Source organism: Mesorhizobium sp. M1E.F.Ca.ET.045.02.1.1 (genome assembly GCF_003952485.1).
In the GTDB taxonomy this organism is placed as follows: Bacteria; Pseudomonadota; Alphaproteobacteria; order Rhizobiales; family Rhizobiaceae; genus Mesorhizobium.
Genome location: NZ_CP034447.1, coordinates 7,193,792 through 7,305,759, shown reverse-complemented (window position 1 = coordinate 7,305,759; position 111,968 = coordinate 7,193,792). Strand labels below are relative to the sequence as shown.

Annotated in this window: 106 protein-coding genes and 1 riboswitch (1 of these 107 cut by a window edge); of the genes, 51 read left to right on the top strand and 55 right to left on the bottom strand. The window is 63.8% G+C overall.

Translation table 11 applies throughout. The features are described 5' to 3' along the window. The 8 genes from EJ070_RS35800 to EJ070_RS35765 all read right to left on the bottom strand — a co-directional run. On the bottom strand, positions 1-1,924 hold the 5' portion of the coding sequence (locus tag EJ070_RS35800) for a cation-translocating P-type ATPase (protein ID WP_126095566.1). Its footprint begins 362 nt before the window's first position; only the first 1,924 of its 2,286 coding nucleotides appear in the window; its start codon is at positions 1,922-1,924; its stop codon lies beyond the left edge, outside the window. Next, positions 1,921-2,436: a FixH family protein gene (locus EJ070_RS35795; protein ID WP_126095565.1), complete on the bottom strand. Its 516-nt coding sequence runs from the start codon at positions 2,434-2,436 to the stop codon at positions 1,921-1,923. The genes EJ070_RS35800 and EJ070_RS35795 overlap by 4 nt, the downstream gene beginning before the upstream one ends. Then, positions 2,433-3,992, bottom strand: coding sequence for a cytochrome c oxidase accessory protein CcoG (ccoG, locus tag EJ070_RS35790; RefSeq protein WP_126095564.1), 1,560 nt, complete (start codon positions 3,990-3,992; stop codon positions 2,433-2,435). Before ccoG ends, EJ070_RS35795 begins: the two co-directional genes overlap by 4 nt. A gap of 171 nt (positions 3,993-4,163) precedes the next feature. Continuing rightward, positions 4,164-5,027 carry a cytochrome-c oxidase, cbb3-type subunit III gene (gene ccoP / locus EJ070_RS35785; RefSeq protein WP_126095563.1) on the bottom strand — a complete coding sequence of 288 codons (864 nt, stop codon included), beginning with the start codon at positions 5,025-5,027 and terminating at the stop codon, positions 4,164-4,166. Between the two features lie 2 nt (positions 5,028-5,029). Next, complete coding sequence (locus EJ070_RS35780) at positions 5,030-5,179, bottom strand: cbb3-type cytochrome c oxidase subunit 3 (RefSeq protein ID WP_126095562.1); 150 nt, start codon at positions 5,177-5,179, stop codon at positions 5,030-5,032. A 12-nt stretch (positions 5,180-5,191) separates the two neighbouring features. Then, complete coding sequence (gene ccoO / locus EJ070_RS35775) at positions 5,192-5,923, bottom strand: cytochrome-c oxidase, cbb3-type subunit II (protein ID WP_126095561.1); 732 nt, start codon at positions 5,921-5,923, stop codon at positions 5,192-5,194. A 10-nt stretch (positions 5,924-5,933) separates the two neighbouring features. Further along, a complete protein-coding gene (ccoN, locus tag EJ070_RS35770; RefSeq protein ID WP_126095560.1) occupies positions 5,934-7,544 on the bottom strand; it encodes a cytochrome-c oxidase, cbb3-type subunit I in 1,611 nt (536 codons plus the stop codon). A gap of 243 nt (positions 7,545-7,787) precedes the next feature. After that, positions 7,788-8,501, bottom strand: coding sequence for a Crp/Fnr family transcriptional regulator (locus EJ070_RS35765; RefSeq protein WP_126095559.1), 714 nt, complete (start codon positions 8,499-8,501; stop codon positions 7,788-7,790). Between the two features lie 105 nt (positions 8,502-8,606). Here EJ070_RS35765 and hemN point away from each other — a divergent pair, with 105 nt between their 5' ends. Further along, entirely contained in the window at positions 8,607-10,001 is a 1,395-nt protein-coding gene (gene hemN / locus EJ070_RS35760; RefSeq protein WP_126095558.1) for an oxygen-independent coproporphyrinogen III oxidase, read from the top strand. 20 nt (positions 10,002-10,021) lie between these two features. Here hemN and EJ070_RS35755 read toward each other — a convergent pair whose 3' ends face one another. From EJ070_RS35755 to EJ070_RS37675, 8 genes are all read right to left on the bottom strand, one after another. Beyond that, positions 10,022-10,453, bottom strand: coding sequence for an ion channel (locus tag EJ070_RS35755; protein ID WP_126095557.1), 432 nt, complete (start codon positions 10,451-10,453; stop codon positions 10,022-10,024). Between the two features lie 104 nt (positions 10,454-10,557). Then, a complete protein-coding gene (locus tag EJ070_RS35750) occupies positions 10,558-11,007 on the bottom strand; it encodes a group III truncated hemoglobin (RefSeq protein WP_126095556.1) in 450 nt (149 codons plus the stop codon). Positions 11,008-11,029: 22 nt separating this feature from the next. Next, positions 11,030-11,887, bottom strand: a complete 858-nt coding sequence (locus EJ070_RS35745) for an SUMF1/EgtB/PvdO family nonheme iron enzyme (RefSeq protein WP_126095555.1) — start codon at positions 11,885-11,887, stop codon at positions 11,030-11,032. A 71-nt stretch (positions 11,888-11,958) separates the two neighbouring features. Further along, positions 11,959-13,062, bottom strand: coding sequence for a copper-containing nitrite reductase (gene nirK / locus EJ070_RS35740; protein ID WP_126095554.1), 1,104 nt, complete (start codon positions 13,060-13,062; stop codon positions 11,959-11,961). After that, positions 13,046-13,306, bottom strand: coding sequence for a hypothetical protein (locus EJ070_RS35735; RefSeq protein WP_126095553.1), 261 nt, complete (start codon positions 13,304-13,306; stop codon positions 13,046-13,048). The genes nirK and EJ070_RS35735 overlap by 17 nt, the downstream gene beginning before the upstream one ends. A gap of 13 nt (positions 13,307-13,319) precedes the next feature. Further along, positions 13,320-13,766, bottom strand: coding sequence for a pseudoazurin (locus EJ070_RS35730; protein WP_126095552.1), 447 nt, complete (start codon positions 13,764-13,766; stop codon positions 13,320-13,322). 148 nt (positions 13,767-13,914) lie between these two features. Then, positions 13,915-15,114, bottom strand: coding sequence for an NnrS family protein (locus tag EJ070_RS35725; RefSeq protein WP_126095551.1), 1,200 nt, complete (start codon positions 15,112-15,114; stop codon positions 13,915-13,917). A 227-nt stretch (positions 15,115-15,341) separates the two neighbouring features. Next, a complete protein-coding gene (locus tag EJ070_RS37675; protein ID WP_348639576.1) occupies positions 15,342-15,470 on the bottom strand; it encodes a hypothetical protein in 129 nt (42 codons plus the stop codon). Here EJ070_RS37675 and EJ070_RS35720 point away from each other — a divergent pair. Next, on the top strand, positions 15,444-16,028 hold the full coding sequence (locus EJ070_RS35720; RefSeq protein WP_348639575.1) for a Crp/Fnr family transcriptional regulator: 585 nt from the start codon (positions 15,444-15,446) through the stop codon (positions 16,026-16,028). The two genes, EJ070_RS37675 and EJ070_RS35720, sit on opposite strands and share 27 nt — an antisense overlap. Positions 16,029-16,105: 77 nt before the next feature. On the opposite strand, the gene EJ070_RS37335 is transcribed toward EJ070_RS35720, so the two are convergent. After that, positions 16,106-16,438 carry a DUF1858 domain-containing protein gene (locus EJ070_RS37335; RefSeq protein ID WP_245464773.1) on the bottom strand — a complete coding sequence of 111 codons (333 nt, stop codon included), beginning with the start codon at positions 16,436-16,438 and terminating at the stop codon, positions 16,106-16,108. Between the two features lie 175 nt (positions 16,439-16,613). Here EJ070_RS37335 and EJ070_RS35710 point away from each other — a divergent pair, with 175 nt between their 5' ends. Both EJ070_RS35710 and EJ070_RS35705 read left to right on the top strand, forming a co-directional pair. Next, entirely contained in the window at positions 16,614-18,995 is a 2,382-nt protein-coding gene (locus EJ070_RS35710) for a phosphoketolase family protein (RefSeq protein ID WP_126095549.1), read from the top strand. 62 nt (positions 18,996-19,057) lie between these two features. Beyond that, positions 19,058-20,233, top strand: coding sequence for an acetate/propionate family kinase (locus EJ070_RS35705; protein ID WP_126095548.1), 1,176 nt, complete (start codon positions 19,058-19,060; stop codon positions 20,231-20,233). A gap of 150 nt (positions 20,234-20,383) precedes the next feature. On the opposite strand, the gene EJ070_RS35700 is transcribed toward EJ070_RS35705, so the two are convergent. Next, on the bottom strand, positions 20,384-20,899 hold the full coding sequence (locus tag EJ070_RS35700; RefSeq protein WP_126095547.1) for a GNAT family N-acetyltransferase: 516 nt from the start codon (positions 20,897-20,899) through the stop codon (positions 20,384-20,386). Positions 20,900-20,947: 48 nt separating this feature from the next. Next, a complete protein-coding gene (locus EJ070_RS35695; protein ID WP_126095546.1) occupies positions 20,948-21,595 on the bottom strand; it encodes a helix-turn-helix domain-containing protein in 648 nt (215 codons plus the stop codon). A 305-nt stretch (positions 21,596-21,900) separates the two neighbouring features. Between EJ070_RS35695 and EJ070_RS35690 the strand changes: the two genes are divergently transcribed. The 6 genes from EJ070_RS35690 (at position 21,901) to EJ070_RS35665 (ending at position 27,607) form a co-directional block, all read left to right on the top strand. After that, positions 21,901-22,941 (top strand): proline racemase family protein, encoded by a 1,041-nt coding sequence (locus EJ070_RS35690; protein WP_126095545.1) that lies wholly within the window; start codon positions 21,901-21,903, stop codon positions 22,939-22,941. A 67-nt stretch (positions 22,942-23,008) separates the two neighbouring features. Then, on the top strand, positions 23,009-23,116 hold the full coding sequence (locus EJ070_RS37540; RefSeq protein ID WP_126095544.1) for a tautomerase family protein: 108 nt from the start codon (positions 23,009-23,011) through the stop codon (positions 23,114-23,116). A 127-nt stretch (positions 23,117-23,243) separates the two neighbouring features. Beyond that, positions 23,244-24,170 (top strand): dihydrodipicolinate synthase family protein, encoded by a 927-nt coding sequence (locus EJ070_RS35680; RefSeq protein ID WP_126095543.1) that lies wholly within the window; start codon positions 23,244-23,246, stop codon positions 24,168-24,170. A gap of 590 nt (positions 24,171-24,760) precedes the next feature. Continuing rightward, positions 24,761-25,744: an ABC transporter substrate-binding protein gene (locus tag EJ070_RS35675; protein WP_126095542.1), complete on the top strand. Its 984-nt coding sequence runs from the start codon at positions 24,761-24,763 to the stop codon at positions 25,742-25,744. A gap of 178 nt (positions 25,745-25,922) precedes the next feature. Further along, positions 25,923-26,726 carry an ABC transporter permease gene (locus EJ070_RS35670; RefSeq protein ID WP_126095541.1) on the top strand — a complete coding sequence of 268 codons (804 nt, stop codon included), beginning with the start codon at positions 25,923-25,925 and terminating at the stop codon, positions 26,724-26,726. Positions 26,727-26,848: 122 nt separating this feature from the next. Then, complete coding sequence (locus EJ070_RS35665; RefSeq protein WP_198540192.1) at positions 26,849-27,607, top strand: ABC transporter ATP-binding protein; 759 nt, start codon at positions 26,849-26,851, stop codon at positions 27,605-27,607. Between the two features lie 166 nt (positions 27,608-27,773). Here EJ070_RS35665 and EJ070_RS35655 read toward each other — a convergent pair whose 3' ends face one another. Beyond that, on the bottom strand, positions 27,774-29,486 hold the full coding sequence (locus tag EJ070_RS35655; protein ID WP_245464772.1) for a GMC family oxidoreductase N-terminal domain-containing protein: 1,713 nt from the start codon (positions 29,484-29,486) through the stop codon (positions 27,774-27,776). Between the two features lie 301 nt (positions 29,487-29,787). Here EJ070_RS35655 and EJ070_RS35650 point away from each other — a divergent pair, with 301 nt between their 5' ends. The 5 genes from EJ070_RS35650 to EJ070_RS35635 all read left to right on the top strand — a co-directional run bounded on the left by EJ070_RS35650 (position 29,788) and on the right by EJ070_RS35635 (position 33,446). After that, complete coding sequence (locus EJ070_RS35650; RefSeq protein ID WP_126095538.1) at positions 29,788-31,062, top strand: NAD(P)/FAD-dependent oxidoreductase; 1,275 nt, start codon at positions 29,788-29,790, stop codon at positions 31,060-31,062. Between the two features lie 44 nt (positions 31,063-31,106). Continuing rightward, positions 31,107-31,523, top strand: coding sequence for a RidA family protein (locus tag EJ070_RS35645; protein WP_126095537.1), 417 nt, complete (start codon positions 31,107-31,109; stop codon positions 31,521-31,523). A gap of 5 nt (positions 31,524-31,528) precedes the next feature. Further along, complete coding sequence (locus EJ070_RS35640) at positions 31,529-32,203, top strand: DUF1028 domain-containing protein (RefSeq protein WP_126095536.1); 675 nt, start codon at positions 31,529-31,531, stop codon at positions 32,201-32,203. A 21-nt stretch (positions 32,204-32,224) separates the two neighbouring features. Further along, positions 32,225-32,401, top strand: coding sequence for a hypothetical protein (locus EJ070_RS36600; RefSeq protein ID WP_189350756.1), 177 nt, complete (start codon positions 32,225-32,227; stop codon positions 32,399-32,401). Positions 32,402-32,510: 109 nt separating this feature from the next. Then, the gene (locus EJ070_RS35635) at positions 32,511-33,446 is read left to right on the top strand and encodes a LysR family transcriptional regulator (protein WP_126095535.1); all 936 of its coding nucleotides are present in this window, start codon (positions 32,511-32,513) and stop codon (positions 33,444-33,446) included. 6 nt (positions 33,447-33,452) lie between these two features. On the opposite strand, the gene argE is transcribed toward EJ070_RS35635, so the two are convergent. Further along, on the bottom strand, positions 33,453-34,610 hold the full coding sequence (gene argE / locus EJ070_RS35630) for an acetylornithine deacetylase (protein WP_126095534.1): 1,158 nt from the start codon (positions 34,608-34,610) through the stop codon (positions 33,453-33,455). 222 nt (positions 34,611-34,832) lie between these two features. Between argE and EJ070_RS35625 the strand changes: the two genes are divergently transcribed. Next, positions 34,833-36,902 (top strand): NAD(P)-binding protein, encoded by a 2,070-nt coding sequence (locus EJ070_RS35625; protein WP_126095533.1) that lies wholly within the window; start codon positions 34,833-34,835, stop codon positions 36,900-36,902. 100 nt (positions 36,903-37,002) lie between these two features. Next, positions 37,003-37,842 (top strand): S-formylglutathione hydrolase, encoded by an 840-nt coding sequence (gene fghA / locus EJ070_RS35620; protein WP_126095532.1) that lies wholly within the window; start codon positions 37,003-37,005, stop codon positions 37,840-37,842. A 28-nt stretch (positions 37,843-37,870) separates the two neighbouring features. Here fghA and hutH read toward each other — a convergent pair whose 3' ends face one another. Next, positions 37,871-39,367, bottom strand: coding sequence for a histidine ammonia-lyase (hutH, locus tag EJ070_RS35615; protein WP_126095531.1), 1,497 nt, complete (start codon positions 39,365-39,367; stop codon positions 37,871-37,873). A 245-nt stretch (positions 39,368-39,612) separates the two neighbouring features. Between hutH and EJ070_RS35610 the strand changes: the two genes are divergently transcribed. Next, positions 39,613-42,162 (top strand): caspase family protein, encoded by a 2,550-nt coding sequence (locus EJ070_RS35610; protein ID WP_126095530.1) that lies wholly within the window; start codon positions 39,613-39,615, stop codon positions 42,160-42,162. Between the two features lie 547 nt (positions 42,163-42,709). On the opposite strand, the gene EJ070_RS35600 is transcribed toward EJ070_RS35610, so the two are convergent. After that, the gene (locus EJ070_RS35600; protein ID WP_126095529.1) at positions 42,710-43,276 is read right to left on the bottom strand and encodes a hypothetical protein; all 567 of its coding nucleotides are present in this window, start codon (positions 43,274-43,276) and stop codon (positions 42,710-42,712) included. Positions 43,277-43,449: 173 nt separating this feature from the next. Between EJ070_RS35600 and EJ070_RS35595 the strand changes: the two genes are divergently transcribed. Continuing rightward, on the top strand, positions 43,450-43,983 hold the full coding sequence (locus EJ070_RS35595; protein WP_189350272.1) for an OmpA family protein: 534 nt from the start codon (positions 43,450-43,452) through the stop codon (positions 43,981-43,983). 78 nt (positions 43,984-44,061) lie between these two features. On the opposite strand, the gene EJ070_RS35590 is transcribed toward EJ070_RS35595, so the two are convergent. From EJ070_RS35590 to tagH (EJ070_RS35555), 8 genes are all read right to left on the bottom strand, one after another. Further along, a complete protein-coding gene (locus EJ070_RS35590; protein WP_126095528.1) occupies positions 44,062-45,678 on the bottom strand; it encodes a caspase family protein in 1,617 nt (538 codons plus the stop codon). Between the two features lie 225 nt (positions 45,679-45,903). Next, entirely contained in the window at positions 45,904-48,318 is a 2,415-nt protein-coding gene (locus EJ070_RS35585; RefSeq protein ID WP_126095527.1) for a M23 family metallopeptidase, read from the bottom strand. Further along, complete coding sequence (locus EJ070_RS35580; RefSeq protein ID WP_126095526.1) at positions 48,315-48,800, bottom strand: DUF1036 domain-containing protein; 486 nt, start codon at positions 48,798-48,800, stop codon at positions 48,315-48,317. Before EJ070_RS35580 ends, EJ070_RS35585 begins: the two co-directional genes overlap by 4 nt. 12 nt (positions 48,801-48,812) lie before the next feature. Then, the gene (locus EJ070_RS35575; protein ID WP_126095525.1) at positions 48,813-51,419 is read right to left on the bottom strand and encodes a serine/threonine-protein kinase; all 2,607 of its coding nucleotides are present in this window, start codon (positions 51,417-51,419) and stop codon (positions 48,813-48,815) included. 1 nt (position 51,420) lies between these two features. Continuing rightward, positions 51,421-52,194 carry a protein phosphatase 2C domain-containing protein gene (locus tag EJ070_RS35570; protein WP_126095524.1) on the bottom strand — a complete coding sequence of 258 codons (774 nt, stop codon included), beginning with the start codon at positions 52,192-52,194 and terminating at the stop codon, positions 51,421-51,423. 153 nt (positions 52,195-52,347) lie between these two features. Then, on the bottom strand, positions 52,348-55,878 hold the full coding sequence (gene tssM / locus EJ070_RS35565) for a type VI secretion system membrane subunit TssM (protein WP_189350271.1): 3,531 nt from the start codon (positions 55,876-55,878) through the stop codon (positions 52,348-52,350). Between the two features lie 25 nt (positions 55,879-55,903). Further along, positions 55,904-57,409, bottom strand: coding sequence for a type VI secretion system protein TssL, long form (tssL, locus tag EJ070_RS35560; RefSeq protein WP_126095522.1), 1,506 nt, complete (start codon positions 57,407-57,409; stop codon positions 55,904-55,906). Positions 57,410-57,714: 305 nt separating this feature from the next. After that, positions 57,715-58,800 carry a type VI secretion system-associated FHA domain protein TagH gene (gene tagH / locus EJ070_RS35555; protein WP_126095521.1) on the bottom strand — a complete coding sequence of 362 codons (1,086 nt, stop codon included), beginning with the start codon at positions 58,798-58,800 and terminating at the stop codon, positions 57,715-57,717. Between the two features lie 310 nt (positions 58,801-59,110). Between tagH (EJ070_RS35555) and tssI the strand changes: the two genes are divergently transcribed. Genes tssI through EJ070_RS35540 form a run of 3 tightly spaced genes read left to right on the top strand, consistent with a single transcriptional unit; the run spans position 59,111 to position 62,235 of the window. Then, a complete protein-coding gene (gene tssI / locus EJ070_RS35550; RefSeq protein ID WP_126095520.1) occupies positions 59,111-61,438 on the top strand; it encodes a type VI secretion system tip protein TssI/VgrG in 2,328 nt (775 codons plus the stop codon). Positions 61,439-61,447: 9 nt separating this feature from the next. Further along, on the top strand, positions 61,448-61,873 hold the full coding sequence (locus EJ070_RS35545) for a DUF6484 domain-containing protein (protein WP_126095519.1): 426 nt from the start codon (positions 61,448-61,450) through the stop codon (positions 61,871-61,873). Continuing rightward, positions 61,873-62,235 (top strand): hypothetical protein, encoded by a 363-nt coding sequence (locus EJ070_RS35540; RefSeq protein WP_126095518.1) that lies wholly within the window; start codon positions 61,873-61,875, stop codon positions 62,233-62,235. The genes EJ070_RS35545 and EJ070_RS35540 overlap by 1 nt, the downstream gene beginning before the upstream one ends. Here the strand turns inward: EJ070_RS35540 and EJ070_RS35535 are convergent. Genes EJ070_RS35535 through tssA form a run of 17 tightly spaced genes read right to left on the bottom strand, consistent with a single transcriptional unit; the run spans position 62,232 to position 82,263 of the window. Continuing rightward, positions 62,232-63,074 carry a hypothetical protein gene (locus tag EJ070_RS35535; protein ID WP_126095517.1) on the bottom strand — a complete coding sequence of 281 codons (843 nt, stop codon included), beginning with the start codon at positions 63,072-63,074 and terminating at the stop codon, positions 62,232-62,234. The two genes, EJ070_RS35540 and EJ070_RS35535, sit on opposite strands and share 4 nt — an antisense overlap. An 11-nt stretch (positions 63,075-63,085) precedes the next feature. Then, the gene (locus EJ070_RS37330) at positions 63,086-64,048 is read right to left on the bottom strand and encodes a DUF4150 domain-containing protein (protein ID WP_245464771.1); all 963 of its coding nucleotides are present in this window, start codon (positions 64,046-64,048) and stop codon (positions 63,086-63,088) included. Next, on the bottom strand, positions 64,048-65,070 hold the full coding sequence (locus EJ070_RS35525; protein WP_126095516.1) for a 3-oxoacyl-ACP synthase: 1,023 nt from the start codon (positions 65,068-65,070) through the stop codon (positions 64,048-64,050). Before EJ070_RS35525 ends, EJ070_RS37330 begins: the two co-directional genes overlap by 1 nt. Beyond that, complete coding sequence (locus EJ070_RS35520; RefSeq protein ID WP_126095515.1) at positions 65,067-66,167, bottom strand: DUF2169 domain-containing protein; 1,101 nt, start codon at positions 66,165-66,167, stop codon at positions 65,067-65,069. Before EJ070_RS35520 ends, EJ070_RS35525 begins: the two co-directional genes overlap by 4 nt. Beyond that, on the bottom strand, positions 66,167-66,709 hold the full coding sequence (tagF, locus tag EJ070_RS35515) for a type VI secretion system-associated protein TagF (RefSeq protein ID WP_126095514.1): 543 nt from the start codon (positions 66,707-66,709) through the stop codon (positions 66,167-66,169). The genes EJ070_RS35520 and tagF overlap by 1 nt, the downstream gene beginning before the upstream one ends. Then, a complete protein-coding gene (gene tssM, locus EJ070_RS35510) occupies positions 66,691-70,230 on the bottom strand; it encodes a type VI secretion system membrane subunit TssM (RefSeq protein ID WP_126095513.1) in 3,540 nt (1,179 codons plus the stop codon). The genes tagF and tssM (EJ070_RS35510) overlap by 19 nt, the downstream gene beginning before the upstream one ends. After that, positions 70,230-71,558, bottom strand: a complete 1,329-nt coding sequence (gene tssL, locus EJ070_RS35505) for a type VI secretion system protein TssL, long form (RefSeq protein WP_126095512.1) — start codon at positions 71,556-71,558, stop codon at positions 70,230-70,232. The genes tssM (EJ070_RS35510) and tssL (EJ070_RS35505) overlap by 1 nt, the downstream gene beginning before the upstream one ends. 4 nt (positions 71,559-71,562) lie before the next feature. Then, positions 71,563-72,897: a type VI secretion system baseplate subunit TssK gene (gene tssK, locus EJ070_RS35500; protein ID WP_126095511.1), complete on the bottom strand. Its 1,335-nt coding sequence runs from the start codon at positions 72,895-72,897 to the stop codon at positions 71,563-71,565. A 37-nt stretch (positions 72,898-72,934) separates the two neighbouring features. Continuing rightward, positions 72,935-73,387 (bottom strand): type VI secretion system lipoprotein TssJ, encoded by a 453-nt coding sequence (tssJ, locus tag EJ070_RS35495; protein ID WP_126095510.1) that lies wholly within the window; start codon positions 73,385-73,387, stop codon positions 72,935-72,937. Between the two features lie 3 nt (positions 73,388-73,390). Further along, positions 73,391-74,845, bottom strand: a complete 1,455-nt coding sequence (tagH, locus tag EJ070_RS35490) for a type VI secretion system-associated FHA domain protein TagH (RefSeq protein WP_126095509.1) — start codon at positions 74,843-74,845, stop codon at positions 73,391-73,393. After that, complete coding sequence (gene tssG, locus EJ070_RS35485) at positions 74,845-75,924, bottom strand: type VI secretion system baseplate subunit TssG (RefSeq protein WP_126095508.1); 1,080 nt, start codon at positions 75,922-75,924, stop codon at positions 74,845-74,847. The genes tagH (EJ070_RS35490) and tssG overlap by 1 nt, the downstream gene beginning before the upstream one ends. Then, positions 75,888-77,762: a type VI secretion system baseplate subunit TssF gene (tssF, locus tag EJ070_RS35480; protein ID WP_126095507.1), complete on the bottom strand. Its 1,875-nt coding sequence runs from the start codon at positions 77,760-77,762 to the stop codon at positions 75,888-75,890. Before tssF ends, tssG begins: the two co-directional genes overlap by 37 nt. Before the next feature lies 1 nt (position 77,763). After that, on the bottom strand, positions 77,764-78,519 hold the full coding sequence (gene tssE / locus EJ070_RS35475) for a type VI secretion system baseplate subunit TssE (RefSeq protein ID WP_126096038.1): 756 nt from the start codon (positions 78,517-78,519) through the stop codon (positions 77,764-77,766). Next, positions 78,506-78,961: an Hcp family type VI secretion system effector gene (locus tag EJ070_RS35470; protein WP_126095506.1), complete on the bottom strand. Its 456-nt coding sequence runs from the start codon at positions 78,959-78,961 to the stop codon at positions 78,506-78,508. Before EJ070_RS35470 ends, tssE begins: the two co-directional genes overlap by 14 nt. A 48-nt stretch (positions 78,962-79,009) precedes the next feature. Beyond that, positions 79,010-80,515, bottom strand: coding sequence for a type VI secretion system contractile sheath large subunit (gene tssC / locus EJ070_RS35465; protein WP_126095505.1), 1,506 nt, complete (start codon positions 80,513-80,515; stop codon positions 79,010-79,012). 3 nt (positions 80,516-80,518) lie between these two features. Next, positions 80,519-81,055, bottom strand: coding sequence for a type VI secretion system contractile sheath small subunit (gene tssB / locus EJ070_RS35460; RefSeq protein ID WP_126095504.1), 537 nt, complete (start codon positions 81,053-81,055; stop codon positions 80,519-80,521). Between the two features lie 5 nt (positions 81,056-81,060). Further along, positions 81,061-82,263, bottom strand: a complete 1,203-nt coding sequence (gene tssA, locus EJ070_RS35455; RefSeq protein WP_126095503.1) for a type VI secretion system protein TssA — start codon at positions 82,261-82,263, stop codon at positions 81,061-81,063. A gap of 331 nt (positions 82,264-82,594) precedes the next feature. Here tssA and tssH point away from each other — a divergent pair, with 331 nt between their 5' ends. The 11 genes from tssH (at position 82,595) to EJ070_RS35400 (ending at position 93,846) form a co-directional block, all read left to right on the top strand. Beyond that, complete coding sequence (tssH, locus tag EJ070_RS35450) at positions 82,595-85,423, top strand: type VI secretion system ATPase TssH (RefSeq protein ID WP_126095502.1); 2,829 nt, start codon at positions 82,595-82,597, stop codon at positions 85,421-85,423. A 90-nt stretch (positions 85,424-85,513) separates the two neighbouring features. Next, entirely contained in the window at positions 85,514-86,002 is a 489-nt protein-coding gene (locus EJ070_RS35445) for a carboxymuconolactone decarboxylase family protein (RefSeq protein WP_126095501.1), read from the top strand. 59 nt (positions 86,003-86,061) lie between these two features. Beyond that, positions 86,062-86,859: a sigma-70 family RNA polymerase sigma factor gene (locus tag EJ070_RS35440; RefSeq protein ID WP_245464981.1), complete on the top strand. Its 798-nt coding sequence runs from the start codon at positions 86,062-86,064 to the stop codon at positions 86,857-86,859. Positions 86,860-87,056: 197 nt separating this feature from the next. After that, the gene (locus EJ070_RS35435; protein WP_126095499.1) at positions 87,057-87,332 is read left to right on the top strand and encodes a hypothetical protein; all 276 of its coding nucleotides are present in this window, start codon (positions 87,057-87,059) and stop codon (positions 87,330-87,332) included. Positions 87,333-87,614: 282 nt separating this feature from the next. Then, positions 87,615-88,817 carry an ABC transporter substrate-binding protein gene (locus tag EJ070_RS35430; protein WP_126095498.1) on the top strand — a complete coding sequence of 401 codons (1,203 nt, stop codon included), beginning with the start codon at positions 87,615-87,617 and terminating at the stop codon, positions 88,815-88,817. 81 nt (positions 88,818-88,898) lie between these two features. Then, positions 88,899-89,765, top strand: a complete 867-nt coding sequence (locus EJ070_RS35425; protein WP_126095497.1) for a branched-chain amino acid ABC transporter permease — start codon at positions 88,899-88,901, stop codon at positions 89,763-89,765. 22 nt (positions 89,766-89,787) lie between these two features. Then, entirely contained in the window at positions 89,788-90,759 is a 972-nt protein-coding gene (locus tag EJ070_RS35420; protein ID WP_189350744.1) for a branched-chain amino acid ABC transporter permease, read from the top strand. A gap of 3 nt (positions 90,760-90,762) precedes the next feature. Beyond that, on the top strand, positions 90,763-91,542 hold the full coding sequence (locus EJ070_RS35415) for an ABC transporter ATP-binding protein (protein ID WP_126095495.1): 780 nt from the start codon (positions 90,763-90,765) through the stop codon (positions 91,540-91,542). After that, positions 91,539-92,261 (top strand): ABC transporter ATP-binding protein, encoded by a 723-nt coding sequence (locus EJ070_RS35410; protein WP_126095494.1) that lies wholly within the window; start codon positions 91,539-91,541, stop codon positions 92,259-92,261. Before EJ070_RS35415 ends, EJ070_RS35410 begins: the two co-directional genes overlap by 4 nt. An 11-nt stretch (positions 92,262-92,272) precedes the next feature. Continuing rightward, positions 92,273-93,019, top strand: coding sequence for an aspartate/glutamate racemase family protein (locus EJ070_RS35405; RefSeq protein ID WP_126095493.1), 747 nt, complete (start codon positions 92,273-92,275; stop codon positions 93,017-93,019). Between the two features lie 119 nt (positions 93,020-93,138). Next, entirely contained in the window at positions 93,139-93,846 is a 708-nt protein-coding gene (locus tag EJ070_RS35400; RefSeq protein ID WP_126095492.1) for a GntR family transcriptional regulator, read from the top strand. Positions 93,847-94,006: 160 nt separating this feature from the next. On the opposite strand, the gene EJ070_RS35395 is transcribed toward EJ070_RS35400, so the two are convergent. Beyond that, complete coding sequence (locus tag EJ070_RS35395) at positions 94,007-94,909, bottom strand: SDR family oxidoreductase (RefSeq protein WP_126095491.1); 903 nt, start codon at positions 94,907-94,909, stop codon at positions 94,007-94,009. Positions 94,910-95,007: 98 nt separating this feature from the next. On the opposite strand from EJ070_RS35395, the gene EJ070_RS35390 reads away from it, so the two are divergent. The 4 genes from EJ070_RS35390 to EJ070_RS35375 all read left to right on the top strand — a co-directional run bounded on the left by EJ070_RS35390 (position 95,008) and on the right by EJ070_RS35375 (position 97,250). Then, positions 95,008-95,844, top strand: coding sequence for a helix-turn-helix transcriptional regulator (locus EJ070_RS35390; RefSeq protein WP_126095490.1), 837 nt, complete (start codon positions 95,008-95,010; stop codon positions 95,842-95,844). Positions 95,845-95,894: 50 nt separating this feature from the next. Continuing rightward, on the top strand, positions 95,895-96,281 hold the full coding sequence (locus EJ070_RS35385) for a LysR substrate-binding domain-containing protein (protein WP_348639601.1): 387 nt from the start codon (positions 95,895-95,897) through the stop codon (positions 96,279-96,281). Positions 96,282-96,396: 115 nt separating this feature from the next. Then, a complete protein-coding gene (locus EJ070_RS35380) occupies positions 96,397-96,738 on the top strand; it encodes a TfoX/Sxy family protein (RefSeq protein WP_245464769.1) in 342 nt (113 codons plus the stop codon). A gap of 86 nt (positions 96,739-96,824) precedes the next feature. Beyond that, positions 96,825-97,250 (top strand): GFA family protein, encoded by a 426-nt coding sequence (locus tag EJ070_RS35375; protein WP_126095488.1) that lies wholly within the window; start codon positions 96,825-96,827, stop codon positions 97,248-97,250. A 73-nt stretch (positions 97,251-97,323) separates the two neighbouring features. Here EJ070_RS35375 and EJ070_RS35370 read toward each other — a convergent pair whose 3' ends face one another. Beyond that, positions 97,324-97,980, bottom strand: a complete 657-nt coding sequence (locus EJ070_RS35370; RefSeq protein WP_126095487.1) for an outer membrane protein — start codon at positions 97,978-97,980, stop codon at positions 97,324-97,326. Between the two features lie 413 nt (positions 97,981-98,393). Between EJ070_RS35370 and EJ070_RS35365 the strand changes: the two genes are divergently transcribed. The 8 genes from EJ070_RS35365 (at position 98,394) to EJ070_RS35330 (ending at position 104,648) form a co-directional block, all read left to right on the top strand. After that, on the top strand, positions 98,394-99,158 hold the full coding sequence (locus tag EJ070_RS35365) for an SDR family oxidoreductase (protein ID WP_126095486.1): 765 nt from the start codon (positions 98,394-98,396) through the stop codon (positions 99,156-99,158). Further along, entirely contained in the window at positions 99,155-101,251 is a 2,097-nt protein-coding gene (uvrC, locus tag EJ070_RS35360; RefSeq protein WP_126095485.1) for an excinuclease ABC subunit UvrC, read from the top strand. The genes EJ070_RS35365 and uvrC overlap by 4 nt, the downstream gene beginning before the upstream one ends. A gap of 107 nt (positions 101,252-101,358) precedes the next feature. Beyond that, positions 101,359-101,955 carry a CDP-diacylglycerol--glycerol-3-phosphate 3-phosphatidyltransferase gene (gene pgsA / locus EJ070_RS35355; RefSeq protein WP_126095484.1) on the top strand — a complete coding sequence of 199 codons (597 nt, stop codon included), beginning with the start codon at positions 101,359-101,361 and terminating at the stop codon, positions 101,953-101,955. 1 nt (position 101,956) lies between these two features. Beyond that, positions 101,957-102,208 (top strand): molybdopterin converting factor subunit 1, encoded by a 252-nt coding sequence (gene moaD / locus EJ070_RS35350; RefSeq protein WP_126095483.1) that lies wholly within the window; start codon positions 101,957-101,959, stop codon positions 102,206-102,208. 1 nt (position 102,209) lies between these two features. After that, the gene (locus tag EJ070_RS35345) at positions 102,210-102,689 is read left to right on the top strand and encodes a molybdenum cofactor biosynthesis protein MoaE (RefSeq protein ID WP_126095482.1); all 480 of its coding nucleotides are present in this window, start codon (positions 102,210-102,212) and stop codon (positions 102,687-102,689) included. Positions 102,690-102,767: 78 nt separating this feature from the next. Continuing rightward, positions 102,768-103,535, top strand: a complete 768-nt coding sequence (locus EJ070_RS35340) for a YbaY family lipoprotein (RefSeq protein WP_126095481.1) — start codon at positions 102,768-102,770, stop codon at positions 103,533-103,535. Positions 103,536-103,689: 154 nt separating this feature from the next. Further along, positions 103,690-103,959 carry a hypothetical protein gene (locus EJ070_RS35335; protein ID WP_126095480.1) on the top strand — a complete coding sequence of 90 codons (270 nt, stop codon included), beginning with the start codon at positions 103,690-103,692 and terminating at the stop codon, positions 103,957-103,959. 179 nt (positions 103,960-104,138) lie between these two features. Further along, positions 104,139-104,648: a sulfocyanin-like copper-binding protein gene (locus EJ070_RS35330; RefSeq protein ID WP_245464768.1), complete on the top strand. Its 510-nt coding sequence runs from the start codon at positions 104,139-104,141 to the stop codon at positions 104,646-104,648. Positions 104,649-104,700: 52 nt separating this feature from the next. Here EJ070_RS35330 and EJ070_RS35325 read toward each other — a convergent pair whose 3' ends face one another. Together EJ070_RS35325 and EJ070_RS35320 are read right to left on the bottom strand one after the other, a co-directional pair. After that, on the bottom strand, positions 104,701-105,477 hold the full coding sequence (locus tag EJ070_RS35325) for a DUF1194 domain-containing protein (RefSeq protein WP_189350270.1): 777 nt from the start codon (positions 105,475-105,477) through the stop codon (positions 104,701-104,703). Between the two features lie 171 nt (positions 105,478-105,648). Then, positions 105,649-106,791, bottom strand: coding sequence for a response regulator transcription factor (locus tag EJ070_RS35320; RefSeq protein WP_126095478.1), 1,143 nt, complete (start codon positions 106,789-106,791; stop codon positions 105,649-105,651). A gap of 247 nt (positions 106,792-107,038) precedes the next feature. Further along, positions 107,039-107,112, top strand: a riboswitch (Fluoride riboswitch). 99 nt (positions 107,113-107,211) lie between these two features. Here EJ070_RS35320 and crcB (EJ070_RS35315) point away from each other — a divergent pair. From crcB (EJ070_RS35315) to EJ070_RS35305, 3 genes are read left to right on the top strand one after another with little or no spacing between them, the layout of a single operon-like run. Next, positions 107,212-107,604 carry a fluoride efflux transporter CrcB gene (gene crcB / locus EJ070_RS35315; RefSeq protein ID WP_126095477.1) on the top strand — a complete coding sequence of 131 codons (393 nt, stop codon included), beginning with the start codon at positions 107,212-107,214 and terminating at the stop codon, positions 107,602-107,604. 6 nt (positions 107,605-107,610) lie between these two features. Continuing rightward, positions 107,611-108,039 (top strand): fluoride efflux transporter CrcB, encoded by a 429-nt coding sequence (crcB, locus tag EJ070_RS35310; protein WP_126095476.1) that lies wholly within the window; start codon positions 107,611-107,613, stop codon positions 108,037-108,039. Positions 108,040-108,053: 14 nt separating this feature from the next. Beyond that, on the top strand, positions 108,054-108,392 hold the full coding sequence (locus EJ070_RS35305) for a DUF190 domain-containing protein (protein WP_126095475.1): 339 nt from the start codon (positions 108,054-108,056) through the stop codon (positions 108,390-108,392). Between the two features lie 14 nt (positions 108,393-108,406). On the opposite strand, the gene EJ070_RS35300 is transcribed toward EJ070_RS35305, so the two are convergent. Both EJ070_RS35300 and ndk read right to left on the bottom strand, forming a co-directional pair. Next, positions 108,407-108,613: a hypothetical protein gene (locus EJ070_RS35300; protein WP_126095474.1), complete on the bottom strand. Its 207-nt coding sequence runs from the start codon at positions 108,611-108,613 to the stop codon at positions 108,407-108,409. A gap of 169 nt (positions 108,614-108,782) precedes the next feature. Next, positions 108,783-109,205, bottom strand: a complete 423-nt coding sequence (gene ndk / locus EJ070_RS35295; RefSeq protein WP_040972162.1) for a nucleoside-diphosphate kinase — start codon at positions 109,203-109,205, stop codon at positions 108,783-108,785. A 176-nt stretch (positions 109,206-109,381) separates the two neighbouring features. Between ndk and EJ070_RS35290 the strand changes: the two genes are divergently transcribed. After that, the gene (locus tag EJ070_RS35290; protein WP_126095473.1) at positions 109,382-109,585 is read left to right on the top strand and encodes a hypothetical protein; all 204 of its coding nucleotides are present in this window, start codon (positions 109,382-109,384) and stop codon (positions 109,583-109,585) included. A 176-nt stretch (positions 109,586-109,761) separates the two neighbouring features. Here EJ070_RS35290 and EJ070_RS35285 read toward each other — a convergent pair whose 3' ends face one another. Next, entirely contained in the window at positions 109,762-110,454 is a 693-nt protein-coding gene (locus EJ070_RS35285; protein WP_126095472.1) for a glutathione S-transferase family protein, read from the bottom strand. 54 nt (positions 110,455-110,508) lie between these two features. Here EJ070_RS35285 and EJ070_RS35280 point away from each other — a divergent pair, with 54 nt between their 5' ends. Further along, complete coding sequence (locus tag EJ070_RS35280) at positions 110,509-111,018, top strand: DinB family protein (RefSeq protein ID WP_126095471.1); 510 nt, start codon at positions 110,509-110,511, stop codon at positions 111,016-111,018. A 94-nt stretch (positions 111,019-111,112) separates the two neighbouring features. After that, complete coding sequence (locus tag EJ070_RS35275) at positions 111,113-111,898, top strand: GGDEF domain-containing protein (protein WP_126095470.1); 786 nt, start codon at positions 111,113-111,115, stop codon at positions 111,896-111,898. Positions 111,899-111,968 lie beyond the last annotated feature (70 nt).

Below are 111,968 nucleotides of genomic sequence, written 5' to 3'. Positions count from 1 at the left end.
GTGTGTCGTTGAGGCCGTCGCCCACCATCAGCACCTTGTGTCCCGCGCGGGTCAGCGACTCGATCCACTCGACCTTTCCCGAGGGCAGCAGCGCCGGCACGAAACTTTCAATTCCCAATGCGGTGGCAACCTGGCTGCAGGCTTTCTCGGTATCGCCGGACAGCATATCCACCGACACGCCGGCGCCCTTCAGCTGCTGAATCGCCGCCTGGGCGTCCGATCGAGCCGCATCCTCGAAAGCGAAGCATGCGACGATGCTGCCATTCCTCGAAAGCACCGTGCCGCCATAGCCGCCGATCTTGCCTTCGCCGCCGGTCCGGGCCTTCCAGCCGGCCCATCCGCGTCGGCCGAGGCGCCAGATGTCATCTCCAGCGGCCGCTTCGACGCCGAAGCCGGGTTCTTCTCGCACCGAGTCGAGCTTGGGCTGACCGGCAAAGCCCGCATAGGCGGCAATAGCCTTTGAAAACGGATGCCGCGAATGAGCCGCTATGTCGGCGGCCATCGCGAGCATGGTCGGATCGATCTCGGATGCGTTGACCAGCCTTGGCTGTCCTAAAGTCAGCGTTCCGGTCTTGTCGAACACCGCCGTATCGATCGCGGCGAGACGCTCCAGGGCCGAGCCATCCTTGACCATGACCCCGGCTTCGAACAGGCGCCGGGCCGCCACGACCTGAACGATCGGCACCGCAAGGCCGAGAGCGCAGGGGCAAGTGATGATGAGCACGGCGATGGCGATGGTGACGGCGCGGTGCCAGTCGCCGGACGCCACCATCCAGCCGATGAACGTCGCAAAGGCGGCGATATGAACCACCGGCGCGTAGAGTGCCGACACCCGGTCGGCAATCCTTCTGTATTGCGAGCGGCCGCCTTCGGCGGCCTCCATCAGCCGAACCATTTCGGCCAGGAAGGAATCCTTCGCGGCGGCGGTCGCCTGCATCGTCAGCGGGCCGGTGAGGTTGAGCGTTCCGGCCTGGACATGTGCCCCGGCACCCACGGCCTTGGGCGTGCTTTCGCCGGAGACGAGCGAGCAATCGAGGTCGGAATTGCCGCTGAGTATATCGCCGTCGACCGGTATCCTTTCTCCGGCCGCGATAAGCAGGCGCATTCCTGGCATGAGTTCGGCGACGGGCACGTATTCGCGCGTATTGTCTTCCCGCAGCACCACCGAGCCCCGTGCCGCGAGTCTCGACAGGCCGTTGACGGCCGTGCGTGCCCGTTCCCGCATCACATGATCCAGCGTGCGGCCGATCAGCAGGAAAAAGAGCAGCGACACCGAGGCGTCGAAATAGGCATGCTCGCCGTGATTGATGGTCTCATAGAGGCTCATCGCGTAAGCCAGGGACACACCCACCGCGATCGGCACATCCATGTTCATCCGGCCATGGCGAAGTGCGTTCGCGGCGGAACGGAAATAGATTCCGCCGGCGAAGGCGAGCGCCGGGATGGCGATCAGCGCGGATATCCAGTGAAACAGATCCCGCGTCGCGCCTTCGGCTCCGGACCAGACCGACACCGAAAGCAGCATGATGTTGCCGGCTGCGAAGCCTGCGACCGCGACGGCCCGGATCAACTCCGAAAGGGTTTTGTCCTTCTCGTGAATGTCCGGGTCGAACAGATGTGCCTGGTAGCCGAGCCGGCCGAGCACGGCGAACAATGGCGGGACGCTGTCTCCACGCCAGCGCACCGAGACGCGCTTGGTCGAAAGATTGACACGGGCGGACTCAACGTTCTCGACCTTGGCGAGAGCGGTCTCGATCGCCTGAATGCAAGCCCCGCAGTGGACTGTCGGTACCGACAGCTCGGTCTGGTGCACGCCGCCGCCCAGAGAGCGGCTGGCGAGCTTGATCTCGTCGCTCGACGGCGAGGCGGACGCTGCATTGACGACGTCCAAGGCCATTTCGGCTCCCGGCGCGCAGCAGCTCATTGCAGTGCTCCTTTCGAGATTATGATGCGGCGAACATCGCGAAACGGCGCCGTCAATCCGGCGTCGGCATCGATCTCGATGATCCAGACGCCGTCCTTCGGCGTGTGCCGGGCGGCAAACTCCTGCGTGTTCGCAGGCGTGCCGCCGGCCGCCGCGGCAAGTGTGACGGCTTCGTCCTCGGCTTCGTAAGCCGGGTGCCGGAACAGCATCCTGACGCCATGCAGCGGCACCGGCTTGCCCTGGGCGTCGACAAGGCTGTAGCGGACGTCGCCGGAGGCGATGGTCAGCCTGCCCGTCCAGCCGAGCGCTGCCTGCGCCCTTCCTTTCCTGGCTTCCTCGTTGAACTGCTGGCTGGCGACATAGGTGTTCTCAACGACCAGCCCGGTCCAGCTCTTGCGCGCGAGTGTGGCCATCGTGACATTGACCCCGATCACCACCCCGAAGAAGGCAAGGATGGAGATCAGCATATGCCTGCCGGTGAACTCGCGCGGCTTTCGTGCATGGGTGTTCATTTGCCGATCTCCGGTGCGTTGAAACTGGCGGTGTATTCGGCGGATTCGGAACTTGCCTTGTCCTCGATGCGGAATTCGAAGTGTTGAACCGGCTTTTTGATCTGGTCCGCCGGTTGACGAACAAAGACCTTGAGTATCTTCAGCCGATCGGGTTCGACCTGGGTGGCAAACGAGCGGCTCGCGGGCTGGTCCATGCCGACGATGCTCATTTCTGCGTCGTCGAGCCCTTCAAGGGTAACCTCGATCGTCCTCGGCTCGGGGACCATGTTGAGCAGCTTGACGGTGTAGCCGTTCCGGATCGAGCCGTCCGAAAGCGTCACGAACTGCGGATTTCTGTCGTGCAGGACATTCAGCTCCAGCCGCTCACGCGTCAGCAGTGAATAGACCAGCACCAACCCGATCGCCGACCATGCGCCGAGGTAGATGAAGGTGCGCAACCGGAAGATCTTGCCCAGATGGAAATGCGCCAGGCCGTCGACGAAGCTGCCGCTTGGCGTCCTGACAAGCGCCGGGTTTACCGGACCGGTGCCGCCGGCGGTCGCCAGCGCCATGTTGGCGTTGTAGTCCGCCAGCGTTGCGTAGGAGATCAGCCCGCGCTCGCGGCCGAGCTTGTCCATGACGCCGTCGCAGGCATCGATGCAGAGCGCGCAGGTGATGCACTCCAACTGCTGGCCATCGCGGATGTCGATGCCCATCGGGCAGACGGCGACGCAGGCGTTGCAGTCGACGCAGTCGCCGACCGATTGTCCGGCGGCCACCGCCTTCTTGGCATGGCGCGAACGCGGCTCGCCGCGCCAGTCGTTGTATGTCACCGTCAACGAATTTTCGTCGAGCATGGCCGCCTGGATGCGCGGCCACGGGCACATGTAGGTGCAGACCTGCTCGCGCATCAGTCCGCCGAACACATAGGTGGTGCCGGTCAGGACGGCGATCGTGACATAGGCGACGGGCGCGGCCGTGCCGGTGACCACTTCACGCAGCAGCGTCGGCGCGTCGGCGAAGTAGAAGATCCAGGCGCCGCCGGTGGCCGCTCCAATGATGAGCCAGGTGGCATGCTTGATTGTGCGCAGGAAGAGCTTGCGGGCCGTCCAGGGAGCGGCCTCCAGCTTCATTCGCGCATTGCGGTCGCCTTCGATCGCGCGTTCCACGACGAGGAACAGGTCCACCCAGACGGTTTGCGGGCAGGTGTAGCCGCACCAGGCTCGCCCGACCGTGGATGTGATCAGGAAAAGACCGACGCCCGCCATCATGAGAAGGCCGGCGACGTAGTAGAATTCCTGCGGCCAGATCTCGATGAAGAAGAAATAGAAACGACGGTTCGCCAGATCGAGGAGAACGGCCTGGTCGGGAGCGAAAGGTCCGCGGTCCCAGCGCAGCCAGGGCGTCAGATAATAGATGCCGAGCGTGATCGCCATCACCACCCATTTGAACTGGCGGAAACGGCCGGATGCACGCTTAGGGAAAATCTTCTTGCGCGCCGTGTACAGCGGCTGTCGCGTCTTGGCGGAGTTGACCGCTTCTGCCTCGAGCCGTTCTACCTGCGTCTGATCCAGCACGACCAATCTCCAATCGCGGCGAAATGATGCCGCCTCTGTCCGGCACTCTTGCAATCGCTCACGCCGCGTCGCGTTGATGCAGGTCAAATTGAATCATCAAAAACAAGTCGAGGCCCGGCATGGCCGGGCCTCGTCGCTTGAACGGCCAAGGGCCGAGAATAGTCCCCGCTTCTATTCTCCGCCGCCAAGCGAATGGACATAGACAGCCAGTTCCTTGACCGTAGTCTCGCCAAGACGACCGACCCAGGCGGGCATCACCCCGTTCTTCGGAGCTTTCACTTGAGCAGCAATGGCGGCTTCGCCGGGGCCGTAGAGCCAGATCGCATCGGTGAGATCGGGTGCTCCGAGCTCCCTGTTGCCCTTCGCGTTCTCGCCATGGCAGGCGACACAATTGTCCGCGAAAACCTTGGCGCCGGGCTCGATCAGGCTCTTGTCCTTCACTGGGCCCGACAGGCTGGCAACGAAAGCGCTCACCTGGGCGACCTGCTCGGGCTGGAGCACGTCGGCGAAGGCAGGCATCTCGGACTGGCGGGTATCGGCGTCCGCGGCGAAGCGGACGCCGTGCGTGATCGTCTGCTGGATCTGCTCCGTCTTTCCTCCCCAGAGCCAATCGTCATCGTTGAGGTTCGGAAATCCTTTCGACCCCAGAGCGCCGGATCCGTGGCATTGCACGCAGTTGACCTTGAATGCCGCGCCGCCGGCCGCGACGGCAAACTCGCGCAGCGCATCGTCGCCCGCGATTTCGGAAACACTCTTGGACTCTATTGACGCGACGTATTTGGCCTTGGCGGCTTCCGCGGCGGCCAATTCGTTCTTGACGTCGTTGCGGCTGGAAAAGCCCAGAACGCCCCTGGTGGTCGAGCTCAGCATCGGCCAGGCGGGATAGAAGATCGTATAGGCGAGCGCCCAGGCGATGGTGACGTAGAAGGTGATCACCCACCACCGCGGCAGGGGATTGTTGAGCTCCTTGATCCCGTCCCACTCGTGCCCAGTCGTTGTGATGCCCGAGATTTCGTCGATATGCTCGCTGCTCATGATCAATCGTCCTTGAGAGGAATCTGTGCGGCCTGGTCGGCATGCGCTTTGCCACCCGGACGAAGCGCGAAGGCTATGCAGCCGACAAAGAACAGGGCCATGGCAAGCAGGCCCCAGCTGTCGGCGAACTCACGCATCAAATTGTAGTCCATCGATTGCTCTCCTCAGCGATAGCCGGCTGCTTCGTCGTAGTTCTTGAAGTCGACCAGCGTGCCGAGCATCTGCAGATAGGCGACCAGCGCATCCATCTCGGTGATCTGCTGGGGGTTGCCGTCGAAGTCGCCGACCTTGGCTTTCGGATAGCGGCTTTCCAGTCCGGACGTGTCCGCGTTGGGGTCTGCCTGAGCCATCAGGTCTGCATTGGCGTTCGAGACCATGTCATCGGAATAGGGCACTCCGACACGCCTGTTCGCGACCAGATGCGTCGAGAAGTCCTTCACCTCGATCGGCGTGTTTCTCAGGAACGCGTAGCTCGGCATGATCGACTCCGGCACGACGGAGCGCGGATCGTCGAGATGCTGGACGTGCCAGGCGTTGGAGTAGCGATCGCCGACGCGCGCAAGATCAGGGCCGGTCCGCTTCGATCCCCACTGGAATGGATGATCGTACATGGACTCGGCAGCCAGGCTGTAGTGGCCATACCGTTCGACCTCGTCCCGGAAGGGTCGGATCATCTGGCTGTGGCAGAGGTAGCAACCTTCGCGAACATAGATGTTGCGGCCGGCGAGCTCGAGCGGGGTGTAGGGCCGCATGCCGTCCACCTTCTCGATCGTGTTGTCGAGATAGAAGAGCGGTGCGATCTCGACGATGCCGCCGACCGTGACGACCAGCAGGGAACCGACGAGAAGAAGCGTGGCGTTCTTCTCGATTAGGGAGTGTTTATCGATCAGACCCATGTCTGGCTCCTTATTGAGCAGGCTGGAGAGCGGGTGCGGAACCCGGCAGTGGTTGTTCTTTGCGCTGGTAGCCGAGGATGGTCATGGTGATGTTCCAGGCCATGATCAGGGCACCGGCGAGATACATGGCGCCACCCGCTGCGCGCATGAGGTAGTAGGGGTGCATGGCGGCGACGGTCTCGGCGAATGAATAGACGAGGAAACCCTGTTCGTCGTACTCGCGCCACATCAGGCCCTGCATGATGCCGGAAACCCACATCACGGCCGCGTAGACGACGATGCCGAGCGTCGCCAGCCAGAAGTGCCAGGTGACGAGACGCATCGAATAGAGCCGCTCACGGTTCCAGAGCTTGGGCACCATGTAGTAGATGGCGCCGAACGAGATCATGCCGACCCAGCCGAGCGCGCCGGAATGGACATGGCCGATGGTCCAGTCCGTGTAGTGCGAGAGCGAGTTGACGGCCTTGATCGACATCATCGGGCCTTCGAAGGTCGACATGCCGTAGAAAGCGATGGCCGCGACCATCATGCGGACGATCGGATCGGTGCGGATCTTGTCCCAGGCTCCGGAGAGGGTCATCAGGCCGTTGATCATGCCGCCCCAGGAGGGCATCCACAGCATGACCGAGAACACCATGCCGAGCGTCTGCGCCCAATCGGGCAGGGCGGTGTAGTGAAGGTGATGGGGGCCGGCCCAGATGTAGAGGAAGATCAGCGCCCAGAAGTGGATGATCGACAGGCGGTAGGAGTAGACCGGGCGGTTCACCTGCTTCGGCACGAAGTAGTACATCATGCCGAGGAAGCCGGCGGTCAGGAAGAAGCCGACGGCATTATGGCCGTACCACCACTGGGTCAGCGCGTCCTGAACGCCTGAGAATGCCGAGTAGCTCTTCGAGCCTAGGAATGACACCGGCATCGAGAGGTTGTTGACCACATGCAGCATCGCAATGGTCACGATGAAGGAGAGGTAGAACCAGTTGGCGACGTAGATATGCGGTTCCTTGCGCTTGAGGATGGTGCCAAGGAAAAGGATCAGGTAGGCGACCCAGACGATCGTCAGCCAGAGGTCGACATACCATTCCGGCTCGGCATATTCGCGACCTTCGGTGATGCCGAGCAGATAGCCGGTCGCGGCCATGACGATGAAAAGCTGGTAGCCCCAGAAGACGAACCAGGCGAGATCGCCGCCGAACAGCCTCGCGCGCGAGGTACGCTGCACGACATACATGGACGTGCACAGAAGAGCGTTGCCGCCAAAGGCGAAGATCACGCCGGAAGTATGCAGAGGCCGGAGGCGGCCAAAATTGAACCAGGGTTGGATATCGAGATCCGGGTAGGCAAGCTGAAGAGCAATGACAACGCCGACCAGCATGCCGACGACGCCCCAGAACACCGTGGCGATCGCTCCGTAACGGATCGGACCATCCATGTAGGCCGAGGGGTCGACCGGAGTTGCCGCCTTGAAATCCGTGTTGCGCAACAGGATCGCGGTGAAGCCAGCCACCGCGAAGAACAACACCCACATATGCTGGCGAAAAGGCTCATCTGCGCCGAAGCCGGCAGCCACTAGGGCCGCAAAGGCAAACAGGCTTAGAAGGACGATCTCCGTGCCAAATCTCATCGCAAGTCCCCGATCTCGAAGTTCCAGCGGAAAATGACCGCTCGCGGCACCATTTCGGGATTTTCCACCCTCACAGCCTTGATCCAGGTCAAACGGTACAGCTTTTGTTTTCGGGAGCCGTCAGGGCCGGCCATCAAGAACGCCAGGGCCGTCGGAGCAACGACCGCGCCAGGAGCCACGCCCGATCTGAGAGCCCGAAACTCACCGATTGCTTTGCGCGGGAGAAGGCGGGCCGTCGGCTGTTCAGTCGCCGCGGCGTTCCTCGAGCTGAGCCACGCTTTCCAGGCTGATGTGCCGTTTGTTTACAATCCGGATCACGCCATCCGACCGCAGCCTGGACAATTCGCGGCTTACCGTCTCGATGGTCAGTCCAAGAAAATCGGCGATATCCGCGCGTGACAGCGGCAGGTCGAAGCTTGTCGAGCCCGCCGGATGATTGGCCGGATCGATGTTTCTGGCGATCATGAGAAGGAAGCTTGCTACTTTTTCGGACGCGGTCTTGTGCCCCAGTGCCGTCATCCAGTCGCGCGCTTCGTCGAGCTCGTTCAGCGCGTGCTGGAGCAGCCTTTGCCCGATCTCCGGCGTGTCGCCCATCATCCGGTCGATGATCGCCCTCGGAAACGAGCAAAGCGTCATTTTCGTCAAGGCTTCGGCCTTGATTGGCCTTTTTGCCTCGAACGGCCTGCCTAGAAAATCGGGCGCGAAATGGAACCCGACAATCTGCTGACGACCGTCCGACAGGTTTCTCGTAAGCTTGACCACGCCGGACAGCACGTTCGAGTAGGTGCCATCGTCGGGAAGTTCCGTCCCGGCCAGGACCTCATGTCTCGATGAGGCCCTGGCCAACTCGGCGAGCTGGCCGGCCTCGAGCGCGCCGCATAGCCCGCCATGGCGCGCTTCGCAGGATTCGCAAATCGCGGGAATGCCAACTCGTTGAGCATCCTGTCTGACGGCCATACGACGCCTTTAATGAAGCAGGGACCGCAACTTGCGCCGGTTGCGCCCTGCGCCGCCTTGATCGAGATCAAGGCTTTGTCGGGGTAGTTTCGGCAGTTTGCCCGTATGAGCACCTCAGCCGCCACTGCCTATGAAACACGCCCAACCCCAACCGCAGGCCCCCCAACCGCGGGACTTGGCGACAACGTACCGCGTTATACGAGCTACCCGACGGCCCCGCACTTTCATCCGGGCGTCGACGCGGCAACGGTTCGCGGCTGGATGGATGCACTTGAGGGCAATGACGAGATATCGCTGTATCTGCATATCCCCTATTGCGACAGGCTGTGCTGGTTCTGCGCCTGCCACACCAAGCAGACCCGGCACTATGCGCCCGTGGCCACTTTTCTGCGCTCGCTCCACAAGGAAATCGAAACTGTCGGCGGCCTTGTGAGCGGCCGGGGCAAGGTACGTGCCGTCCATTTCGGCGGCGGCTCCCCGACCATGCTGAAGCCCGACGACATCCTCATGCTCGGAAAAGCGTTGCGGGATCGGTTCGACTTTCTCGACGATGCCGGCCTCAGCGTTGAGATCGATCCGAACGACATGGATGAAGGGCGGCTTGATGCCTTCGCTGCGATCGGCATGACCAGAGCGAGCCTCGGTGTCCAGGACTTCGATCCCAAAGTGCAGAAGGCGATCAATCGCGAGCAGAGCTTTGCGCTGACCAAAAGCATTGTCGATGCGGTGCGGGCGAGGGGTGTCACGTCCGTCAATCTGGACCTGCTGTACGGCCTGCCGCATCAGACCTGCGAGAGCGTTGCGGCGACTGTCGCCCAGGCGCTGACGCTGGCGCCGGACAGGCTGGCCCTGTTCGGCTATGCGCATGTGCCCTGGTTCAAGAAGCATCAGACGATGATCGATGAGGCGTGGCTGCCCGATTCCGCCGCACGTCTGGCGCAGTCGCAACTCGCCGCGAGACTGATCGTCGACGCCGGCTACGAGGCGCTCGGGCTCGATCATTTCGCCAAGCCGGGCGATTCGCTGGCGGTCGCGGCGCGCGCCGGCAAGATCCGCCGCAATTTCCAGGGTTATACCGAGGATCAGTGCGAAACCCTGATCGGCCTTGGCCCGTCCTCGATCAGCCGGTACCGCCAGGGCTATGCACAAAACATCGTTGCGACCGGCGAGTACGAGAGGGCCGTGGATTCCGGAGAACTGGCGATAGGCCGCGGTATTGAACTCGGCGTCGAAGATCAGGCGCGGGGCTGGGTCATCGAGCGCCTGATGTGCAACTTCACTTTCTCAGCGGTCGAGCTTGTCGAACGCTTTGGAAATGTCGGCCAAAGGTTGCTGTGCGAGGCCAGCCGCCTAGCCATCAGCGGCGCGGGCCAGTTCCTTCGGCTCGACGGTGAAAACTTCGTCGTGCCGGCGCAAAGCCGCCCGCTGGTTCGGACGGTGGCGGCGAAATTCGACACGTATTTCAGGAATGGAACCGGCAGGCATTCGGTGGCGGTTTGATCAGCGGCCAGGCCCGCTGATCAAAAGTGCTCGCCGACCCTGAACGGGCCGACACGGGTGCCGGCCGCGATCAGATAGGCGGTCGACCAGCCGATCAGCAGAAACCCGTTGACGCCTTCCAGGGCTGCCAGGACGCGCCAGCCATGGGCGGGCACCACGTCGCCATAGCCGACCGTCGAAAAGGTGATGGTCGAAAAGTAAAGCGCCGTCTCGAAGTCGCCCAGGATTCCGAGGAACAGGTAGACTCCCGCCCACAGCCAGACTTCCGCCGTCATGACCGCAAAAAGTCCCATCACGACGCTGATCATGGCGACGACCCGGCTGCGGCGGCCGTGCATGCGAAAGAGCGCCACAAGGCGTGCCATCACGTAGGTAATCGCGATAAGGCCGAAAGTGTGGATCAGGACCGTCAGGCTTATGACGATGGTGCCGACGCAAAGGTTGAGGATCATCCCGGGAAACTACGGACTGCGATGGCAGTAGTCATTGCGTAAAATCAAAGCAAAGCACCGGCCGGGTAAAAGCACCCGGCGCCGGCGGCGTTTGACAGGCCAGCCTATTCGCCGACCGCGACCGCGGCAGGACCAAGGCGAAAGAACATGGCGAGTTTCAGGCTCGTCGCTATTCGTTCCGCCCGCTCGACAAACACCGCCGCGATTTCGGAGGCGAACAGCTCTGCCGCCGTTTCCCCGAAGAGGGCCAACCAGATATCGAAGTCGGCTTCAACGACATCCTGAAGCTTCAGGTGAGCCGGCACCGGCCGTCCATGATAGTCGCCGCTCTTCAATATGACGGAGCACCAGAAGTCCGTCATCTTCTCGAGATGAGGCTCCCAATCACCGACGATCTCGCGGGCGAAAATGGGTCCGAGTCGCTCATCCTTTCTGACCTTGGAATAGAATTTGCGGACCAGTGCTCCTATCGAGGCCCGATCGACATCAGAACGAACCAGGGGCTGTTCGGGGGCAGGGCGAACCCCGTCGAGCAAGACCGGTTTCGAAGTCATTCACGTTCCTATTCTTCAAGCTTCAGGTAACGCCCAGGCGATGAAGCGCGTCCTGAAACCAGCTACGGTCATGGACGAGTCGAAAGCCCAGATTGTCGGGCGGCGTGCCCACCGCGCAACCGCCGCTTTTGCCGTCTCGGATGAAGTTCGACATGTAGGTGCGGTGGAAGCCCTCCACAACATGCACGCCGCAATTGCTGATCGAGCTGGCAATGACGCCACCGGACATCGTCGCGTGGGCATAGCAAGTGGATGTCCACTCCCAGACATTGCCGGCAATATCCGCAACGCCCTTTGAATTGAGGCCGAAGGACCCGGGTGTCCGCGGTTCAGGATCCGATTTGCGACCGAGCGCAACCTCGTTGCGATACTGTGTGAGCCATCGCCTTGCCGGGTCGGCCGGGTCGCCTTCGCCGGCCTCTATGTCGGCCCTGAACCGCTCGCCAGCGGCATAGGCCCATTCCAGGTCTGTCGGCAGCCGCCATGTCTCGCCCGTTCGCGCCGACAGCCAGTTTGCATAGGCTTGCGCATCGGTGAAGCTGACGCCGGTCGCCGGAACGTTGCCGGCGAGGCGCGAGTCGGCGGGCTTGCAGGCGCCATCCGAAACGCAACGGTCGTAATCCGTTGCGCTCACCTGGAACTTCATGATTTCCAGCGGCGCATCGATGGTCTCCTTCAAGACGGACGCCGGCGCGGGATGACTGTCCTTAAGGAATTCGCCAGGCTGCGAATGGTTGAATGAACCAGGCGCCAGAACCACCAGTTCACCCACGGCAACGGGAGCCCCCGATTGCGAACCATCGACCGCATGGCTGACGCCCAAACCGATGAGCGCGGCGGCCGCGATCGTTCCGAACGTGAAGGCAGGATCGAAAGACATGCCGAAAACTCCGCCTGCCGTGCAACCCGCCCGCGGTGAGGGCGGGTTGCGCGGTGATCGGCTCTCTCAGGTTACGAGGCGATCGCCTTGGGCGGTTCGACCTGCATCATCAGATCGTCGTCCCAGCTTCCGTCGACGGTGAAGTGCGCTGTCGCGCCGAGCTCGACCGCCTCGATCAGATTGTGATTGACGTAGGCATAGACGCCCGGCTGCCGGAATGTGTAGAGCGCGGCGCCGGCGGATCCACCGCGGATGAACCAGGTTTCCATGTCCTTGGCAGGCGGGTTCGCGAACTTGCCGCCCTGCCAGACGAAGTCGCCGTGGCCGCCGATCAGGTGCGGTCGCGTGTCGCGATTGGCCTGCGAGTGGACGATGAGGACGGTCTCGCCGACCTTGGCCTTCATGGCGTTTTGGCCGGTCAGCGATCCTGCCTTGCCGTTGAACACGACATGCGTCGGGATCAGCCCGCGCATCACCTTCACGGTGTCGTCGTAATTGTCGCCGGCCGAGTCGTACTTCTTGAATTTTCCCTGTTCGTCGCGCGGGATGTAGAAGTCGTTCTCGCCGATATAGTAGATACGGTCATAGCGGACGGGCTTGCCCTTGTCGTCCTTCAGGCCGTCGCGCGGGAGCACCATCACGGCTCCGCTCATTCCCGACACGACATGCCAGGGGATCATCGCACCGCCCGGCGCGCAATGGTAGACGAACGTTCCCGGCCGGGTCGCCTTGAAGCGCAGCGTCACCTGCTCGCCCGGATTGACCAGGGTCAGCCCGCCGCCCCCGAGCGCGCCGGTCGCCGCATGGAAGTCGATGTTGTGGGCGAGCGTGTTGGTATCGGGATTGATCAGCGTGAGCTCGAGATAGTCGCCCTCATGCACGACCATCAGAGGGCCCGGAATGGAGCCGTTATAGGTCATGGCGTTGAGCTGCGTGCCGTCGGCATCGATGACCATCGGCTTCTCTTCGATCTTCATGGTGAACTCGACAACCTTGGGACCGCCTTTGGCCACCTGGTCGTGAGCGTGCACGAACGGCGGCGCGACAAGGGTCACCTTCTCGCGCGGCAGTCCGGCCACATCCTTCGCGGCCGCCATCGCCGGCGCCGAGCCAAGGGTGGCAACGGCGGCAGCGGTAAGAACAGAACCCAACAAGGCTTCACGTCTCGTAAGCATTTTTCATCTCCTGAACTTCACCGTTTCGATGAAGCCAGGATAGTATCTTTGCGCGGCGCTTCTTTGCGTTTGCGCAAACCTGGATCAATTGATTTTTGATTTGGATCAATTGCCGGATGCATCCCCGCATTGCTTGGCCGTGATTGCTGCGGATGCCAAATCGCAAAATGAAAATGGCCGGACAGACCTCTCCCATGGTCTGTCCGGCCAGTGCCTCCAGCCCGCCATTGCCGGAGGCAGCCACGCGCGCTGTCGGATCAGTTCGAAGCGGTCTTGGTCGCTTCCGCGAACAGTTCGGCAAAGACGGGCTTCGCCTTGCCGGTCTGCTTGACGGCTTCCGCCGCTTCCAGGTTGACGGGCTTGCCGACGACGATCAGAGCCACCATGCCCATGCCGTAGTGGGGAGCGCATTTCACGCCATAGACGCCCTCTTTGGTAAGGGTGACCGTGATCTCCTCGCTCGCCTTGCCCTTGAAGGCTTCAGCGCCGTCCGGGATCATTCCCTTGATAATCTCGGCATTGTGGGTCTTGTCGGTAGGCACGAACTTGATGGTGTCGCCGGGAGCCGCCCGGACAAAATCGGGCTGGAACACCATCGCGCCCTTTTCACCCTTGTTCAGCATCTGCACGACATGTTCTTCGGCATTGGCAACGCCGACAATTGAGAGCAATGCGATCGCCGCGGCAACCAGGGGCAGTTTCATTGGAGAATTCCTTTCTTTGTTTCACCACGGCATCAACCGTTGCGTCCTTCTAGTTCGCCGGGCGACCTGGTGATTTGCGCTGGCGCAAATTGCCCGACGAAAATGATCGGCGCGCAACAAGCGAGGAGGTGCGCCGCGTCGCCCGCTTTCAAGAGGCGCTCTTGCGGCGTGCTTGCAGGCGTGGCCGCAAGAGCATGCCGCCAAACAGCACTGCATAGCCGGCGAAGGCCGCAACCCAGAGTGCCGCCGAGATGTGGAGGAGAATCGCCGCGTCAGGCGCCATGGCGGCGGCCACGCGCAGAATGGCGGCGCTTACGATCGCGACGAAGACAGCTCTTGTTCCTCCGCCCGCCCTCAATTCGCGGCCCGTGTGGCCGAGGGAAGCGCGGGTCATGACGGCAAGCGTCATGCAGGCGATCGCCCCCACCGCGAACGCATGGATGCCGGCAATTGCGGGGATCGTTTCCGGAGCGAAGATGGCCAGCCCGGCAAGCAGCAGCCCAAACGGCACAAAGGCGAATGCGACATGCAAGATCAGAACCAGAGGATCGGACGGCGTTCGGTCACCCGCCCAGCGGGCGAGCCGAATGGCATTGAAGATCGCCGCGGCGATTAGCGGCACGCCGGTTGCGATGCTGTCCGGGAAGAAAGCCCACGCGGCGAGTCCGATAGCGGACAGCGCGATGGTTCCGGCATCGAACCGGCCGAACGGTGCCGGGAGCCGGCCCGGCTTCTCGCGAGCCAGCCAATTGCCTGTGAAACTCGGAACGATCCGCCCGCCGATGATCATGATGAGGACGACGACCGCTCCAAGACCGAGGCGCCGGCTCATGTCGGAGACGCCCTGGTAATGGGCTTCGACATGAAACATGACATTTGCCGCGAAAAGCGTTGCGACCGGCAGGAGCACCTTGAGGTTCCGCCAGTTTCTTCCGGCAACGATTTCCGTTGCGGCTGCGGCGACCACGGCGAGAAGAAAGGAGCAATCCATGGCTGCGCTCAAGAGCCAGCCCATCTCTGCCGAAAAGAACACGGCCACCCGGCCCGCGATCCAGAGCAGCACGAGCACCAGCAGGCGAAAGTCCTGAACGGGAAGTCGTCCGGTCCAATTCGGAATTGCAGTCAGCAGGAAGCCGGTCACGACTGCCGACAGATAGCCAAAGAGCAATTCGTGAATATGCCAATCCACGGGCAGGAACGTGCTGAAAGTTTCGAGCTTGCCGTAATAGAGGGGCAACCACAAAAGCATCGCGGTAGCGGCTTGCAGCGAGCCAAGCAGAAAGAAGGGCCGGAACCCGTAGGAGAGAATTGCCGGATAGGCGCTCGGCCGCGTCCGTGGAATTGCCATGACTGCCTCGTTGGAACCCAGGCAAGGTGCCTGTGTGGCTCTTCTATCCCGGTCAAGGAGGATGGAATTTGCCTCAGCGCAAACAAGAGCGTGAATCGCGGGCGACACCGACAGGAAGCTTCACTTGTCGACGGGCGGTCGTCCGTGACACAGTCTGGTCAGGGGCCTGAGCGTGTTTGCCCCGTTGAAAGCCCGGGGAGAAAAGGCCGTTGGCAAGCCTTGATCGATCACTGATTGCCGGTCTGTCCGTTTTCGAGGGGATCGCAGCCGCGGACCTCGACCGCATAGTCGGGCAGGCAAGGTCCATTCGGATTGCCAAGGATCAGCCGGTGTTCGAGCAGGAGCAGGAGGCTCATTCATTCTTCCTGCTGCTCGACGGCCACGTGCGCGTGGTGAAGTCGACCCCGGACGGGCACGAGGTGACCGTCCGGTACATAAGCCCCGGCGAGTTGATGGGGATCGCCAGCGCGCTGGGCCTGACGGCCTACCCGGCAAATGCCATCGCCGCCGTCGATTGCGTGGCGCTTGCCTGGCCAAGCCGGCTCTGGCCGACATTCGCGGCGAGCTTCCCGAGCTTCAGTTCGAACATCTACAAGACGGTGGGAAGCAGGCTGCAGGACGCCCACGCGCGCGTCATCGAGATGTCCACCGAGCAGGTGGAACAGCGCGTTGCGCATGCGCTGCTAAAGCTGATCAAGCAGTCGGGGAAAAAGACCGAGGAAGGGATTCTGATCGACTTCCCGATTTCACGCCAGGACGTCGCGGAAATGACGGGCACCACGCTCCATACGGTGAGCCGGTTGCTTTCAGCCTGGGAAGACCAGGAGCTCGTCAAGAGCGGGCGCCAGAGGATCGTCGTGGTCGAGCCGCATCGGCTCCTCGTCATCGCCGAAGGTCGGGCGACGAAAAGCTAGAGCAATTCCACCGTCCGGAATTGCGTAAAAACAAATAGTTGGAGCGGTTAAGCGATTCTGCCAAACGGCGAGCCGCTCTATTCGACGTGACCGTTTTCGATCGCGGCCTGCAGCTCGCGGCGAAGCTGCTCTTCATCGAGATCATGCTCGCGTGCCGCGTCGGAAACCGTGTGAAAGGAAGCGATCGGGCAGCCGACGCACAGCATGCCGTGCTGGAGGACGACACGGATTGCCGCCGGCGTCTCGCGCATGATCCCGTCCATCGTCGCGTCGTCGTTCAATTTGCGTTTCATGGCGTTTGTCCGCATGTACAGGCCGGCATCCTGCACGGGCTTTCCGGTGTGTTCGTTGCTCTGAAACAAAGATGGCGCTGTCTTGCCTCGCTCGGCGAGCCGGAACTTGAGGCGCATTTCAGAGCTGCGGCCGCCCTGGCCTGGCATTTTTGCGATGGATCAAAGCTCGACCGTTCTTCTCCCGATAGATCGATGGCGGCCACTCTTGACACCGGCCGGTCATGAACCGGTGGCAGCGTCGGTGCGTTGTGGTTTAGCCGGGGTCGGTTTGGAACCAGCGAAGGAGTCGGAAATGACCGAGCGTCCCAGCACCAATCGCTTGTCTGCGCAGGAACTGCACGACATCGATGCCTACTGGCGTGCCGCCAACTACCTGACCATCGGGCAGATCTATCTGCTCGACAATCCGCTGCTTCGCGAGCCCCTTCGGCTGGAGCATGTCAAGCCCAGGCTGCTTGGCCATTGGGGAACCTCGCCGGGCCTCAGCTTCATCTATGCGCATCTCAACCGCGCCATCAGACTGCGCGACGCAAACGTCATCTATATCTGCGGCCCTGGCCACGGCGGGCCTGCCATGGTCGCGAACACCTACCTCGAGGGCACCTACAGCGAGATCAATCCCGATATCCAGTTGGACGAGGCCGGAATGAAGAAGCTCTTCCGGCAGTTCTCCTTTCCCGGCGGCATCCCAAGCCACGCGGCGCCGGATGTGCCCGGATCGATCCATGAAGGTGGCGAGCTCGGCTACGCGCTCTCGCATGCCTATGGCGCCGCCTTCGATAACCCGGGTTTGATCGTCGCTTGCGTCGTTGGCGACGGCGAGGCGGAAACCGGGCCGCTGGCCACGTCCTGGCATTCCAACAAGTTCCTCAACCCGGCGCGTGACGGGGCGGTGCTGCCGATCCTCCACCTCAACGGCTACAAGATCGCCAATCCCACCATTCTCGCCCGCATCCCTGAGGAGGAATTGCGCGCGCTGTTCGTCGGCTATGGCTACGAGCCGCTGTTCGTCGAAGGCGACGATCCGGCCTGGATGCACGAGCGCATGGCCGTCGTGCTCGACGATGCGCTGGATAGCATCAAGGCGATCCAGCAGGCGGCGCGCAGCGGCGCGGCGACCGCGCAGCCCCGTCCGAAATGGCCGATGATCGTGCTGCGAAGCCCAAAGGGCTGGACAGGCCCCAAGGAGGTCGATGGACTGAAGACCGAAGGGTTTTGGCGCGCGCACCAGGTTCCACTCTCCGGCCTCGCCGAAAACCCTGCGCATCTGAAGATGCTCGAGGATTGGCTGAAGAGCTACCGGCCTGAAGAACTCTTCGATGCCGCGGGCGTACTGGTGCCCGCGATCGGCGCCACCGCGCCGCAAGGCGCCATGCGCATGGGCGCCAACCCGCATGCCAATGGCGGTCTGCTTCGCCGCTCCCTTGAACTGCCTGGCTTGGATGAGCATGCGGTCCCGCTCTCCCGCCCCGGAGACGTCAAGGCAGAATCGACCCGTGTCATGGGCAACTTCCTGCGCGACGTCATGGCGTTGAATCAAAGCTCGAACAACTTCCGCATCGTCGGCCCCGACGAAACGGCTTCTAACCGGCTGCAGGATGTCTTCGAGGTGACGGAGCGTGCCTGGATGGAAGAGATCCTGCCCGAGGATGTTCACCTCGGCAGGGAAGGCAGGGTTCTGGAGATCCTATCCGAGCATACCTGTCAGGGTTGGCTGGAAGGTTATCTCCTGACTGGCCGCCACGGCTTGTTCTCCTGTTACGAGGCTTTCACGCACATCGTCGACTCCATGTTCAACCAGCATGCGAAATGGCTGGACGCTTGCCGCAAGCTGCCCTGGCGGCGACCGGTCGCCTCGCTGAACTACCTCTTGTCCAGCCACGTTTGGCAGCAGGAGCACAACGGCTTCAGCCACCAGGACCCAGGCTTCATCGACGTGGCTTTGAACAAGAAAGCGGATGTCGTGCGCGTCTACCTGCCGGCGGACGCAAACAGCCTGCTTTGCGTGACCGACCATGTGCTGCGGACATGGAACCGCATCAACGTCATCGTCGCCGGCAAGGCCAAGTCCTGGCAGTGGCTGTCCATCGACGACGCGAAGGTTCACTGCAGCGCCGGCATCGGAATATGGGACTGGGCGTCGACCGATCGCGGGACCGAGCCGGATGTGGTGATGGCTTGTGCCGGTGATGTGCCGACGCTCGAGACGCTGGCCGCCGTTCAGATTATGAGAGACCACATTCCCGAACTCAGGATCAGGGTGGTCAATATCGTCGACCTGATGACCCTGCAGCCGAAGGAACACCATTCGCACGGCCTGTCGGATCGCGAGTTCGACGCGCTTTTCACCAGGGATAAGCCCGTCATCTTCGCCTACCACGGCTATCCATGGACCATCCATCGCCTGACCTATCGGCGGACCAACCATGACAACATCCATGTGCGCGGCTACAATGAGGAGGGGACGACCACCACACCCTTCGACATGACCGTGCTGAATGGGCTGGACCGCTATCATCTCGTGCTGAGCGTGCTCGACCGCATTCCCGAGCCGGCCGGCGCGCACATCCAACTGAAACAGGCCATGGAAGGCAAGCTGATCGAGCACCATGCCTATATCCGCGAGCATGGACAGGACATGCCCGAAATCCTCGGCTGGAAATGGGAGCGGTAGTCGATGCCGAAGCGCCACACCGAGAGGACGGGCGCCGTGAGGTTGGCCGGAACCGGCCGGCAATGATCGGTACCATTCTCATCCTCAATGGCGGTTCCTCAAGCCTGAAGTTCGCCCTGTTTCAGGAGCGCGGCGAACTTCCCCTGCTGGCGCGTGGCAGCGTTTCATCGATCGGGTACCGTCCACGATTGCACGTCGCGCCCATGGCTTTGTCGCCCGGGATCGACAGGAGCTTGGGGGACGGGCCGATCGATATTGCGAAGGCATTCGAAGCCGTATCCTCCTTTCTCGCCGATAGCGGCCTTCTGCGCCAGGTCGGCAAAGTGGGCCATCGCATCGTGCATGGCGGTCAGAATTTAGTTCGCGCGACCCTGCTCGACGAGCGCACGGTCGATGCCCTGCACAGGCTCGAACCGCTCGCTCCGATCCATCAGGCGATTAACTTGGAGATCGTCGGCCTGGCCCGTCGGCTTTTGCCTGGAGTCAAACAGGTCGGCTGCTTCGATACCGCCTTCCACGCGGCGCGGCCCGAGCTCGCCCGGCTCTATGGCTTGCCGCGCGAGATGTCGGAGCAGGGCATCGTCTCCTATGGCTTCCACGGGCTCTCCTACAGCCACATCGCTGCGAAGCTCCGTGACCGCTACGGCTCAAGCGCCGGCGGACGAACGATTGTCGCCCATCTCGGCAGCGGGGCGAGCCTGTGCGCGATGAAGGCCGGGGAAAGCCTCGCCACCACCATGGGTTTTTCGACGCTTGACGGCCTCGTCATGAGCACACGCTGCGGCGCCATCGATCCTGGCGTGCTTCTGCACCTTTTGCAGGATCGCAAGCTGTCGCCGGACGAATTGTCCACCTTGCTTTATGAGCAATCGGGCCTTCTCGGCGTATCCGGCATTTCCGGGGATATGCAGACCCTGCTTGCGTCGAAGGACCCTGCGGCGGCCCGTGCCGTCGATCTCTTCGTCTATCGCGTCGGGCGTGAGATCGGATCGCTCGCAGCCGCGCTTGGAGGGCTCGACACGCTCGTGTTCACCGCGGGCATCGGCGAGCATGCGCCTCAAATCCGGCAAAGGATCTGCGAGGCCGCGGCATGGCTCGGTGTCGCGCTCGATGACGGTTTGAACCGCGGTGGCGTCGAACTGGTCAGCGCCCCGAATTCCCGCGTCGACGTTCTTGTCATTCCGGCCGACGAGGAACGCGCGGTGGCCACGCAACTCCTCAAACTCGAAGTGGTCTGATTTGCCCGTGACGGGTGGTGGGACTCAGAGCGGTTCAGCGTTTGGTAGAATCGCTGAACCGCTCTAACTGTTTATTTTTACGCAATTCCGAAGGGAAGGCTCCGGCGAAGTCGCCGAGCCCAATCGTTGCGCGCTTTTCCTGAAATTGCTCTAGCCCGGCAACTTGGCGCCGAGCTTCCGCTGAACCAGGACGAGTGTAGAGTCATTGGGGTCGGGTGCGACGGTGAAGCCCATCTCGCGCTCAAGCTCGATCGCGGCGCGGTTTTCCCGGCTCTCGATCGACTCGATCGTCTCGATGCCATGGTCGTCTGCATAGCGCGCGATGTAGCCGAGAAATTCCCAGCTGACGCCGAGATGCTTGCGGTCTTCGCGAATGCAGATGGCGACTTCGCCGCGCCGGTCGGCCGGATCGTTGGCGAGGGTCGCCACTGCGATCAGCATCCCGTCGGTCGAGAATGCAAGAAAATTATGAATATGCGGATCGTCTGAACGGGTCATCGCCACCAGCCGCTCATGCGAGACCTCCTTCACGGCTCCGAGGAAGCGGAAGCGCAAATCCTCCGGCGTCACATGAGTGAAGAACTCGGCTACGAGCGGCTCGTCGTCGGCGCGTGCACGGCGCACTTCGAAGCGGAATCCGGTGTGCGTGGTAAGTGTGGTTTTCATTGGCATCCCTTTCAGGAGGTTGATGCGGAGATCGGCTCGAAAAGGGCCTCATTCCCCCATCGCCAGCAGCGCATCCCGCTTGAGGATTTCGATGCTGCGCAGGCTGAGCAGGCGGATGACGCCTTTCTCCTTCAGCCGCGTGAAGACGCGCGACACGGTTTCGATGGTGAGGCCGAGATAGTCGCCGATATCGATCCGCGACATCGGCAGTTCCACCTGCCGCAACCCACCCTGACGCTCGGACATTTCGACCAGGAATGCGGCGACGCGCTCGATGGCGTTCTGGCGGCCAAGCACCAGAAGATGTTCCTGCGCGCGGGTCAGCCCCTTGAGCGCAAGGGGCAGAAGCTGGCGGGACATGTCCATGCCCGAGGGGGTGCGAAAGACGCGCACGCCGGTCGCATTGATCGCTTCGGCGAAGAAATGGTGATTGGCGTCGGCTTCGAAGCCGAATGTTTCTCCGGCCAGGTGGAACGCGCTTATCTGTCTGCGGCCGTCGGCGAGCAAGCGGTAGATACGGACGGCGCCGAATTCGACCTGGTAGAGGGCACCGGCCTTTTCGCCCTGGGCGTAAATCTCGGCGCCGGCCGGGAAGAAGCTGACCGGCTGCGTTGTCGCCCCTTCAAAGATGGGCGCCGGGCTCTGATGAGGAAGGTATGACGACAGTTCGATCTTGGCGGAGGCTTGGGCGTACATGGCTGTGGTCCCGGTGAATTCGTGACAACAGCAATCGCCCAAATCCCGCCGCGCCGAAATTCGGTTATGTCCCTAGGGGAAACTACTTAGAGCGGAGCTCGAGATCGCCGATGGAGCCATGCCTTGCTGAGCGCAGCCGCAACGCACCGTCCGAGGTGCCGGTCGGAGCCAGAGCGGGTTCGGTCGCGAGAACGGGCGCTATGCGGCCGAAGAATTCTGTGTCCTCAAAACCGTCGTCATTCGGGACTCGCGCAGCTATCCGCGCTATCTACCCGGCAGATTGCTTTGATCGACAGGGAGCAACAATGCGTACCAGAACCAGTATTCGCGTGGTCGGCTGTCATGCCGAGGGTGAGGTCGGCGATGTCATCGTGGGCGGCGTGCTGCCGCCGGCGGGGCGCACAATGATGGAAAAGATGATCACCATGGAGCGTGATCACGACCATATAAGGCGCATGCTGATCTGCGAGCCGCGCGGCAGTGTTGCCCGGCACGTCAATCTTCTGGTGCAATCGACGCGCGAGGATTGCGTCGCCGGCGCAATCATCATGGAACCGACGGAATACCCTCCGATGTCCGGCTCCAACACGATTTGCGTCGCCACGGTGTTGCTCGACACCGGCATGGTGCCGATGAACGAGCCCGAGACGTGCTTCAAGCTCGACATGCCGGGCGGTGTCATCGAGGTGCGCGCCGAATGCCGCGACGGCAAATGCCTGTCGATAACTTTCCGCAACGCGCCCGCCTTTGCCGAACGCCTCGATGCCGACATCGAAGTCGAGGGGCTGGGAACGCTGAAGGTCGATATCGCTTATGGCGGCATGTTCTACGCGATCGTCGACGCCGATGCGCTCGGCTTCTCGGTCGTTCCCGACGAGGCGCGCGAACTGGCCGTTATCGGCGAGAAGGTTCGACGCGCCGCGCGCGAACAGCTCGATGTCGTCCATCCGCAGTTCGACAATGTGCGCGGTGTGTCGATCGTGCAGTTCGCGATGCCTTTCCAAGGGCCTGGCAACGTCACCCGCAACACATGCATCGTTTCGCCTGGACGATCGGACCGCAGCCCGACGGGAACCGGCACCTCGGCCCGCATGGCCGTGCTTCAGGCCCGTGGCTTGATGGGCGTCGGCGACGTTCTGATCCATGAATCGATCATCGGCTCCCGCTTCACCGGCAGAATAGTTGAACTGACCGAAATCGCCGGTCGCAAGGCGATCGTTCCGGAGATCACCGGCAGGGCGTGGATCACTGGCGAGCACAACTACTATCTCGATCCGACGGACCCGTACCCGCAGGGCTATGTGCTGTCGGACACGTGGGGCACGTCGACCTCGGTGACGCAGTAGGCGTCATCTGGGGAGCCGGCGCCGGCCGAGCGAACTGGCCGAACGAGAGATCAATGAAGGTTGCAACATGCCGCTTGTTGAGATCGATCTCTATCCCGGCCGCTCACCAAGTCAAAAGTACGAAGTGGCGGAGACCATAACGCGTGTATTCATGGAAAAATCGGAGACGAGATAATCGGCGAGCGAGACATGGGTAGTCATGGAACGACGCTCATCGTATCCGATCCGGACGGGAGTATCATTCATCTCTGGAAGCGCGCCTGAGGCTCCCCCAGGCAGGTAAGAAACTTATGAGGTTTAGCGTGCGGATCGATCAGAAGGCATCCGGCGTATTCGCCATCGCTCCAACGCCGTTCGCATCGAACGGAGATATCGATTTCGACTCGATCGACCGGTTGGTGGATTTCTACGCCAAAGTCGGTTGCACGGGTATTACTGCGCTGGGAATCCTGGGCGAAGCGCCGAAGCTGGACGCCGACGAGACGCTTGCGGTCGCGCGTCGGTTCATTCGCCGTTCGCCTATTCCCGTCGTGATCGGCGTATCTGCGCCGGGGCTGGCCTCCATTCGCTCGCTGACCCGGCGCGTCATGGACGAAGGGGCGGCAGGAGTGATGATCGCGCCTCCGTCGCCGCTTCGCACTGACGAGCAGATCGTTTCCTATTTCGCGAGCACCACGGAAGCGATCGGCCCGGAAGTGCCCTGGGTTCTTCAAGACTATCCACTTACGCTGACCGTCGTCATGACCGTCAATGTGATTTCGCGGATCATTACCGCCAATCCGTCATGCGTCATGGTCAAGCACGAAGATTGGCCAGGGCTGGAGAAGATCTCGGCGCTTCGCAAGCTGCAGCGCGAAGGCGCCATGCGTCCGGTATCCATCTTGTGCGGCAATGGCGGCATGTTCCTCGACTTCGAGATGGAACGCGGAGCGGATGGCGCCATGACCGGCTATGCCTTCCCCGACATGCTGGTGGATTTTGTCCGCCTGTCGGCACTTGGCGAGCGTGGAGCGGCCCACGACCTGTTCGATGCGCATCTGCCGCTGATCCGCTACGAGCATCAGCAGGGCGTTGGGCTGGCCGTGCGCAAATATCTGCTCAAGCGGCGGGGGATCATCCGCGACGATGCGATGCGGGTTCCTTTCACCAAAATGTCGCCGGCCGCCGCGGACGAGGTCGAATATCTGCTTTCCCGGGTGGCAAGGCATGACACCCGGGCATCGTTTTAAAGCATGTCTCCCGAAAGTGGGAACCGGTTTCGGGACAAAGACATGCGTAAAATCAAAAACCTAAAGCGCACGGAGCGAACCTGGAAGATCGCGACGCGCTTTAGACGCGCGGTGCCTTCAGGCGTCTCGCGACCCAGAGGTAATCCACGCGCGGGAGACGAATGGGCGGGATGATCGGCTATACGAGTGTTGAAGGCGTCAAGTCGCATTCGAAACACGATGCCCGCGCCGGTGAAAGGCGTCCGCGATAGCACCTATGCCGGCTTGGCGGGTTCGTGCGGGGTCGACATACTTTAGCGGCCGACGCATCTGGCCTGTGTGCGCAATGTCGAGGCGCCAGGCCGAGACAGGCGAACCAGCCTGCCTCGCTTGCCAGCGGCCGCCCGGGCCCCTCCGCTTCGGTTTCGGCGAAGCAAAGGACAGAAAAAGACTTCTTTTTGCGATCCAGCCCGGATGCTCTCTTGCCGAACCTAGAACACGCAAGGCTCGCCTGGGAGGCGACGCATAACAAGAGAGCGGCTGCCGAACCATAGCTTGGCAAGCCACCTGAGTGAGGCCGATGCCGGCAAAGCCATAGGGGAACCACAAAAATGAAGACTTTCCGAAATTGCCTGATGACCGCGGTCAGTGCAGGCCTGCTGGGCTTGGCGCTTTCCGCTCCTGCCAACGCTGGCGCCATTCGCCTCGGCATGACCACCTGGGTAGGCTACGGGCCGCTGTTTCTTGCCCGCGATCTCGGCTACTTCAAGGAAGCCGGCGTCGATGTCGACCTGAAGGTCATTGAAGAATCAGCGCTTTACATGGCGGCGGTCGCCGGTGGCGATCTCGACGGCGCGGCATCCACCGTCGACGAGCTGATGAAGTACCGCTCGGACGAGCTTTGCTTCAAATACGTCCTGGCGCTCGATGACAGCCATGGCGGCGACGGCGTCGTCTCGCAGGCCGACGTCAAGTCGCTGAAGGATTTGAAGGGCCAGCCCGTCGCCTTGAACGAGGGCTCCGTTTCCGAATTCTGGTTCAACGTGCTCCTGAAAAAGGAAGGCATGACCGAGGACGACGTCAGCGTCACCAACATGACCGCCGATGACGCGGCGACGGCCTTCATCGCCGGCCAGGTTCCCGCTGCCGTGACCTGGGAACCGCACCTCACCGAGGTCCGCAAGGGCGGAAAGGGGAAGGTGCTGATCGATTCCACGACCACCCCCGGCCTGATCGTCGACGTGATCGCCCTCAAATGCGACCTGATTGAAAAGCATCCCGAGGACGTGAAGGCCCTCGTCAAGGGCTATTACAAGGCGGTCGAATACATCAAGACCAACCCGGAAAAGGCCTACGAGATCATGGCCAAGGGCATTGGCGGCTATCTCGAAAAGCCCGAGGATTTCGCCGCCGGCGCCAAGGGCGTGCGCTATTATGATCGTGCTCGCAACCTGGAATTCTTCGGCACCCCTGAGAAGAGCGAGGCATCCGACCTGGTGAATTTCGCGCAGGATATCTGGGGCAAGGCCGGCAAGCTGAAGATGACGATCGACGCGAAAACCATCCTCGACACCGATTTCATCAAGGAACAGTGAGCCTATGAGATCGCCGGGGCCGGCCCATTCGGGCCGGCCCCGGTTCTCGAAAGCCAGAGTTGGCCGGCCCGTCCGGGCTGGCCCCGTTTCCCGAAAGCGAGAGTGGTCGGCCCGCCTGAGCCGGTCCCGTTTTCTCGAGCGCCAGAATTTCGCGCATAAAATCAACGGAGGCCAACCTATGGCACAGAGGCGGACGGCGTGGACACGCCTGACGACCCCATTCGCCAACATTCCCGCCGGCACGGCAACGACGCTCGCGCTGGCGATGTGGGTGGTCGTGATCGGCGGCTGGGCTCTCCTGTCCTATGGCCGCGTCGTGCCGAACATGTTCCTGCCCACGCCCGGAACCGTGCTCGAGACGACCTATCGCATGTCCCTGGACGGCAGCCTTTTCTACCACACGTTGACCAGCGCCAAGGTGGTGATCCTGGGCTTCATCGTGTCCTCGGTGATCGCGGTGCCGCTCGGGCTATGGATGGGCACCTATCGGGCGGTGCAGGCGCCGCTGGAGCCGCTGGTCAACTTCATCCGCTATCTGCCCGTGACCTCGTTCGTGCCCCTGTTCATCCTATGGATCGGCATCGGCATCGAGCAGCGCATAGCGGTCATCTTCTTCGGCACTTTCTTCCAGCAGCTCGTGATGATCTCCGACTGCGCGCGCGGCGTGTCGAGGGATCTTGTCAACGCCTCCTACACCTTGGGCACCAATCGCAGCGAAGCCGTGTGGCACGTCATTTTCCCTGCCGCACTTCCCGCGATCCTCGACACGCTTCGCGTCACCATGGGCTGGGCCTGGACATATCTGGTTGTGGCCGAGCTCGTCGCCGCGTCGAGCGGTCTTGGCTATATCAGCCTGAAGGCGATGCGCGGCTTCCAGGTCGATGTGATCTTCATGGCGATCGCCGCGATCGGGCTTCTGGGTCTCATCACCGACACGGCATTCCGCATCATCCGGGCAAGGGTCGCGCCATGGGCACCTTGATCTTGAACGCATCCTCGCAAACCGCAGCTGGATCAAGGGTAGTGATGACCGATACCATCGACGCGAACAATCCGGCCGGTACGGCCTATGCAACTGGCGATCCGCGTTCGGCCGGCACCACGATGGCCATCGAAGACGTGACACTGCGTTACGGCGACGCCAACGGCGTGCTGGCGCTGGACGATGTGTCGCTGAAAGTGGCCAGGAACGAATTCTGCGTCATCGTCGGCCCTTCGGGATGCGGCAAATCCAGCCTGCTCTACCTCGCGGCCGGCCTCAACGACGCGACCTCGGGCAGCATCAAAGTCGATGGAAGGGAGGTGATCGAACCCGGCCCCGACAGAGGCATGGTGTTCCAGAGCTACACCTTGTTTCCCTGGCTGACGGTCCGCGCCAACATCGAATACGGGCCGAAACGCAAGGGCCTGCCCGCGGAGCAGCGCAAGCAAATCGTCGACCAGTATCTCAACGAGGTCGGCCTCGCGCCCTTTGCGGATCATTACCCCGCGCAGCTTTCGGGCGGCATGAAGCAACGCGTGGCGATCGCGCGCGCCCTTGCCAACGACCCGGCCGTTCTCTTGATGGACGAGCCCTTCGGCGCCCTCGACAGCCAGACGCGCGGCACCATGCAGAAACTGCTCTTGCGCGTCTGGGAACGGCAGCAGAAGACGGTGCTCTTCGTCACCCACGATATCGACGAGGCGCTGGTTCTGGGCGACCGCGTGCTGGTGATGACGGCCCGGCCCGGCAAGATCAAGGCCGAGATCAAGGTCGACATCCCCCGGCCGCGCTCGATGGACGTGATCCTTGAGCCCGACTTCATCGCGCTCAAGCGCCGCATCCTCGGCCTTTTGCACGACGAGATCGACGAGGATCACTAGAGCAATTCCAGGAAAAGTGTGTAACGGTTTTCCGCCCGGAATTGCGTAAAAACAAATATTTAGAGCAGTTTAGCGTTTCTGTGAAAAGCTGGACTGCTCTAAGAGCAAACAGTTGGGCAGTGCAGCGAAATGCCGAACTGCCCAATTTCGAAAGGCGAGGCGATCTTTACCTTTCGCCGCGATGCGCCGCGCCGAGGATCATCTCCGAAGCCATCTGCCCGATCATCATGCTAGGCGCGTTCGTGTTGCCGCCGATCAGCTTCGGCATGACGGAGGCGTCGGCGACGCGGAGCCCATCCATGCCATGCACCTTCAGCGTCGTCGGATCGACGACGGCCATTGCGTCGGCTCCCATCTTGCAGGTTCCTACCGGGTGGTAGACGGTCAGCGCTTCGGCGCGCAGATAGGCGAGGATTTCGTCGTCGCTGCGGACATCCTTGCCCGGAAGCATCTCCTTGCCGCGCACCTCATCGAACTCGGATGCGGCAAGGATCTTGCGTGCGATCTTGATGCCTTCGACCAGCACCTTGGAGTCCTCTTCATCCGCGAAGAAGCGGTGGTCGATGAGGACGTCCCGGCGGGAACTGTCCCGCGACAATTTGATCTCGCCCACGCTTTTCGGTCTGAGCACGCAGGTGTGAATGGCGTAGCCGTGGCCGTACTCGATCAGCCTGCCGCGATGGCTGCGATAGCCCGGCACGAAATGGAACTGGATGTCGGGAAGCCCGTTCGCGTGCCTGGTTTTGGCAAAGCCCCCGGCTTCGACATAGTTGGTGGTGAGCATGCCCTTGCGGCGCGCGAAATACTGGAAGGGTGCGGCCGCCATGCGTGGCAGGTTGGCGATCGACAGGCCGAGCGTCTTGGTGCTCCTGGATCGCACGGTGATCATGCCGTCGACATGATCTTGCAGGTTCTTGCCGACGCCCGGCAGGTCGAGCACCGGCGTGATGCCGATCTGCCGGAGCTCGTCTGCCGGGCCGATGCCGGACGCCATCAGAATCTTGGGCGAGTTGATCGCTCCGGCCGAGAGCACGATCTCGCGGCTGGCCGAGAGTATCTTTTGCTCGCCCTCATGCCGAACGCGCATTCCCGTCGCGCGTCCCTCGGCAACGACAAGGTCGATCACCTCGCATTCGCTGAGCAGCGTCAGGTTCTTGCGATCGAGCACCGGGCGCATGAAAGCGCTGAAGCTGCTGAAGCGCTGACCCCGGTCCTGCGTGACGTTGTAGATGCCGACGCCGAACTGGCTCTCGGCATTGAAGTCCGTATTGGCAGGCAGGCCGGCATTCTGGCCGGCCTTCACGAACATGGTGGAAAGCACGTTCGGATCGCGCGGATTGTCGACCAGCAGCTCTCCGTCGGTGCCGTGATAGCGCGGATCCTGGGCGATCAGATTGCGCTCCAGCTTCTTGAAGACAGGCAGCACGTCGCTGTAGGCCCAGCCGGCGCAGCCGAGCCCGGCCCACTCGTCATAATCCTCGGCGGCGCCGCGAATATAGACCATCGAGTTGATCGAGCTCGATCCGCCCAGCGTCTTGCCGCGGTTGACCGGAATTCTGCGGTTGTTGAGATGAGGCTGCGGCACGCCGACGAAACAATAGTCGTAGTTCGGGTTGCCGTAGAGCGACAGGATGCCCGCCGGCACCTTGACCCGAAGGCTGTTGTCGCTGCCGCCGGCCTCTATCAGGCACACCTTGACCGACGGATCGGCGCTCAGCCGATTGGCCACCACGCAACCGGCCGAACCCGCGCCGACGACGATGTAGTCATAGTTCTCAGTCTTCATGCCCAGCCCTTCGAGGATGTCGGCGCTCGAGGCATGGCGGAACGGGTCGCGCGGAAGCGCATTCCTGTTCCGAAACCAGTTCCGTGCCGACATGTATCCGGCTTCGCCCGTCACCTCATGCAGCGGTGTCGATCGATCCGACCGCTGGAACTCTAGGTGCGCCGATCGGTGCGAGAAATTCGGAAATGGTTACGCGTGACTTCGGAGATTCGTTATGTGCGCCTACCGGCACCTGCTGCTACTTGTCGGCTGCAATAGAGAGACGGTCGGATGGCGCGGCTGCTTGTCCAGAACACGGCGAACGGGGTCACCTTGGGCTGCGTCTACCTGCCGTCGAAAATCGGTTTTCATCCCGCGCGGCGGAAGCTGTCGGATGGTCAGAAAAGGACTGAGCATGTCGGTTGAGACGATAGACACGCTTGTCGTTGGCGGCGGCCAGGCGGGAGTGGCTATGAGCGAGCACCTGACCAAATGCAGGGTGCCTCATCTCATTCTCGAGCGCGGCCGGATCGCCGAGCGCTGGCGCTCACAGCGGTGGGACTCCCTGGTCGCCAATGGCCCGGCCTGGCATGACCGGTTCCCGGGCATGGAATTTGCGCGGACTGGTCCTGACGGCTTTCCCCCCAAGGAAGAGGTCGCCGATTATTTTGTCGCCTACGCGAAGCAGATCGATGCGCCGATCCGCTGCGGCGTGGAGGTCAAGCTCGTGCAAAGAAATGTCGGTCGGCCCGGATTCCGCGTCGAGACGTCGGATGGTGTGATCGAAGCCAACAGCGTCGTCGCCGCGACCGGACCTTTCCAGATCCCCGTCATTCCGCCTGTTGTTCCTGGCGATGCGGGTGTCCTGCAGATCCATTCCAGCGCCTACCGCAACCCCGCGCAGTTGCCGAAAGGCGCAGTGCTGGTGGTCGGCGCGGGATCATCGGGCGTACAGATCGCCGACGAACTCCAACGCGCCGGCAGGCGCGTCTATCTTTCGGTCGGCCCGCACGATCGCCCACCGCGGGCCTATCGCGGGCGCGATTTCTGCTGGTGGCTGGGAGTCCTCGGCAAATGGGATGTCGAAACGCCGGGACCCGGCACCGAACACGTCACGATCGCGGTGAGCGGCGCACGCGGCGGCGAAACGATCGATTTCCGTCGTCTGGCCGCGCAGGGCCTGACCCTGGTCGGCATGACGAAGGCGTATCACGACGGCGTGATGACCTTCGCGCCCGATCTTGCGAACAATATCGCACGCGGCGACGCCAGCCTGATGTCGCTGCTGGACGAAGCCGACGCTTATGTAACGCTGAACGGTCTTGACCTCCCGGAAGAGCCCGCCGCTCGCCGGATCGAGCCCGATCCGGAATGCGTGACCAATCCGATCCGCGAGCTCGATCTGGCCGAAGCCGGCATAGTGTCGATCATCTGGGCGACGGGCTTTGCCGTCGACTACAGCTGGCTGAAGGTCGATGCTTTCGACGAGAAGGGCCGGCCAAGGCACCAGCGCGGCGTCTCGACCGAGCCAGGGATCTATTTCCTTGGTCTGCCCTGGCAGTCGCGAAGAGGGTCGAGTTTTATCTGGGGCGTATGGCACGATGCCAAGCACCTGGCGGACCGCATCTCCACGCAGCGCAAATATCTGGCCTACCACGCTGCAGCGAAGCGCGAGACCGTGGATGCCTGACCAGAGCTGACGACGGCCGCGAGCCCGACCTGATGGAGACAAAGATGGCGCATACGCGAATTCGCCCCTTCAACACCAAGGATACCTATCCCGAGCAGAAGCTCGACAACGATCTCTGCCAGGCGGTGGTCACGCGGGGCGGCCGCACCGTCTATCTGCGCGGCCAATGCCCGCAGGATCTCGATACCGCCAAGAACATCGACAGCCACGATCCGGTCGAGCAGACCCACAAGGTCATGCAAAACATCAAGCAGCTCATCGAGGAATGCGGCGGCACGATGGACCATCTGGTGAAGGTGGTGATCTACCTGACCGATGTCCGGCATCGCGAAGCCGTCTACCAGACGATGGGCGAATACATCAAAGGCGTGCATCCGGTTTCGACCGGCCTGGTCGTGTCGGCCCTCGCTCGGCCGGAATGGCTGGTCGAGATCGACGGCACCGCCGTCATTCCGGACTGAGCGCGATGACCTTTTCCATCGTCGCGCGATGCCGGCGCACGGGCATGTTCGGGGTGGCGGTGTCCTCGTCGTCTCCCGCCGTCGCGGCCCGTTGCGCCTACGCGCAGGCCGGCGTCGGCGCCGTCGCCAGCCAGAACGTCACCGACCCGACGCTTGGGCCTCGGGCATTGGAGTTGATGGCGCGCGGCGCCTCCGCCACTGAGGCCGTCGCGATCCTGAAACGGACCGGAGCTTTCATTGAATACCGGCAGATACTGGCTGTCGACACCGCGGGCGTCAGCGCAATCCATTCAGGGCCGAAGGCACTTGAAATCTGGGCCGAGGCGCGCGGCGAGGACGTCGCCTGCGGCGGCAACCTGCTTGCGAATGACGGCATTCCGCAGGCCATGGTCGATGCCTTCCTCGCCTCCGAAGGCAACCTTGGCGACCGGCTGATCGCCACGATGCGGGCGGCGCTTCATGCTGGCGGCGAGGCAGGGCCTGTCCGCTCCGCCGGCATGAAGCTGGTGCGCGATGTTTCGTGGCCCGTCGCCGACCTGCGTTGCGACTGGACCGAGGAGTGTCCGATCGAGCAGTTGGCAACTTTATGGGAAATCTACAAGCCCCAGCTCGATGCCTACGTCACCCGTGCCCTCAACCCGTCTGACGCGCCGAGTTACGGCGTTCCCGGTGACGAGTAGTCCCGACAGTCTGGAACCGGCATGAGAGACCTCAGCCACAAGGAATGGGTGGGCAAGGCGGCCGCGATCCGTTTCCGCGACAAGGCATTCATCGACGGCAAGCCGGTGCCTGCGCGTTCCCGCCGGACTTTCGCCAGCATCAATCCGGCCACGGAGCGACGTTCGCCGGGGTCGCCTCCAGTCCGGCTTCGGGCGTGATCTATCGCTGCACGTGCTCGACAAATACACGGCGTTGAAGACCACCTGGATCAAGTACCGAGGAGCGGCCGTGACTTGATCACCGGGTGCAAACCGGCAACATAGAACGATGCCGCTCCGCTTTACCCTCAGACAACTCGAATACTTCGTCGCCGTCGGCGAAGCCGGCTCGATCGCCAAGGCGGCCGAGCAGGTGAATGTCTCGCCGCCGTCGATCTCGGCGTCGATAGCCCAGCTCGAAGCGGAATTCGGCGTCCAGCTCTTCGTGCGCAAGCACTCGCATGCACTTGCGCTGACCGCGGGAGGGCGCCTGTTCCTCAAGGAAGCCGCGCGGCTGCTCAACGACGCGGACGCGCTGCACGACATTGCCGGCGATATCGCCGAAAAGGTGCGCGGACCGTTGGCTATCGGCTGCCTGCTCACCTTCGCGCAGATCGTGCTGCCGACGCTGCGCAGGAAATTCGAGGACGCCTATCCGGACGTGCGCGTCAGGCAGTTCGAGCGCAACCAGGGGCAATTGTTCGAGATGCTGCAGCGTGGCGAGATAGACGCAGCACTCACCTACGATCTCGAACTGTCGCAGGACATGACGTTCGAGCCGCTGATGCAACTGCCAGCCTATGTGATGCTGCCGGCCGCGCATCGCCTGGCGGGCAGGGCGAGCATCACGCCGGAGGAACTGGTCGATGAGCCGATGGTGCTTCTCGACCTGCCCTACAGCAGGGAATATTTCCTCTCGGCCTTCCAACCCAAGGGCCTGCGGCCCAAGATCGCCGAGCGCACCGGCGACATCGCCGTGATGCGCTCGATGGTCGCCAACGGCTTCGGCTACGGTATCGCCAACATGCGGCCGCTCAACACCATGTCGCCGGACGGCAAATTGCTGGTCTTCGTGCCCCTGCTGGGCGACATCAGGCCGCTGACCATGGGAATTGCGCTGCCGAATGCCGAGCACCGCACGCTGACGGTGCAGGCCTTCATCGATCACTGTCGCCGCTTCGTCGTCGAGCAAGGCGTCTTCGGCACCGAACGCATCGTCAAATAGGCGATATCACGGCCAGCCGTCGGCGAGCCGCGACAGCAGCCGCTCCAGCATCCCGTCGCAACGCCGCAACTGTTCAACACTGACAAATTCGTCCGGCTTGTGTCCCTGTGCCATGGAACCCGGTCCGCAGACGACGGCCGGCGTGCCGAGATCGCGGCTGAACAATCCGCCTTCCGTGCCGAAAGCGACTTTCATCGTGTCGTTGGCGCCGGTCAGCGATTTGACGAAGGCCACTGCTTCCGAAGCGGCCGGCGTGTCGAGTCCCGGATAGGTGTTGGTGATCTCGATGTCGATCGCCGCTTCGGCCGCGATCGAAGCGGCGTCGGCGGCAATGCGCGCCGCAGCAATGCGCAGCCTGTCGAGAATGACGGCGGCATCGTCGGCGGCGACGTTGCGGATCTCGAAATCGACCTGGCAAAGGTTGGGCACGATGTTGAGCGCCACGCCGGCATTGATCTTGCCGACATGCACGGTCGTGTAGGGAATGTCGTAATCGCCGTCGCGCGCGCCTTCGCGCGTCAGCCGGTCCTGTTCGTCACGCAAGGAGCGCACGAAGTCGCAGCCGAGATGGATGGCGTTGAGCGCCAGCGGAGCCAGCGCCGAATGGCCTTCTCGCCCCCTGCAGACGGCGCGAGCCGCAAGCTTGCCCTTGTGCCCCGTCGCCACCTGCATGTTGGTCGGCTCGCCGACGATGCACAGCAGCGGGCGTTGCGGCGCAGCACTCAGCATTTCGATCAGGCCGCGCACGCCCAGGCAGCCGACCTCCTCGTCATAGGAGAGCGCGAGATGCAAGGGCGTCCGAAGCGCTATCGTCGAGGCCTTGAGGCAGGCCGCGAGCGCTGAGGCCACAAAGCCCTTCATGTCCGCCGCGCCGCGCCCGTAGAGCTTGCCGTCGCGTTCGGTCATCGCGAATGGAGGCAGCGTCCAGTTCTGTCCGTCGACGGGAACGACGTCGGTATGGCCGGACAGCATGATGCCGGGCTTGTCGGTCGGGCCGATCGTGGCAAAGAGGTTGGCCTTGTGACCGTCGGGGCTGTGAATGATCTGGCAGGCAATGCCATTCGCGCCGAGCAGGTCCGCCGCATAGCCGATGAGGTCGAGGTTCGAATCGCGGCTTACTGTCGGGAAGGCGATCAGCCGTTCGAGTATCCTGATGCTGTCCATCTCTCTTGTCCCGTTGCCGCTGCCGGCGGTGTAGCATCGTGCCGCGGCCGCTCTGAAGTCGCATTTGGCTCAGCCCCGGTTCATTTGAGACTAATCCACGGAAGCACGCGATTAGGCGCGTCCTAATCCGCACAGAAGAAATCCATAGTTTTCCCGCACCCGCGCCAACCTATGAGTAGTCCCAGCAGCACCCGCAGCGCCAGCCGACAGGAGGGAAGTGATATGCGCGACCCGCGCTACGACATTCTGTTCGAACCGATGAAGATCGGCCCGGTGACGGCCAAGAACCGCTTCTATCAGGTTCCCCACTGCAATGGCGGCGGCTATCGCGATCCGTCGGCCGCGGCCGAGATGCGCCGCACCAAATCGGAAGGCGGATGGGGCGTCATCTTCACCGAGCAGACGGAGATGCATCATACCTCCGAGATCACGCCCTTCATTGAACTGCGGCTATGGGACGACGCCGACATTCCGGCCCTGGCGAAGATGGCGAGAGCTATGCACGAGCACGGCGCGCTGGCCGGCATCCAGCTCGCCTATTCCGGCATCAACGGTCCCAACCTCTACACAAAGGAGGTTCCGCGCGGGCCGTCGGCCCTGCCGATCCGCACCTTCACCAACGACCCGGTGCAGGCGCGCGCCATGGACAAGCAGGATATCCGCGACCTGCGCCGCTGGCACCGCAATGCCTTCAAGCGCGCCAGGCAGGCGGGTTTCGACCTGGTCTGCCTCTACGGCGCGCACGGCTTCGGCATCATCCAGCACTTTCTGTCCACCGCCACCAACCAGCGCGGCGACGAATATGGCGGCTCGCTGGAAAACCGCTCGCGGCTGATGCGCGAGCTGATCGAGGAAGGGCGCGACGCGATCGGCGACACCTGCGGCCTGACGCTCAGGCTGTCGCTGGACGAGATGATCAGTGAGCTTGGCTTCGCCAACTCGGAAGTCCGCGACATGATCGAGATGCATGCCGACCTGCCTGATCTCTGGGATCTTGCCCATGGCGCCTGGGAGGATTGCTCGGGACCGTCGCGCTTCAAGGAAGAGGCCGCGCAGGAGAGCCTCGTCTCCGGCATCAAGAAGCTGACCTCGAAGCCGGTCGTCGGCGTTGGCCGCTTCACTTCGCCCGACGTGATGGTCAGGATGATCAGGTCGGGCACGCTCGACTTCATCGGCTGCGCCCGCCCGTCGATCGCCGATCCCTTCCTGCCGAGGAAGATCGAGGAGGGCCGCATCGAGGACATCCGCGAATGCATCGGCTGCAACATCTGCATCACCGGCGACATGACGATGTCGATCTCGCGCTGCACGCAGAACCCGACCTTCATGGAGGAATGGCGCAAGGGCTGGCATCCGGAGCGCATGCAGGCCAAGGGCGACAGCGACAGCGTGCTGATCGTCGGCGCCGGGCCGGCCGGACTGGAGGCCGCCCGTGCGCTCGGCCTGCGCGGCTACCAGGTGGCCATAGCGGAAGCGGGCACCGAGCTCGGCGGACGCGTGGCGCGCGAGAGCCGGCTTCCGGGCCTGTCGGCCTGGGGCCGGGTGCGCGACTACCGGCAGTATCAGCTCAGCCAGATGCCGAATGTCGACATCTATTTCGCAAGCCGGCTGACGGCCGACGACATCCTGTCCTTCGGATTCCAGAACGTCGCCGTCGCGACCGGATCGACCTGGCGGCGTGACGGCGTCGCGCGCGCCCATGTTGTGCCGATGCCGATCGACGCCGCCATAACGGTCTACACGCCCGACGATCTGATGGACGGCAAGGTGCCGGGCGGCAACGTCGTGCTCTTCGACGACGATCACTACTACATGGGAGGCGTCCTCGCCGAGCTGATGGCGCGTCAGGGCGCAAAGGTGACCCTGGTGACCCCGTCGGCCTATGTCTCGGACTGGACACGCAACACGCTGGAGCAGGGGGCCATCCACCGCCGCCTGGCGGAGCTGGGAGTAGATATCGTCCTCAACCGGATCGTCGCGAATATAGCCTCAGGCGGCGTCGTGACGGCTTGCGTCTACACCGGCGCGAAACAGGACCTGGCTGCCGATGCCGTCGTTCTGGTCACGTCGCGCAATCAGGACGACGCCGTTTGGCGCGAGCTCAAGGCGCGGGAAAACGAGTGGGCCGGCAATGGCATCCGTTCGGTCAAGGCCATCGGCGACGCCGAAGCGCCGGGACCGATCGCTTGGGCAACCTATGCCGGCCATCGATTCGCCCGCGAGCTGGACGAACCCGATATCGGCGACGCTCTGCCTTTCCGGCGGGAGGTGGCGGCGCTGGCGGCGGACTAGGCGTTGGAGCTCGATTACGCCGTTTTGCAAGGCGCAAGGTTGCGATTGCGAGGTCCGGCGGCTATGCCGGGCCCGAGATAGCTGACAGGAGGCGGAGCCGATGAAAGTCCTTTCCACGTCCAAATCGCATGGCGGCGTCCAGGGCGTCTACTCGCATGCCTCGCAGGCTTGCGCCTGCGACATGACCTTTGCCGTCTTCGCGCCGCCCCAGGCCGCCGAAGGCCATGTGCCGGTCCTTTGGTACCTGTCGGGCCTCACTTGCACGCACGCCAACGTCATGGACAAGGGCGAATACCGCCGCATGGCCGCCGAGCTGGGGCTCGTCATCGTATGCCCCGACACCAGCCCGCGCGGCCCTGATGTGCCGGACGAAAAGGACAATTGGCAGTTCGGCTGCGGCGCCGGCTTCTACCTCGACGCCACGCAGCCGCCTTATGCGAAAAACTACCGCATGTACTCCTACGTTACCGAGGAATTGCCGGCGCTCGTCGCCGCCAATTTTCCGGTCGACATGTCGCGCCAGTCGATCTTCGGCCATTCGATGGGCGGGCACGGCGCGCTGACGATCGCGCTGAGGAATCCCGAGCGCTTCCGGAGCTGTTCGGCCTTCGCGCCGATCGTGCAGCCGACGACGGCGGGCTGGTCTCGGCCGGCATTCGAGAAATATCTGGGACCGGACGAAAGGAGCTGGCGCGCCTATGACGCCACGCTGCTCATCGAGGATGGCTGTCGTTACGGTGAGCTGCTCGTCGACCAGGGCACGGCCGACGGCTTCCTGCAGGATGGCTTGCGCCCATGGCTGCTCGAGGACGCCTGCAGGAAGGCGGGCATCGCGCTGACGCTGCGCATGCAGGAAGGCTACGACCATTCCTACAACTTCATCTCGACCTTCATGGACGACCATCTGAAGTGGCACGCGGCGCGGCTGGCATCGAAGTAAGAACGGGCCTCACAGGACGAGGCCCGGCCTAGAAACGCGGCCCCGCCATCATCCGCGCGACCCGCGCCATGTCCGCGCTCATCTCGCGGTCGTCGTCGAGCGGGGCGACGAGCGCGCGCACGGCGGCATAGCTGCGTTGCGGGCCTTCGCCCATGCTGTCGACCACGCCGCGCAATTCCACGCCTGTCGCCGCGAAGATCAGTTCCATCGCAACGAGGTAGCGCAGGCGCTCGATGATGCCGGCGGTCTTGGCCACCACCCGGGGCGCCATCGACGACTGGTCCTCGATGCCGTCCGAAACCGCGAGCGGGCTGAGCGACATCGGATTGGCGAGGTGCCGGATCTCGGCCTCCAGTGCCGCGACCGGTTTCTGCAGTTCCGCGTAGCCCTGGCGGCTCCCGCCCCTGGCCGACAGGAAGCGCGGCAGTTCCGCCACCGTCGGCGACATCAGCTTCATCGAGCGGTTGGCGGTGGCGACCGCGCAATGCGCCAGAGCCTGGCCGAGCTGTTCCCAGGCCAGCGTGAAGGCCGTCAGGTCGAAATTGCCGTTTGAAACCACCCGCTCAGCCGCCGGCAGGATCACCGGGTTGTCGCCGGAATGGCCGAGCTCGATCTCCGTCGCCAGCCTGGCCTGCTCGAATGCGTTGAGCAGGCCGCCCCACATCTGCGGCACGCAGCGGAAACTGAGCGGGTCCTGCAGTCGCCGGGCGGCGGTCTCGTGCCAAAGCCCGCTTCCGTACAGTTCCGCCCTGAGCCGCGCGCCGATCTCGCATTGCCCGAATGCCGGCCGCGCGGCCAACGCATCCTCGTCGATTGCCTTGAGGGACGCCCGGAACGCCTCGTAGTTGAGGGCCACGGCCGCCAGCGACCAGTCGATGAGGCAGGCGACGTCTTCGAGCGCCAGGCACGCCGTTCCGGTGGAAAGGCTGTTCGCCACGATGATGGCGTGGCCGTCCTTTTCACGCAGGTCGAGCGGCTCGAGCCCGGCAAGCTTCAGCGCTTCGGCAGCCGGCATGATCCTGCCCTGGAATTCGGCCTCGCCGTCGCCGCCGAGCGCCCTCGCCATATGGCCGAGAGGAGCAAGGTCGGCCGCCCCGATCGATCCCCAACTGGGTATCACCGGGTGGACACCGGCGTTGAGCGCCGCAACCAGGCCCATGACAACCCGCTCGGAGGCGCCGGTGCCGCCGGCGGCCATGCCGCAAATGCGCGCCGTCATCAGCGCCCGCACCGCCTCAGTCGGCAGGGCCGGGCCGGCGCCCATCGAGTGGCTGAGCGGCACGCTGTACTGGAAGGCGATCAGATCGGCCTCGGCAAGCGGGGTGTCGACACAGGCGCCAAGGCCGGTGGTGACGCCATAGAGCGGCTTGCCGAGCTGAGTAAGGCGCTCGATGAGCGCGCGGCTGGCGCGGATGCGACGCATGGCCTCCTCGCCCAGCACGAGGCGGGCGTTGCGCCGCGCGATCTCGGCGACATCGGCCGCGCTGAGCGGCCTGGCGTCGAGGACTATCACCCTGGCTGTCATGTCCTTGCATCTATCCCAAGATCGGTGCCGTGCAAATGTGCCACGCCGCTCCTCGACACGGCGCAGTGTCATTGCGACGCCTGTGCCTCTGGAGTATTTTAGAACTTGATTGGATGAGACGCATGACCGCCGTCGTTATGGATGCGGTCTGCTTCGATCCCGGCAGATTGTGAACTCTTTAACAGACCTCGGCGCCGCAAGCTGCATTGCTGTGGCCGACAGGTCATAGCAGTTAAGGATTTGCCATGCTGCGATGCTGCGCGTTCCTTGCAGCCTTGATCCTCGTGAGCTTCACGGCGTTCGAAGCCCATGCCGATCGCCGGGTTGCCTTTGTGATCGGCAATTCCGAATACCGCGACATCCCGGCCCTCAAGAACCCGGACAAGGATGCCGAGGATGTGTCGAACACGTTCCGGCTGGCCGGCTTCGACGTGTTCGTCGCCAAGGACCTCACCAAGCTTCAGTTCGAGGAGCAGTTCCGCAACTATCTCGCCGCGGCCGACGGCGCGGATTTGGCGGTCGTTTATTATTCCGGCCACGGCTTCCAAATCGGCGGCGAGAATTTTCTCATCCCGGTCGACGCTTCGCTGAAGGCTGCGGCCGACATAGAGGTCCAGGCCATCAAGCTCGACGACGTGCTGGAGCAGATGCGCTCCAAGTCGAAGATCCAAGTGATCATCCTCGATGCCTGCCGCAACAATCCGTTTCCGCGCAAGGACTATTGGCTGCGGGACCAGCTGATCGCAGCGGGTGGCGCCGGCCTGGCGCAGGTGAAGAGCTCCTTGAATACGCTGATCGCCTTCGCCACCGAGCCGGGAGCGGTTGCCTATGACGGAACCGGCGACCTCAGTCCATTCTCGTCCGCCTTTTCCCGCCGCGCGCTGGCGCCCAACCAGGAGATACGCACGGTGATGGCGGCGGTTCGCCGCGACGTGGTCAAGGCCACTGACGGCAAGCAGGTTCCCTGGGAAAACTCCTCGCTGATCGACGAGGTCGTGCTGATGCGCCGCGCCAACCGTCCTGCGCTGCCGCCGGTGCTGGAAAAGGTCGTGCCGTCCGGCGTCGGGCCTGTCGCTCTGGACCTGCCCGAACCGGTCGATGTCGACGGCGGTGCAATCACCGTCAGCATCGAACGGCCGCCTGCGCTTGGACGACTGATGCTGGACGGCAAGCCTGTCGCAACGGGCGAGCCGATTGCCGGCAAGGATCTGCCGCGCCTCGAGATGGACGTGCCGAAGGGCTCCGGCGCGCAGGAAGAGGTCGACATGCTGGCCTATGCCACGCGCGACAATTGGGGCGGCGGATCCCAGGGCATCCTGGTGTTCCGCGTCAAGAATGGCGAGGGCGCCGAGGGGCAGCAGCTCATGGCCTCGCTCGAGGCCGAACAGAAGCAGCAGGTGCTGGAGCGCGGCATCCACATCACCGGCGCCGCCGAGGCGATCGAAAAGCGCGATATTGCCGTCCCGGTCGGTGTCGGCCCGGTGCCGCTGAAGCTGGATTTCCCGACCAAGGATCCCGCGGTCAGCCTGAAGCTCGCGAGCTATCCGGCAACGGGAACGCTGTCGCTGCCGGATCGAACCCTGACTCCGGATTCCAGCCTGATGGCCGATGAGGTCGACCATTTGCGCTACGAACCCCAGATAGGTGAAGCCAAACCGCTCATAGTCGGCGTCGAGATCAGGGCTGACAACGCTTCGTCAAAGCGGGCGACGATGAAGCTGTCCCCAAGCGTCGAGCCCTGCGACAGAGAGGCTGGCGAGCCTCTCGACCTGCAGGGCGTCGTTCCCGGCCTGCTGCCGAACGAAATCAGCAGCAACGCCGTGGACGTCTGCCGGGCGGCGGTGAAAGCCTATCCCGACGTCGCCCGCTTCCGCTACGAACTCGGGCGTGCGCTGCTTGTTGTCGGTAAGGTCGACGAGGCCAAGAAGGCGATTCAGGAGGCCGCCGACAAGGGGCACGTCCGCGCGGTGTTCGAGCTTGGGTATATGTATTTCACAGGAACTGGAACAACTGTCGACCGATCTCAGGCCAATGCCTTGTACAAGGCTGCGTCGGAAAAGGGTGATCCCTACGGGATGACTGCGTGGGGGCGCATCCTATTCACAGGCAACGGCGTCGAGCGCGACACCGGCAAGGGGCTGGACCTGATGCTCAAGGCGGCGGCGATGGGCCACACCTATGCCATGAACGCACTCGCAGCGATCTTCGCGGAGGGCAGCAACGGTGTGCCCGCCGACACCGCCCGCGCCGTTGCCTTCCTCAGGGCGGGTGTCGAGCGGCAGGACATGTATTCGATGAACCTTCTCGGCCGCAACTATCTTTCCGGGCGCGGCGTCGAGAAGGACCCAAAACAGGCGCAGGCGCTTTTCCAGAAGGCGATTGATCTGGGCCAACCCTATGCCCCTGCCAGTCTTGCACGCATGTACAGAGACGGCGTTGGGGTGACGCAGAACCTCGACGAAGCGCAAAGGCTGTTCGAGTTGGGAACCGCGCGAGGCGATCAGTTCGGTGCCTATGATCGCGCTGTTCTTGAAATGCAGAAGGGTGACAAAGCCGACCAAGCCACTGCCGTGCGCTTCCTTGCATTCGCGGCTGCGCTCGATTTTCGCAAAGAACTGCCGGACGTCGAGAAGACACTCGCAAAATTCGGCGCGAAAGCAAAAACGACCGCTTTGAACGAACTGCGCCAACAGCTCAAGTCGAAGATCCCTATGTCGGGTCCGCTGGACACCCAGTTGGTCACGGTGGCCAGGAAGGTTTGGGAAGAAGCGAATCCGCGTCGGGACGTGTTTTGAGCAACGAGGAGGTAACTGTGGGCCGGGCATTGAAGCAAGTAGTGATCGCAGCGGTTCTGTCCGGCGTAGCGGCAGCGGTGGCCGGCTGTACCTCCATGGCGCCTAAAGTCGAGCCGACGCTGACAGCCAAGCCTAAGCCGAAGGTCGTTCGGACGAAGACCGCGCCAAAGATCGTAAAGCAGAAAAAAGTGATCGCTAGGAAGCTGATCAAACCGGCTACGGAAAACCCTGAAACACCACCCCCGGTCATTCCTGCTATCGGCGGCGGAGGCGGAACTGGAGGCAGCAGCGGTGGAAGTAGTGGCGGCGGAGGAAACTGGGGCGGAGGTTGACTTCAAAAAAGCCTATTCGTGATCGCAGCCTGTTTGTGGGATTACCGGCGCAACGACGTGCATCCGCAAGGGTTAAGCCGATGTCTTCACCTTGCTGACGACTGTTCGAACCGCTCGCCAAGCAATAGCAACTGCTCTGTGCTCCAGTCACGTGCCGGTATCAGAGATCGCGTTGTCCTGTGGGGGCGTTCCATGGTCGATTCAGCGGAACAAATCTAATACGCATCGGCCGCTTGCTGCTGTGCTTCCAATTCCGCCATCTCGATGCCCATTTCAACAAAGGCGGAGAGAACGGCAAAACGGTCCGCCAGCGATACCCTCGCCAGCCCGGCCAGGATCCCCGCGCTGACGGCATGGGCGGCTGGAAATCCGGCCGCCGCCTGGTCGATGGCCAGATTGCTGTCGCGCCAGCCAGCCGCCAGGGCGATCCAGGAAACGGGCGTCGCCGGGGGCACCTCCACGGCCTGGGCGACCGCCGCGCGATGGTCGGGGTTGCCGGGTTCGCCCACCCAGTCGTGGACAAGCGCCAGCAATTCGAGGTCGTTGTCGCCGAGAAGCTCCGCAAGGTTGCTCAGGCACTCGTGCGCCCACCAGACCCCGGCCCGCTCGGGCAGCAGATAAGCACAGAATGTGATTGCCTCTTCGGGGACGCGCCCGGCCAGCAGGGCGCGGCAAAACTCGATCGAGGGCTGGTCGGTGGGAGTGGCCTTCATATCACGAGCGATGGCAGGGCAAGCGCCGAAAAGATCCCGCGCCGTCCTGAACCGGAGCCTGTTGGCCATGGCTGCCCGCCCTCACTAGGAATAGAGGTACTGAAACCCCGGCGGGGGCGCTGGTCAAGCCTCAAACGTAGCAGACGCAGGCCGCTCTCAGCGTGTGTTTGTTCACAGACAGCCGCCGCGAAATTTGATATGGTTCATAGTAGCGAAATCCGCTCAAACAGGGAGTAATGGTCATGCGGTGGGCCAGTTCAGCCTTTGCATTGGCGGCCGTGCTTTTTTCGACGCACGTTTCCGCTGATCCGCTTCAGAAATCGGAAGACATCGTGAAGTTCTTCGCCGGCCAGGGCAAACTCGGCGCGTCGCGCGGGATTTGCGTCGGCACCGAGGAAGAGTGCAAGAGCAAGAACGAAAAGAGCGCGGCTCCCAACAAGACCGGGCTCGACATGATGATCAATTTCGCCCTGGATTCCGCCCAGCTCGACCAGACCGCGCGCACCGAACTCGACGAGTTCGCCAAGGCACTGAGGGACAACCGGCTGAGCACGTTCAGCTTCGTCGTCGAAGGCCACACCGATGCTTCCGGCTCGGATCGCTACAATCAGGACCTGTCGCAAAGAAGGGCGCAATCGGTGGCCGCTTTCCTGACGGCGAACGGGGTTCAGGCTACCCGGCTCGAAGCGATCGGCGTGGGCAAATCGCACCCGCGCGTCGCCAACCCTTACGATCCGGTCAACCGCCGGGTGGAGATGCGGATCAGGACGGAATAGAGGCGCCGGCACAAGTCACCGCTCGGTACACTGCGATCGACGGGAGCCCAGCCACGACAGGCGGGGCTCCCGTTTTCATCAGGGCTTGTTGAGCACGCCGCCCACCGCGACACCGGTGCCGAAGATCAGCGCCTTGGTCAGGAAGTCGTTGTTGTCGTTCGGCGGCGGGCCGTCCTCACGAACAACGGTGTCGCTGTTGCGCCTCCGCTGGACAAGCTGCTGTTTCCTGCGCGGCTTCTCGGCCACTGGCTTCAGTGTGCGGGTCTTCTGCACCACCGGCTTCTTCGGTGGCGTGATGCGCGCCTGATCGGCGGCATTCTTGGCGCGTATAGCATCCATCATCGGGTCGGTCTGGATCGTCAGGAACGCCAGTTGCGCGCGTGTCAGATAGGTGGTCTGCGGCAGACCGTTCTTGCCCTGCCAGACGCCGATCGCCTGGCGCGTCTTCGGACCGATATTGCCGTCGACCTGGCCGAGTTCGTTGCCAAGGGCCTCGATACGAAGCTGCAGGTCGATGCGGCCGTTCCGGTCGAGCCCGATTGCGCCTTCCGTCTGCTCGGTGCCCGGCGTCTGCTTCATCTCGTCGGTGATGCCGACGGAGGTGCGCACGGCCGAGCCGGCATTGGCCTCATTCGTATCGAGGGCCGCGACCTGCTTGCTGCCCGCCTTCGGGTCCTTCAGCTGATCGATGTTGAGCTTGGCCACCGTGGCGAAGCGCCCGTTCGGGAATTGTTCGAGATAGGCTTCGTAGAACGGGATGGCATTCTTCTTCGAAGCCTCGTCCCAGAGGCGCTGCTCGACTTCCCAGGAAGGCGGTTCGCTGGCCACCGGAGCGGGCGCGGGCGCCGCCGTTGTCTTGGCTGCATCGGCGACGGGTGCCGCGACAGGCGCGGCCTCTACCGCCTGCTTGCCGAGGAAAACCTCGCGCCCCAGCGATGCATTGTGCCAGGGCCGCTGCCGGCCTTGCGTGGCTTCCGTCACCTCGCCGCGCACACGCGTTAAGGCGCTCTGGATCTCGACGCCGGGTTCGGTCAGGTGCTTGGCCAGAGCCAGCGAATAAGGGCTGTCGACGCCGTTGCCGTCGAAGGCGATCGCGCCGGGATCTGTCGCGTAGGCGATGAGCACGCCGCCCGTGCCGACGCCGTCGGCCTTCGCTTCGACCGGCGCAAGGCCGGCGCCGAGCGAGCGGCTCTTCGGCAATGAGGCAGCCAGAGTTCTTGCCAGCGGATTGTCGCGGCAGGCGTCGAGGATGATGACGCCGACGGCCGGGTCGGGCGGCAACGCCGCCATGAACTCGTCGATCTGCACCGTGCGGGTCTTGAGATAGGCCGGCGAGGTCAGCTCGGCATCGACCGGGATCAGGTAGTTCTTGCCGTCGACCTGCATGCCGTGGCCGGCATAGAAGATGACGGCGAGGTCGGCATTATAGGATTCCTCGGTGAACCGGCTGATCAGGCTGTGCATGCCTTGATTGTCCTGGTCGACACCTTCGATCACGTCGAAGCCGGCATTGCGCAGCGTGGAGGCGATGAGCTGCGCGTCGTTGGCGGGATTCGGCAAAGGCACGGCATTGACATATTTGCTGTTGCCGATCACCAGCGCGACGCGCTTGGCGTCGTGCGCGGCGGCCTGGGCGCCGAACGCGGCGAGGAAAAACAGGATAAATCCACTCACAAGGACGGCAAACGGTTTCATGGATCAGCCCTCCGCCCCTCAGGGCGCTATCGATGTCTGCACATGCTGAATTCCGCTGGCGACAAAGTCGCTTCTGCCAAAAATGGCTCTTGAGCGTATGTGATCCCGGCCACAGTTTTGGTTCACAAAAAAAGTTTGCAACCAGTGGCTAATCTATCATTGGCGGCATCGAAAACCAATCTGCCCGGCGACTGGCCGCGGCCTCTCCTGGTTCGAAAGCCGGGGTTAACCAGGTTCAAGCGTATTTTGAATCGAACCGATCAGCGCCGTTATTGCCTGCTTGTATTTTTCGAACTCCGGCGATGTCTGCCGGATTTGGGTCGTGGTCGTCTGCTGGCCTTGATCGGACGCGACGCGGGTCACCTTCTGGCCCATCTTGCGTTCAGCCCAGTCGACGACGTAGCTGGCGGTCTTGCCGGTGAGGAACGGGTTGGCCTGGATGACGGCCGATCCGAGGACCGCGTTCAATTGCGCGGAGCCCGGCGCCGCCAGCACCTGTGCCGCGCCTTCCATGCCCAGGAAATGGCAGAGATAGAGGCGCCCGGCGGTAATCTGGTTGCCGCGGGCGCGAAGATAGGCTTCGCCTTCGCGCGCCAGGTTGCGCACCATCTCGCGCGACAGCGTGGCGTCGTAGCGAAGCGCGAGCAGGTCCGCAGTCGACAGCGAGCGGGCAAGGTCGGGGCGATAGGTGTTCATCATCCGGATCCAGGTCTTGGTGATGAACTGTCCGGCGCCGGTCGCCGAGGACAGCGGGTTCTTGGCGCGCGCGCTGCCGCCGCTTTCGACATGGACGATGCGGTCGGTCAGCGTCTCGACGGCGGCATCGCCGGAACCACCGGACGCATAGGCGGCAACCGTGGTGACCGTCCCCAGCGGATCGATCGCCTCGCCGCTCTGGTAGAGCTCGAAATGAAGATGCGGGCCGGTCGAAAGCCCCGTGGTGCCGATATAGCCGATGACGTCGCCGGCCTTCACCTTGGTGCCGACGCCGCTCGCGATGGCGAATTTCTGCATATGCGCGTAGCGCGTCTCGCGCCCGTTGGCATGGGTGATCTTCACCAGATTGCCATAGCCGCCGCCGTCGCCCTGGAAGGAGATCTCGCCGTCGAAGGCGGCCATGATCGGCGTGCCGACCGGAGCAGCCCAGTCGACGCCTTTATGGATGCGAACGGTGCCGAGGATAGGGTGCTTGCGCGGGCCGAAGGTCGAGGTCATCACCCCATTGACCGGCGTGACCATGCCGTTGGTGACGGTCAGCGAACGAACCTCGTCATTGCCCGTGACGCACGCATACTGCCCGTCGCTCTGCTGGAAGACGAAACAGTCGAGGCTCTTCTCGGTGCCTTGGACGCCGACATAGAGGACCCGTCCGGAGATCTCGCCCTGGCCGCGCGGCGTCTGCGAATAGATCAGCACCAGCCGCTGATCCTCGCTGGCGAAGGCGTCGAGATCCTGCCCTCGCGACAGATACATGATCGCCTCGCCGATGACGCTGGTCGGAACCTTGTTGCGCGCGGCCGTCGAATAGATCGCATCGAGCAGGCGGTACTGCCGCTTGAGCCCGCCTTCGTCGGAGGCGCCTGAATAGTTGAACAGGTCCTCGCGCACCCACGGGTCGACACCCGACACGAAGGCTCCCGCGGCGTTGCGCGTCAGCGTGCCGACATAGACGTTCCTGGCATAGATCGAGACCTGCATGAGCGACATGGTCGTCGTCTCGCGGCTTGGCCTGAATCCGCGCATCGCGACGACATAGCCCGCCTCCAGACTGTCGCGGTTGAACAGCGCCTTCAGCGCTTCGCCCGCGAGCTTGGCGTCGTCGGCGGAGAAATGCGCGTCGGCGACGACGCTGTCGAGGCTGCGGTCGTTGAGGATCTTCACGAACGTGTCTCCGGTCGCCTCGAAGCGCTGGTACTCACTGGTGACGGTCGCGACCGTCGTGTTGTTCTCGATCGCGGTCTTCTTGAAGGTGGGAAGGGCGGCCTCGCCCTGGTCGATGGTCTCTCCCCAGCCGGCCTCCGGGTCGTCGGCATCCGCCTTGGGCGGCGAACCGGCAGGGGCCTCGCTCTCGTCAGGCGCCGGCTGAAGGTCGTTCTCCAGATCGCCTTGCTGGTCGTCCGTTGCAGCCGGAGCGGGCGGGGCGGCTTGCTGATCGTCAGGTGCAGCCGCCGGTGATTTCGGAGCGGTTTGCCGCTGCGCCTGGAAGAAGGCGAAATCCTCCTGCGTCGACGGTATCGTCGTCATGAATTTTTCGCTGGCGCTCAGCATCACGTCGGAGAGGATTTCGATCTGCGGCGAGGCTCCGGAACTGTCGAGATCGGCCGGGCGCGACCGTTGGCTTGGTCGGTTTCCGCGTCGGGCGCCAGCGGTGATCCACATCGGGTCTCCGGCGAGGTCGATGATGGCCGGCACATAGACCAAGGCGTCGGGCGGGACGTCCACCATGCCCTCGACGGGATGCAGTTCCTCGTCCTCGTCGCCGAACGACCAGTAGTTCTTGGTAAGGTAGAAGCCCGTCGCTGCTGAAGCGATGACGAGCGCCGCGACACCGGAAAGAACCCAGCGCCAGAGCCTGCGCCGGCGCTCGGCCAGGCGCGCCTGCTTCTTCAATTTGAAGCTGGTGTCGATGCTGTGCGTCACGGGCTGTTTCCGGTCAGGAAATACGTCCAGCGCACCTGCTCCTGCGTATCGACCTCGACGAAGCGCGCGGCGATATGGCCGCGCTGCCAGCATTCGTCGATGCCGCGTATCGAAAAGCGGCGCCGGTCGATGCACATCTCGATCGATCCGTTGAGGATCGCATGGCCGAAGACGTCCGTCGCATAGACGTAGATGTAGCGGTTGGCCAGTTCCTCGCGGATGACGTTGACGCACTGGTTGGCGCCGATCGTCCACCAGCCGTCCGTCTGGTCGGCATCATCGACCTTCTGTCCGACGGCGAGGTTGACGACATCGAGCGTCTGGTTGCAGACGGTGAATTCCGCACGCGCCTTGCTGGTCACAAAGATTGAGAGCGCCGCGCCGACAAGCGCGGCAAGCCATATGCGGTCACGAAGAGTGAGCCAACCACGGTTCCTGCGTAGCGGTGGCTGGAACAATGAATGCGGGCGGCGGAGTTCCATCGGCGTCCATGCCTATCCGCCAAGCCGGAAATATTTGGCGGTGGCGGAGAACTGCGCGCCGTCGGTCCCTATCTCCTCGAGGATCTTTGGCAACAGCTCCGAAGCCGGCGTCGGCCTCGAGAACATAGCGGCCTGGATGTCCCGTGGGCCGGTGATCGCCAGCATGATCTGCGGCACGGCCTTGCCGGCCGCCTTGTCGGCGGCGCCGAGGCCGATCGGGATGTTGAACGTCGCCTTGCCCGGTTGCGCCACCATGCGGTCGTCGAGGTTGAACGCGATGCCCTTGTGGTCGATCAGCATCACGTTGGAGATCAGCCCGCCCCGAGTCGCCAGCGTGCCGCTGATCGGCGAGCCGTCCGGCACGGACATCCGGTCGAGAACGAGCTGCGGCTTTTCCGCCCCGCTCCGGTCGAGGAAACGCAGGAACCTGGTCACCTCGCATTGCGGCTGGTCGATGAGGCGAACGCTGATGTCCGGCTCGAGATGGAACTTCGACTGGAAATCGTTGAGCATCTGCTCGAAAGGCTGCACCGCGGTTCCAAAACCCTCGATCGCCGCAGCGCTGTCCGTTGCCGATGTCAGGCTCGCGTAGAAACAATCACCGCCGCTGAAGTCGCGCACCCAGGAGGCGCGCTGCGCCGATGCCGTCGGCGGAATCCCCGGTTTGGGCAGGTTGATGGCGACGTCCGTATTCTGAGGTTCCTTGGTGCCAGGCTGTGGCAATGGTGCCGGTTGTGCCGATGCGCTCGGTGTTTCCGGTTGGCTGGCCGCTTCGGGCACCTTCGGCTGGCCGGCAGGCGGCGCCTGTGCCTGGTTTTCCGCAGGCGAGGGAGCCTTCGGCTTGGGCAACTTGGACAGCGCGTCTATGAGGTCCGAAGCGCTGGGCTTTGTCGCCGGCGGCTTTGCTTCCTGTGCCGCGGTGTTTTCCCCTTCCGCCTGGCTCGGTCCCGACGCCTTGGCCGTTGGCGGCTCGCCGGCTGGCGGCGCCGGCTTCTGATTTTCCGCTGCCTTGGGCGCGGGAGCGGGCGTCGGCAATTTCTCGGTTGGCGGCTGTGCCGGTTTGGCCTCCGCGGGCTGCGGGGCTTGCGCCTGATTGTTGTTGGCCGGGCTCTCCGGCTGGAGGGCAGGCGACGTCTTTTGAGCGGGCTCTTGGACTTCCGTTGCCGGTGGCGCCTCGGGTCCAGGGGGCGGCACGGGAGTCTCGGCAGGTTGCGCCGGTTTCTGCTCGGTCTCGGCCTCCGCCTGTTGTTGGACGGTCTTGTCTTCCGGTTGCGGCAGGGCGGGAGCGACAGGCTTCGCCGGCTCGATGGTGGCAGAGCTGTCGGGTTTCGTTGCTTCCGGCTGCGCCTCGGCTGGTGCCGTCGGCTTAGGCCTCGAAGCATCCGCAACAGGTTTTGGCGCCGGCTTCGGCGCGAGAGGCGTGAGCTTTTCGGTCGCCGGCGCCTGAGGCGACATGACACCGCTGAAATAGAGCCCGGCGCTCGCCACGATAGCCAATGCCGCCACGGCGCCAACGGCTATGGCCGGGGTCCTCGACGCTTTTTTCTGCACTGCAGCCGTGGCGGCCCTCGGCGGAGTCGCCGCCGGCGAAGGTCGCGGCTCCGACAGATGCGCCGGCCGCACATGCGGAACGAAGCGTTGTTCGCCGGGGACGGTCGAAGCCTGGGACCCGGCGTCCGGCGCCGCGGTCCATCCGGCGCGCGGCAGGCCCGATCGCTCGCGCGGACCAAAGGCAGCAGGCGGCGGCAACGTCGCGTCGAGATCCTCGTCGCGCGTTGCCCTGGCGATCTCGGCCATGCTGGCAGGCCGGTCTTGAGGATCCGGCTGCAGCATCGCTTCGATGAGTGCGCGGAAATCGGGGTCGATATCCGACAAATCCGGCACGGTCCGGCGCTTTTCGACGACCTCGAACTGCGAGCCGCTCATGTCGAGCGGCTTTCCGCGCAGCGCGGCGGCCAGCACCAGTCCAAGACTGTAGATATCCGACTGCTCGCTGACCTCACCGCCGAAGAGGCCGAGCTGTTCGGGCGAGACGTAGTTGTATTTGCCGGCGAACTTTCCGCCGATCAGCGTCTCGCCGCCGACATTCGCCGAGCGCGCTATGCCGAAGTCGATGATCTTGGCGCGCTCGACCCTGCCGCCGGGCAGGATGATGTTGTCGGGAGAGAGATCGCGGTGGACCGCGCCGGCCTGATGCACCGCGCTCAGGCCCGAGGCGAGGCGGTGGCAGAGCCTGCGTACATCCGGCGTCGGCATCGGGCCGCGCCGCATGACGTCGAACAGCGACTGGCCGTCCACGAATTCCATCGCCAGGTAGGGGCGGCCGATCCCCGGATCGATGGTGAAGACGTGATATCGCACGACCGCGTCGTGCGACAGGTGGTTGAGGATCGACGCCTCCTTGCGGAACAAGGACAGGATCGTCTGGTCGCGGGCGAATTCGGGCAGCACGATCTTGATCGCGACATGATCGCCGGTCTGGATGTTGTGGCCGCGATAGACCTCCCCCATGCCGCCGGACGCGATGCGCTCGTCGAGTTCGTAAATACCGCTAAGCTGCGTGCCGACGCCCGCATAGGCGAGGTTCGGCGAAATCCGCGTCTTGTCGTCGTCACTCATTTCACTCGGTTCCCGTTCCGGGCCGATCCGATTGGAGCGGTCCGTTGCGCCCACCGCCGATCCTCACCAGCACGATGGTGACGTTGTCCGTTCCACCACGCTGAAGCACCGTTTCCAGCAGCTTCTCGCATGCCGCCTGCGGCGGCGCGGAGTTGACCGCCGCCTCGATTTCGGCGTCGGCGACATGCGCGGTGAGCCCGTCGGTGTTCAGGACGAAAACATCGCCGGGCATCAGCTCGCCTTGCTGGAAATCGATCTCGAGCTCATCGCTCACCCCGACGGCATGCGTGATCACGTTGCGGCGCGGCCAGGTGAGCGCTTCTTCGGCGCTGATCATGCCGCGGTCGAGAAGCTCCTGGACCTCGGTATGGTCCCGCGAAATCTGCGAGATCGTGCCGCCGCGGACCAGATAGATCCGGCTGTCGCCGGCCCACAGGCCCGCGAACCGTCCGTCCATCGCCAGAAGGGCGGCGAATGTCGAGCCGATGGTGATGCCGCGCGATCGCGCTATGCCGCGGATCTCGGCATTGGCGCGGCTCAGCCGGTCCTCGAAGCGCGCGCGAAGGTCCGGCGCCGAACTCGCGATGCCGATCGTCGCCAGATGGTCGACGATGCTGGCCGACGCGACTTCTCCGGCCTCATGGCCACCCATTCCGTCGGCCACCACCCAAAGCCCGGTTCGCGGCTCGACGAGATAATTGTCCTCATTGTGGTCGCGCACGCAACCCTTGTGGCTTACGGCGAAGCTCTCGATGGGAAGGGCGACAGTGCTCAATTTGCCACCAAGCGCTTCGCGAGCGTCCTCTGCGACGAACCGTGGGCCGCGTGCCCAGGCCACTCTGCCACAAGCGCATACATTAGAGTACCGAAATGAAGGCTGGAGCCAGCCCGGGTCGGGAGCGATTTGGGCAACCACGACAGCGCCATCTCAAAACGCCTTCGGGCAGCTGAAGGCCGACAAGGCCGGAAGCTGGAAGGGATTGGCCCCCGACCCGATCTCCATCTTGTAGGCCACGTCGCGCCCGCCGATCACGAAGCGCGCTTCGGTGTCGCCGCCATCGCCGGTGACGGTCGCCTTGTCCAGCAGGCGCTTCAATGCCCATGGTCCCTCGAATTTGAGGGCGGACTCGCGGCCCGGCATTTCCGGTGCCAGGCTGAGGCTCGCGGACGCGGAAGCCGCGCCGTTCGGCCATGTCACCGTGCTCGGCGCGTTGCCCGCCTGGGCGCTCTCGACGGTCTGCCCGTCGATATTGAGCACCGCGCTGTCGACCTCGCTGTTCACCGAGACAGGCGTCACGGTGATCGAGATCGACGGCGCCGAACCGCCGGAAGGAAAGAAGGCGCTGCGGATCTCCGCCGCCGACTGGAACGCCTTCAAGGTCGACTTTGCGAGGTCGCGGCCGGCGCGGGCATCCTGCTTCCAGGTCCAGTCCTGGCCCGTCATGTCGATCAACGGCGCAAGGTTCTGCGCGAAGAACCGGTCCATCAGGCCGCCCGGCGCGAACAGCTTGGCGAAATCGGCGATAGAGATTTCCTCCGTGCTGTCGCTCGCAAAGGGATAGTGGCCATTGACCGCCTCCTCGCAGGGGCGTGTGACCGTCTCGTCGAGCGTCTGGTTGAGGTTGGCCACCGAGGTCTCCGCGACATTGCCCTCGAACTCGTCCGCGGCCGCATTGACCATGCGCGCGAGCTGCTTCGGCAGGCGCGAGACATTGGCGCGCAGCGTCGAGATCTGCAGCTTCAGGTTCGCGTTGACCCGCTCCGTCTGCGCAGGGACGTCCGCGGCAAGCTTCACGCCCTGGTAGATATCATGGAAATTCTGCGTCAGCGCATCGAGCGGGCGGCGTCCGGCGGAACCGCTCACCAGCGCCTGGAAGGGCCTGAACTGCGCTTCCACGGTGGCGCCGGCGTTCTGCGTGGCGGACGAGCTTGTGCCGGCGCGGCTCTGCGACTTGCCGCCGGCGATCTGCAGACCGATGCGGGCCAGGCCCTTGGCCATGCCGGCCGGATCCTGCTGAGCCGTGCCGGCGTTGTCCTCGGAGGCGGCGTTGTCCTTCGTCAACGCTGTTTCATCGGCGATCGCCGTGAACAGCCGGTCCAGCGGCGAGTCCGGCGAGGCGGCGGCGGAGAGCGCAATGTATTGCGGCTTGTCCTTCAGCATCGCCTTGAATTTCAACTGGTCGAGCGCGCCGTTCCAGGCGGAAGCGAATTCCTTGCCGTAGCGGTCGATGAGTTCGGGGCCGAGCTTGGGCAGGTCCTGGTCGATGCCGCCCTGCTCGCCGCCGCCGCCGAGAACCCATTGGTCATCGACCAGCATCTGCGCGATGCGCGAGAGCTGCGGCAGGTAGAAGCGGTTGAAGCCGGCCCGGGTGTAGAGGCCGGGAACGTCAAGGTCGGAGAGCTCGCTGCCATCCATGCGTTCGAACAGAAGCTGCGCTTCCGGGCCGGCTTTCGCGGCAACGGAAAAGTCCTCGAGCCTCGCCGCGTAGACCGCCGACTTGATCAGCGCCGAAGCGCGGTCGGCGAGGCTCATGCGTCCGAGCGAGCGCTGCGCCGCCTCGACCAGCGGCTGGTTGAGCTCGAAGACCGGGTCATAGGCATCGTCGAGCGTGAGCATGGCGCGCAGATGCTTTTCGAGCTGCGCGCGGCCCTCGCGGTTGTTCTCGCCTGGATAGCGGTTCTCCTCCCAGTCCTGCTTCATCCAGGAGACGATCAGCTCGTCGTCGACCTTAGGCGCCTTGCCGCCCAGCATCAGATAGATCTTCAGCGGCTCGTAGAGCGCGATCGGATCGGCCATCTTGGCCTGGATCGTCCGCTCCGCCTGAACCAGGAGCCGGGAGCGGAAGCTTCGCTCCAGCGCCTGCCGGTAGGCTGTTTTGGACGCCGACAGAAGTCTCCCTCGCTGGCTGAGCCCGAAACTCTCCTCGACCGGCTTCGTTTGGGCGGCGGTCTCGAATCCGGCCGGGAGGTTGCGCAACTGGTCGAGCGGGCCGATGACGTTCTCCAGATCGACATCGGTCACGGTCGTGCTCTTGAGCAAGGAATCCGCGCTCTGGCGGTATTGCGCCATCGCCTGCCTGGTGGAGTCGATCAGCGACCGGTTGGCGGTGAAGCTGAAACCAAGCACACCGAGCGCCGCCAAAGCCGCCAGCGCGATCACGGCGAGGCCGCCAAATCTGGCAACCCTGGCGCGCCGCTCCGCAGCCCTGTCGAAGGAGACCCAGCCTGCCTCCGGAAAGATCACTTTCGCCAGCAGATCGTGCAGGAAGAAGCTCTTGCCGGTCCCGGAAAGATGCGCTTGGGACGTGCTGCCGAAACTGCGGCCGATCGCGCCCAGCACCTGATCGATGGGCGTTCCTTCCTGCGTGCCCGAGGAGAAATAAAGCCCGCGCAGGCTGACATTGACCTGGCTGCGGGACGGATCGAACAAGCTGCTGACGAAACGCACGACGCGGGCTCTCAGTGCCCCGAACTGCGCCGGAAAGCCGAAGATCGCGATGCGCGCCACCGGGTCGGTCTCATCCTGCAGGCGGTCGGCGATCCCGCCCGCCAGTTGACTGGCCAGCGCGTCGAATTCGGCCGGGGCCTCGCCGGTCATGTTCTTGTTGCGGTCGGTGGTCTGGAAGGTCGCGCCCCACACTTTCTGCCGACGGGCTTCATCGAAATCGCCGAAATAGTCCATGAAGCCGGCGACGAGGTCCGCCTTGGTGAAGAGCAGGTAGACCGGGAACTGGATCTTCAGTGTCTCGTGCAACTCGCGCAGGCGGCTCCTTATCTCGGTGACATGCGCGTCGAGCTGCTGGTCGTCGAGGCCGACGAGATCGGCAAGGCTGATGGCGAGGATCACGCCGTTGATCGGCTGGCTTGTGCGGTATTTCTTCAAAAGTCCCAGGAAGGCGAGCCAGCTTGCCTTGTCGCGCTTGGCGTCAGACTCCTGCGTCGTATAACGGCCGGCGGTATCGATCAGCAAGGCATCGTCGGTAAACCACCAGTCGCAGGACCGCGTGCCGCCGACGCCGGCCACCGGCTGGGCGCTGCCGGAACCGGCCAGCGGGAACTTCAACCCCGAATTGACCAGCGCCGTCGTCTTGCCGGCTCCCGGCGGGCCGATGATGATGTACCAGGGGATCTCATAGAGGAAGGTGCGCTTGCCGCTCGACTGCTTCAGCGTCGCGATGGCCTCGCTCATGCGCGCCTCGAGCACCTGTCCATCGTCGTTCCGGTCGTCGCTGTGCACGATGGCTGTTTCGAGCGCCTTTTGCGCCTTGCGCCCTTGCCACAGGCGGATGCCGTAGAACAATGCGAGCACAGCAACCGTCACGCCAATGATCGTCGCCCTGAGCCAGACAGGCTCGAGGGGCCTTGTATCGGCGAAGCGGATCAGCGGCCCGGCATACCAGACCGCCGCCGAGAAACCGGCGAGCGCCAGCAGGCTGAATATCCTGAGCACCCAGCGCATCAATGCCGCTCCCCGCCGCGCCCGCTCACAGCGTCTCCTCCTTCGGGATCATCACGTCGACGCGGCGGTTTTTCGCGCGGCCGTCCGGCGTCGCATTGTCGGCGATCGGTTCGTCCTCGCCCTTGCCGTCGACCGCTATCCGTGACGGATCCTTGAGCTCTTTCGCCATCATCGTTTGGACGGCCTTGGCGCGGGCGACGGAAAGATCGAAGTTGGACTTGAACTGGCTCGACTTCTTCGGCTTCACATTGTCGGTGTGACCGACGATCCGGATCGGCCCGGGCTCGGCATCGAGGGCCGTGGCAATGTCGGCCGCGATGGGCTGAAACTGGTCCTTCAGCTCGGCTTGGCCGGACGCGAACAAAAGCTGGTTGTTGACCTCCACGACGATGAAATCGCCCTTCGTGCCGACCGTCAGTCCGCCGACGGCGATCTCCTTGGCTAAAGCTGCGCGGATGCGGTCGATCTGGGTGGTGTCGGGAACAGCAGGCGGCGGCGGTGCGGCCTCCGCGGGTTTGGCGATTGGCGCGACGCTGGCGCGCTCGATGGTGACCGGTGTCGAAGGAGTGAGCGCCAGCAATTCGCCGGCGGTGACGTCGCCTTCATCGGTGATGAGGACGCGCAATGCGAAGAACGCCGCCGTCACCAGCGTCGCGGCGGCGGCCGCGATGGCCCACAGCGGCAGCCGCGCCCTTGGCTTTGGCATCGTCGCCGCCATGCCTTGCCAGTGGGGCGAGATGTCGTCGCCTTCACCCGGCCTGAAGTAGCGGATCGTGTCGTAGACGTCGCGCCGGACGCGTTCGAGTGTGTCCCGTTGGCCGGTCCGCCCGCGATACTGGCCTTCGAACCCGAGCGACAGGCAGGCATGCATCAACTCGAGCAGGTCGTGATGCCCCTCCGGGCTGCCCAGGATCTTGTTCAGCGCCTCGTAGAAACCGGCACCGGTGGGCTTCGTATGGAAGAACTGCAATACGAGACTGTGCGGGCCCCAGGCGTCGTCCTTTGGCCAGGGCAGGTTGCCGACGAGATCGTCGGCGGTCTCGCAAAGGGCGAATTTCGCGATTCTGCTATCCTCCTCGGCAATGCCGGCTCTCGCCATCTCCCGGTCGAACGTCCCGATCGCCTCGGCGATATGCTCCGCCAAGGAAGGCGCCTGCCTTTCGACCGGCATCAGCCGCAACTGGCCGAACAGCATCAGCAGGGGCGCCGCCGCGGCGAGAATTGGATTGGCCGTGGTGTATTTCACGCCGTCCGTGGCGTCGAGCAGCATCTCCTGTTGCAGCGCCGGCACGGATGCCGCAGGCGCCGCCGCATCGGGAGCGGCGCCTTGATGGATCACGGTTCCGGACGACCAGCCGGTCGGCATTCGCCGGCCGACGCCGGGATCGAATACTGTCGATTCCCGGGGAGGTGTCGGAGCTTGCCTAACGCCGCCCGGGTTCTCGGGAACCGCGGGCGACCGTTGCCTTGGCCGCGGCGCACGGATGACCGTCTTGTCCGCCGGCACGGAGGGATCGTCCTTCGAGCTCATCGGCGGTCCACCGTCGGGGTGCAGCGAACAGGTCGAGGAAAGAGGCCGGCTGAGCCCTTTTTATGCCGAGATTTGGCGGCGGGCCGGATGGAAAGGCTCATCTCGCCGAAACATGACATTGCTGCACACGCCCCAAGTCACGCCGCTTTGCCCGCCAGGCAAGCTTCCGTGCGTTATCCTAATCGCACAGGCAGCTGATTGAAATCGGGCAGCCTATTGAAATCGGAAGGCAGGATGCTCGAAGCAGCGGTTTCTTCTGTGAGACCCGTCACATAGCGCCGGGCCCGGCTTCACGGACCGGCCAGCTACTTCTGCTTGCCGGCCTTGGCGTAGGCTTCGCTGAAATAGGCCAGGAAGACGTCGAGCATGCCGTTTTCGTGCTTCTCTTCCATCGTTCGCCAGGTGGCGACCAGGGCGTCCCATGCCTGGCTTTTCTTGGATGAAAAGGAGGCCGGCGGCAGTTTCCTGGCGATCGCCTCGGGCGACAGGTCGTCGAGCAGCCTGGAGAGCGCGGCCTGCATGGCGGCGTAGGTGGCGAATTCGTGGGTCTTGAGGTCCCGGAAAGCGTCCTCGACGCTGTGCGTGGCGTCGAGATAGCCGGCGCGGCGTTTGGCGAACATGATCTCCAGTATGTCGTCGGTGCCGGGAACGAATTTCAGCGGGTTGTTGTTTTCGGCGCCGATCATCGTGCGGTTCGCGCTCTTGGCCAGTACCTTGGCCGCCGCGCGTGCCTTGAGCAGCAGCGACAACTGCTCGACCGTGGTTCTGAGCACGGCGCCGATCTCGGCGGCCACCTCATGCGGATCGCGCGACTGAAGCAGGTCAGCCGAAATGCCGGCCGCTTTCGCGATGTCCCGCAACAGTCTGTCGGCTTCCGCCGACCGGCCGGCGGGGGATGCCGGGGTCGGGGGCGGCTGCAGCGCCGAGGACGTCGATGCCGGCGCTCCCTGGCCCGGGCGCTGCTCCGCCGGGCTGAAGAACGGCTCGTTGGAGAAGTCCAGCGGCCTGCCTGTCGACGGCGGAAGCTCGCGTTGCGTCGACCCGGCCCGGATTTGCGGATGGCCGGTGGCCGGCCGTTCTTCGTCGATCGAGACCGAAACGACATAGCGGCCGATCAGCACTCGATCGCCATGCGCCAGCCGGTGCGGGCCGGCCATACGCTGGCTGGAGCCGTTGATGAAGGTGCCGTTGCGCGAGATGTCGTAGAGCCAGAATCCGCCCGCTTGGTAGCGGACCTCGCAATGCCGTCCGGAAATGAACTTGTCCGGATCGGCGAGCGTCCAGTCGCAATTCTCGCGTCCGATCTCGAAGCTGCGGTCGCGGGCGGCGTAGCTCGTCGCGGTGCCCGGGGGCAGCTTGTCGACATTGCTGATCTGGAGAGAGATGAACATCCGGAAGCGTCGCCGAACTTGGTCAATAAATACTTATCTTCCATGCGATTCCGGGCGGAAACCGCTACGCGCTTTTCCCGGAATTGCTCCAGCATTCTAGCAGCTTACAGGCGCGGCGGGAGAGGAGCGTTTCACACGGACGCATCGGTGCGGTTTAGCCATCGCTGTTGTTTGGCTGCCAGCAAACCTGTGCTAGGCTGAAAGTGGTCCGGTACGGTGGGGTGCGAAAAGTTCCCGAACGTGATGCGGTTAACATAGCGGGGGCTTCAATCCATCATACTGGCGGCCGCGTCCAGGAGGGGCACGACCCATGCCGAACGAACGCGCCACGGTTGTGCAGACGCCGCTTGGCGGCGATCTGCTGACCTTCACCCATCTCGTCGGCCGTGACGAGATCAGCCGTTGTTTCGCCTATACGGTCGGCTTCGTCTCGAAGAGCCATGATGTCGACCCGCTGAAGATGCTGGGCGGCGCCGTTTCGGTCGAAGGCGAATCCGACCCGAAGCGCTGGTTCAGCGGACTCGTCTCGGATTTCAAGCTGACCCGCATCGAGGACCGGCTGGCCTATTACGAAGCGGTGGTGAGGCCATGGCTCTGGTTCCTCGGCAACACCACCGATTGCCGCATCTTCCAGAATATGACGGCGGTCGAGATCGTCGAAAAAATCTTCTCCAAATACGGCATCGCGAAATTCGAGAAGCGGCTGCAGGGATCTTATCCTCAGCGCGAATACTGCGTGCAGTATGACGAGAGCGATCTCGATTTCGTGCAGCGCCTGATGGAGCACGAGGGCATCTTCTATTTCTTCGAGCATGACGAGGGCAAGCATACGCTGGTCCTCTGCGATGCGATGAGCAAGCTGAAGCCGGCGCCGGGCTACGAGAAGGTGCTCTATAATTTCGAGGGGCAGGGTTCGCGGCGCGATGTCGAATACATCACCGAATGGATTCCGGGCAGTTCCGTGCGGCCCGGCGCCTATGCCCACACCGACTATGATTTCGAGAAGCCCGGCGCGGACCTGATGGCGAAGTCCGCCCAGCCGTTCAGCCACAAGGAGGCGGCGGGCGAGAACTACCGCCAGCCCGGCGCGCATCTCGATGTCGGGCGGGGCGACACGATCGCGGGGGTTCGCCGCGAGGAACTTCAGGCGGTGCATCAGCGCAGCACGGCGGTGGGAACCGTGCGCGGCCTCTTTTCCGGCTGCAAGTTCAAGCTCGAGAGCTTTCCGCGCGACGACCAGAACCAAGACTATCTGGTGATCAGCGCCGATTACCGGTTGTTCGATCCGGGCTACAGAACCCAGAACGAGGCCTACAGCGAAAATTTCAGGGTCGTGCTGGGCGTGGCGCCTACCAAATTGCCCTACCGGCCGCCGCGCATCACGCCGCGGCCGATCATGCGCGGACCGCAGACGGCGACGGTGGTCGGTCCTTCGGGCGAGGAGATCTTCACCGACAAATATGCGCGGGTGAAGGTGCAGTTCCATTGGGACCGCCTCGGCAAGAAGGACCAGAACTCTTCCTGCTTCGTGCGCGTGTCGCAGACCTGGGCCGGCAGCGGCTGGGGCTTCATCCAGATCCCGCGCATCGGCCAGGAGGTCATCGTCGATTTCATCGAGGGCGACCCGGACCTGCCGATCATCACCGGCCGCGTCTACAACGCCGCCGAGATGCCCCCCTATGGCCTTCCGGGCAACGCCACGCAATCGGGCTGGAAGTCCAACTCCTCGAAGGGCGGCGGCGGTTACAACGAGCTGATGTTCGAGGACAAGGCCGGCTCCGAGCTGGTCAATTTCCAGGCCCAGAAGGACCACCACCTGCTGATCAAGCACGACCGCAACAAGACCGTGCAGCACGACCAGTCCGACCGCATCGACCACGACGCCAAGCACTCCGTCGGCCACAACCTCGACGAGGACGTCGGCAACAACAAGACGGTCAAGATCGGCGTCGACCAGACCACCAATATCGGCAGCAACGACACCGAAACGGTGGGCGCGAACCGCTCGCTGACGGTTATGGCAAACGAGACGATCCACGTCGTCGCGAACTCGACGGAAAACATAGATGCCAACCACTCGCAGACGGTGGGGCTGGTGCAGACGGTGACGGTGGGGGCTGCGCGTGTGGATACGGTGGGGGCGGCTGAAGCGCGAACCGTCGGCGCTTCGCAGACCAACGCGATCGGCGCGACACGATCGGTCACGGTGGGTGCTGCGCAGAGCCATAGCATCGGGGCGGATGACAGTTGGACGGTTGCGGCGAACCAATCGGTCGACGTTGGCGCAAATCAGAGCTTCAAGATTGGTGGAGCGCATGCTTCCCAGATTGGCAAGGGCCGGGACGCCAAGATCGCCGAGGACGATGCGACCGATGTCGGCGGTTCGCGAGCGTTGAAAATAGCCAAAGGCAGTCTGGTGGAGGTGGGCGAGGACGGAGCCATAAAGGTTGGCAAGACCCTGATTATTGAAGCTGGCGATGCTATCACCATCACATGCGGCTCGGCGGCGATCGCGATGAAGAAGGATGGCACGATCAACATCTCCGGTAAGGACATTTCGATCAGTGGGTCGGGCAAGATCAACGTGAAGGCATCGAGCGATATCACCATGAAAGGCTCGGAGATAAAGCAGAACTGAGGGGCCTCGATGACAAAGATCGTAGAGCGAATTGAAGGGGTGGTGATTGGCATATTCCTGGGCTTCGGCGACGACGCACCCCTTGTCGTCTTCCCGGGAAACCCTCGAGAGACAGCAGTAGCCGCGCGAAGCCTCGCTGAACTTACTTCGGACATGATCGGCGCGGAGGTGGCGCTTTTGTTCCAGGACGGAGATCCGGGTCGACCGCTGATTGTCGGGCGCATCATCGATCCCGTGCACCGGTCAAATGTTCCCCAGGTCATCCGCGACGGTGAGCGAATGAGGATCACCGCGAATGAACGTCTTGAGCTGCGTTGCGGCCAGGCGACGATCATCATGGAAAGGGATGGGCACATCACTATCCGCGGCACCTATGTGACGAGCCACGCAAGTGCCGCCAACCGCATCCGCGGTGGCTCGGTCAATCTGAACTGATGCCAGCGCCTGTTCTTCGCGAGATTGTCCGCCAGCACGCAGAGATGGCTGCGTTCCTGTGGACAGTATACGACTACAACCTGCTAAACCCCGGCAAGAATCCGGACATGGATGAGGAGCGACTTGCCCGACTCGTCGAGCGTCTGGAAGCGCATCTTGACGGGCTGCGAGTCGCTGGCCAGGTCGGCATCGAGATCGCGAGCGAGCGCTACTCCGAATATCCCGAAGCTGGGGAATTGTTCGTCGTGCGCATGCTGTCGATCAAAGAGGCATTGCGGGTTGCCGATCTCGACCTTGGCAGGGTGCGCGCCTATCTGGCCGCAAAGCCCAGGCCAGACATGCCATCAATTTCGAGCCGTTAGGTGTAGTCGGGACCGTCCCAATCAGAGCCATCGTATCTTATGGCAGAGTTTCCGCCCGCCAGCGCCAGATATGGGCCATTGGATGAAAGACGATAGACGGGGAAGCTGTCCTTGAGGTTGGAAACCGTTGCCCCATCGAACGTAAACACCCCTTGCCCTCCACCGGCGATGTGGATTGTCTTCCGGTAGAACGCCATTTTGTAGAAGTCTCGGCCTCGCTGTGAGACATCGGTCCAGGCAAGGCCGGAGCCGCGAAACAAGGTCCCTGCGCTACCCGAGACGAGGACGTCGCCTGATGACAGTACCAGCAGTCCAACCAAGATCGCGTTGGTGGGTAGCTGGATTTGAGTCCACTGCCTGCCGTCATAGTGCCAGAAAAGCGCTCCCTCGCCGGATACATAAAGGTCGCTGGGCGACGACCCAGCGATGCAAAGAATGGTGTTACCGAGCGCGGGGCTAATGGCGGACCAGCGTGCGCCATCCCAGCGATAGACAACCCCCTCGGATCCCCCTGCATAGACAGTGCTGTCGTCGAGACCCCAGACGGTGTTTAAGTGACGGGGCGAGACTTGGCTTTCCGTCCATTCGGTCCTCGAACCCGAATGCACCGCGCCGTTGTCGTCGCACACGTAGAGTCGGCCGGAGTTGGAACGCCAAATGTCAGTGAACCAACACGGCTTCTCGTAAATTCGTTCGGTCTGATTGTCGTCGCTGGCCACGTCGGACTCCGAGATGACGAACGAGTAGAAACTCTCTCCGTCATAATATGCGACGGCGGAAAAAATGGTCCCGTTATCCGCTGCAACCGTGCCATTTACCGTTACGCTATAGTCAGCCATGTCATGTCTCCTCAGCGGCCTCTGCGAACCGTACTCGTGGGGGTCGGTTTGAACTTGCCGGTCGCTGGCGCGCGCGCTTCGGTGCTGTCTTTCTTTTTCTCCGGTCCGCCCATCATCTCCTTGAAGTGAATGTCACAAATCATCCTCAGGCATTCAATGGCGGGGTGCTCTTTACCTCTTGGCCCATCCGGGATGTTCTTGGCCTTTTTCATGGCCTCCATGTTGGCCTCCCGCACTTCCTCGTAAGTGGGGTTCGTACCTTTCGCGCGCTGAGCCTTTGCCCATTCGCCTTGAGCGGCCGTTTTTCGGCCATGCTCGGTGTTAGGATCAGTTGCGTCTTCGAGGCAGACGCAGGGCGCATCGTTCATCGTATAGCTCGGCGTCGTGCTGATGGCTTGGCCACCGCGCGAATTCTGGAAACAGGCATTCTGCAGGATATGGTCCGATTGCTGGTTGGACGCGCATTCCTTGCTTGCGTCGCCATAACGGTGCACCTTCATGCCGAGCTTTGCCAGGATTGACGTGCAGGACTGCTTGCCCACCTTCAACTTTCCGATCTTCGGCCAAGGCGGTGCGTTGCCGGTCGGCGAAGCATGATTGTTGGTCGACAGGTCGGTCATGCGGCTGACGGGTTCGCCATCCGCTTTCACGTCGCTCGACCAGGCGACGGCATACTCCTTGCCGGTATTGACTGAGGTGATCACTCCCTTCTTGGCGGCGCACCCGGCCTCTGTGCCGCTGGTCTTGGTGTAGTACGATTTGTTCTTCTGGGTGATGGTCTGACCACCGATCTTGACGGTGCCGGTGCCATTGTCGGTATCGGAATCGAGTCCGAACGAGGGATAGGGAATAGGCACGCCAGGCGGCGTTGCAGGATTTTCAGGGGGTGTGAAGCAGACGTCCGGAAAGGCGGCGATCACCTTGTTGGCTTGTGCCTTGCAGGCAACCTCGAGGCCATTCGCGTAGACAGTCATCAGGCTGCCCTCGCGGCGAGGATTGCCGCCCCGCAGGCGCCGGCATCGTTCGATGCCTCGATCAGCACTGGATTTCCGGCGGCATATCCCTTGCGGGCCGCCATCCAGGCCATGCCGATCATCAGCGGAACCACGGCTGCGCCGACGTTGCCGAGGGATTCGCCAGGCGACCAGATGTCCTGAAAATCGTGACGGCCGCGCAGCAATCTCAAGCTCGCCAGAGCGCTCTGCTTGAACCAATACTGCTCGCCAATGAGGTCCGCGATGCGGTAGCCGAGCCGATTCATCTCGATGCCGGTTTCCTTGAACGCAGCGCTGTACGCCGACGTCATGCCGTCGGCACGCAACGGCAGATCCTCGGCATTGTAGATCGTTGCGGATTCACGCGCCAAACCCAGTCCGAAGAGGCGAAGGCCGTCGCCGCGCGAGCGCGTGCACAGGATCGCGGCGGCGGCCTCACCCGGAATGAAGCCGTTTGGATTGTCAGCGGCAAGCAGACGATTCTCACCAAGATAATAAGCGATCGCAGGTGCCGTCAGGTAGCTGTCGACGCCCGCGATCATCACATAGGGTACCTCACCCGCCGCGATCATCCTGCGCGCCTGATCAAGTGCTATATGCCCGGAGGGCCGGCCGTGCGCGACGATGCGTGAGCGCGTGCTGGGTTCGATTTCGGTGATCTCCGAAACGCTGCGGAGCAGACGCAAGCTATCCCCGGCCGGACGGCCCGGGCGATCCTCCTCGGCGAGGCAAAGGATGAGCGCGGTCTGACCACGTGCCTGCGGGACGGCCTCGAACGCCTCGCAGATCGCGGCTGCGGCCAGGTGCGCCATGCGCTTTTCGCCAATCCAGCCTCGCGGCAACGGCACCGGCGCGCCGATCAGCAAATCGGTCCCCGAGCCGACGAATCTCGTCTCTTGGAAGCCATCGAGGCGCGCGCGCATCGCGGCACAGGCCGAAGGCGCATCGAGACCGACAGCCGTCACCATGCCGACCGAGGCTATGTCAAGCCTCGTACTCATGCGTCTTCTACCTCCTCGGGCGCGGTCCCGTCGCTACGGACATATTCCCTGCCAGTCGCACGCGCGCGCAGCATCGACTCCGTCGGCGGGCCGACCCAGCATTCCGAGAAATCGAGGATAGTCTTGTGGATGCGCTGCGAAACGCGCCATACGAGCGAGAAGCGACGGTTCTCCGGGTCGAGCAGGATCGTGTCCGGAGAGACGCTCGCCTCCAACGACTTCTCATTGCCTTTGAACAAGGTGATCGGCAGCGCCGTTGAGGGCAGCCGGAAGCTCACACGTCCCTCAGGTGTCAGGTTCACCAGCACCACCTCCTCGCCACCGCGCGGCAGGTCGATCTGCTGGTCCGGCGGCGCCATCTGGAAATAGCGCTCGTCGAAATCCTCAGGCAAGAACGGGAAGACGTTGTCAATCCAGTTCTGGTCATACGTTCCGCCGAACTCGATGCGGCCGGGCCAGCCGCGGCCCATCGGTCCGAAACTCATCGGCTTGTAGTCGCCGAAGGGCGAGCGGATTTCCTCGTTGACAGCTTGCGTGTTCGGTAGCCGCAGGCCTGGGATGAGACGCTGGTTCTTGGTACGCGACCAGCCGGTGCCGACCGGGTTGTATTTGTAGCTGGCGGGAAGGGTGTCCTCAGGGTCTAGCCGGTCGACACCGCCCCAGGCGACATCGTAGGAAATCGGCAACTTCAGGAAGGGCTGCGGCGCGGTCGCGGTGAACACCGGGCCGATTGCGCGCCATTCGCGGTGACCGACGACCTCGAACAGCTTCGACCAGTTGCCGACCTTGATGCCGACCGGCACGCGCTCCGCCGGGCGTCCACCCGGTGCATAGGCGCAGCCATTGGCAATCACATCGCAGCGCGGCTTGCGGAAGGCGAAGTCCGTCTCCCACAGCGTCGCCGAATAGCCAGGCACCCCGGTCTGGGTATCAGCCATGACCAGCGGAACCTGCTCTGCCGACTTCTGCACCAGCCCGCCCGGTTTCGACGGAAAGTCGAACGTGCCTTTCACCACCACGACCAGCCATTCATGGCCGGCCTTGTCCATACCCATGGTGAATTGGTGCGGATAGCCCATCTGGTTCCAGATCTGCATCAGCTCGTCTCCCAACTCGCGGCGAAGATCCGCTCCAGCGCCGGCTGCGGCGCCTGCGGATCGACGTCGAAAATATCCGTGCGCGCGGTCCACATGACGAGGTCGTCTATGACATCGCCATCCTCGTCGATGGGCGGCGCGGGCAGGGCGGCCAGCGCCGAATCCAATTCATCTGGCGTCAGTTCACCCCGTTGCGCGGCAAGCGCCGCATTCTCGACGCCTTCGAACCACGCATCGGCATAGGCCAGCTTGAGAGGCGCCTCGGCAAGCCGCGCGACGATGCTCAGCGGGAACTGCCGCCCCACCCGGTCGGCGCTCTGCACGACGATACCCATCGATGCGCCGAAGGAGGCCGGGCCGGCCACGAAGCGCAAGGCGGTATCCGTCGGCCAGGCTTCGAGCCCGAACAGCGGCACGACATGCTGCGCCAGCCAGCGGTCCCAGACGCGCACGAAATCCGCCGGCAGCCGCCGCGTCACGAAATCGCCGGTGGCGGGCATCTTGCCGTAGAAGCCGGGTATATTCATATCTGCGGTGGACATGTGAACTTCTTGAACATTTCGAGCGTGTACGGGTTCTCGACGCTGGCCGCCTTGAGCTCGAAATCGGCATACATGCCTTTCGTGCCGAGCCTCAGGCTGTAGACGTCGGTGAGCTTGGTTCCGTTGAACTTGCCGCCGCGCAGCATCCTCAGCCATGCCCAACTGCCGGTCTCGTTGAGCATCACCTCGGGCGAGCCGTCGACCGGCTGGAAGGCGAGCGAGATCACGCCGGTCCCGTCCTTGCCCGGCCAGGTCATCGGCTGCGGCCTTGTCGCGTTGTTGTAGTAGACGAGGTTTTGGCCATCTAGGTTGAGCGTCACGCGCGCCACGTTGGGCGACAGGTCCTTCGGCTCCAGCGTGAAGTTCATGACCGGGCCGGTGCCGCCGGGAAACAGGTCGTCGCGGATGTGCCTTGCCTGTTCGAACGCCGCCAGCGCCGCCGGATCGAGGCCGAAATCCGCCCGCCATTTCCAGGGCTCGCTTGCGGTGTCGACATAGTTGATCAGATGATCGTTGATGAAGGCGTCTATCAGCCCGGTCGGCCCGAACAGGCGCTGGAAATCGCGCACATTGACGTCGACCGCGCTGTCGGGACTGAAGGGATAGCGGTTGTTGAGCGCGGCCTGGCAGAAGGGCAGGATGTCCGCGCGCCAGATGGCGTTGAGCTCATTGGTGACGGCCTTTTGCGAGAGGCCGCTTGTATCGCCGGCAATCCCGCCCAGCCAGTCGTTGATCGGGGAGGGCAGGATTTGCGCCTGTCTTGCGACCGCGCCCGTCAGTTCGGCGAGGCCGCCCTGCTTCTTGATGGCGTCCTGCGGGTTGGGATTGGCGGTCACTGTCTGCAAGACGTTGGACAGCGCCGTCAGCGCCACCACGGCCGCGTCGAGCGCCGGCGGCTGGCCGTCGACCTCGGCGATCGTGCCTTTGAGCGGCTTGAAGTGCGCGGCCACCAGGCTGCCGGTCATGTCGACCTGATCGGCCGAGCCCGCGCGGGGCAGCAATTTCGCTCCCGTCTTCACCACCTTGCCCAGCTTGCCGAGCTTGCTCAAGAGCTTCGAGCCGGTCTTCGCGGCGCCGCCCTTGTCGTCGGCCGGCGCTTCGTCGGATCGGGTCAGGTCAGTCTCCTGGACCACCGCCTTCAAAAGCCGCTTCAACGCGGAATCGGCGCTTGAAAGGTCCTTGAGGTTCTCGCTGGCGACGTTGAGGTCGCTCAGCGGCGCCAGCCGCATGTCGCGCAGGAAACTGTCCCACTGCGCGATATAATCGTCGTAGTAGAGTTTCAGAATGTCTTCGGAGAGCGCCGAGACCGAGGTTTCGGAGTTCTCCGAACAGCCGCCGGCGAACACCGCCCGATCGAGTGCCGCCTGCGCCGCCACATCCTCGACCCGGTCGAGAACGGCGTCATGGAAGCCGGCATAGGTGAAGGCTCCGGCAACGCCGACGCGCAGCGTCTTGTCGGAGCGGCGCGCGAACACCTTGGCGCCGTTCGGTCCGGCAAAATTGGCGGGCACCCATTCCTTGACGGCCGCCACTTCGGAGTCGGCGAGAAGCTGCTTGTAGGCACGCTCCGGCAGTGAGATCGTGCACACCGTTTTCAGCGCCTCTGCCACCAGTTCCTTGTCGGGGGCGATATAGCTGTCGTCGACCGCCATGCGTCGGATCGCGGCAAGCTGATGCTCTTCGGCGTCCGCCGTGGGGAAGGGCGGGGCAGGCGCGAATTCCGGCAGGCTGTTCGCCCACCAGTTCTGGGCGAAGTCGGTGTCCATCTGCGACAGGCCCGTCATCATGCGATAGGTCTTGAGCGCCCCGAGCATGAAATCCGGATCGCGGATCTGCCGCCACATCGTGGCCTCGAGCAGCGCCACCATATGTGGCTCGAGCACGTTGCGCAGCGCATGGTCGTAAGTGTCGGTCTGGGCGCGCACGAGCTCCGCCGAGGCGGTCGGGCCAAGCAGGTTGTGGGGTGCGTCCGGCGGCGCGGTGCGGGCCGTTGCGATCGCATCCATCGCGGCCAGCGCTCCATCCATCGTCGGCTGCTCCACGGATGCCGGCGCGGCGGAAACGTCGGTCAGCGGCGCCTGCAGCGCCTCGAACTGGCCGGCCTGCTCGGTGATGGCATTGCGGTTGTCGAGATAGGACCAGGTGAACAGTCCGCCGGCGAGCAGGGCCACGAGCGCGCAGGCAGTGGCCGCGCCGCGCCAGATCCAGGCGCGGCGGCGCTGCGCCAGCGGATCGAACGTGCCGAGGCCGGCTTCCTTGAAGATGACTTCGGTCAAAAGATTCCGCAGGAAGAAGCTGCGCTTCTCGACGCGTGGCGAAAGCATGGCGCGGCGTGGCGGCAGCCCGAAGGAGGAGGACAACGCCGCGGTCAGCCGGTCGATGGGCGCGCCTTCCTGGGTCGCCGATGTTAGGTAGAGGCCGCGCAGCCAGGCGGCTTCCTCGTAACGGCTTTCGCCGAACATCGCCTCGATCAGCACCTGGATCGGCTCGGAAAGGCTGGCGAGCTGGGCCGGGAAGCGGAAGATCTCGGCGCGCGCGCCAAGCTTGTCCTCGTCCTCGAGCCGAGGCACCAGCCGCCGCTCCAGCTCCGTGGCGAGCGCGGCGAGCTCGTTTTCTATTGCCTTGGCGTCGACGCGCACGTCGAGGGGGAAGGTCGTTCCCCAGACCTGCTCGCGCGCGGTGGTCGACAAGCCGCCGAAGAAGGCTTCGAACCCCTTGATCAGGTCGGCCTTGGTCAGCATCAGATAGACGGGAAGGCGGATTTCGAGACGGTCGTTCAGCTCCGCCAGCCGGCGGCGGATCTTGCGGCCATGCGCCTTGATGGCTTCGTCGCCTTCCGAGAGCGCATCGATCGACAGCGTGACGATGACGCCATTGAGCGCGCGACGGCCCCGATGCTTCTTAAGCAGGTCGAGGAAGCCAAGCCATTCGGTGGCGTCGACATCGGGCTGGCTCTCCTGCTGCACGTAGCGGCCGGCGGTGTCGATCAGCACCGCTGTCTCCGAGAAGAACCAGTCGCAATTGCGCGTGCCGCCGACGCCTTGCAGGTCATCGGTCAGGTCGATCGGGAAGCTGAGGCCAGACTGGCGCAGCGCTGTCGTCTTGCCGGTGGCCGGCGGACCGACGATCACATACCACGGCATCTCGCGCAGGAACCTGCGGCCGCCGAGCTTGCGCCGCTTGAGCTCGGCCATGACCTCGCCGAACTTGGCGCCGACCGCGGCGACGCTCTCCTCGCCGGGGGTGAGCTGCTTTTCCTGCACGGGTGCCGCGATCTCGGCGACGAACATGCGATTGGCGCGGATCGCGCGACGCTGGGCGACGATCACCCAGATCAGCCACAGGATGATCAGTCCGGCGATGATGGCGATGCGCACATTGTCGGATTCGAACGGTGCATAGGGGCCGACCTGAACGATCGGGCCGAACACCCAGATCAGCAGCGACAACAGCGCGATGCCGATCAGCGTCCAAAGGAAGCGTGAGGTCAGAACGGCCCAGAGGAAGCGCAGGATGAACATCACAGCCTCTTCTCAACCAGCACCTCGACGCGCCGGTTGAGCGCCCGGCCCTCGCGCGTCGAATTGTCGGCGACCGGATCGGTTTCCGCGCGGCCTTCGGAATGGATGCGCTCCTGCGGCACGCCGGCCTGCACCAGGAGGGTGGCGATGGTTTCGGCGCGCGCTTCCGACAGCCGCTGGTTGGTCGAAAGCGGATTCGACCTTTGCAGGCGCACATTGTCGGTATGGCCGACGACGGTGATGTTACCGATCAGCTCCTGATTGGCGAGGATCACCTTGGCGATCGACTCGACCAGCGGCTCGTAGCCTTGTGTGAGCGTTGGCCGCGACGACTGGAACAGCTCGGGGTTGGAAGACTGGATGACCAGCTTGGCCAGTGACACGCTCTCCGTGCCGCTCAGCGCTCCCTTGAGGCTGTCCGGCGCCTCGGCCTTGAATTCCGGCAGCAACGCGAAATCGACCGGCTGCGGCGGCTCGGGTTCGGGAGCGTCGGGTTTGGGCGCGGCGCGCGCGACATCCGCGCGCTGCGGCGGCGGCAGCGCGCGGACCAGAGCGGAGAGCTCGACCGCCTGGCTGCTCAGCCCCATCGAAAGGCCGATATGGGTTGCGGCGGCAATGACCACGGCCGCCAGCGCCATCACCCAGATCGGCACGATGAAGCGCTGCGGCTCGTCGGAGGCGGTCACGCCCTTCCAATGCGGCGACAGCGGCGCGTCTTCGGCGTCGGCGTTGCGCAGGAAGCGCGCCGCCGCGACGCGGACGGCGTTGAGCGAGCGGTCGCCGGCGCGGCCGGGCACGCGATATTTGCCGCGGAAGCCGAGAGCCAGGCAGTAATATTGCAGCTCCAGCATTTCGCGGTCGCGGTTCGGATGCCGCTCCAGTTCGTCGAGACGCGAGAAGAACTGCGTGCCGGCGTCGACGTCGCCGCGCAGCATGACCACCAGCGGCTGGCGCGGCCATGCGCTGGCGCCGCCCCAGGGCGTGTTGAGCGCAAGATCGTCGAGCAGCGCCGCCACCGCCCAGGCGGCCTGGTCGGCCCGCTCCAGCGAGGATCCCGCCGCCATCGCGGCATCGCGCGCCCGGACCAATTCGTCGAGCAGGCGCGTGCGCAGCACCTCCGGGTTCTCGGGCGCCAGCGCGCTTTCAAGCTCCGGCGCGAATTCGAGCAGCGGCGCGAATGTGTTGATCAGCGTATTGGGGTGCGCGCGCGCCCGCTTCACCGGCGCGCCCGGCGTGAGCGGTGCCATTGGCCGCGGCGACGCGCCGGTCAGCCTGATGCGCGTGCGCTCGCGATCCTCCGACAGTCCGAAGGGATCATCCCGGCTCATGGCCTCACCTGTTCACCGAATAGCAGTCGACCTGCGGCTCGCTCGGCAGGACACCGGAAACGCCGATGACGAAACCGGGGGCGTCGAGCAGCGAAGCCCAATGCTCGCTCTTCTGATCCAGTTCCAGGCACAGCCGGTCGCCGTCATAGGGGATCTCGCGCGGCTGCGAGTGCAGGGGCTTCAGCGGAATGCCGGGCAGGCGCGACTTCCACAGCCCCTCGAACTGGTCGGCCGACCCCACGGTTGCCTGGTTGACGAAGATCTTGCGCAGCGCGTCCTCCGACAACTCCGAGCCGACGCGGATGACGATGCGGCTGGCGACCAGAAGCTTCGGATTGTCGATGCGCACCTTCCAGACATTGGTCGCGTGCCGCATGACCGGCAGCGCGCGCGATTTCGGCTCGATGTAGCGCAGGCTCAGGATCAGCGAGCGCAAGGCGTCGGCAAGCGCCATATAGGCCGGCCCGGGCGCCATGTGATCGTAGGCAGGCAACTCGCCAAGCCGGCGCGCGCTGGAACCGTAGGTCGCCATTTCGCCGGCCAGCCCGGCAAGCTCGAGATAAAGCTCGGCCGGATGGAAGACGTCCTGCGCCAGCATGTGCGCGAGCCGCGGCCGCGCCGCATTGGCGAGATGCAGCATCAGGAGGTCCTCGACGCTGCGGCCGGGGCCGCCCATCACCATCTTGCCATGCGCCTCGGCGATCTGGTCGAGGCCGGTGACGACTTCCTGCAGCAATTGCCGGTACCAGGCGACCGCGCCGGTGATCAGCGTCGGCGGCAGGAAGCTCTCGTCGAGCGAAACGCCGCCGTCGGCGCGAACACCTTTGATGTCGGCGATCGGCAGCGCGGTGTAGCCGCCGACCGATTTGCCGGGTGCGAGCAGCACCGCCTGCGGCCGCGCGATCTCGATCTCTTCAGGGTCGGAGCCGCCCTGGACGGCATCGCGCACCGAAACGATCTTGCCGTGATAGCGCGCGCCGGTCGACGCCGCGTGCGCCGGGTCGAAACCGACGCCGCCGGGCGGCTCGAGCGGCAGGGCGACCAGCACCGGCCCGGCGCCGGTGTCGGCCGTCACCGGCAGCGGCTTCGGAGCGTCCATCAGCTCCGGGATGGAGAAGGGCGTGCCGTCCGGGAAAATGCCCCGGGCGGACACGATCGAGATCTGGCCTGCCTCGAGCAGCGACTGATCGAGCGTCAGCTGCTGGAAGCCGAACGTGTGGAGCTGGCCGGCCTGCAATGTGCCGCGCACCATCGCCTCGAAGAACCGGTCCTGCTGCTGGAAGTGCTGGGTCCTCAAGAAGAGCCCCTCGGACCACAGCACCCTGTTTGCGTCGCTCATGCTGCTGCTCTCTGCACTGCTACCTGTTGTCTGGCCGTCAGGCGGAAATACCGCCGCTGCCGAGGCTGACATTGATGGTGAATTTCGACCCCGGTGACACGGACTTGGTCGTACGCCAGTTCCTGCCGCCAGGTTCGCGGATCAGCGCGACGAAGCCGAGCGCCGTCGCGTTCGGCTCGACCGTGATGGTCTTGGCCGCGGTCTTTCCCGGCGCGACGGAGATTGAGTCGGAGCCGATGAGATCGGCGCCGAGCGCCGAGCCCGCGTCGCCCTGCAGCGCAAAATAGTCGGCCGAATTGAACTTTCCGGTGCTGGCGAGCCGCATCACCAGCACGGTCACCGGCCTGTCGCCGCCGCCCGGTCCCGGATTCATGCCGGCGCCACCGCTCACATTGACCGAGATAACCGATGGTTTCGGCGGGCCGCTCTGGCAAGCCGCAAGCAGCCCCGTCGCGCCGAGGGCAACGATGAATTCGCGTCTGTCGATCATGTCCTACTCCTCTTCGTAAGCATCCCTGAAGTCCGCGCCGATTTCGCCCAGAAAGCTCGATTCCGCGCTCTGGGCGATGTCGCGATGGCGTTTCTGGTAAAGCTCCCACAGCTTGGCGTTGCGCCCGCCCGAAAGCAGATTGCCGATCGCGGAATTGGATTTCAGCTCTTCCTCGATCGCCGCCGGATCGAAGCGGTCGATCATGCGCCGCAGCGCCGCCTGCACGCCCCGCCAGGCCCGCACATGGTGCTGCGCGAGGTCGCGCACCGCATCGGAGATTGCCGCCTCGCCGGAGAGAAAGCCCGGGCTGCGCTCCGAGATGATGGTGACGATGACATCCTCGGCCGTCGGCAGGAATTTGAGCGGGTTGACCTCGGAAGCTCCGACCATCGTCTGGGCGACACGCGCGCTTCCCTTCTCCTCGGCGCGCTTGCGCAGGAGCTGCATCAGCCCTTCCAGCATCAGCCGGTATTCGCGGCCGAACTTCTCCATTTCGACGACCGGATCGCGGCCAGGGAAATCGGCTTCCTCGACACCCATGCCGCGCAGGAACGCGGCACGAAGCGCCATCTCCGTAGCGGGTGCCGCGTGCGCCGGACGGGGCGGTTTGGGAGCAGGGGCGGGGCGCGGCGGCGGAGGAGGCTCGACCGCTTGGCTCGGCATATCCCAGGGATGAGCGGCCTGCGGTTTTTCAGCCGGGTGTTCGCCACGACCGGCCGGATCGGCGCCGTTGGCCGAGGCAGGCGCCGCAGCCGGCCCGAACCCGAAATCGTCATCGAAGTCGGCCGGTGTGGGCACCGGCTCCGTCGCGCTGTCGCGGGACGGCATCTCGTCGAAACCGAACGGATCCGACCGGCCGGGCGCCGCGGCATCGCTGGATTCCGGCGTCGCCACCGGATCGAGGCTGAACGGGTCGTCGAAGGCAGGCGAACTGCGCTGGTTCGAAGCTCGATCATAAGCGCCGGGCGCAGGCTGTTCGAACGGGTCTGGCAGATCGGCCGGACGCGGCCGCCGCGGCTCTTCCTCGACCTTGGCCGAAAAGAAATCGTCGCCGCCGATGCTGGGTGAAGGCCGCGGCTGCGGTGGCGCCCATGCGGGGGTGGACTGGTTGGCGACCTGACCGACCGACGTCTGGCTCGCGTTTGGCTGAACCTCGACATAGAGAACGTAGTCGCCCAACCTCAGCCGCATGCCGCTCTGCAGCCGCGTCGACCTGCCGGTGCCGAGCGGGCTGTCGGAATCGTCGATGAACAGCCCGCTGCTCGAGGTGTCGGTCACGAAGTAGCCGTCGCGGCCGCCGCTGATCTTGCAATGCGCGCGCGAGACGAACATGTCGGGGTCGTCGATCTGCCAGCCGGCATCGGCGCTGCGGCCGATCACCAGTTCGCCCTCGTCCAGCCGGGTCTGTCTCACCACCTGGGAGCGTGGGCCCTGTTCGAGCGTCAGCAGCAGGCTCATCAGGCCACCTCCGCCATTTCCGGCCGCCAGCCGACGATGGTGCGCAGCTTGAGATCGTCGGCGTCGCCCCTCTCGGCGGGGCGCGCAAGCCAGGAGGTTCGGCCGAGCTGGACGGTTCCGATACGGGGCGGCGGCACGGCGTCGCGCGCAAGCACAATGCGTAAATCGACATCCAGCGCTTCCCCGATCATGTCGCGGACCGCTTTCTTGAAGACGGCGAGGCGCCGTTCGCCGGGCAGGAATGACTTGAAGTCGTCGAAGCTGAGTGGGCCGACGCGCAATTCGATCCGGCTCTGGCGGCTGAAAACGCGCGGGCCGATCGTGGCTCCGCGGCCGAGCGCCGCATAGGCCTTGCCAACGCGGCTCTGCAGCGCCGCCGGTATGGTGATCCAGGCGGCGACGAATTCCTTGATCTGAACCGGCACCTTGAAGGCCGTGGCGAGGAACAGCGTCAGCCGCTCCGCGCCGTCGACCTGGTTGGCGAGTGATCCCGCCTGGCGCAGCCGAACCATGTCGAGCTCAGGATCTTGGGTGCCCGGAAGCCCGATCCCCGCCATGGCTTCGAGCATGGCGCGGACGCGTCCGCCGACCGAACGTTCGACCTGGACCGCCGGATGCGCGTCCGCCCAGGCCCGATAGTAGAGCGCTATCATCCGGTGCTGGAGGATGTTGACGAAATCGACGAAAGTCGTGTCGCTGGTCTGCTCCGCGTCGGCGCCGGTGAACCAGCGTTGCGACAGCCGGTCGAGCACCCAGCGCGTCAGATGCAGCGGCATGGGTCCTTCAGGGCCGAGCAGACCGAGATTGGCGACGGTCACCCGCGCCGGCGCCTTTTCGCCAGCCTCCTGGAATTTGACCACGTCCCTGGCTGAAAAGCTCAGGCGCACATGCTGGCCGAGCCGGGCCGGCTCGCGATTGGCCTGGCCGGAATAGCCGAACAGCCCGCCTTTCTGCTCCAGCCGGCGCAGCAGCTCGAAGAAGTCGAAGCCCTCCGACAGCGCCTCGGCCCCGCTCGGGCCCGTTGCGTTGGGAGCGGATCTGCCTAGATCAGGTAGCGATTGCCGGGCGTCATCGGCCATGGCACATCCTCCTGCTTCTGCAACAGCCGCGTGCGCGTCCGCACGAAGCCGTTTATTCCGGCGTGGCGGGCAAACAGCCGCGCAAGCAGGGCCGAAAGCAGCAGCGTGCTTTGCCCCGCCAGCACCGACTGGTCGACATGCAGCGTCACCTCCGTGCCCCGTCCGAAGCACATCGGCCCGTCGATCCTGAGCCGCTCGATGACCGGGCGCGAGTCGATGCGGGTGATCGAATGCACGTTGCGGGCAAGGCTCGGATCTCCGCGGTCGGCATAAAGATCGAGCAGCGCATGCAAAGGGTCAACCCCGCGGCCTTCCTTGGCGAGGCTCAGGAAGTTGAGCGAGAGCTGCGCCACCAGCCGCCAGGCGAGATTGTCGGCGCGGGATTCGCCTTCGGCGCCCGCCGGCAGCGATGCCGGGATCGCCGGCTGCGGCGGCCGCAACGCGCCGAGCAGCCTGACTGTCTCGACCGGGTCGGCCGTCTCCAGCGTCAGCGTCGGGGTGTCGTCCAGGATCGGCAGATCGCGGTTGGTGCAGAGCGCCATCACGTCGAGGCGCCTGAGCGGCCGGTTGGCTGGGCTCCCCGTGGGCCGCGAGACCGCGAGGAACACATCGTCTCCCGTATAGGAGGTGCGGGTCAGGCCGTCGCGCCGCTCGTCTTCGGTGGCCCGGCGCGGGCGCCGCTCTGTCGAATAGACCCAGCCGCTGCCGCGGTTCTGCCCCAGGCTGAAAAGCTCGGGAATTTCGGCCTCGCTGCCTTCCGCGTCGGCGTCTTCCACCCGGGTGACGCGAAAAATCTCGAAATCCCTCGCCCGCGTCCGGTCGGCATGCACCACTTGCCGTGTCCTGCGCGGATCGATCTCGATGACGTTGCATTCGCGCTCGAAGAGATTGATGAGCGGCGTCACGAAGAGCTCGAAATCGGCCGGCGTCACGTCGGCGAGCTCGGGCACCGGGCGTCGGAACAGGAAGATGATCTCCAGTCCCGCCTCGCATTTGCGCACCACGGGTTGCAGGCCTGAGACCCGCACATAGTGGAAGCGTTCGGGGATCATGAAATATTCGCGCAGCAGCCGGTATCCCTCGAAGGTCGGGCGGGTGCGGGGCATCAACGCCTCGTCGTCGCGGATGCCGATCATCTCAGGCTCGGCGAGCGCCGACAGTGGATTGGTCTTGCCTTCCGCTCGCGCGCCGACAGCCGAGCAGGCGCCGAAGATCGCGTCGAAGATGAGAGGCGCCTTGGCGCGCCCGGCGAAATAGAGATCGAGGCGATCAAGTGCGAGTTCGTTGAGTTTGCCCTTTCCGGTCCGGGCAAGCGCAATGCGCAGCGCAGCTTCGCCGCGCACGCCGCCGACGGGGCCGATGCCCGCCGCCGCCAGCCCGCTGCGGTCCTGGAAATAGCTGACCGAGGTGATCGCGATCGGCCACAGCGTGACCTCCTGCGCGGTGGTGAAAGTGCAGCGTGTCGACAGCCCGGGATGCAGGCTGGAGACCAGCCGCGTGCCGCGCCCGACCGAGTGGCCGGCGATCATCGACTGCACCTGCTGGCCCGGCTTCAGCACCGCCATCGCCGTTGCCGGCGCCGGCGTGACCAGATCCGGATAGAGCACGTCGAGCACGGCGCGCGAGAAGCGGGAGCGCTCGGCGTCAACCTTCAGCCGCGTGCGCGCGGCAAGGAACGCCACGCCGTCAAGAAGCCGTTCGACGTAAGGGTCGGGGCAGGGCACCGTGTCGAGGGAAAGGTTGCGGGCAATGGAGGGATGCATGTCGGCGAATTCCGCGGCCAGCGCGCGGATATGGGTCAGTTCCTCTTCGTAGTATTCCACGAAGACCCGATCCATTTCAGGTCTCCCTAAATTCGGTTCGCGCCAGGCCGTTGTCGAGATTGATCGTGGTGCGCAGCCGCATGCGTTCCGGCGTCGGCGTCATGATAAGCACGGCGTCGATCTCGATCTTCAGGCCGACGCTCTTGTCGCCGAGGGTGACATTGACCGTCGTTGCGCTTTCCTTGAGACGCGGCTCGAAGGTGGCAAGCACCGCGCGGATCTCGCGCGCCAAAGTATCGCGGTCGAAGTCCCTCGACGAGCGGCCGGAGAAGGACGGCACGCCATAGTTGACCACGCTGCGCCGCACCTCCGGGAAATCGGCGAGCGGCGGCAGTTCGTCCAATGGCTGTTCGTGCTCGGCATCGGAAAGCATCGGAACGGATTCGAAACGTTCGGTGTTGAACAAGGCCTCGATGTCGCGCCGGACGGCTTCCCTGAGCACCCGCGCCGACACCACCACGCCGCGGCTTTCGATCTCGGCGCGGTGCTCGGACTGGAAGACCAGACGGTGCAGGCGCCGCTTCTGGTCCGGCGTCAGTTCCGCATCGGCATCGACGGCGCGCGCGCTGCCGGCAAGAAGAGCCTCGACGCGCTCGGCGCCGAGCTCCTCCTGCAACTGTCGGCGCAGCCCCTCTATCTCCGAGGTCAGGCCGGGCAGATCGTTGATGAGGCGGTCCCAGAGAGAGGGCTGGACCGCCTCGCGCTTTGCCCGCGAACTGCCGGCCAGATGCGCCTTGTTCGCGCCGGGCCGCCTGGCCTCACTTGCCGACATAGACATCCATTTCGATCTCGTCGTCCTTGTCGTAGACGAACTTGATCTTCTTGTAGGCGAAGCTGACGTCTTCCTCGATCAGGTCGGCCTCATCCTCCGCCTGCCGCATGTCGTATTCCATGATCGAGGCATCGGTGAGCGTCACGACCAGGTAGTCGCTGGTCTCGCCGTCGATCGTGCGGCGGGCCGAAAACACCACTTCGTCGAGCGCCTTGTTTTCGAACAGCGCCTTCTTCAGGTACGGCGACGACTTGTCGTAATGCTTGGTGAATTTGATCATTCCCATCGAGACACGGCCGCGCCGCGAGAGCGAATTCGGGTCGTACGGAGCTACCATCTTGTAGTCGACGCCGTGGACTTCGATCTCGTCTTCATGGCCGTCACGCTTGCTGGGGCCCTTGATATCCGGAACTTTCAAAAAACCATCGATCTTCACTGGCATTGTCTTTCTCCACCGCTTTCAAACGAAACAAGATGACTTTGCTGCATTTCAGCCCTTCACTGACGGCAGTTCCGACACCAGCCGGAGCGAGGCGTTGATGCCTTCCAGCTGGTAGTGCGGACGCAGATAGAAACGGGCATTGTAGTAACCGGGCCGGCCTTCGACGCTGTCGACTTGAACCTCGGCCGCGGCCAGCGGGCGCTTGGCGCGCGCCTTGTCGTCGGCGAAGGCAGGGTTGGCCAGCACGTACCGGTTGATCCATTCGGTCAACCAGATCTGCATATCGGTGCGTTCCTTGAACGAGCCGATCTTGTCGCGCGCAATCGCCTTGAGGTAGTGCGCGAAACGGGACACCGGGAAAAGATAGGGCAGGTTGGCTGACAGCCGCTCGTTCGACTGCGCGTCGGGATCGACCAGACGGCCGGCGCGGGTTTCGTCGTCCTGCAGCGAATGCGCGCCGATGAAGGCGGCAAGGTCGGTGTTCTTCCGGTGCAGGATCGGCATCAGGCCGAGCTTGGCCAGTTCCGCCTCGCGCCGGTCGTCGATGGCGACCTCGGTCGGGCATTTCATCGCGATCGATCCGTCGTCGGTCGGGAAGGCGTGCACCGGCAGGTTGAGCACCGTGCCGCCGTTCTCGACGCCACGGATCTGCGTGCCCCAGCCAAAGAGCTTGTGGCTGCGGTTGATGTTGACGCCCATCGGGAAGGCGGCGTTCATCCAGACATATTTGTTGTGGTCGCCACCCACTTCCTCCTCGAACGTGAACCCCTTCACTGGAACGGTCTCGGTGCCGTAGGGCAGACGTGCCAGCACGCGCGGCATGGTGAGCCCAATATAGCGGGCGTCCTCGCTCTCGCGCAGCGACTGCCACGAGGCGTAGGCCGGGTTGTTCACGATCATCTGCAGGTCCTGCGGGTTCGGCAGTTCCTGCCAGCTGTCCATGCGGAACAGGCGCGGCGAGGCAGCGGCGATGAAGGGCGTGTGCGCGGAGGCGCAGATGCCCGAAATGTTGCGCAGCAGGCCGACGTCGCGCGGATGGTTCGAGAATTCGTAGGCGCCGATGATGCAGCCGATCGGCTCGCCGCCCAGCATCGAATACTCGTCCGTGTAGACCTTCTTGAAGATCGGACTTTGATCCCACATCTGGCCTTCATAGTCTTCGAGCGTGTCGGCCAGTTGCTCCTTGGAGATGTTCATCACCCGGATCTTGAGCTTGGTATCCGTCTCGGTGTTGTTGACGAGATACCAGAGGCCGCGCCAGGTGCCCTCCATCTCCCGCACTTCCGGCGCGTGCAGGATCTCGTTGACCTGCGTCGTCAGCATCTTGTCGATGCCGGCGATCAGCGACTTGATCGACTTGATCGCGTTGGACGAGATCGTCGTGGTCTCGGAGCGCGACTGCGCGGCCAAAGCCAGGTTGCGCACCAGTTGCTGCAGCTTTTCACTGTCGTCTTTCTTGACCTTGAAATCCTTTTCAAGGAGTCCGCTGAATTCGCCTAGGTCTATCGCTTCCGCCTCGGCGGTGGCGGCTGCGGTCTTTTGCTGTTCAGCCATGACTTACTCCTCGCCCTTGCCGTCGGATATCGCCTGGTCGGCGATCTTGCTCAGCAGCGGCTCGTTGTTCAGAAGCTGCGCGATGCGTTTCTCGGCATCGACGCGGCCGTCCATGAAGCCGAGCAGTTCCTCGAGCTGGCGGCGCATCTTGAGGATCTCGGCCAGTTGCGGGACCTGTTCGGCGATCTTGTCGGGCGCGAAATCGCCGATCTTCGAGAAGGTGAGATCGACCGCGAGCTCCTCGTCGCGTTCGGCTCCCTCGGCTTGCGGCAGCGTGTTCTTCACCCGCGCCTTCACGCGCGGCCCCATGGCTTCCATGAATTTGGGGAAGCGGTTGGCGTCGGTTTCGACGAGCTTGCGGTCCAGGACCGACTTCACCGCATCCTTGGTCTGTGAGGCGCCGGAAAGATCGGCCATCACGGCCATGACGAACGGCAGTTCGATCGTCGTCGGGCTGCCGTAGGTTTCGACGTCGTAGGCGATCTGCACGCGCGGCGCGCGGTTTCTTTCGATGACCTTCGCTTTGCTTTCTGCTGGCATGCTTGTTACCTTTCATCCTTCTGGGCCGGCTTCTTGGGATCGGGAACACCGGCAAGCAGCCGGAATTCCTTCAGCCCCGACGGGGCGAGATCTTCCATCAGTTCCACGAAATCCATGTGCACCATGCGGCGCACGCGGCGGGCGAGATGCGGTATCGGGCTCGACGGCTCCGTGCGGTCATAGAAGGCGACGACGAGGTCGAGGCATTTGACGACGTCGTCGCGCGAGGTGATCCGGTCGGGCAGCCCGGCGCCGGGTTCCGCATAGCTTGCCGCACTTGCCATCGCTTCGGCTCCCATCGCTTCGGCCCCCATCCCTTGGGCTCCGTGACCGTTTCCGGCCGGTGCTGCCGGTCCCGTCGGCTGCGCGGAGGGCTTTGCGGCCCCATTCGCAGCAGTGCCGACGGCCGAATTCCGCTCCAGCGTCGTCAGCAAACGCTGCAGGAACCGTTTCAATTCCGGGACAGTGGGGCCGTTGCCTTCGATACGCTTGTTGAGGGCGGTGTCGACTTCGTCGAGCGCGGCGATCGCCGCCCGGGCGTCGGCGAGCAGCGAGGTCATCGCGTCGCCGGCCTGATCGATCTGTGCCGCGCAGCCGCTGCGCACCCGGTTCAGGAGTTGGCTGTGAGCCGTCGCCAGCGCCGCCTTTTCGGAAGCGCCCAGCCCGGAAGCCGCTTCCTGCAGCATGACGCGCTCGTCGAGCGCGCCCTGCTCCAGATCGCGTCCGCTGATGGGCCCGACCTGACGCGGCGAGAAGAAGATCGTCTCGCGAAGGTTCGCCAGCAGGCCTCCCTGGCTGTTCTGAAGATCAAGCAATGCATTGATGCGGCGCAGGGCGGCGTCGCGCGGCGTCGCGTTCGGCCGCAATGCCGGATGCATCGTCTCCCAATACTGGTCGAAGGTGCTGGCAATCAGCTTCAGGCCCTGGGCGAGACCGGCCAGTCCCTCTTCGTTGGCGAGAGCGCGCGCGACGATGACCAAAAGGCGCAGATCCCGGCCGCGGGAGCGAAGCTCTTCCGCCTTGTCGAGGACAGCGGCCCAGTCGACCGGCGTTGATTGCGAAGTCGGCTTGTTGATGCCGTCATGGACAACTTTGAGTAGCGGCTCGGTGAGGCGCTCCAGCTCGTGGAAGGCCGGGTCGTTGCGCAAATCCTCACCCGACGGATTCTCACCGTTCAGAGGATTCAGCCAGAGTGCGAGATTAATCACACTAACCCCCAGCCAGCGGCCCTGAGACCCTATGTGACGTAACGTTATCACTGGCCTCGCGCCACGACAATTGAGCAGCTGCTCAAAAACTAACGGATGCTAAACGCGACCGTTTTCTTCGGCGAAACCCATTGCGCGATTGCCGGGCCCGGTATGTGAAATGGCTCGCATAGCCCGGACGGCGATCCGGTGTTTGTTGCACGTGTATGCAAGACTTTTGTAACAGGGCGGTGCCGCCCGCACATATCCACGCGCCTTGCCCGTCACATGGCTTTGTCAAGTAGCCGCTTATATGGCAGGGTACGGTCGGCAGATTTCGGGAGCAGGTTCAATGGAACAGCGCCGGTCATCGCAGAGCTTCAAGCGTAAGGAACTGGTCGCAAAGCTCAACGCCACGGGGGTGCGCGCCTTCAAGGCCGCGGCCGACACGGCCAAGTTGCGCGGCAATCCCTATGTCGAGCTCGTCCATTTCATTCAGCAACTGGTGCTGTCGGAGCGCTCGGACGTGCAGATGATCCTTGCCGATGCCGGCGTGGATGCCAGTCGTCTGTCAGCGGACATGACCCGCGCCATCGACAAGCTGCCCTATGGCGCCACCTCGGTGGAGGAATTCTCCGACCACATCTTCCACGCCATCCAGGAAGGCTGGAACCTGGCAACGCTGGAATTCGGCGTCGAAGAGGTGCGCAGCGCCCATATCCTGCTTGCCTGTCTGAAGACGCCGGTGCTGGAAGGCCTGGTGTCGAAGATCAGCGCCGAGTTCGACAAGATCGACGCCGATGGTGTCGTTTCCCGCTTCGCCGATGTCACCGAAGGCTCGCTCGAAGCCGGCTCAGCTCCCGCCGCAGCCGCCGCCGAAACGCCGATGAAGCGCGGTCCGGGCGGGGATTCGGCTCTGGCCAAATACGCCACCGACCTCACCCAGCGCGCCCGCGACGGCAAGATCGATCCGGTCGTCGGCCGCGATCCGGAGATCCGCCAGATCGTCGATATCCTGATGCGACGCCGGCAAAACAATCCGATCCTGACCGGCGAGGCCGGCGTCGGCAAGACGGCGGTGGTCGAAGGTTTTGCGCTGCGCATTGCGCAGGGCGATGTGCCGCCGACGCTGCAGAACGTCAGCGTGCGCATGCTCGATGTCGGGCTGATGCAGGCGGGCGCCAGCGTCAAGGGCGAGTTCGAGAAGCGGCTGAAGGCGGTCATCGACGAGGTCCAGGCGTCCGAGACGCCGATCATCCTGTTCATCGACGAGGCGCATACGCTGATCGGCGCCGGCGGCGCGGCGGGCACCGGCGACGCGGCCAATCTCCTGAAGCCGGCGCTGGCGCGCGGCGAGCTGCGCACCATCGCGGCCACGACCTGGGCCGAATACAAGCAGCATATCGAGAAGGATCCGGCGCTGACGCGTCGCTTCCAGGTGGTCAAGATCGAGGAGCCTTCGGAAGCGGTGGCTGTGCTGATGCTGCGCGGTGTCGCCGGCGTGTTGGAGCAGCATCACAAGGTGCAGATCCTGGACGAGGCGATCGAGGCGGCGGTTGCGCTCTCTCACCGCTACATCCCGGCGCGGCAACTGCCGGACAAGGCGGTCAGCCTGCTCGACACCGCCTGTGCCCGCGTCGCCATTTCGCAGCATGCGACGCCGGCCGAGGTCGAGGATATTCTGCGCCGCCGCCAGGCGCTGGAGGTCGAGCGCGGTATCATCGGCCGTGAGGCGGCGATCGGCATCGAGGTCGCCGACCGGCAGGCCCGCGTCGACGTTGGGCTGGCGGAAACCGAGACCACGCTTGCCGCCGCTCAGGCGCGCTGGGACCGGGAAAAAGCTCTGGTGGCCGAGATTCTCGACCTGCGCGCCAAATTGCGCGGCGAGGGCGTGCCGCTCGACGACGCCGCGACTGCTGCGGAAACGGAGAGCGCCGACGCGGCAGCAAAGGCGCCTGAGCAAAAGGCCCCCGAGAGCCAGATTGGCGAGAGCAAGGCTGCCGAGAGCAAGCCACAGAAAGCCAAGGCCTCGAAGGCCAAGGGGGCAAAGGCTGCGAAGGCCGAAGCAGCTTCTGCCGAACCGGCGGATGAAGCCGCCGCCGACCTCGCGCGGCTGCGCGAATTGATGGCGGAGCTCGCCGCCGCGCAGGGCGAGACGCCGCTGATCCTGCCGTCGGTCGACCGCAATGCGGTCGCGGCCGTCGTGCAGGACTGGACCGGCATCCCGACCGGACGCATGCTGTCCAGCCAGACCGAAAAAGCCCTCAGGCTTGCGGCCACTTTGTCCGAGCGCGTGGTCGGCCAGGACCATGCGATGGAGATGATCGCCAAGCGCGTGCAGACCAGCCGCGCCGGCCTCGGCGCGCCGGAAAAGCCCGTGGGCGTGTTCCTGCTTTGCGGCCCCTCGGGCGTCGGCAAGACCGAAACCGCGCTGGCGCTGGCCGAGACGCTCTATGGCGGCGAGCAGAACCTGATCTCGATCAACATGTCCGAGTTCCAGGAAGCGCATACGGTCTCGACGTTGAAGGGCGCGCCGCCCGGCTATGTCGGCTACGGCAAGGGCGGCATCCTGACCGAGGCGGTGCGCCGCAAACCCTATTCGGTGATCCTGCTCGACGAGGTCGAGAAGGCCCATCCCGACGTGCACGAGATTTTCTTCCAGGTCTTCGACAAGGGCATGATGGACGACAGCGAGGGCCGGCGCATCGATTTCAAGAACACGCTGATCCTGCTCACCTCCAATGTCGGCTCCGACGTCATCATGGACCGCACGAAGAATGGCACGGTGCGGACCGGGATCGACGATCTCGACACCGCGTTGCGCACGCCACTGCTGAAAGTATTTCCGGCGGCATTCCTGGGTCGGGTGGTGACCATTCCCTACTATCCGCTGTCGGATTCGATGATCGAGGCGATCACCCGTCACCAGTTCGCCAAGATCGCCAGGCGCCTCAGGGCGACCAACGACGCCGAGCTGGTGATTGGCGACGGCGTCATGGACCTGGTCAAGGCGCGCTGCACCGAGATCGAATCCGGCGGCCGCATGATCGACGCCATCCTCACCAACACGCTGCTGCCGGAGCTCAGCCGCGGCGTGCTCAACCGCTCGCTCGAGGGCGCGAAGATGACGAAGGTCACCGTCGGCGCATCGGCGGAAGGGTTCACCTACTCCTTCGAGTAGCGGGCTTGGGGCGCAAAAAAATTCGGCGCCATGTCACATTGGGCGGAGCCTCGCTCGTCTTGAGGTCGGAACCAACGAAAGGAACCGACCATGACTGCCAGACTTGACCCCCTTGCCGCCGCGCCTTCGCTGATGAAGGAATGGCATCGCGCCTCGCTTGCTATCGCGTCCAGCCTCGATCCGGCTCTCGCCGAGCTCATCGAGATACGTTCCTCCCAGATCAACGGCTGCGCCAACTGCATCAATTTGCACACCACCTACGCCCGCGAACGCGGAGAGACCGAGCAGCGCGTCTACCTGCTGGCGGCCTGGCGCGAGGCGCCGTGCTATACCGACCGCGAGCGCGCGGCGCTTGGCTGGACAGAGGCGCTGACGCGCATCAGCGAAGGCCATACGCATGAGGCCGCTTACGAGGCGCTGAAGGACCATTTCACTGAGGAGGAGCGGGTGAAGCTCACCCTGATGATCAACATCATCAATGGCTGGAACCGCATCGCGGTCGGCTTCGGCGGCTTCGTCGATCCGGCGGCCCTGAAAGCCGCCAATGCGAAGGCTTCCAACAAGGCGGCCGCCGCTTGACGGCGGAGCCGGCATCAAAGGGCGCGGCGGCGGAATTCGAACCGCTGCGCCCGAAGCTCATGCGGGTCGCCTACCGCATGCTGGGCTCGGTGGCCGACGCCGAGGACATGGTGCAGGAGGCTTTCGTCCGCTGGATGGGGGCCGACCGCGCCGAGGTGCGTGAGCCCGAGGCGTTCCTGCGCCGCACGGTCACCCGCCTCTGCCTCGACCAGCTCAAATCCGCGCGCCACCAGCGCGAAACCTATGTCGGCTCCTGGCTTCCCGATCCCGTTGTCGAAGACGACGAACCGGATGACGTCACCTTGCCACTGATGCTGGCGCTGGAGCGCCTGTCGCCGCTCGAGCGGGCAGCCTTCCTGCTGCACGACGTGTTCGGGCTGCAATTCGAGGAGGTTGCGGCTGAGATCGAGCGCGACCCTGCTGCGTGCCGTCAGCTCGCCGCCCGCGCCCGCAGCCATGTCCGGGAGGGGCGACCGCGTTTCAAGGTCGAGAAGGAGCGCGGCCTGGAGCTTGCGGAAGCCTTCTTCAACGCCTCGCGCAGCGGCGACATGAAGGCGCTCGGCGCAATGTTGAGCGCCGACGTTAGCGCCCACGCCGACGGCGGCGGCAAGCGTCCGGCGGCGATAGAGCCGGTCTTTGGCTTCGACGCCGTCATGAAGCAATACGCGACCGTCGTCGCCTGGCTTCAGGAAAACCGCTCTGAGCTTGTCCGCTTTGGCTTCGTCAACGGGTTGCCCGGTTTCGTCACCCTTGAGGCCGACGGCGAGCTGCAGACGACGGCGCTCGACATCGAGGAGGGCAAGATCGCCGCGATCTATGTGATGCGCAATCCCGACAAGTTGAGGCATCTGCACTAAAGCATGTCTCCCGAAAGTGGGAACCGGTTTCGGGACCAAGACATGCGTAAAATCAAAAACCTAAAGCGCACGAAGCGAATCTGAAAGATCGCGACGCGCTTTAGCAACCGCACCCTGATTGCCATCTGTAAGGCTGCTGACGGAACCTTTGTTCCTCTATATGCTTGGGTACCAGATGGCCAAAAGGGTTGCTGCCGATGAAGACGAAAAGCCTTGCGATCTCCGCTCTCGTTTTGGCCACGGCCGTTGCCGTATCCGCCCCGGCATTCGCCGGCGACCGGCACCATCATCGCCCGGTCGAGCGTGAGCGCTACGTTCCCGCCGAAGGCGACCTCATCGACATCCTGTTCGGCGGACCGCGCTACTATGACGCCATGTTGGTAACCACGGCGGCGGGCGCCTGTTCCTACCACCGGACGGGGCCGGACGCGAACGCGCTGAACAAGATCAACGACCATCACTGCGGAAAATAGGCCACCCACACCAGTCTTTCGTTTCGCGTGGCCACCCGGCCGATCGGTCGCGACCGCTTCTGCTTTGCCGCTCCCTTTTTTGGTTCACCGACCGGTAGGCGAGCCAGTTGCCGTCAGCGATTGCTTCCGTGCAGGTCTCAAACCATCGCACACATTCGGCCCAAGCATTGTATACAATAATAAAGAAAGATGTTGACAATCTGCCGCAGCCGGTTTCCCTTTAAGCGATCCGCGCAGCCAATGAGCAAAACACAAGCGCGATAACCAGAAGGGGAACTGCAGATGATCAATCGACGCTCGACTCTGAAATCGATGGTGCTTTGCGCCGTCTCGACCTTGGCCATTGCCGCTGTCGGCATCCCGTCCGCGCAGGCTGAAAACAAGGAGCTGAAGATCGGCTTCGTAGGCGTTACCAGCGGTCCCGCCGCCGCCTGGGGCACGTCGAACGTGCGCTCGATGCAGACGCGCGCCGCCTGGCTCAACGAAAAAGGCGGCGTCAAGATCGGCGACGACACTTACAAAATCAACATCGTCACCTTCGACGACCAGAAGGATCCCAAGCGCGCCATCGCCGGCATGGAGAAGATGGCGCAGGAAGGCATCCACTATGTCGTCGGGCCGAATGTCGATGACGGCGCCGCCGCGGTGCGCCCCGTCGCCGAGGCCAACGGCATCATTTATTTCCCCTATGCCTTCCCGAAAGCCCTTTACCAGAAGCCGGCCTCGAACGCCGTGCTCGGCATGATCGCCAACTACCAGTCAGGCCCGGCGATCTACAAATATCTCAAGGAAAACAAGGGCGTGAAGACGATCGCCTTTGTCGCCGCGAACGAATCCGACCCGCTCAGCCAGCGTGACAGCGGTGTCGAGGCGGCCAAGGCGCTCGGGCTCGACGTCGTCGCCCAGAACGACACTTACCAGAACGACACCCGCGACTTCACGCCGGTGCTGACGCCGATCGTCGCGCTGAAGCCCGACCTGCTGGTGCTGTCCGGCGTGGCGCCCGCCAACGCGCCGCTGCTCATCCGCGCCGCCCGCGAGCTCGGCTTCGAAGGCCTGATCTCGACCGAGACGGCGCAGGACGCCAAGGTTCTGGAAGAGGGCGCCGGCGAATACGCCAATGGCTTCATCTCCGTCGGCGGCGCCTCGACGCCGGAGATCGCCTCGGATGAGATGAAGGAGTTCGTCGCCCGCTACACCAAGATGTTCGGCGAGTACAACGACGAGTCCAACACCAAGGTCTACGCGCTGGAATACATCCTCGACACGCTGAAGGCCAATCCGGCGGCAATCAACGACGTCGCGGAATTCAAGAAGACCATGGACACCTTTTCGGCGCCCAACCCTTTCCTGAAGGGCGACGCCAAGCTGAGCTATGTCGGCTCGACCTCGTTCGGCCAGAAGCGCCAGCTCGCCGTGCCGATGGTGGTCAACGAATATAAGGACGGTGCTTTCCAGACCCTGTTCGTCGGTTCCGTCGACTAGGGTCAGGTTCCTAAGGTTACTTCCTCCCGAATGCCGGGGGTCCGGGCGATGCTCGGACCCCGCGGAAGATCGAAGGTATCCATGGAACAGGTTATCGCCAACGGATTGTATCTCGGTGCCCAGTATGCGCTGATCGCGCTGGGCCTCACCCTGATCTTCGCCCTGATGAACGTGCTCAATTTCGCCCACGGGCAGATGTACGTTTTGGGCGGGTTCATCACCTACACCATCTACGGCCAGCTCGGCCTGCCTTTCGTCGTGGCGCTGCTGGCGTCCGGTGTGACGCTCGCCGTGATCGGCGCGCTGATGGAGAAATTCCTCTTCCGCACCGTCATCAGGCGCAGCCTGCGCGAGGAAAGCACGATGCTGCTCGCCGCGGCGACAGCCTTCTTTTTCGACGCGGTCATCCTGCTGTTGTTCGGTGAGAAGCAGCGCGGCGTTCCCAAGATCGTCAAAGGCGTTTTCAACGAGGGCGGCATCATCATGCCTTACGACCGTCTGGTCGTCGGCGCCCTCGCTTTGATCTTCATCGCGGCCTTCGTCCTCTACATGCAGTACAGCCGGGTCGGGCGAGCCATGCGGGCGTTGGCCCAGGATCGCGTCGCCGCGCAATTGATGGGTGTCAAGGTCGATCGCTATTCGATGATCGGCTTTGCCATGGGCGCCATGCTGGCCGGCATCGTCGGCGGCCTGCTGGTCACAATTACCGGCGTCAATTCCGGCATCGGCGGGCCGATCTCGATCAAGGCCTTCCTGATGGTGATGATCGGGGGCGCCGGCGTCGTGGGCGGCGCCATCGCCGGTGGCTTCATTCTCGGCATGATGGAGTCGATCGGCCTTACCGTGTTGCGTCAGTATGGCGACGTCACCTACCTCGCCATCTTTGCTGCGCTGATGGTGTTCCTGTCGATCCGCCCCAACGGGTTGATGGGCAAGCCGTGGGGTTGATCGTGCCATGACGCATCCTGCCATGATGCTCAGCGTGAAGATCGCCTCGGTCGCTGTCTTCCTGGCGATCGTCTTTTTCGCCGTGCCGGTTCTGATCGCGGCGAGCGGCCGCACCGACCTCTATTACACGCTTACCTCCGTGGCGCTGCTCAGCATCGCCAGCGCCGGCGTGTGGCTCACCTTCTATATCGGCCGGATCAATATCGGCCAGGGCGCCTACGCGCTGATGGGCGGCTATGTGTCGGCCATCCTCGTAATGAACCACGGCTGGTCGTTCTGGCCGACGCTGCCGGTCGCGGGCCTGTTCTGCGCGGCAGCAAGCGTGCTCATCGGCCTGCCGATCCTGCGCCTGCGCGGGGTCTACTTCGCCATGGTGACGCTGACGCTGACCGAGGTCGCGCGGCTCCTGGCGTTGGCACTGCCGATCACCAACGGCGCCAAGGGCATCGTCAGCATCCCGCTGCCCGGCGCGCTCTCGGTCTTCGGCCTCACCATCATTCCCGATTTCGCCACGTTGCAGAATCCCCGCCTGGCCTTCTACCTGCTGGCGGTCACGCTCATGGTGGTCTGCTTCGCGGTGATGTACCGGCTGGTTCATTCGCGTATCGGCAAGCTCTGCCAATCGCTGCAGCAAAACGAGGAGCTGGCCTCGTCCATCGGCGTCAACATCGCCTATCTGCGCGTCATCGCCTATGCGGTGTCGTCCTTTTTTGGCGGTGTTGCCGGCGCCATCTTCGCCGCCATCTCGCAATCGATCTATCCGTCGAGTTTCACCGTCACCGATTCCGTCAACTTCATGCTGAATTGTTTCCTCGGCGGTCTTGGCTACGTGTTCGGGCCGATGCTCGGCACGCTGGTGCTCTATTTCGGCTGGGACCTGCTCTTCCAGACCGGCGAGTTCCAGCTCCTGATCTACTCGGGCCTGATGATCGTGCTGATGCTTGTCTTACCCAATGGACTGCTCAGCCTCGCCCTCCCGAGCCGGAAGAGTTGAGCCATGGCTGACATGCTCGAAGTCTCAGGCCTGACGAAACGCTTCGGCGGTCTTGTCGCCGTCAACAACGTTTCCTTCTCTGTGCGCGAGAAGGAAATCCTCTCGGTCATCGGCCCCAACGGTGCCGGCAAATCGACGCTGTTCAAGCTGATCTCGTCGTTCCTCAGGCCGACATCCGGCGAAGTGCGCCTGAAGGGGGAGCGTATCTCGAACCTCGCGCCGCACATCGCCGCCCGCAAGGGCGTCGTGCGAACCTTTCAGGAAACGACGATCTTCAAGAATATGAGCGTGCGCGACAACGTCATTATCGCTCACCATTTGCGTTCAAGGGCGAACCTGTTCGGCTTCTTCCTCGGCACGGGCACGGCCAAGGCCGACGAGGCGGCCTTCGGCCAATCTGCCGACGAGATCCTGGCGCTGCTCGGCCTGGCCTCGCTTGCCGGCGAGACCGCCCACAACCTGCCGCACGGCCATTTGCGGGCGCTTGGCATCGCCATCGGCCTCGCCACGAACCCGTCGATCCTGCTGCTGGACGAGCCTTTCGCCGGCATGAACCACGACGAGACGATGCGCATGGTGGCGATGGTGCGGCGCCTGCGCGATCTCGGCCTCACCATCCTGCTCGTCGAGCATGACATGCCGGCGGTGATGAAGATCTCGGACCGCATAGTGGTCCTCAATTTCGGGCAGAAGATCGCCGAGGGAACGCCGCCGGAAATCCAGGCCAACGAGAAGGTCATCGAAGCCTATCTCGGCAGCGAAGACGAGGCGATCGGCCTATGAACCAGATCCTCAAATTCGCCGGCGTCGAGCTTTATTACGATCACGTCTACGCGCTGAAGGGCGTCTCGCTCGAGGTCAATGAAGGCGAGACCGTCGCCCTGATCGGCGCCAATGGCGCCGGCAAGTCGTCGATCCTTCGCGCCATCACCGGCCTGCGCAAGATCAGGTCGGGCGAGATCCACTACAGCGGCAAGCGCATCGACGGCGCCGCCCCGGACGAGATCGTCAAGATGGGCATCGCCATGGTGCCGGAAGGGCGCCGCGTCTTCCCCTTTATGACGGTCAGGGACAATCTCCTGATGGGTGCCTTCACCCGTTCCAGCAAGGCCGAGATCGCGGCGACGATGGAGATGGTGCTGGGTCGCTTCCCCCGGCTGAAGGAGCGCTTCTCGCAGGCCGCCGGCACCATGAGCGGCGGCGAGCAGCAGATGCTGGTCATCGGCCGCGCGCTGATGGCGAAACCAAAGCTCCTATTGCTCGACGAGCCGTCGCTCGGCGTCGCGCCCAAGCTCGTCCAGGACATCGCCCGCTCGATCGTCGCCATCAACCGCGACGAGAAAGTCAGCGTCCTCCTGGTCGAGCAGAATTCCCGCATGGCGCTCCGCATTTCGCAGCGCGCCTACGCGCTGACCACCGGCAGCGTCGCGCTGAGCGGCAACTCCGCCGAATTGCTGAGCGACGACCGGGTCAAGCGTCTTTATCTCGGCGGCGAGATCTGAGGCTGATTTTAATGCGCATGCTCGTCATCAACCCCAACACGACCGCGTCGATGACCGCCAAGATCGGCAAGGCGGCGGAAAGCGTTGCGTCCTCGGGCACCGAGATCGTCGCCGTCAATCCGGCCGATGGCCCGCCGAGCATCGAGGGCTATTTCGACGAGGTCTTCGCCATTCCCGGCATCATCGCCGAGATGGGCAAGGCGCCGGCGGCGGACGCCTATGTGATCGCCTGCTTCGACGACACCGGGCTCGATGCCGCGCGTTGCGTGACGGAAGCTCCGGTCATCGGCATCGGCGAGGCGGCCTTCCACCTCGCCAGCCTCGTCGCCGGCAAGTTCAGCGTCGTCACCACGCTTGCCCGCTCGGTTCCCGCCATCGAGCACAATCTGGCGAAATACGGCCTCGCCTCGCGCTGCGCCAAGGTGCGCTCGTCGGAGGTCGCCGTGCTCGACCTCGAACAGCCCGGCTCGAATGCAAGGCACAAGATCTCGGACGAAATCGCGCGCGCCATCCGCGAGGATCACGCCGAGGCGATCGTGCTTGGCTGCGCCGGCATGGCCGACCTTGCGCACAGCCTGTCGGAGGAGCACGGCGTCCCCGTGCTCGACGGCGTGGTCTGCGCGGTCACGCTGGCCGAAAGCCTGTTCAAGGTCGGCTTGAGGACATCGAAGGTAGGCGGCTATGCCGCCCCGCGCGGCAAGCGGTTCGCTGGCATATTTGCGTCTGCATCGCCGATGGGCGCTGGTTCGCCGGGCTAGCATTGGCCCTAGGAGATCGGATGCCTCGGGATTGACCGGGGCGCGAGCGCCATTAGATTGGACCGGCCGCTGGCGATTTGGGGGCAGATCAGGCCGGATAGGGCCTGCGCATTGAAAACATGTTGACGGTACTCAGGGAAGACGATCGCGACGACAGGCCGGCAGCGCGCTGGTCGCCGATCTATTATGGCCTCAGAGACGCCATCGTCAGCCATCGACTCGCCCCGGGCACCAAGCTGCCGGAGGACGAGCTGGCCTCGATCTATTCGGTGAGCCGCACTGTCGTCCGCGCTGCCCTGCAAGCGCTTGCCCATGACCGGCTGGCGCGGCTGGAGCCCAATCGCGGCGCCTTCGTCGCCCAACCGTCGAAGATCGAGGCGCGGGAAGTGTTCGAGGCACGCGCCCTGATCGAGCCCAAGGTGGCGGCCCTTGCCGCCAAGGCGGCGGTGCCTTCGGACATTGCGCAGCTGCGGGCCCACCTGGAGAAGGAGCACGAGGCGCTGCACGCCGGTCGCGACAGCGACGCCATCATGCTGTCCGCGCGCTTCCATGTCGGCATCGCCGAGATCGCGGCGCATTCGGTGTTCACCAATTTCGTGCGCGATCTCGTCTCGCATTCCTCGCTGATCATCGCGCTCTATTGGAAGCGCCGCGATGCAACCTGCGAGAAGCACGCCCATCACGCGCTGGTCGACGCGATCGAAGCCGGCAACAGCGCCGACGCCGCGGCCCTGATGAACAGCCACCTGGTCGATCTGCTGTCCGGGCTCGACCTCACCGACAAGGTGGAGAAGTCGGACAGCCTGGCGGATCTGCTGCGCGCCTAGCGCACCATGGAACGAGAGGCGATTCGGCTGGATTGCCGAACCGCCTCGGAAGCCGGTTAAAGCATGTCTCCCGAAAGTGGGAACCGGTTTCGGGACAAAGACATGCGTAAAATCAAAAACCTAAAGCGCATGGAGCGAATCTGAAAGATCGCGACGCGCTTTAGGCCGCTGCCGCTTGCGAATAATCCATCAGCTCCAGGTCGGCGATGAGACCAGGTCCGGTCGGCTGCCAGCCGAGATGCGCACGCGTCCATTCGCTCGAGGCCGGCAAGTCCATGGCCGCGAATATTGAAAGCCATCCGAAATGATCCGCTGCCTCTTCCTGTGGGAGCGATACCACCGGTACGTTGAGCCCGCCGCCGATCACTTCCGCGATCTCGCGCATGGAAATGCCTTCCTCGGCGACGGCGTTGTAGCGCACGCCGGCTTCCTGCTTGTCCAGCGCCAGACGGTAGAGCCTCGCGACATCGAGCACGTGTGCCGCGGACCACCGGTTGCGACCCTCGCCAAGATAAGCCGACACGCCCTTGGCGCGCGTCTGCTCGATCAGCGGTGTGATCAGGCCCTGCTTCACCGTGTCATGCACCTGCGGCAGCCGAACCACCGAGACTTTCACGCCCTTCTCGGCCATCGCCGCGCCGGTAAGCTCCGACAGGATGCGCGGGTTGGCATGGTCGGTGTTGAACACGTCTTCCCTCGCCGGCTGTCCGTGCTCGGCGGAGCCCATGCCGACGCCCGACGTGATGATGAGCAGCCGGTCCGAGCCGGCGAGCGCGTCGCCAAGCGCTTCGATGACGCGCTTGTCCTTCTCGCAATTCGCCACGAAATTCGAGAAATTGTGATCGAAGGCGGTGTGGATCACCGCATCCGATTTCGCCGCGCCGTCGCGCAGGCTGTCGAGGTCTTCGATGTCGCCGCGGTGAGGCTCGGCGCCGGCCGCTGCAAGCGACCGCGCACCGGCCTCGGAGCGGGTCAGGCCAAGCACTTGGTGCCCGGCGGCAAGGAGCTCGGGCACGATTCTGGAACCGATGAAACCGGTCGCGCCGGTAAGGAATACACGCATGGGAGGTCTCCTGTGGTTGTTCGGAGGCCTTTCTTGCGCTATAGCTCATTCTGTTAAAGTAGTGACTTTATCATGGTATAATGGCCAACAGGATCGCAATGCCCGTCGAGACGACCAACAAGCTTGGCACCTTTCTTCGCGATCGTCGCATGCGCCTCGATCCCGCCGCCTTCGGCTTCGCCACGGGGCGGCGGCGCACGCAAGGGCTGCGCCGCGAAGAGGTGGCGCAGCGCGCCAATATCAGCCCGACCTGGTATACCTGGCTGGAACAGGGCAGGGGCGGCGCACCGTCCGCCGATGTGCTGAACCGCATCGCGACCGGGTTGATGCTGACCGAGCCCGAACGCGAGCACCTGTTCATGCTGGGCCTCGGGCGGCCGCCGGAGGTCCGGTACAGAAACGTCGATAGCGTGACGCCGCGCCTGCAGCGCGTCCTCGACGCATTCGACCCCAGTCCGGCGATCATCAAGACCGCGACATGGGATGTGGTCGCCTGGAACCGCGCCGCGGCGGCGATGCTGACCGACTATTCCAAGCTGCCGCGCGAGCAACGCAACATCCTGCGCCTGATGTTTGGCAACCCGCGCGTGCGCGAGGCGCAGGACGACTGGGAGAGCGTCGCCCGCTTCGTGGTCGGCTCGTTCAGGGCCGATGCCGTCCGCGCCGGCGCCGGCGCCGAGGTTACCGAACTCGTCGAGGAGCTTTCCCGGGCGAGTCCGGAGTTCGCGGCGCTGTGGCGGGACAATGACGTCGTCGCCGCGCATGGCGAAGGCGTGAAGCGCCTGCGGCATCCCGAGATCGGGCTGATCGAGCTGGAATTCTCGGTCTTCGCGGTCGACGGCCGTCCGGAGCTCGGCATGATCGTCTACAATCCGGTTACGCGCGCGGACGCCGAACGCATCCAGTCGTTGATCGAGTCCCGCTCCGCAAAATGATGGGCCGCCATGTCCGGCGGCCCGCGACAAAGAGCCGGTGACGGCCGCCTCTGGCGGCCAGCCTGCCGCCGAATGCCAGCCCCAGGCTTGCAAAATCGCTGCCATGGGTTGGCAATGCGCAATTGCGCGGCGTCGGCCAATGGCTGTTTTCGAAGGACGGCGAGACGGTCTTGCCGGAACTCAATCCGGTCGTCGTCTGCGACAAGACGCCGGCGGTGCAGGCTTGCGTGTTGGCCGGCATCGGGCTTGGCATCTTTCCCGACTTCGCCGTCGAGGACGAAATCGCCGAAGGCCGCCTCGTGCGGGTGTTCGCCGACTGGAGCCTGCCCACCGGCGGCATCCATGCCGTCTTTCCACCAGCCCGCTTCAGGCCGGCCAAGATGCGCGCCTTCGTGGATTTCCTGGCGGCGGCAGAGAGGAAGCGGGTCCGAAGATGAAGCGCTCGGCCCGCCTCTTGAACCGCCACTGGCTTCCGTGCTTGCCTGTCTCGGCAAATCGCGACGGACGGTGAGCATGGCGAAATCAGTCAAGAACAGCGTCGCGCCCGACCCGATGGTCGAGCGCCTGCGCGCGGCGCTCGGCCAACGTCAATTCACCGAACAAAAAATGTTCGGCGGCACCTGCTTCATGATCAACGGCAACATGCTGATCGGAACCTCGAAGCGCGGGCTGCTGGTTCGCGTTGGGAAGGCCGCGCATGCGGCCGCGGCCGCACGGCCCCATGCGCGGCCGATGGAAATGGGTGGGCGCTCGATGGAAGGCTATGTCCAAGTCGCGCCGGAAGGCACGGTTGCCGACGCGGACCTCCGCGCCTGGCTCGACCTCGCGCTGGCCTTCGTCGAAACTTTGCCGCCGAAGGTCAAATCCGCCAAGGTCGCAAAGAAGCGCGCGTAAGCCGCTCTCCCGCCGCTTTGCGGACTGTGATGTGTCAGTATCGGTTGAGCTGGTTTTAAGGAACGTGCGGGCCAGGGGAGGGAGCAATGGCACTCAGCGGACATTGCATGTGCGGGGCCGTGATCTGGACATACTCCGGCAGTGTCACGCGCAACCTGGTCTGCCACTGCGCCGATTGCCAGCGCGCCACGTCCGCCCCGCTGACGGCCTTCCTTGGCATGAGGCCGGAGCAACTGAGCTGGACCGGTGACATCAGGCACTATGAAAGCAGCCCGAACACCTTTCGCGGGTTCTGCCCGTCCTGTGGCACGAGGCTCTATTTCCGTTCCGACAGATGGCCTCATGAGATCCACGTTCACGCCGCCACCATGGCGAATCCAGAGGACTACCTGCCCGATGCGCAGGTCCTCATACGCTCGCGGATGAAATGGCTCGACCGGCTGTCGTCGATTCCTGCCCATGAGGGTTTCCAGCAACAGCCGTCAGGTCATTCGCCCACCGAAACGCGTTAAGGTCTGGGTTGCTCAGACCAACAAAAAAAGCCGGGCGCGAGGCCCGGCTTTTCCGTGTCGTGGCTTGGACGACTTAGAACTTCATACCGACGCCGAAGGTGACGCGGTTGTCCTTCGACTTGACGTTGCCGGTTGCACCGAAGTCCTTGTCGCCGTAGTCGGTGTAGCGGTACTCGACACGGCCGAACACGTTGTCCGTGATCTTGATGTCGGAGCCGACGCCGGCCGTCCAGCCCAGCATAGCCTTGCTTTCGTTGGTGCCGAGGAGGTCATCCGTGATCTTCTGGTTCTTGGCGGCAAGACCGCCGGTGCCATAGAGCAGGATTTCCGGGGTCACGGAGTAACCGAGGCGAGCGCGCAGCGAGCCCTCGAGGCCGCCCTTGGCATGGATGCCGGCGCTATCGCCCTTGACGCCGTTATAGCCGAGATCGGCTTCAGCGCCGTAGACGAAGTTCTCCTGCTGCCACTGATAGCCGCCGAAGACGCCGCCGATGAAGCCCTTGGTCTTCACATTGACGCCCTGATCCCTGGCATCGGCATGGCCGCTGAAGCCGTAGCCTAGGCTGATACCGGCATAGGGACCGGCCCAGGAAGCGACGGGGAGTTCGGCGACCGGGGCGGGGGCCGGCGGCTCTTCCGAAACCACGTCCGCGGCATAGGCGGTACCGCCGAGGGCGAAGAGCCCGAGCGCAACCGCCAGCGGCCGCGCAAACTTGAGATTGGCTTGCATTGTTGTTTACTCCTTAAGCCACAAGACACGAGGCTTTTTATGTTCATGAATGCCCCGGCCCGTCCGGGGGGATAAACGGGCCTGGCGTTCAACGGTTCCGAATGTCGTGCTGAAATGCGGCTGAAGCGAACCTGAACTTGGGTCATTCCCCGGCGCGAATGAGGCCGAAAGGTGACGTTGCATCTTCGCAACAGCGAATGTCAGCAGGCTAATCATGTTGCGCTGCACACCGCTTGGTTCAAGGGGTCCGGCGGCATATATTGAATTATGACGGACCCGAATCCGGGCCGGGCAAGCGTGCGTGCCGGCCGCTTCGCCATATTCCCGCCCCAGGTGGAAATGGTGTTTAACACCTTGGTCCGTCATATTGTGCCGGCTTCCCGGAATCGTGAAGCCGATTGAGGATTGACAACATGAAAGAAGCCGCTGGCGTGGCGCTGGTGACGGGTGGGGCGAGAAGGATCGGCAGGGCTATCGTCGAGGATCTGGCCAGGCACGGTTTTGCCGTCGCCATCCATGCCAACCGTTCGGGAGCCGAGGCCGAGGCCCTGGCCGATCGCATCAGGAGCGAGGGCGGCCGCGCCGCCGTGGTTGCTGCCGACCTCACCGACATGGACGCCGTCGGCGATCTCGTCGGCCGATCCGAGGCCGCCCTTGGTCCGGTCACGCTGCTCGTCAACAACGCCTCTTTATTCGTCGACGACCGCGTCGAGGAGTTCGACTGGCGGGCCTGGGACCGCCACTTCGCCATCCATGTGAAGACCCCGGCGCTTCTGGCGCGGAACTTCGCTCGTGAGCTGCCGGGCGGCGCCGAGGGGTTGATCGTCAACATAATCGACCAGCGCGTCTGGCGGCCGACGCCGCGCTACTTCTCCTATGCGCTGTCGAAATCGGCCTTGTGGACGCAGACGCAAATGCTGGCGCAGGCGCTTGGACCCCGCATCCGCGTCAACGCCATCGGTCCCGGACCGACGCTCAAGAACAAGCGCCAGGACGACGATGATTTCGAAAGCCAAGTCGAGGGCCTGATCCTGAAGCGCGGCCCGCAATTGCCGGAATTCGGCGCCACCATCCGCTATCTCTGGGAAGCGCGCTCGGTGACCGGCCAGATGATCGCGCTCGATGGCGGCCAGCATCTTGCGTGGCAGACGCCCGATGTGACAGGCATGGTGGAATGAGTCCCGCCCAAAAACACGGACAAAACGCCGCCGCCGACGACCTGCCGCCCGATGTCGACCCAGATATCGACATTGAGGATGAGGCGGCGGAGGAGATCGTCGAACCGGAGGCGCCTCCCGCCGGTCCCGACGTCGCCTTCACGGCGATCGACTGGACGCCGCATGCGGGCGACGCCGACGGCATGGTCGGCGCCGAGGTGATCCAGACCTTCGTCAAGCGGCTGCCCAACCAGCCCGGCGTCTACCGCATGATGAACGCCGCCGGCGACGTGCTCTATGTCGGTAAGGCGCGCAGCCTGAAGAAGCGCGTCACCAATTACGCGCAGGGGCGCTTCCACACCGCCCGCATCGGCCGCATGGTGCGCGAGACGGCGACGATGGAATTCGTCGTCACCCGCACCGAGATCGAGGCGCTGCTGCTCGAGGCGAACCTCATCAAGCGGCTGAGACCCCGCTTCAACGTGCTGATGCGGGACGACAAGTCGTTCCCCTACATCCTGCTCACCGGCGACCATGTCTCGCCCGGCATCTACAAGCATCGCGGCGCGCGCTCGCGCAAGGGCGACTATTTCGGTCCCTTCGCCTCCGCCGGCGCCGTCGGGCGCACCATCAATTCGCTGCAGCGCGCCTTCCTGCTCCGAAGCTGCACGGACTCCTTTTACGAGAACCGCACCCGGCCCTGCCTGCTCTACCAGATCAAGCGCTGCGCCGGTCCCTGCACCGGCGAGATCTCGCATCAGGGCTATGCCGAGCTGGTCGCCGAGGCGAAAGACTTTCTTTCGGGCCGCAGCCAGAAGGTGAAGACCGAGATTTCGGCCGCCATGCAGCAGGCGTCCGAGGCGCTCGATTTCGAGCGCGCCGCGATTTATCGCGACCGCCTGGCGGCGCTCTCGCATGTGCAGGCGCATCAGGGCATCAACCCGCAGACGGTCGAGGAGGCGGACGTCTTCGCCATCCACCAGGAAGGCGGCCAGACCTGCATTCAGGTGTTCTTCTTCCGCACCGGCCAGAACTGGGGCAACCGCGCCTATTTCCCCAAGGCCGATCCGGCGTTGGAGCCGGCCGAGGTGCTGGGCTCGTTCCTGGCGCAGTTCTATGACGACAAACTGCCGGCGCGGGCGCTGCTTCTCTCCCAGGCGGTGCAGGAGCAGGAGCTGCTTGCCGAGGCGCTGTCGACCCGCGCCGGGCGCAGGATAGCGATCTCGGTGCCGCAGCGCGGCGAGAAGAAGGACCTGACCGACCACGCGTTGCAGAACGCGCGCGAGGCGCTCGGCCGCAGGCTGGCGGAAACCTCGACGCAGGCGCGGCTGCTGCAGGGCTTCGCCGAGACCTTCGGCCTGCAGAAGCCGCCGGTGCGCGTCGAGGTCTACGACAATTCGCACATCATGGGCACCAATGCGGTCGGCGCCATGGTCGTCGCCGGGCCGGAAGGTTTTGTGAAGAACCAGTACCGGAAATTCAACATCCGCTCGACCGAGATCACGCCGGGCGACGATTTCGGCATGATGCGCGAGGTGATGGAGCGGCGTTTCTCGCGGCTGCTGAGGGAGCACGGCGACGCCAAATCTTCGGGCGTGGCGGACGCGGAAGCCGAGGACGGTGCTGCCGAGGACCTCGTCGAGGGAAACGGCGGCTTCCCGGCCTGGCCCGACGTCATCCTGATCGACGGCGGCCAGGGCCAGATGACGGCGGTGCGCAAGATCCTGTCCGATCTCGGCATCGAGGATCGCGTCGCGGCAATAGGCATCGCCAAGGGCCAGGACCGCGACGCCGGGCGCGAGCGCTTCTTCGTCAAGGGCAGGGAGAGCTTCATGCTGCCGGTGCGCGACCCCGTGCTCTATTTCGTCCAGCGCCTGCGCGACGAGGTGCACCGCTTCGCCATCGGCTCGCACCGCGCCCGCCGCAAGAAGGAGATGGTGAAAAGCCCGCTCGACGAGATCGCCGGCATCGGCCCCGGCCGCAAGCGCGCGCTGCTGCTCGCATTCGGCACCGCCAAGGCGGTCAGCCGCGCCGCGGTCGAGGACCTGGTCAAGGTCGACGGCATTTCAGAGCACGTGGCGAAGCTGGTCTACAACCATTTTCATGACAGTTGACCATTCTTGCGCCAATTTTCATCTGACCAATCGAATCTCGCCTGTTGACCCCCCACATCGGCTTCTGATTTGAGTACGGGAGGCGGAGAAGAGTTCCCGATCAGACAATGGCCCAGCGCGCTTTCAACCTGCCGAACATCCTCACCTACGCCCGCATCGTCGCGGTGCCGCTGGTGGTGCTGTGCTTTTTCCTCGAAGGCCATCTGAAGTCGTCGGACTTCGCCCGCTGGTCGGCGCTGGTCATTTTCCTGCTCGCCTCCATCACCGACTATTTCGATGGCTACTTCGCGCGCGCCTGGCAACAGACATCCAACATCGGCAAGATGCTGGACCCGATCGCCGACAAGCTCCTGGTCGCCACCTGCCTGCTGCTTTTGGCCGCCGACACCGACCGTCATGCCGGCATTGCCGGCTGGTCGCTCTGGGCGGCGATCATCATCCTGTGCCGCGAGATCCTGGTCTCGGGCCTGCGCGAATATCTGGCAGCGCTGAAGGTTTCGGTGCCGGTGACGCAGCTCGCCAAATGGAAGACCACCATCCAGATGGTCGCCATCGCTTTCCTGCTTGTCGGTCCGGCCGGCGACAAGATCTTCCCGCTGACCACCCAGATCGGGCTGGTCCTGCTGTGGATCGCGGCGCTCGTCACCCTCTACACCGGCTACGACTATTTCCGCGCCGGCCTGAAGCACATCATGGACGAGTGAGATGCGTCTTATCTATTTTGCCTGGGTACGCGAGCGGATCGGCAAGCCGGAAGAGGATGTCGAGCTGCCGGCCGGCATCGAGACGGTGGCCGACCTATTACGCTGGCTGAAGTCGCGCGGCGAGGAATACGAAAACGCGTTGCAATATCCGGACGTCATCCGCGTCGCCATCAACCAGGAACATGTCGGCCACCGCGAGAAAATCGCGGGCGCGCGCGAGATCGCGCTGTTCCCGCCGATGACCGGAGGCTGAGATGGCGGGCGCTGTCGTGCCGGCCATCCGCGTCCAGCGCGAGGACTTCGACGTCGCCGCCGAGATCGCCGCCCTGACCGGAGGCCGCGCGGATATCGGCGCCGTGGTGACGTTCTCAGGTCTCTGCCGGGATGAAGCGGGCACGCTGTCGGCCCTCGAGCTCGAGCATTATCCAGGCATGGCAGAGGCCGAGATCGGCCGCATCGCCGCCGAGGCCATTGAGCGCTGGCCGCTGCAGGGGCTCACCGTCATCCACCGCCACGGCAAGATCGCGCCTGGCGAGAATATCGTGCTGGTTGTGGCGGCCTCCGCGCACCGGCAGGCGGCCTTCGAGGCAGCGAATTTCCTGATGGATTATCTGAAATCGCGCGCGCCCTTCTGGAAGAAGGAGCATCGCGCAGACGGCTCCGAAGGCGGCTGGGTCGAGGCAAAGGAAGCCGACGACGAAGCTGCCGGCCGCTGGAAGACGCCAGGCGGATAAACTCCGGCCGCGGTCATTGATTGACCGCAATCCGTCCCGACCTTGCAAACCGGTTGATTTGCTTGGCGGAGCAATCTCATGCTGGACAGGATTGCGGAATTCTTCATCTTCGGCCTCGTGCCGCTGGTGGTCGGCGTGCTTGCCGTGCCGGGGCTGACCAGTGCCGCCGAAAAGACGATTGCCGGCGAGGCGACCTATCACGAGCGCATCGCGCTGCCGCCCGATGCGGTGCTTTCGGTCGAGCTCGTGGATGTTTCGCTGGCCGATGCGCCGGCGACGATCATCGGCCAGCGCAAGATCGTGCCGGCCGGCCAGGTGCCGATCAAATTCGAGATCAGCTTCGATCCCCAAGCGATCAAGCCGGGCAGAACCTATGCGCTGCAGGCCCGCATCACCGTCGACGACCGGCTGCTGTTTGTCACCGATACCCGCCACCAGGTCGATCCGCTGGATGGCAAGCCGCAGACCGTCGTGCTGAAAATGGCTGCGCCCGCCGCCGAACCGGACGCCGCGGCCTTGTACGGCCAGAGTTGGCTCGTCGAATATATCGACGGCATCGGCGCGATCGCCGAGCCGCGGGCGACGTTCCGCATCAGCGAGGCCGGCAAGGCCGGCGGCAAGGGCCCGTGCAATACCTACTTCGCCACCGCCACGGTGGCAGGGCACAGGATCGCCATCGGCGACATCGGCTCGACTCGCATGGCCTGCGCACAGGATGTCATGGTTGAGGAGAAGGCCCTGTTCGACGCGCTGACCAAGGCTGTTTCCTACCGGATCGACGCCGGCAAGCTCACAATCGCCGACAAGGACGGCCGCGACATCCTGCGCTTCAGCGCCGCGAGCTGAGGCCGCGCCGACCTTTTGAGACGTCGCGTCGGCCAATATCCCGCGATCTCCCGGAATAATCCGCACTGCGGACGCGTTACCTCTCATATGGCGGGCAGGCAAAACCGCCGGACCGAATGCGCGGATCGATCTGGCCACTCAAAGGAGACCAGAAATGAAAAAGCACGCGCTCATCCTTGCTGCCGCGGGTGTATCGCTGATTGCCTTCGCCGGCATTGCGAAGGCGGACGACCACCTGTTCAATGCCACACAGCATGGCCTCAGTCTTGACAGCCAGCCCTACCAGACCAACAAGGCCGGCCATAGCGGCGACCTCGCGCCTGGACAAGGCAGTCCGTTCACCGGCGAGGAGACCAAGACGCCGGCCACCGACACGGACGCGGCGAACGATCATGCGAATGTGAAAGAGCGCCAAGCGAAGTGACGTCAACGAAGTAACGTCACACTCCGCAGCGAAGGCTAAGCGGCGGTGCAGAACTTTCGATGCCGGCAGGAAAACGCCCCTGCCGGACATCCCCCCATTGTGGGCAGCTTGGCCGCCGAGGCGTCCTGCCGGGTTTGCAACGCTGCGGATTGACGAACGCCGCACCCGCTGTCGTTTGGATGGAGGTCACCATGAAACGCACATCAATACGAGCGGCGGTTGGGCTGACTGCTGCAATGCTGATAGCGGGAGGCGCAAGCGCCGCTCAGGCCGCATCGGTTGTCAATGTCTCGCTGTGGGACAAAGGCGCGACGACAACGATGGCGATCGGGCTCGCTTATGCGATGCCAAGCGTCGATACCGCCAAGGCGACCATGGGCATCAAGGTTTCGCCCCCAGAAGTGAAGGCCGGAAAAGTCACATTCAATGTGAAGAATGACTCCAAGGACAGGGTCCACGAAATGATCGTCATCCACCTTGCAAATCCCGGCCGGCAGCTTCCGTACATCAACGCCCAGAACCGCGTTGAAGAAGACAAGGCCGGCGACAAGGGCGAGGTGTCGGACCTCAAACCCGGCGCGTCAGGCACGTTGATGGTCAATCTCAAGGCTGGAAAGTATCTGCTGATCTGCAACCAGCCAGGTCACTATGCAGCCGGCATGTGGACCGAATTCACAGTTGATCCGTAGGCCCGGCTTTGATGGCGTCTGCCTGCCGGCGGAGCAGGTCGCCATCAACCAGCTAGCGCGCAACAGTTCCAGGCATCGAACAGTCGAATGCAGGGGAGCCTGGCTGGGTATAGGAAACGAGTCTGGGCCGCGCGGGCAGTCCTGCGATCTCCAGAAGCAGCTTTCGACGGATCACTGCTTCAAACATGGCGAGATCGTCAATTCCGATCACGAATGCGCCCGGCCCGCCGATGACGCAATTCTCGTAGTACGAGGAAAGATATCGCGGGGCAAAGGATTGATAGCTGCTGGAGCCTTCATGCGGCAGAGACACTGGCAGGCCGTTGATGGTGATCCCCAGGCCCGTCAGCATCTCCCGTATGGGCCGCACCGGCAAGCCGGCATTGTTTGGGCCATCGCCGGATATGTCGATTACCCTGCGCTCGCCTGCCGCCTGGCTGTGCGCCAACAGGCCGGCCGCCGCCAGCAGCCCACCGGAAATGGAGGTACCCGCTTCCGCGACGATCGGCTTTGCGGAGAGGGCATCAGCGAAACGCTTTGCATCCCCAGCACTGCTGATAGTCGTCCATGGCAGAACGACGCGTTGATACTTTGGCCCGGCCCATTCAAGGTAAGACACCGCGATCGCGCCGCGCGCCCCCGATCCTATGGCCCGTTCAAGGTCGGGGTGGCGGAATGCGCTGATATAGCCGTCGCGTTGAACCCGCTGCTCGGCGAGACTCATCGAGGAAGAGACGTCGACGGCAAGCACCAGTTCGAGGTCGACGTCGGGTTTTCGGAGCCCGCCGGCCGCTATTGGCGAGCAGGGGCTGCTGACAAGGAGCGACAAGACCAAGAGACATCCTGTCGGCCTCGATCTCTTGGGCGGGGCGAGTCTGTTCTTCCAGCCTAACATTGCTGCCATCCGTCGCGGCGCGGCGCCATACGGTTCGGCAATCGGATAAGGAAATCTGCGCTGGCAGACGGATGCGCGCTTCACCCGAACGGGTGAGGGCGTCAATCAGGGTTTTGAAGGCACTCGCAAGCGCGACAGCAGTGCCGCGAGCTCGGCCTGGCGATGCGTTCCCGTTTTGTCGAGGATTGCCCTCAGCTGGGTTCGGGCGGTTTCGTGGCCGATCGCCAATCGCTCGCTCGCCGCCTCGATCCCGCAGCCGGTGGCGAGGCTGGAAGCCAGTCGCGCTTCGGCCGGGGTCAGTTGGAAAGCATGCCGGAGCAACCACGCCGGCGGCGCCCGTTCGCTGACAGGATCGGTGAAGCAAAGCAGAAAGTCGCCGCCATTGAACAGATCGTGCACGAATGACGTCATCGGCACGATCTCGGCCAGTAGCCAGAACGACCCGTCACGGGTGATGACGGCCGGCTCGCTCTGGAACGCTTTGTCCCGCGCACTGGAAACGGCCGCACCAATCATGCGCTGCAGGCTGGAATCGCTCTCTCGGTCGGCTGCATGGATGCGGCCATGGCGGATCATGAGACCGGAACCGAACAGGGCATCTGCATGTACATTGGAACGCGTCACGCCGCCGCGGCAGTCGAGCAGCGCCGCAGCGCAATTGAACTGGTCGAGCACGGCCAATGCCGGGTCGAGCGAAACATCCCAGATCTTCTCGGCCAGACTGATGATGCGGATCAGGTCCGGTGCCACGCGCAGAAAATGGTCGGCCTCGGATGTGTCAAAGGGGTCGCTCCTTGTGGCATCGCGGTACATCGACAGGACCCATTTGCGTCGCCTGACCGGGAAGACAACGGCGGCCCACAACTCGCGATGCCCCGGACGGGCTATCTCCTGATAATAGGGCAGGAGCTTTCTTTCCTCCGGCGTGGAGATTTCGTCTTCGACAGTGAAGTAGGGCGCCGGTTTCGGCAGCCGCGGCTCCCTTTCCGGATGCGGGTCGGGCGCGTCTCGGGCATTCTCGACCCAGAGCTCCGTGAATTCAGCGTGCTCCAGTGAGTCCGGCGTCGGTCTGGTTCGCTTGCGTTGATCGCTGCGGAACGGATGCGTGTTATCGTGGGTGCGGATAGCGCAACTCGTCACGCCCAGGGAATCGGCCAGGTTTTGCAAGGCCCGCGGCCACCGCCCGAATTCGAAGGCGGCGTCGTAGCAATCCTCGATCGCGGACGCGATTCCCCGGTTGGCAGCCATTTGACTGACCTTCGTAATGGACGGGCTACCGCACATCCATATTAGCACAGGCACACGGGTGCGAAAAATCACAAGCAAACAAGGCGATGCAGCGGCGCGGCCGTAGTCAAAGTACGATGTCTCGGGAGTGAGTGGTAAATCACGGCCTTCGTCGTTCCATTGCAAATTCATGGCATCGCCGTTTCGACGCGCCTGCCAACTTTCTCCAGCCGATTGACCGGGATGGCGGAAGGACCTAGTTTGCCGGTGCAAAAATGGGGATGGGGTTCCCCCGAAACCGCCCGAGCGTTTCGTATCTGGGCCGATGACTCCTGCCAGGCGTGCTTTCGCGCGGCAGGATTTGTTTTTCCGCTCGCAACATGCCTGTTTTCATGAGGTGATTCCTTAAGTGGAATCACATTTGGAAAGGCATTTGAAGCGATGACCCTTGCGGCTTGCGCCCTGGTCCTGGTCGGTGGTTTCTTCGGCGGCATATCCCGCTTCTTTCTGTCGGGCCTTGTCGGCCGCAGCGTCGGCGAGACCTTTCCCTGGGGCACCCTGGTGGTCAACGTCTCCGGCGCGCTCGCCATCGGCGCCTTCGCCGGCGCGGCGCGGATGGTCGGCGGCGTCTTTTCCGCCGAATTCGTGCGCGACCTGATCGTGGTCGGCCTCTTCGGCGGCTACACCACGGTCTCGTCCTTCTGCCTGCAGACGCTGAACCTGGCGCTCGATGGCGAGCGGCGGCTCGCCGTCTTCAACATCGTCGCTTCGTCGGCGCTTTGCGTGCTTGCGGTCGCCCTGGGCTTCCGGGCTGTCGTCTGGATAGCGGGGTAGGGCGTCATGTCCGGAAACGACAGGCAGACGGAGTTTCGCCTCTATCTCTCGGTCGGCTGCGGCGCGGCGATCGGCTCGCTGGTGCGCTTTCTCTCAGGCTACGTCATCGTCTCGCTGCTGGGCTTGAGCGCGCTTTATGCCACTGCCTTCGTCAACGTGGTCGGCTCCCTTGTGATCATGTTCTTCGCTACGCTGACCCGGCCGGACGGGCGCCTGATGGTCGGCCCGGCCGGCCGCCAGTTCGTCACCGGCGGTTTCTGCGGCGGCCTCACCACCTTTTCGTCGATGAGCCTCGACACCTTCATCCTGCTTTTCGAGGGCGACCTCGGCCTCGCCACGACCTATCTTGTCAGTGTGGTGGTGCTGTCGCTTGCCTCGGCCTGGCTCGGCTATCTCATGGCAGCCAGGCTCAACCGCTTGCCGATCACCAGGTGACCAGGGAGGAGAACATGGAACTTCCCAGCCAATGCGTGCTGCTCAGGATATTCTTCGGCGAGGACGACAGGGCAGCCGACGGCATGCCGTTGCACGAGGCGATCGTCATCAAGGCGCGAGAGACCGGCATGGCGGGCGCGACCGTGCTCAGGGGACCGCTCGGCTTCGGCCGCTCGAGCGTGCTCCACACCGCCAAGATTCTGCGGCTGTCGCAGGATCTGCCAATCGTCGTCGAGATCGTCGACGCGCCGGAGAAGATCGATGCGCTGATCCCTGAGATCAAGGCGCTGACCATGAGCTGCCTGATCACCAAGGAGAAGGTCGAGGTCATCCGCTACGGTGAAGGGAATTGAGCTCGGCCGACCGATCAGCCATGGCGAAGACGGCGGCCGATCGCGTCTTCGTCGAAAATACCGGCGGAAAAGAGCTTCATGGCTTCGATCGCCAACTCGGAGGCCTCGGGGCTGCCGCGGGCGATGCCCCGCTCCTCGCAGACCTGGTCATAGATACGCTTCAACAGGACGAGATCGTCCGGATAGGCAACGCCACTTTTGGAAACATGGGGTTTGATCATGCTTCCCTCCCTTCTCGCGGGCGGAAGCGCGATGGTCGCTCACAGCCGACGACGCCCTTGTCACTTGTCGCCGGTTGAAGCGAATTAGGGCACCCGGCCGGCCTGCCCACCCCAGTGCAACAAAAAAGGCGGCCCGGGGCCGCCTTCATTGCAAGCCGAAACTGCCGGCTCAGCCGACGATCTCGGTGTCGGAGAACCAGTAGCGGATCTCCTGCGCGGCGGTTTCCGGCGCGTCCGAGCCGTGCACCGAATTCTCGCCGATCGACAGCGCGTGGACCTTGCGGATGGTGCCCTCGGCGGCATTGGCCGGGTTGGTGGCGCCCATCACTTCGCGGTTCTTGGCGATGGCGTTCTCGCCCTCGAGCACCTGCACGACGGTCGGGCCCGACGACATGAACTCGACGAGCTCGCCGAAGAAAGGACGCTCCTTGTGGACGGCGTAGAAGCCTTCGGCCTCGCGGCGGCTCATCCACACGCGGCGCGATGCGATGACGCGCAGGCCTGCGTCTTCCAGCATCTTGGTGATGGCGCCGGTCAGATTGCGCTTGGTCGCATCCGGCTTGATCATGGAGAAGGTGCGTTCGATCGCCATTGGGTCGTCCTTGTTCTGGGAATGGAAATTGGAGTGGCGGGCTCTATACAAGCCGCCCGGCGGCTTGCCAAGGGGAGGCGGCTTCTGGTCAAGGCCGGCTCTTTGCGGGATAATTAGACGGCTGCGAGCGCGCTTCGCGTGCAGGTCGGGGCGTCGCGGCAGCGGAGCCGGAAGCGATGAACTGGCCTTACCTAAGACGCGGCGATGTCGCCGGCATCCTGTTGATGGCCGTGGTTCTCGCCGGGATCGTCTTGGTCCTGCTGTTCTTTCCACAGCGCGGGCAGCAGAATTTCGGCTTCGGCCCGGAATGGCAATGCGCGCGCATGGAAAAGGGTGACCCGATCTGCGTCAGGCTGGTCCAGAAGGATGAAGCGAAGTGACGGCAGCGGCAAATCTCCCCCCTTGAGGGGGAGATGGCCGCGAAGCGGCCAGAGGGGGTCGTCTCGCGTGGAGCGCCGGCCTCTTCTTTCGCCGCCTCATGGCGTCGCGGCAGTTGAGGCGACCCCCTCTGTCGCCTTCGGCGACATCTCCCCCTCGAGGGGGGAGATCGCCAGCGTCAAGCCGCGGCCGCAACCTGCCGGCCGATCCCGCCATGCAGGTCGAGACAGCGCTCGAACCACTGGGCCACGCTATCGCTCTCGTCGAGCAGCCGGTAGGGCGAGGCGATGCGCGCCCATTGCAGCGCCCCGAACACGATGTAGTCGGCAAACAGCGGCGAGCTCCCGCCGATGAAGGGCTGGTAGGTCAGCATCGAGCGCAGCGGCTCCAGCGAGGCGCGGAAGCCTGCCAGTCCCGCATCACGGCCCGCCACCACCTCTTCCAGCTTCTTGCCCAAGCGCTGCTCGCGATTCTCGCGGAAATACGCCGCGTTCGCCTCGTCCTGCATGCCATGCAGGTCGGTAAGCGCTACGCTTGTGACGTAGGGATGGATGGTGAGTTGCGACCAGCGCTCGATGAAGCGCGCCATCGCCTTGCCGCCTTCGCCGGCAAACAGCGCCGGCCGCTCCGGATAGGCCTCGTCGAGATAGAGCGCGATGGCGAAGGAATCGGCCACCACGCGGTCGCCGTCGCGGATCACCGGCACCGTCTTCGAGACGCCGCCTTCGACCTTCGGCACTTCCAGGAAGCGCGTCGGCACCTTGGTGGCGTCGAGTCCCTTGTGCGCCAGCGCCATCTTCGCCTTCCAGCAATGCGGGCTGAACGGGCGTTGGGTGTCGTGGCCGACGAGGTCATAGAAGAGAATGGTCATTGCGGTTCCTGCGGGTTACGAAGAGCCGGGATTCGTTGCGAGCCGGATGGAAGAATGAAACAGCATTTCATGATGTTTGCAGCCTACAATCAATGGGCCAACGCGCGCATCTACGATGCCGCCGCCGACCTCAACGAGGAGGAGCTCGCTCGCGACGTCGGCGCCTTCTTCGGCTCGATGCTTGGCACGCTCAACCATCTGCTCGTCACCGACCGAGTCTGGATGAAGCGCTTTACGGGTGAGGGCGACGCGCCCTCAAACCTTGCGACGATCCTCCATCGCGCTTTCCCAGGCTTGCGCTTGGCACGCGAGGCCGAGGACAGGAGGATCGTCGACTGGGTGAGCGGCATGACCGACAAGGCGTTCACTGGACGTTTTTCTTATATGACGACCGACATGCGCACCGTCTCGCAGCGGCTGGCGCCGGCGCTCAGCCATCTTTTCAATCACCAGACCCACCATCGCGGCCAGGCGCATATGTGCCTCACCGTGCTCGGCAGGCCCTCGGTGCCGCTCGACCTGATGCTGTTCCAGCGCTCCGAGGAAGGCCGCGCCTACGCCTGATTGCTTGTTAACCAAGCTTGCATTGAAGCTAATATATTAGGACTTCGTTTGCGCTCGCGCTCCACAATAGGCCAGTCGCAGTGGGAGCAATGACATGCGCATCGATTTGTCCCCCACGAGTTGGGGCAGGGTAGCGCTGGTCACCTTCGCCGGCACGGCCTTCTTCATTGCCGCGGCCTTCTTTGTCGATTCCTTCAACTTTCCCTCGCTGTCGCCGGACGCGCTGCTCTGGGCAGAGCTCACCGACCTGTTCCTGCCGCTCGTCCTTGGCGGCTCCTTCCTGTTCTTCCTGATGTGGAAGATGCGCCAGTTGGCGATCGCCCAGAAAGAGCTCAGCATCGTCGCCGCGACCGACAGCCTGACGGCCGTCTTCAACCGCGGCGCCTTCTCGATGCTGGTGGAAGCCTATCTAGAGCAGGCGCGCGGCCATGCCGTCGCCGATACCGGCGCGCTGCTGATCGTGGACGCCGATCATTTCAAGTCGATCAACGACCGTCTCGGCCACGATTGCGGCGATCAGGCGCTGAAGCTGATCGCCAGGACGATCCAGGGCCAACTTCACGGCCCCGACATCGTCGGGCGCATCGGCGGCGAGGAATTCGCGGTCTTTCTTCCGGGCGCCGATGCGACGCGCTCCTTCCTGGTCGCGGAATCGATCAGGCTGGGCATCCGCGAGGCCGGGTTCGCGCCCGGCGGGCAGCCATGGCCTCTCTCGGTCAGCATCGGCGGCGTCGCCTTCAACGGACCCACCACCTATCACCACATGTTCCAGGTCGCCGACAGGCATCTCTACAAGGCGAAGTCGAACGGGCGTGACCAGGTAAGCTTCGAAAGTCCGCGCAACGTGTTGTTGGACGACGTCTCCAGCACGTTCCATTGATAGGTTGCGCGAAAACATCCGCTTCTTTGCCGCACGTTCGCAAACCTGCACCGGCAAGGCGAATGTTCTG

What these genes read in the sequence shown, in the direction of transcription:
- EJ070_RS35390 (WP_126095490.1), top strand. Translation starts at nt 95,008, where the DNA reads ATGCCCGTCGAGACGACCAACAAGCTTGGCACCTTTCTTCGCGATCGT.
- EJ070_RS35300 (WP_126095474.1), bottom strand. Translation starts at nt 108,613, where the DNA reads ATGATCAAACCCCATGTTTCCAAAAGTGGCGTTGCCTATCCGGACGAT.
- EJ070_RS35625 (WP_126095533.1), top strand. Translation starts at nt 34,833, where the DNA reads ATGCGCGACCCGCGCTACGACATTCTGTTCGAACCGATGAAGATCGGC.
- uvrC (WP_126095485.1), top strand. Translation starts at nt 99,155, where the DNA reads ATGAGTCCCGCCCAAAAACACGGACAAAACGCCGCCGCCGACGACCTG.
- argE (WP_126095534.1), bottom strand. Translation starts at nt 34,610, where the DNA reads ATGGACAGCATCAGGATACTCGAACGGCTGATCGCCTTCCCGACAGTA.
- EJ070_RS35430 (WP_126095498.1), top strand. Translation starts at nt 87,615, where the DNA reads ATGATCAATCGACGCTCGACTCTGAAATCGATGGTGCTTTGCGCCGTC.
- moaD (WP_126095483.1), top strand. Translation starts at nt 101,957, where the DNA reads ATGCGTCTTATCTATTTTGCCTGGGTACGCGAGCGGATCGGCAAGCCG.
- EJ070_RS35665 (WP_198540192.1), top strand. Translation starts at nt 26,849, where the DNA reads ATGGCCATCGAAGACGTGACACTGCGTTACGGCGACGCCAACGGCGTG.
- EJ070_RS35365 (WP_126095486.1), top strand. Translation starts at nt 98,394, where the DNA reads ATGAAAGAAGCCGCTGGCGTGGCGCTGGTGACGGGTGGGGCGAGAAGG.
- tssF (WP_126095507.1), bottom strand. Translation starts at nt 77,762, where the DNA reads ATGGATCGGGTCTTCGTGGAATACTACGAAGAGGAACTGACCCATATC.
- EJ070_RS35700 (WP_126095547.1), bottom strand. Translation starts at nt 20,899, where the DNA reads ATGAAAACCACACTTACCACGCACACCGGATTCCGCTTCGAAGTGCGC.
- EJ070_RS35695 (WP_126095546.1), bottom strand. Translation starts at nt 21,595, where the DNA reads ATGTACGCCCAAGCCTCCGCCAAGATCGAACTGTCGTCATACCTTCCT.
- EJ070_RS35420 (WP_189350744.1), top strand. Translation starts at nt 89,788, where the DNA reads ATGATGCTCAGCGTGAAGATCGCCTCGGTCGCTGTCTTCCTGGCGATC.
- EJ070_RS37330 (WP_245464771.1), bottom strand. Translation starts at nt 64,048, where the DNA reads ATGACTGTCTACGCGAATGGCCTCGAGGTTGCCTGCAAGGCACAAGCC.
- EJ070_RS35405 (WP_126095493.1), top strand. Translation starts at nt 92,273, where the DNA reads ATGCGCATGCTCGTCATCAACCCCAACACGACCGCGTCGATGACCGCC.
- tssH (WP_126095502.1), top strand. Translation starts at nt 82,595, where the DNA reads ATGGAACAGCGCCGGTCATCGCAGAGCTTCAAGCGTAAGGAACTGGTC.
- EJ070_RS35335 (WP_126095480.1), top strand. Translation starts at nt 103,690, where the DNA reads ATGAAAAAGCACGCGCTCATCCTTGCTGCCGCGGGTGTATCGCTGATT.
- EJ070_RS35290 (WP_126095473.1), top strand. Translation starts at nt 109,382, where the DNA reads ATGAACTGGCCTTACCTAAGACGCGGCGATGTCGCCGGCATCCTGTTG.
- EJ070_RS37335 (WP_245464773.1), bottom strand. Translation starts at nt 16,438, where the DNA reads ATGCGCCTCAAGTTCCGGCTCGCCGAGCGAGGCAAGACAGCGCCATCT.
- fghA (WP_126095532.1), top strand. Translation starts at nt 37,003, where the DNA reads ATGAAAGTCCTTTCCACGTCCAAATCGCATGGCGGCGTCCAGGGCGTC.
- EJ070_RS37540 (WP_126095544.1), top strand. Translation starts at nt 23,009, where the DNA reads ATGCCGCTTGTTGAGATCGATCTCTATCCCGGCCGCTCACCAAGTCAA.
- crcB (WP_126095476.1), top strand. Translation starts at nt 107,611, where the DNA reads ATGTCCGGAAACGACAGGCAGACGGAGTTTCGCCTCTATCTCTCGGTC.
- EJ070_RS35755 (WP_126095557.1), bottom strand. Translation starts at nt 10,453, where the DNA reads ATGATCCTCAACCTTTGCGTCGGCACCATCGTCATAAGCCTGACGGTC.
- tssC (WP_126095505.1), bottom strand. Translation starts at nt 80,515, where the DNA reads ATGGCTGAACAGCAAAAGACCGCAGCCGCCACCGCCGAGGCGGAAGCG.
- EJ070_RS35590 (WP_126095528.1), bottom strand. Translation starts at nt 45,678, where the DNA reads ATGAAACCGTTTGCCGTCCTTGTGAGTGGATTTATCCTGTTTTTCCTC.
- EJ070_RS35710 (WP_126095549.1), top strand. Translation starts at nt 16,614, where the DNA reads ATGACCGAGCGTCCCAGCACCAATCGCTTGTCTGCGCAGGAACTGCAC.
- EJ070_RS35345 (WP_126095482.1), top strand. Translation starts at nt 102,210, where the DNA reads ATGGCGGGCGCTGTCGTGCCGGCCATCCGCGTCCAGCGCGAGGACTTC.
- EJ070_RS35610 (WP_126095530.1), top strand. Translation starts at nt 39,613, where the DNA reads ATGCTGCGATGCTGCGCGTTCCTTGCAGCCTTGATCCTCGTGAGCTTC.
- EJ070_RS35655 (WP_245464772.1), bottom strand. Translation starts at nt 29,486, where the DNA reads ATGTCGGCACGGAACTGGTTTCGGAACAGGAATGCGCTTCCGCGCGAC.
- tssM (WP_126095513.1), bottom strand. Translation starts at nt 70,230, where the DNA reads ATGTTCATCCTGCGCTTCCTCTGGGCCGTTCTGACCTCACGCTTCCTT.
- tssJ (WP_126095510.1), bottom strand. Translation starts at nt 73,387, where the DNA reads ATGATCGACAGACGCGAATTCATCGTTGCCCTCGGCGCGACGGGGCTG.
- EJ070_RS35535 (WP_126095517.1), bottom strand. Translation starts at nt 63,074, where the DNA reads ATGGCTGACTATAGCGTAACGGTAAATGGCACGGTTGCAGCGGATAAC.
- EJ070_RS35600 (WP_126095529.1), bottom strand. Translation starts at nt 43,276, where the DNA reads ATGGCCAACAGGCTCCGGTTCAGGACGGCGCGGGATCTTTTCGGCGCT.
- EJ070_RS35765 (WP_126095559.1), bottom strand. Translation starts at nt 8,501, where the DNA reads ATGGCCGTCAGACAGGATGCTCAACGAGTTGGCATTCCCGCGATTTGC.
- tssL (WP_126095512.1), bottom strand. Translation starts at nt 71,558, where the DNA reads ATGAGCCGGGATGATCCCTTCGGACTGTCGGAGGATCGCGAGCGCACG.
- EJ070_RS35370 (WP_126095487.1), bottom strand. Translation starts at nt 97,980, where the DNA reads ATGCAAGCCAATCTCAAGTTTGCGCGGCCGCTGGCGGTTGCGCTCGGG.
- EJ070_RS35330 (WP_245464768.1), top strand. Translation starts at nt 104,139, where the DNA reads ATGGAGGTCACCATGAAACGCACATCAATACGAGCGGCGGTTGGGCTG.
- ccoN (WP_126095560.1), bottom strand. Translation starts at nt 7,544, where the DNA reads ATGAGATTTGGCACGGAGATCGTCCTTCTAAGCCTGTTTGCCTTTGCG.
- EJ070_RS35750 (WP_126095556.1), bottom strand. Translation starts at nt 11,007, where the DNA reads ATGACTTCGAAACCGGTCTTGCTCGACGGGGTTCGCCCTGCCCCCGAA.
- EJ070_RS35395 (WP_126095491.1), bottom strand. Translation starts at nt 94,909, where the DNA reads ATGCGTGTATTCCTTACCGGCGCGACCGGTTTCATCGGTTCCAGAATC.
- EJ070_RS35275 (WP_126095470.1), top strand. Translation starts at nt 111,113, where the DNA reads ATGCGCATCGATTTGTCCCCCACGAGTTGGGGCAGGGTAGCGCTGGTC.
- EJ070_RS35640 (WP_126095536.1), top strand. Translation starts at nt 31,529, where the DNA reads ATGACCTTTTCCATCGTCGCGCGATGCCGGCGCACGGGCATGTTCGGG.
- tssB (WP_126095504.1), bottom strand. Translation starts at nt 81,055, where the DNA reads ATGCCAGCAGAAAGCAAAGCGAAGGTCATCGAAAGAAACCGCGCGCCG.
- EJ070_RS36600 (WP_189350756.1), top strand. Translation starts at nt 32,225, where the DNA reads ATGAGAGACCTCAGCCACAAGGAATGGGTGGGCAAGGCGGCCGCGATC.
- EJ070_RS35410 (WP_126095494.1), top strand. Translation starts at nt 91,539, where the DNA reads ATGAACCAGATCCTCAAATTCGCCGGCGTCGAGCTTTATTACGATCAC.
- EJ070_RS35520 (WP_126095515.1), bottom strand. Translation starts at nt 66,167, where the DNA reads ATGCAGATCTGGAACCAGATGGGCTATCCGCACCAATTCACCATGGGT.
- EJ070_RS35280 (WP_126095471.1), top strand. Translation starts at nt 110,509, where the DNA reads ATGAAACAGCATTTCATGATGTTTGCAGCCTACAATCAATGGGCCAAC.
- EJ070_RS35745 (WP_126095555.1), bottom strand. Translation starts at nt 11,887, where the DNA reads ATGTCTTTCGATCCTGCCTTCACGTTCGGAACGATCGCGGCCGCCGCG.
- pgsA (WP_126095484.1), top strand. Translation starts at nt 101,359, where the DNA reads ATGGCCCAGCGCGCTTTCAACCTGCCGAACATCCTCACCTACGCCCGC.
- tssE (WP_126096038.1), bottom strand. Translation starts at nt 78,519, where the DNA reads ATGTCGGCAAGTGAGGCCAGGCGGCCCGGCGCGAACAAGGCGCATCTG.
- EJ070_RS35425 (WP_126095497.1), top strand. Translation starts at nt 88,899, where the DNA reads ATGGAACAGGTTATCGCCAACGGATTGTATCTCGGTGCCCAGTATGCG.
- EJ070_RS35525 (WP_126095516.1), bottom strand. Translation starts at nt 65,070, where the DNA reads ATGAGTACGAGGCTTGACATAGCCTCGGTCGGCATGGTGACGGCTGTC.
- hemN (WP_126095558.1), top strand. Translation starts at nt 8,607, where the DNA reads ATGAGCACCTCAGCCGCCACTGCCTATGAAACACGCCCAACCCCAACC.
- EJ070_RS35540 (WP_126095518.1), top strand. Translation starts at nt 61,873, where the DNA reads ATGCCAGCGCCTGTTCTTCGCGAGATTGTCCGCCAGCACGCAGAGATG.
- EJ070_RS35445 (WP_126095501.1), top strand. Translation starts at nt 85,514, where the DNA reads ATGACTGCCAGACTTGACCCCCTTGCCGCCGCGCCTTCGCTGATGAAG.
- tagF (WP_126095514.1), bottom strand. Translation starts at nt 66,709, where the DNA reads ATGTCCACCGCAGATATGAATATACCCGGCTTCTACGGCAAGATGCCC.
- ccoO (WP_126095561.1), bottom strand. Translation starts at nt 5,923, where the DNA reads ATGGGTCTGATCGATAAACACTCCCTAATCGAGAAGAACGCCACGCTT.
- tagH (WP_126095521.1), bottom strand. Translation starts at nt 58,800, where the DNA reads ATGTTCATCTCTCTCCAGATCAGCAATGTCGACAAGCTGCCCCCGGGC.
- EJ070_RS35375 (WP_126095488.1), top strand. Translation starts at nt 96,825, where the DNA reads ATGGCACTCAGCGGACATTGCATGTGCGGGGCCGTGATCTGGACATAC.
- EJ070_RS35595 (WP_189350272.1), top strand. Translation starts at nt 43,450, where the DNA reads ATGCGGTGGGCCAGTTCAGCCTTTGCATTGGCGGCCGTGCTTTTTTCG.
- EJ070_RS35725 (WP_126095551.1), bottom strand. Translation starts at nt 15,114, where the DNA reads ATGGCAATTCCACGGACGCGGCCGAGCGCCTATCCGGCAATTCTCTCC.
- EJ070_RS35705 (WP_126095548.1), top strand. Translation starts at nt 19,058, where the DNA reads ATGATCGGTACCATTCTCATCCTCAATGGCGGTTCCTCAAGCCTGAAG.
- EJ070_RS35415 (WP_126095495.1), top strand. Translation starts at nt 90,763, where the DNA reads ATGGCTGACATGCTCGAAGTCTCAGGCCTGACGAAACGCTTCGGCGGT.
- EJ070_RS35580 (WP_126095526.1), bottom strand. Translation starts at nt 48,800, where the DNA reads ATGGAACTCCGCCGCCCGCATTCATTGTTCCAGCCACCGCTACGCAGG.
- hutH (WP_126095531.1), bottom strand. Translation starts at nt 39,367, where the DNA reads ATGACAGCCAGGGTGATAGTCCTCGACGCCAGGCCGCTCAGCGCGGCC.
- EJ070_RS35650 (WP_126095538.1), top strand. Translation starts at nt 29,788, where the DNA reads ATGTCGGTTGAGACGATAGACACGCTTGTCGTTGGCGGCGGCCAGGCG.
- EJ070_RS35380 (WP_245464769.1), top strand. Translation starts at nt 96,397, where the DNA reads ATGGTCGAGCGCCTGCGCGCGGCGCTCGGCCAACGTCAATTCACCGAA.
- EJ070_RS35730 (WP_126095552.1), bottom strand. Translation starts at nt 13,766, where the DNA reads ATGAAACTGCCCCTGGTTGCCGCGGCGATCGCATTGCTCTCAATTGTC.
- EJ070_RS35470 (WP_126095506.1), bottom strand. Translation starts at nt 78,961, where the DNA reads ATGCCAGTGAAGATCGATGGTTTTTTGAAAGTTCCGGATATCAAGGGC.
- EJ070_RS35670 (WP_126095541.1), top strand. Translation starts at nt 25,923, where the DNA reads ATGGCACAGAGGCGGACGGCGTGGACACGCCTGACGACCCCATTCGCC.
- tssL (WP_126095522.1), bottom strand. Translation starts at nt 57,409, where the DNA reads ATGAGCTCGAAGGACGATCCCTCCGTGCCGGCGGACAAGACGGTCATC.
- EJ070_RS35440 (WP_245464981.1), top strand. Translation starts at nt 86,062, where the DNA reads ATGCGGGTCGCCTACCGCATGCTGGGCTCGGTGGCCGACGCCGAGGAC.
- EJ070_RS35690 (WP_126095545.1), top strand. Translation starts at nt 21,901, where the DNA reads ATGCGTACCAGAACCAGTATTCGCGTGGTCGGCTGTCATGCCGAGGGT.
- tssG (WP_126095508.1), bottom strand. Translation starts at nt 75,924, where the DNA reads ATGGCCGATGACGCCCGGCAATCGCTACCTGATCTAGGCAGATCCGCT.
- EJ070_RS35320 (WP_126095478.1), bottom strand. Translation starts at nt 106,791, where the DNA reads ATGGCTGCCAACCGGGGAATCGCGTCCGCGATCGAGGATTGCTACGAC.
- tssK (WP_126095511.1), bottom strand. Translation starts at nt 72,897, where the DNA reads ATGAGCGACGCAAACAGGGTGCTGTGGTCCGAGGGGCTCTTCTTGAGG.
- EJ070_RS35305 (WP_126095475.1), top strand. Translation starts at nt 108,054, where the DNA reads ATGGAACTTCCCAGCCAATGCGTGCTGCTCAGGATATTCTTCGGCGAG.
- tagH (WP_126095509.1), bottom strand. Translation starts at nt 74,845, where the DNA reads ATGAGCCTGCTGCTGACGCTCGAACAGGGCCCACGCTCCCAGGTGGTG.
- nirK (WP_126095554.1), bottom strand. Translation starts at nt 13,062, where the DNA reads ATGCTTACGAGACGTGAAGCCTTGTTGGGTTCTGTTCTTACCGCTGCC.
- EJ070_RS35675 (WP_126095542.1), top strand. Translation starts at nt 24,761, where the DNA reads ATGAAGACTTTCCGAAATTGCCTGATGACCGCGGTCAGTGCAGGCCTG.
- EJ070_RS35400 (WP_126095492.1), top strand. Translation starts at nt 93,139, where the DNA reads ATGTTGACGGTACTCAGGGAAGACGATCGCGACGACAGGCCGGCAGCG.
- EJ070_RS35795 (WP_126095565.1), bottom strand. Translation starts at nt 2,436, where the DNA reads ATGAACACCCATGCACGAAAGCCGCGCGAGTTCACCGGCAGGCATATG.
- EJ070_RS37675 (WP_348639576.1), bottom strand. Translation starts at nt 15,470, where the DNA reads ATGAGCCTCCTGCTCCTGCTCGAACACCGGCTGATCCTTGGCAATCCG.
- EJ070_RS35780 (WP_126095562.1), bottom strand. Translation starts at nt 5,179, where the DNA reads ATGGACTACAATTTGATGCGTGAGTTCGCCGACAGCTGGGGCCTGCTT.
- tssI (WP_126095520.1), top strand. Translation starts at nt 59,111, where the DNA reads ATGCCGAACGAACGCGCCACGGTTGTGCAGACGCCGCTTGGCGGCGAT.
- EJ070_RS35435 (WP_126095499.1), top strand. Translation starts at nt 87,057, where the DNA reads ATGAAGACGAAAAGCCTTGCGATCTCCGCTCTCGTTTTGGCCACGGCC.
- ccoP (WP_126095563.1), bottom strand. Translation starts at nt 5,027, where the DNA reads ATGAGCAGCGAGCATATCGACGAAATCTCGGGCATCACAACGACTGGG.
- tssM (WP_189350271.1), bottom strand. Translation starts at nt 55,878, where the DNA reads ATGCGCTGGGTGCTCAGGATATTCAGCCTGCTGGCGCTCGCCGGTTTC.
- EJ070_RS35575 (WP_126095525.1), bottom strand. Translation starts at nt 51,419, where the DNA reads ATGAGTGACGACGACAAGACGCGGATTTCGCCGAACCTCGCCTATGCG.
- EJ070_RS35340 (WP_126095481.1), top strand. Translation starts at nt 102,768, where the DNA reads ATGCTGGACAGGATTGCGGAATTCTTCATCTTCGGCCTCGTGCCGCTG.
- EJ070_RS35285 (WP_126095472.1), bottom strand. Translation starts at nt 110,454, where the DNA reads ATGACCATTCTCTTCTATGACCTCGTCGGCCACGACACCCAACGCCCG.
- crcB (WP_126095477.1), top strand. Translation starts at nt 107,212, where the DNA reads ATGACCCTTGCGGCTTGCGCCCTGGTCCTGGTCGGTGGTTTCTTCGGC.
- ndk (WP_040972162.1), bottom strand. Translation starts at nt 109,205, where the DNA reads ATGGCGATCGAACGCACCTTCTCCATGATCAAGCCGGATGCGACCAAG.
- EJ070_RS35545 (WP_126095519.1), top strand. Translation starts at nt 61,448, where the DNA reads ATGACAAAGATCGTAGAGCGAATTGAAGGGGTGGTGATTGGCATATTC.
- EJ070_RS35635 (WP_126095535.1), top strand. Translation starts at nt 32,511, where the DNA reads ATGCCGCTCCGCTTTACCCTCAGACAACTCGAATACTTCGTCGCCGTC.
- EJ070_RS35645 (WP_126095537.1), top strand. Translation starts at nt 31,107, where the DNA reads ATGGCGCATACGCGAATTCGCCCCTTCAACACCAAGGATACCTATCCC.